Raw genomic sequence first — 115,343 nt, 5'->3', positions numbered from 1 at the left:
ATAAAATTACCAGGGTGTTACTCAGGTTTATTGATACTAAACCTTAAAACGGAATAGGATTAAAACAAAGAAACCCCGCCAAAAGCAGGGTTTTCTTGTAATATTAGTTTAGTGGTTGTTCAGTGTTATATCTCGAATGAGAAATCTTCATCGGCAGCTGCTTTGGCAATTTCGGCGTTTTCGCCGTATTCGTAGCGTTTTTCAACAACGTCCTGGTTTGCCTTAATGTAGTCAACAGTATCTTTTAACCCTTCGGCAAATTTTTCAAAATCTTCTTTATATAAAAATATCTTGTGTTTTATAAAAACACCATCCTCCAAACGTTTCTTGCTTTCTGTTATAGTAACATAGTAGTCGTTTGATCGGGTTGCTTTTACATCAAAAAAATATGTCCTCTTCCCGGCTCTCACCTTCTTTGAAAATACCTCTTCCCGCTCTCTATTGTCAAAATCTCCCATAATGAATATACCTGTAATTAGTTTTGGTTGGCATAAATATAAATAAAATTTCAAACTGCAAGTATTTTATTGAATTTTATTGCGCATTTTAAAACAAAACAGGCAATTCCTTGTGTCTGATTTTAATTATTAAGCGTCCTGCTCTTCTTCAAGCAGTTGTTTTTCGTACAGATCAAAATAGGTACCCTTAAGCTGCATCAGGTATTCGTGGTTGCCGTGCTCTACAATTTGGCCTTTGTCCATCACCAATATCTTATCAGCATTCTTAATGGTTGATATGCGGTGCGAAATGATAATACTCGTTTTACCCTGCATCACGCGACCCAGGTTATTCAGTATCTCTTCCTCGGTACGGGTATCCACTGCCGATAGGCAATCATCAAATATCAGGATCTGTGGATGCTTAAAAATGGCCCTCGCTATTGATACACGCTGCTTTTGACCTCCGGATAGCGTTACACCGCGTTCCCCTATCAGGGTTGTAAAACCGTGTTCCAGTTCCATAATGTTATTATAAACAGCGGCATCCTTAGCAGCCTGCTCCACAACCGGCAAATCAAGCACATCGGCACTGAAGGCTATATTATTGGCTATGGTATCCGAGAACAGGAAAACCTCCTGCGGCACAAAACCGATCTGCGACCGGTAGCCCTCCAGGTTAAATTGCTGCAAGGGAATATCATCTGCAGTTATTTCGCCGCCGGTGACATCGTACATCCGCATTACCAAATTGGCAATGGTTGATTTACCCGAACCTGTACGACCAATAATTGCCACCATTTGCCCCGGATCAACCTTAAAGGAAACATTTTTTAAAGCTTGTATACCGGTATCCGGGTAAGTAAATGATACATTATTAAACTCAAGCGCGCCTTTAAGGGTATGTACCGGCGCTTTGATCGAAATAATTTCGGGCTGCTGTTGCAAAAACTCGTTGATCCGTTTTTGCGAGGCCGCCGCGCGCTGGATGAGTGAAGTTACCCAGCCCAGGGAGATCACCGGGAAGGTAAGCATATTTAAATACACAATAAATTCGGCAATGTTACCCGATGTAATGTTTCCCTTCATTACCTCAACCCCGCCAACGTACATGGTAATTACGTTGCTTAAACCCACCAGCAACAGCATAATAGGATAAAACAAAGCTTGCACCCGGGCCAAAGCCATGGAGTGGGTTTTATAGTTCTCACTTTCGGCTGCGAAGTTTTTACGAACAAAACCTTCGCGCACATATGATTTGATGACCCTGATGCCCGAAAAATTTTCCTGCACAAAGCTGGACAGGCCCGATAACCGCTGCTGGATCTGCTCGCTGCGGTAATTGATCACATTGTTTACATAGTAAATGATGCCCGCCAATATAGGCAGCGGCAATACCGAAAATATGGCCAGCCTTACATTCACCGTAAGCATGGCGTATATCACCAGGATAAACAGCACCACCGTATTTATGGTATACATAATACCCGGACCCAGGTACATACGTACGCGACTTACATCCTCGGTAACGCGGTTCATCAGATCGCCGGTATTGTGGCGGCGGTAGAAGGCCAGGGAAAGGCGCTGGTAGTGACCGTAAATTTCGTTCTTCAGATCGTACTCAATATGGCGCGACATGAGGATGATGGTTTGCCGCATAAAAAACAGGAAAAGCCCCCTCAGCAGGGCCAGCAGCAATACCAACACGCCGAAAAGCATCAGGCTGCTGCCAAAGATATCATAGATCATACCCTGGCGGTTAAAACCCGCGAAAAGCTGGTAAGCGCCGATGTTTTCGGTAACCAGGTCAAAGGCTACGCGGATAACCTGGGCGGGCAGTACGCCAAAAACATTGGATATAATTACAAACAGCACACCGGGAATTAATCGCCAGCGGTATTTGTAAAAGAATTTGTTGAGGTACGCGAGGTCTTTCATAAAGCCGAAAGTCTGGAGTTTTAAGTCCGTAGTCAAAAGTATTAAAATTTGGGAGGATTGTTGCTGAGGGAAAGTAAACCGGGTGTAAGAAAAAAAATTGGCTGGAATTTTGGGCCAACGGTTAAGCCAATCTGCATCCGGGAAAATATGTTCATTTAAGTTAACTAAAATGGACAATAATTGATATAAAGAATAGAAATTATTAAAAAAAATCGAGAAAAATATAGAAATATTACATGATGCTTTTTTTAACCGAACTATCACCGTAGTCTGCCTCCCGGCGTTGCGTTCTTGTCCTGTTGGTTCACTTAAGTGTTCCCTTAAAAGCACCTTTGGGGTACCATCTTATCCAATGGGCTAAAACAAACAAATCTGATTCCTATTAAACTGAATAGTTACAGGTACGCTGCGCTTTTGCCCGCGCTGTGTCCCCAGGCCAAATCAGGAATAAAATCATCTACTGACAAAGTAGTGTCACCATAGGTATGGCAGGGGCTGCGTAACTTTGTATGTATCCCGGTTGTGAGGACCCACGAAGTTTTGAATTAAACATATCAAGTAAATTTTAAAAAAAATGTTAAAAGCACATTTTATATTAAATAAAATATATTATTTTTATCACACAAATAAAATCATATTACAATTCCTAATACCTTTTACCTACAACCTATTTAACCACCTTAACCCCTATCACAATAACATGAAACTATCTCATCAGTACTCTTAAGATACAACCCACACAATTCCTGATTTTAACTCATTCAGCATAGCCATAAAATGGTTGTTATGCCTGTTATGTTAATTTTTTTGAGCGGAACAAAGTTCTAATTACATTTTTTTTATCTCCCAAATAAACTATTACTCATCGTGAAAAAACTATCTTTTACACTTATTATTCTTTTATCAGTTTCGCAATTCTTACATGCGCAATGGACCAATGGCACAAATATTAATAACACCAATACAGGTAACGTTGGTATTGGCACTTCTACACCTCAGGCACAGCTGGATGTATCTGTAAACAGCCAGATCGGGGCTGGAGCAAATAAATTCAATACCGCTTTGACGCTGATCAAAAATGGTGATCAGTATGGTACCGATAATCCGGTATTCCTGATTAAGCACAGTGGCAACGGTAGTAATGTATTTGCCGGAGTTGGCTCAGATCTGGGAATAATCAGAATCCAGGGGTTCAACGCAACTGTGGCCAATAAGGCTATAAATTCAAATGATAATTTTTATGTCTTTACCAATGGTACGGTGGGTATTAATACCAATTCTATACCGGCCGGCTATCAACTTGCCGTAAACGGCAGCGCGATGGTAAATGGCAATATAAAAGCAGTATTAGAGCCAGTTTTCCCAACTAAGAATAATGTTAGTATTACCAATCTTGGCTTTTCTGGGCCTACGGGGGCACTAAACTGGGCAATAAGGGGCGTATATCAATACGGGGGTGGGGTTAATTTAAATGCGGATGGGGGAGATTTAGATATTATTAAATCATTAGATGGCAATACGATTTTGGGTACCAAATCTGATGGAACCGCATTGGGTAATGTTGGCATAGGTACAATAGATCCCAAAGGTTATAAACTTGCTGTAAATGGCAGTGCCATAGCAACCTCCATGACCGTGAAGCTTTACGCCAACTGGCCCGACTACGTTTTCAAAAAAGATTACCAACTCCCATCCCTCACCGATGTAAAAACCTACATCGACCAAAATCAGCATTTACCGGATATGCCATCTGAAGCGGAAGTTGCCAAAAATGGCCTTAACCTGGGCGAGATGAATAAGCTGCTGGTAAAAAAGATGGAGGAAATGACGCTGTATATGATAGAAGCGAAAGAAGAGATCAACGAATTAAAAAAACAAGTACAAGATTTAAAAAAACAAAATAAATAGATATATGAAAAAAGCTTTACTGCTAATGCTGGCCGGTTTAACCAGTATACATTTTGCTGATGCGCAAACCAAAAACGTTACGGTTGATGCTACTAATGATATATTAAATAGTAATACCAAAATAGTAGCCCAAACCTCAAATGGGCAAACATTTTTTACAGGGCATCAATTAGGCACAGGTTATTATTACCCCGCGGGGATTTTCCGGGCAATAACAGACAATAATAATAATGCTGCAAACTATTACTATGATGGTATAACAAATGGCACGCTTAACTTCAGTGTAAGGGCTGACGGGCAGGGTTTTTTTGCACGGAATGTGGGAATCGGCACGTCAGCTCCACTCGCACTTCTTCATTTATCCGGCAGCGGTGTTTCAACAGATGGAGGTAATAATGTTGGTATCAGCGGAAATGATCTGGCAATCCAGGCAAATACGGGTAGTCGGTCTACAACGTCCGGGGCTCAACTGGAATTTGTTATCCCGGCCAATACAGATGGCACTAACTTATGGGGACAAGCAAGAATAATTACAGTAGCGGGAAATTCAAATACACAAGACGCGACAGGGCAAATGATTTTAGGTACAAGGCGGATGTTTAACAAACTTGGAACCGGATCTCAATGGTATTATGGTAATGATTTAGTAATAGATGGATCTGGAAATGTTGGGATAGGCACAACCACACCTCGTGAGGCCCTATCTGTAAACGGCAACATCCGTTCCAAACAAATAAAAGTAGAAATCGCCAACTGGCCCGATTACGTTTTCAAAAAAGATTATCAACTCCCATCCTTAACCGATGTAAAAACCTACATCGATCAAAATCAGCATTTACCAGATATGCCATCTGAGGCGGAAGTTGCCAAAGACGGGCTAAACCTGGGCGAAATGAATAAGCTGCTGGTAAAAAAGGTGGAGGAGCTGACGCTTTATCTGATTGAACAAAATAAACGAATTGAAAAACTTGAATCACAAATAAATAAAAGTCATGAATAATAAGTCGAATTTATTTAAATCAGCTTTACTGCTGATCATATTAACAACATTGTCTGGGTTAGCTCACGCGCAATATTCTTATGAATATGTTGGAGGGGCAGCGCGTGTTTCATTGTTAGCAGGTAGTTTACCACCAGATAATGATGGTAACTGCGCCAAACTCCAGATTGATGTTCTTGGTGGTGGATGGGGTTCAAATAATACGGGGGTAGCCACTTATTATGTAGGTAATCGGGGCGGCTTGATTATTCACCAGGTAACTAATGGCAATGCTACAAGTTGTTTTACAATAAAAGCTTATGCCAACCCAAATGGCAATACCGATATATACATAGTTATTACGCAGGATTGGCAAGCGTTCTCTGTTAAATCCTGCAAATTAGGTAACGGAGGGCAATCACAATTGCAGACTATTGTAGTACAAACCCCGGTTGGGACAGATGTAACTCCCGCTATATTGCCAGTATTGATTACCGATGCCAATGGAAACATCGCTCTTAATACTTATGATTCCAAAGGCTACAAATTTGCGGTAAACGGCAACGCCATAGCTACTTCCATGACCGTTAAGCTACAGGCCAACTGGCCCGACTACGTTTTCAAAAAAGACTACCAACTCCCATCCTTAACCGATGTAAAAAACTACATCGATCAAAACCAGCATTTACCGGATATGCCATCGGAGGCAGAGGTTGCCAAAGATGGGCTGAACCTGGGCGAAATGAATAAGTTGCTGGTGAAAAAGGTGGAGGAGTTGACTTTGTATTTGATTGAGAAGGATAAGGAACAGAGGGAGTTAAAAGAAACAATGAGAATATTAGCCGAACGCCTGCAGGTTTTAGAAAAGAATTGATATGCTGAATGATAATGCATCATTTATCCATAAAATTAAACACACTTATGAATCCATTTAAAAATAATATAATTAAAGTGAAAAAGATTGCAACAACGATGGTTACAGTCTTCTTATTAGTTCAGCATGCTTTAGGGCAAGCCGAGTTGCCTAAAGTAATGCCGCCTTCACCCGAAGCAAGCTCTCTTGGTAAGTTTGTTGATATGCCGGTAGGGTTGTATAACGGTATTCCGCAAATTAGTATCCCCATTTTTAATATCCCTATCAATGGGAAGTCAATACCTATCTCGTTAAGTTACCATGCCAGTGGAATAAAAGTAAATGAGATACCATCATCTGTGGGCTTGGGTTGGGCATTAAATGCCGGTGGAGTTATTACCAGGACAGTAAGAGGAAAAGTAGACGAAATCGATGGTTATATGTATTCAGCTGCAATACCACAAGATCCTAATTGTTTGGTCGGAGAGCCCATGCAGGAATATATGCTCAATAGTAGTCAAAGTGCCGGGCATGGTGATACAGAGCCAGATTTATTTTATTTCAATTTTAATGGCATTTCCGGAAAGTTTGTGATTGATAAAAATAAGATTGTTCATCAAATCCCTTATACCAATATGAAGATAATACCGCTCAGTAATGGTCTGGGAGGGTGGAAGATTGTTACGGAAGATGGTATAGAATACAGTTTTACTACAATAGAAACCACCTCCGTAGCAGGTGTGGTTTCGTCTAATTCCTTCTACTTAACAAATATTAAATATCCGGACTCTGATCAAAGCGTTTCTTTTTTATATACAGCAAGTCAAATTAATTATGATCTTCCTCTTGGGGAAACATTGTACGAGCGTTCGACGACTACACAGAGCGGGGGTTGCGAAGGTGATTTGATGCCTGGCGTTATTCAGCAAAGTAGCTCCGGGTTAGCATTGTCATCCAAACAAATCTCAAAAATTACATTTCCTAACGGTCAAGTGGAGTTTTTACCAGGCAACTACCGTAAGGATTATACAGGAGGACGTGTTTTAGACAGGATTAAGATAAGTAACAATAATGGTTTAATTAAGAGCTTAAAATTAAACTATAATTACTTTGCCCCGGGTGCATTTTTAGAGGATGACGGCACGGCGACCGCCACCACAACAGCGAATACAAATCTGCGGTTGTGTTTAAAAAATGTACAGGAATTTGCGGCAGATAATATTACTGCTAAACAACCGTATATCTTTCAATATTATACTGCCGCTACTCTACCGGACCGATTTTCGTCAAAAGCACAGGATCATTGGGGGTATTTTAACGGACAAGCTAATACTACCCTGCTTCCTACGCATACAAGAGTTGACGGAACTACATTTGCTGGAGCTAACAGGTCCCCCAATGTAACCTACGCAAAAGCCGGTATGCTTACACAGATTACTTATCCAACCGGAGGGACAACAAACTATGATTTTGAATTAAACCAGGCGGCATCAGGTTTTTTCCCCGATGGGACAGCTTCTGGCTTTACCGGCAATTATATAGTTGGGGATTGCCATGCAGCAGGTGTAATGCAGTTCACTATTAGTGACGATTATAAAAGTTCGGTTCCTGTTACTATACAATTGAGGACCTATCAGGCAAATGATACTTATACAATAACCCGCCAAATATGTAGTGGTAATTCCAACGGCCCGCTTCCTACATCGGTGGTCACCAACATCTATTTCCAGATACTGAATGTTACAGATCCTAACGCTCCGCAAATTGTTTATAGCAGTTATGATGATAACTGGTGTATTGGTGACCTTAGTATGGCATTAGGCAAAACAATAGTTTTACCCAACGGAACCTACAGGATTAAAGCTATTCGGGGAAATAGCAATTTAACACTATCTGCACCAGAAATTATTTCCTCCGACGGTAATTTTACCTCCAGGTTCATATTTGAAGCCAAAGGTACCGTTCATAAAAAGCCGCTGGACGGTATAACTTCTACCCCGGTTGGCGGCCTCAGGATAAAACAAATATCGGCATACGATCCCGTTACGCAGAAAAAAATTATAAAATCTTATGATTATATTAACAACAATGTTTCGTCGGGTATGGCAAATTGGGCGCCAATTTACCAGTATACTTTTAATCGGGACTTTGTGCATTGCGATGTCACTTCGGGCGGCTATGGAAGCACAGCTTCTCATAGTTATACAGTGTATCATTCAAGCTCCAGCCTACCGTTGTCAGAAATGTTGGGTAATATTGTAGGCTACGGGAAAGTTACCGTTACTGAAGTTAATGAACAAAACCAGGCAGGCCTTAACGGAAAAACGGAATACTTTTATACGAACCCACCGGATTATAGCTTTAGTCCGGTCACTGCAGATACTTACCCCTACACGTCTTCGATATGTTTCTCTAACAGGTCGACAACGGCCTTAAACCAATTTCCTTTTGGACCAACGCTCTCACCTGACTGGAACAAAGGACTTTTAACAGACCAAATAGACTATCTACGGAACAGTGATGGTTCTTTCACCATGGTGAAAGAGACAACTCATAAATACAAGAGTGACTATCTTGGACAAATGTATGATTATAATCCTCAATATGATGTTGTAGGTATGGCAATGGGTATCAGTGATCAGAGGGACAGCCGCCCGGAAGACCTTGGATTACCTAATAGAAGCGTCTTTAGAGCACAGTTTTACTATATCCCTTCCCGGTATTCTAAATTAATAGAAACGGATGAAACTTTATATGGTCCATCAGCATCAACCACTACCGTCAAAACATTTGCATATGATAATTTGACAAATTTACAACCAACCAGTGTGACGTTTACTGATAGTAAAAAAGATGTTTATAAAACACTATATAAATACCCCAACGATTTTTCATCTGTGCCGGTTTTCGCTGCAATGATGGGTAAAAACATAATTAATCCGGTTGTGCAGCAGGATAACTATAAAAACAATGTGTTTTTAAACCAGGTAAAAACAAACTACGATACCTGGGGCAATGTAATAGCGCCTTCAACGGTGCAAACCACTACACTGAATAACCCGGTTGATTTACGCCTGCAATATTACTTTTATAACGGTAGTGGAAACATTTTAGATGTATCAAAAGCCCAGGGTCCGCACATAGGGTATCATTGGGCTTATAACAATCAGTATCCCGTAGCAGAGTGTAAAAACGCCACCAATAACGAATTTTATTACGAAGGCTATGAAGAAAGTACTGCCGCGGGAGTAACAACGGGAGTTTCGCATACTGGCAGTAAATATACTACCATTGCCACGGTGAGTTGGGCGAAGCCCGGTAGCCGTACTTACATGATCAGTTATTGGTACCTCAATAGCGGTGTATGGAAATATTCGGGCGAACAGCCTTATACAACAAACACTTATACCATGCAAACCGCCAACGGATATGATGATGTGCGTATTTACCCTGCCGATGCCCAAATGACTACCTATACCTTTACCCCGCTCATAGGCGTAACCAGCGCTACCGATGCTAAAGGTGAAACCATATATTTCGAGTATGACGGATTTCAGCGGCTGATGAACATTAAGGATAAGGATGGTTATATAATTAAACATACCGATTACCATTACCAGGGACTATAAACTAATACACCAAACCTTAAACATCAACAATATGGCCATTACCCATATCACCATAAAACCAGGGCTAAAACAGCTATGTTTAGCTTTAAGCCTTGTACTTGGGGCTTTAAGCTCAAAAGCGCAAACATACCTGCCGCCACCGGCAACACTGACCGCAACGCCTGCGGCAGGCTCATACTATAGTAATACCAGCATTACGCTAAGCCCTACTTTCAGCTTTGCGGCAGGCACAGGCAGCAGCCTGGTTTTATATATTGTAAATCCCGATTGCGTGCCGCAAACCACGGCTTTAAGCGCTAATCAAAACTATATATTAACATCGGTGCCGCGAATTGGGGGGATCACCACAGCAGCAGGGCTGGCCAACCGCAGTACTTGCGAGCTTAAGCAAACGGTGCAATACTTTGATGGCCTGGGCAGACTATTGCAAACTGTGCAAGTTAAAGGCTCCACCGCACTTAAAGATATTGTACAGCCTATAGCCTACGATAGTTATGGCCGCGAAGCTACAAAATACCTGCCTTATGCGTCTCCCACAGCCGATGGCAGTTATAAAGTTAATGCGATAAGTTCCGAAGTCGGTAATTTTTATTATCCCCCAGGCAGTACAGCAGCATCGGGCACCCAGCAAGGTAATAACATTGTTTATAACCCCTACCCCTACAGTATTACCAATTTCGAACTCTCGCCGCTCAATCGGGTAACCGAGCAGAGTGCACCAGGTGCAGACTGGCAGCCTGCTGCCGGCCACACCCGAAAAATGGTTTATACCAACAATAACCTTAACGCTTTTAGCGGGGCGGATACTACTATAAGTATGCGGGTAACGCTTTACAACGCGGCCATCAACAGTGATCAGAGTCGTACACTGACAATTGGGAACAGCGAGGGTAATTATTACCAACCCGGGCAGTTGTATGTGACTATAAGCAAAGACGAGAACTGGAAAAGCGGGAGAGGGGGCACCATCGAAGAATATACAGATATGAATGGCCGTGTAATACTTAAACGCACTTTTAACTTTACAGCGGGCGTCTTGCAACAGTTCTCTACCTATTACGTGTACGATGACCTGGGTGGCCTGGCTTTTGTGTTGCCGCCCCTGAGTAATGCCGATAATGGTATTACCAGTGCGGCCAACCAAACCACGCTCAACAACCTTTGTTACCAGTACCAGTATGATATGCGAAACCGGCTTATTCAAAAAAGGCTGCCCGGCAAAGACTGGGAATACATAGTTTACAACAAGTTAGACCAGGTGATAGCCACCCAGGATGCCATGCAGCGCGGTAAAGCCCCCCAACAATGGACTTTCACCAAATATGATGCTATGGGTAGGCCGGCTTATCAGGGTATTTACCAGTATCCCAATAGCACCCCCGGTACCAATTACCGGGCCGCCCTGCAATTGACAGCCGACGGGCAATCAACACTGTGGGAACGTCAGCAAGGCACCGGCACGGGCTACAGCGGCGGGGCATGGCCCCAGGCTAATATCCTGCGCTACCTGCAAATCAATTTTTATGATAATTACAGTTTCCCCAGCAATCCCTATGTTCCCAGTATAAGCGGGACGCTAAGCAACCCAACCGGGTTGCCTACAGCCAGTATGACAACTGTACTACTACCCGATGGCACTTACGGCACCATGCTATGGTCCATCAATTACTACGATGCCAAAGGCAGGCCAGTACAGGTGCTCAAACAGCATTACCTGGGCGGGGAAGCCAGTTTAAACGCCAACAATTACGATGAAATAAACACTATATACGACGACTTTACCAGCGAAGTTAAACAAACCATTCGCCACCATTATGTTGCCGGCGCGCAGGTATTGTGGACGGCTACCGGGTACACATACGACCATATGGGCCGCAAGCTGCAGACCACCGAAGCCATTGCCAGCGGCACCGCCGCCCTTCCATCACCTACTGTGTTGTCGCAGTTCGATTATAACGAGATTGGACAGGTGAAGACCAAACATCTGCACAGCGCTCCGGGAAAAACTACCTTTATGCAGGACATCGGCTATACTTACAATGAACGAGGCTGGCTGTTAAAAAGCAGCGCCCAGCTGTTTGAAGAAGAGCTTCAATATAATACAGGCATTATCAAAAACTTGATGACACCCCCTAAATATTACAATGGCAACATCGCCAGCCAGAGCTGGGTAACGGCTGCAGCGCAAAACTCGAAAACCTATATCTACAGTTACGACCAGCTGAACAGGCTAACCAGCGGCAACTCATCTGATAATTATAATGAAAACGGGATAACGTATGACCTGGGGGGCAATATAAAAGCTCTGCAGCGCACCATGGGCAGCACAACGGCAATAGATAACCTTACCTATACCTATACCGATGCAGGCAATAACTACACCAACCAGGTGCAAAACATCAGCGATATAGCACCGGATAATAGCACCAAAGGCTATAAATTTGGCAATAACCAGGCGTACCAGTACGATGCCAACGGTAACATGAAGGCCGATGCCAGCAAGGGCATCACCAATATCAGTTATAACCTGTTCAATCTGCCACAAACGGTAACAGCTACCGCGGGGACAGTTACCTTTACGTATAATGCGGCAGGCAAAAAACTGCACAAAACGAGCACCATATCGGGCGCGAATACCGATTATATAGACGGGATTCAATACGAAGGCGGCAGCATCAGTTTTATACAAACGGAAGAAGGGCGTGCGATAAATAGCGCGGGCACCTACCATTACCAGTATACCCTTCCCGACCATTTGGGCAACAGCCGTTTGAGTTTTGATACCAATACCGGCACCGCAACTACCCTACAGCAGGATGATTACTACCCTTTCGGTTACGAAATAACAAGAGGAACTACAGTGAGCCCTAAAAATGAATATCTTTACAATAATAAAGAATTGCAGGAGGATTTAAAGCTTCTTGATTACGGGGCGCGGTACTATGATCCGGTAATTGCGAGGTGGACAACAATTGATCCGCTGGCGGAAGTATCAAGAAGATGGTCGCCTTATAATTATGCAGCCAATAATCCTGTAAACAGGATAGATGTTGATGGATTATTCGATCAAGCCTTGTTAGATCAGTGGCGAAAAGAGGATTTAGACGAGCAAAGGGAGTATATAGAGAAAAATGGTTTAGGTGGCGGGGGCTTTGTCAATCCAGACGCGCCTGCTGTAGCACAATCTTCAGATGATAAAGAAGATGATGGGAGCGATGATCAATGCTGTGTCACTAACCGGGATGCCACGCAAACTTCGAGCCAAGCTAATAAAAATGGAATCGCTACAGGTCCAACTATTGTTGAAAACGGCAAAAGAATACATGTTTCAACAATAAAAAAAGGGGTTATCTCAATGGACGGCGTAACCAGTATAGAAAAATATGTCAATGTTTTAAAGGGTGCAGTTAAAGCGAAAGGTAATGTTAAAGCATCTGCAGACGAAGCAAATCCTTATCTTGACAATTTGGAAGATTCTTATGGAATAAAGGGTAATTCGGTTAATGCTTTAAACCTTGTTGTTGGAGTCACTCAAACTATGAAAGGCGTTTCCAAGGGTCCAACGGTGGCTACAATTTTGGCGTTTGCTGCCTATAGTTATCAGCTAAGCGTTATAAAAGATGCAATCGAACAAATTAGAAAAGATTACAGCGATTCAGGTGGGGGAGGGCTTATCGTAATTACCGAGAAAATAGGGAGCCATTTACCTGAGCAGAGTCCAGTTAATACTACAGTAATAAAGTTTTATCATCCTGAAGGAGGGCTATTCAGGCAACTTTCAATTATTGAATAATATAATAATATATATGAAAAAAAGTTTGCTGAATAAGATATTTTTGCCTGTGATAATCACAGTTGTTATACTTGTTAGTATTATATTAATATGGCCCGTTTTTAAAATGGCAAGCCACAATTTAGTATTCGGTACGTTCTTTTTATTTTTAATTATGTTAACAATGATTCGTCCTAAGATTAACCCAAGATATAAAAATATAGAAGCGGCTATTATAGGAATGTTAATTTTATTGGTCTTACTTTTTTTACGAATCTGGGGACAAAATATAAAGATATAGCCCACGCTGCCGCAAGCCTCCGAGCTTGTGGCCCGCATGCTAAGTATTGAATTTGCAAATCCCGGATGTACGTTTCATCCGGGATTTTTTGTACCGTCGCTGGTGCACGCGTGTCGCGTGTACCTCAGCTGGCGCACGCTCGCCTCAGCTGGCCGTCGCTGGTGCACGCGTGTCGCGTGTACCTCAGCTGGCGCACGCTCGCCTCAGCTGGCGCACGCGTGTCGCGTGTGCCCCGCTGATAGGTAAACAATATGCTTAGTAATGAATTGAAAAGCCCGGATGAGTGTTCATATCCGGGCTTTTCTTGCAATATGGTGCAGTTTGATATTTATTTTAACGGAATGGTTTTAACTTTATGCAGCTAAACCAAATTAATGAGCAGGAAATATAAATTTACATTACGGTAAACGACCAGGACACACGCGACACGCGTGCGCCAGCCAAGGGGATGATAAGATGCTTAGAGCGTTAAAGGCCTTTGGTTGGCCAGGTAAACTATTTTAAAAATGGGGACATTTAATACATTAATTATTCCGACAGAATGCCAGAACTGTCATCGTTTGTTTGACCAAAAGATCCAATTCTGCTTTGGCGAAACATGGCAGCATTTTTACAAACGAGGAGACAAGATTAAACGGAGCAATCCCGTCCATGATATAGGCAAGCCAGGCTTGCCAAGGGTGAAGGCTTTCGGAAGCTCTGAAAGTGGCGTTTGCCCGTTCTGTAATTACCAGAATCCTGACGAGTATAACATAATAATCGAAAATGACATTATTAAGGGAATCGACGCTCCCGTTGATATGGATAAATACACTGAAGAAAACAACTATAATTATTATGTCGACGAATAATTACAGCCACCGTAGCTGGGGTACGCATGCCTCCCTCTGCTGGTGCACGCGTGTCGCGTGTACCCCGCTGATAAGTGAACACTATGCAAATCCCGGATGTTAATTCATCCGGGATTTTTTTGCATCCCAAATGTCGCGTAAAGGATAGAAACGGATACCGGCCAAAGTGGCTAAGGCCTCGCGCAGTATGAGTGCATAGCCTGCCCCCCGCTTCTACCAGCGGGGGATACGCCCAAATAATGATTAAAGAATACGGTCGATTACCTTGTGTGGCAGGAATGCAAGCCTATACAAGCAGCCAAAACACCAGCCCATTAATGCCCGACGCTTACCACTCGTGTTACTTTCCATTGGCCATCTTTATATTGCCATATGTGTACAAATTTCATGACACCTATTACCGGCTGGCCGTTTTCGGTATGGGTAAAGCGGTGGGTTCCCATTTCAATAGCCCCAAAGCCGGGCATCGGGTATACCTCCAGGCTTTCGGGCAGCAGGTCGCGCCGCAGATCGGCGGCCTGTTTGTTTTCAAAAATGCCTTTAAAACCGGCCATGGTGCCATCGTAGCCGGTAAGGCCCTTGCCATCGTTATAAAACTCTACATCGGCCGCAAATAAAGTTTTAAGCACCTCCAGGTTACGGCTGTTAAAGGCGTTAAACATTACGCTATCCATATGGGCAATTACTTCAAACAGCGCAGGGTCTTTAGGCTTAAAAGCCGTGGTTTGGGCATTGGCGGTAAAACCGACTGCAATGGTAATAAACATTGCAAAAAAACATATGCGGGAAAATAGACGTTGGGTTTTCATGGTTAAAAGTGTTAGTTATACCGGGTAGACGCCCGCGAAGTGCCCATAGTTACAATTAAACTAAAATATTTGCCTCGACCTGTTTTTTTGCCAAAAAGCGCCTGGCAAGCCATTTCCGCACAGGCTCGTCGTACAATTTTAGCGAGGCATAAGCAATGGCAACGCTAACTACAAACAAAAGCAGGCCAATCCAGATACCATAATCCATAGGCACCTTATTTTTTGCCACCCAGCCGGTATACAGGTATATCAATGGGTAATGTGTAATATAAATTGGGTATGATATTTCGCCAAAAAACCGGCACACCTTTGCCGAAAACTTACTGCTTATGTGCCCCCCCGCGCCAATGGCAACAATGAGCGGGAAAATAAGGATGATAACAATAGATTCATACAAGCCATTCATCCACAAGTGTTCGCTGCCGCCAATGCGGGGGATAAACAACACAAGGGCTACCAGCAGGCTGCTTACCGTAAAGGCGCCTTTTATATGAATGAGCCTGCCCATGCGCGAAAGCAGCAGTCCCGCAAAAAACGGGTAAAGCAAACGGGCGAAACCAATATTAAGCTGAGCTGTATTAATGCTCCAGCCACCAATAACATCGCCCTGAGGCCCCATTATCAAATACTGAACAAGAAAACCGGCGAATAAAAGCACCAATACCGCAAGCACCTTTTGCGAAACTTTACGAAAAACCAGCGCATACATAATATTGGCAATGTATTCAAAAAACAGCGACCAGGCGGGGCCATCCAACGGATGCATTTCCTGCCAGCCGCGTATATCCATAGATACAGGCAGCGGGATCATGGTAAAACCAACCAGCATTACCAGCAGCAGCTGCCAAACGGGCGTACCTGCTATAAGCGGAAACGCCGGACTGGCCTGGAAATAGAAAAGCAAAGCGCCAATTACAGTCCCCATAATAACCATGGGCTGCAGCCTGATGAGCCTGCGTTTGTAAAAATCCCACTGGCTCATTTTCCCCCAGCGGTCGTCATAAGCGTAAGCCACCACAAAACCCGAAAGCAGGAAAAAGAAATCGACCGCCAGGTAGCCATGATTAATGATCTGGTTGAAACGGTTACCGGAGTAGGTTTCTAAAACGTGAAAAGCCACCACAATAAGGGCGGCAACGCCACGCAGGCCATCTAAAATTGGGTAATGTTTTTTCGAATCGGGATAAGCAGGCGATACATTCATTTTACTTTGTGATAATTATAAATGGATAAAATAATGTTTAATCAGGTTAATGGCGCCCTTTGGTTGAGGCAGCAGCATTTGATGCTAAATGTGCTTAAATAAATTGGAAATACATAAATGAAATTTTGCGGGCTGGAAGCACCCCAAAATACCGGCTTGCATTTTAGTTACAAATATGAGAAAGCTTTCTTTTGTAGCATTCAGGATGGCGAAGCAGTTTTGGCTTTTGACTTTTGGCTTTTGACTTTTGACTTTTGACTTTTAACTTTTAACTTTAAAAAGGGCGACTACCCCACCTACCTATGCAACTTCCTTTTGCGCAAATAAGCCAACAGTTCCCTGGGCCTGTCGGTTTGGATCATGGTGGCGCCGTGGGCTATAAGCCAATCCCAGCTGTCTTTGATATTGCCATCGTCTACAGCTGTATCGTCGTCGTGACCCCCGTTAAGGCTGGCCCATAGGGAGTTGATCCATATTTTTGAGCCATATTGGTTAATGAACCGGCTATCGGCTAAAACCGAGGAGGTATCTTTTTTAAAGTTGAGCTCAAACGCAACGGGCTTTATTTGTTTTTGATACTCGCTGATGATGGCCCTGGCCGCTGGCTGATCTAAAGAAACTACCGGCATAAAAACTATGCTATCCAGCAGTGCCGGGTACCGTTTGCGTACTTCGGGATAGGTGGCATCGGTTTTAAAAATGGCCTGCTGCAGGGTGCCTGTTTTTTTTAATACCTGGTAAGCCTGGGTGTAATAATCATAGCTTTTATCAAGGTTTACCAATACTTTACCTTTTGCCAGCAGCATTACCTCTTCAAGTGTTGGGATGGTTTGTTTGGTTACCCGGCCGAGGGCATTTTTAAGGTGGAACTTTTTAAGTTCGGCCATGGTATAATCGCCGGGTTTGCCTTTACCATCAGTAGTACGGTCGATGGTCCAATCGTGCATAATTACAATTACGCCATCACTGGTGGTGTTTAAATCAATTTCTATTACATCAACCCCCATATCAATAGCATACTGATAGGCCTGCAATGAGTTTTCGGGCGCGTTACGCCAGTCGCCACGGTGGGCGGTTACCATTATATTTTTATCAGCAGGGCGGTGTAACTGCGCAGTAATGTATTGCAGTTGCGCGCTGCCCTGTCCAAAACCTTTGCCCGCAGCTAATTGCAGCCCGGCAATGGTGATCAATGTTAAAAGCTTTTTCATTTATTTTTGGCTACTGTTTAATGAAAGCGACCGGCAGTTCTGCCGGTCTCTTTCAAATTCATTTTAATGTTTAATAACCAGGGTTTTGCGGAAATGCAGCCGGATTATTCATAATGTTTATTTCGGTTTGCGGGATGGGGTACAAAAACTGGTAAGGGGGAACAGTTAGTTTAGTTAAGCCGGAGTTTTGCAGCGCCGCTATGGCCGTATTGGTGCGCACCAGGTCGAACCACCGCTGTAATTCAAGCGGCATTTCCAGTCGGCGCTCCTGCAGCACAGCAGTACGAAAACTTACCTGATCTGGCAAACCGGCAGCAGTAAATGTTGTTGCGTTGGCTCTTGACCTTACCGCATTAAGGTACACAAATGCATCGCCGTTAACGTCGGCATTATAAGCTACCTCGTTCAGGGCTTCGGCATACATCAGCAATACATCGGCATACCTTAAAATAATATAGTCGTTACCAAGCGTATTGTTTGATGGATCGAAGGTGTCGTAATATTTTTTTACCGGCTTATTGTTGGCGTTCAGGGTAACGGTGTTCAGCAAGTCGCGGCGGGTATCCGTAGCCCCATACGCACTTAACAACAATGGATCTAAAGCCGGCTGGTTAAAGTAAGCGGCCAGGGCATGGCCCTGCCCTACCAGTGTTTTCTCGTACCTTACCGCGAAAATAATTTCGGAATTCATTTTATTGGTTACGCTAAAAACATCGGCCACATTGGGCAACAAAACATATTTGTAAGCATTACTTCCCGGCGGCACGAGGGCGGCCAGCGTGCTTACTGCCTGCGGGTATTTTTTTTCGGTAAGGTAAACCTTGCCCAACAGCGCTTTGGCTGCGCCGGATGTAGCCCTGCCAATATCTGTTTTAGCGGTGTAGCCGGCAGGCAACTGGGCAATAGCCTGGTTAAGGTCGGCTTCAATAGCGCTGTACAATTCGGTTGTTGAATTGCGACTTAGTTTTTTTGCATCAGCAGCGGTTATTGTTTTTAACACCAGCGGGGCTGCACCCCATAAACGCACAATGTTAAAATAGTGCAGGGCCCTTAAAAATTTAACCTCCCCTTCGTACTGGTTTTTTAAAGTGGCATCGGCAACCAGGCTGGTGTGTTCCAAAACATTGTTGCAGCGCGCTATAGCATTATATAACGATGCGTAAGCATCATTGATGCCGGTATTATCGGCCTTGGCTAAAAAACGGTCGATGTTAAAATCGCGCCCTACGTTGCCGCCGGGGTTTTGGTCTTCTACGTTATCGCCACGGGTTTCCATCATGGTAATAAACCTGTCCTGGTACATGGTTTGGTCCTGCAGGGCGGCATAGCTGGCTGTTACGGCATTGGCAACATCGGCAGCCGATTTAAAAAAACTGGCATCGGTAACCTGCGATTGTGGTGTAAGATCAATAAACTGCTTGGTGCATGACAGCAGCAGGGTACTGCTTAATATAATGGTAACGAATATCTTTTTCATTGTTGTTTGCTGTAAATGTTAAAACTTAAGGTTGATACCCAACAGGAAGGTTTTTGATAAAGGGTACGACCCATAATCGACCCCTGGCGTTAAAGGGCTGTTATTGGCCGCTATAGGGTTGTTGCCCGTATCGTTACTCACCTCGGGGTTATAGCCGTTGTATTTGGTAAACGTGAACAGGTTTTGCCCCGTAACATAAATCCTTAAGCCTGCAATACCCACTTTTTTAATAAGCTGCTGCGGAACGGTTACGCCCAAAGTAATATCCCTGATGCGCAGGTACGAACCATCGGACAGGTGATAGGTTGAAATTTGTGCGTTTAAACCTGTTGCACTTCGGTTTAACCTTGGTACAAAACCGTTGCCTGGCTGTGCCGGCGAAATGTACCTGTTATCGTAAATCAGCGGCGATGAATTTCCGTAACCTTCGGTTGAGCTATAATGCCTTTGCCCTATATTGGCTACCGTATTACCAAACAAGCCCTGCGCGGCTACGCTTAAATCAACGATGCCATATTGCAGTTGAGTTGAAAAACCGTAGGTAAATTTGGGCATGTAATTACCGGTGATGGCTTTATCATTGCCATCAATAATACCATCGCCGTTGATGTCTTTATATTTCATATCGCCGGGCTTGGCTCCCGATACTTTTGCAGGGGTGTTGTCAATATCCGCCTGGTCTTTATAAATCCCGGTTTGTACCAGGGTATAATAATTGCCAATTGGCTTGCCCACCTGCGTAATAAAGTAAATGGTATTTTCGGCCTGTGTAACGATAGACTTAACGCCTCCTAAATCAATCACCTTATTAATGTTTCTCGAAAAATTAGCGCTGTTAGATATTTTTAGCTTACCAATCTGGTTGCTGCTGCTTAACGATACCTCGAAACCGCGGTTATTAACCTTACCAACATTAACCAGGTTGGTAGTGTAACCTGTACTTTGCGGTACCGGCACGTTTAGCAGCAGGTTGGTGGTGTTGTTATTATAAACATCTATAGTTGCTGTAAGGTCATCATGAAAAAGGCCTATATCGGTACCAACATTGATGGCAGATGTTTTTTCCCAGCCCAGGTTGGGGTTGCTGGCGGTTGACTGGTATAAACCGGTTGACAATGCAGTGCCGCCTGCCGGGCCATAAACATAGTTAGCCGGCGAATAGCTGGCCAGGTACGAGTAATTACCAATCTGGAAGTTACCCGTAACACCATAACTTGCCCTTAACTTAAATGAGCTGATGGTTTTAACATTTTTCATAAAATCCTCATCGCTGATTATCCACCCCGCTGATACCGATGGGAAATAACCATATTTATTATTGGCGCCAAACCTGGATGAACCATCCCGGCGAATGGCACCCGAAAGCAAATAACGGCCCTTGTAGCTGTATTGAACCCTGCTTAATGCCGATAGCAGCGACCACTCCTGTATGGCAGATGTAAAGCCGGTTATACTGGTTGCACCATTTAAAGTTTGCACAATATCTGTAGGATAACCGGTGGCCGATATAGCACTTGAAGTGCTGCGCTCCTTTTGCGCAGTATAGCCCAATATAGCTTTGATGGAGTGATCGCCAAAGGCTTTGTTGTATGACAGGGTATTTTCAACAAGCCAGTTGGTAATACCGGCGGTTATATAATTGCCGGTAGGTATTGATGGCGTAAGCCTGGTAATTGGGTTAGGCAAGGTTGAAGGGCGGTAAGTGCTCCTGGAAAAATCGCTGATATCTGCACCTGCCGAGATCTTATACTTCAGGTCCTTCAGTATTTCATATTCGGCAAAAATGTTTGCTAACAGCTTTTTCTCATAGGTCCTGTCTTTTTTTAACATGGCCAGGGCAACCGGGTTAAGTACGCCAGGTTGCGAATATTGCCATTTATACTGATCGTAGTTATAGGAACCATTAGCGTTATATACCGGAAAAAACGGTGAGGCTACCAGTGCCGCCGAAATAATATTTTCGGAGTTATCATTAAACCGGCCTTCGGTAGGTAAATAATTGTAAATACCATAATCATAGTTAATACGGGTGCCTAACCTCAACCTGTCGTAGTGGGCATCAAGGTTAACCCTGCCTGTATATTTCTTGTAACCTGAGTTAATAACAACCCCATCCTGGTTAAGGTAGTTTCCGGAAATGTAATAGCTTATTTTATCCGATCCGGCGGCAATTGATAAGGTATGGCTTTGCATTGGCGCCTGGTGAAAAATCTGGTCCTGCCAGTCGACATTAGTTAAACCGGTTTGTTTGTTTAAATAGGGGGAAATTTCGGGAGGCAGCAAGTAGGCAAGGCTGGTATTGGTTGCTGCTGCGCCTAATTTGCTCAGGCGGCTGGCATTATCATCAGTAGCGCTGCCGGTAAGCCCTTTACTTGCCAAAAAATCAAAGTAAGTATTATTGTGGGCATTATAAATTAAATCGGCATATTGATAAGCATCAAGCCGGGGGATTTTTTTTGTAACCGATTGGATGCCATAATAGCTGTTTAAACTAATCGCCGGTTTATCTTTATTTCCTTTTTTTGTAGTGATAATAACAACACCATTTGACCCGCGCGAACCATATATTGCCGCCGCCGAAGCATCTTTTAACACATCAATGCTTTCAATATCATTCACGTTGATAGCATTTAAGGGATTTACTTTAAAACCTGGCCCGTTAACATCGTTATCAGATAAAGGCACCCCATCAACCACATACAAGGGATCGCTGCCAGATGTTACACTGCCCCTGCCCCTTATTGCTATAGCTATACCTGCACCCGGCGCACCAGCGGGCTGTAAAACTTGTACACCTGCCAGTTTACCGGTTAAAGCTTTATCGAGCCCTGTTGATGGGAAATTATTGATCTGACCGGCGCCTAAAGAGGCTACCGAAGTGGTGATATCCTTTTTATTTTGGGTGCCATAACCTACTACAACTACATCCTTTAGCTGGTTGGTTGAAGGCTTTAAAACTACATTGAGGGTAAGTTGTCCGCCGATAGCTTTCTCTAACCTTTCATAGCCTACAAAATAAAACAGCAGCGTATTGTTTGCATCGGTGTTGATATGAAAATTGCCATCAGTATCGGATATGGTTGTTTTATTATCCTCTTTTACCGTTACGGTAACACCTGGCAGGGGCAGGCCCTTTTCGTCAACTATTTTGCCGGTGATATTTACGGGGTTAAATTTCCGTGTAACTTTAGGCTTGGTTTCTTTATCAATAAGTATGTTATCGCCAAGCTGTTTAAAATTAAGGTTTTTGGGCGCAAGCAGTTCTTTTAAAACCTGGTCGACCGTTGCGTTTTTGACCGAGAGTTTTTTTACCTGCTGATCTTTAACCTGGATACTTGGGTATACAAAATGAAAATTTGTTAATTTTTCAATTCTGCTTAACACATTCGCCAGCGGTTCGTTTTTTACATCGATACTAATTTTAACTTCCTTGAGCGCCTGTGCGTCGCTGGTATGCGCTAATAACGTTAGTGCGCTTGCACACACGGTTATTAAAACAATTAAAGAAATTTTCATTACTTGAATCAGGGTTTTAAAGGCATACGTAGGTGAGGTTTCATCCGCGTTATTGCAATACGATGCCGGTGCATTTCTTTTTAAAAGAAATTTCATAAATTTGATAGATTTTAAATGTTTAAATGCTAATAGTTAAAGTCATTTTAAAACCGTTTTGTCTCGACCACAAAGCGGTTTTGTTTTTTTAAAGCCTTGCTTTATATTTTCTTTATAGCGTTACAGGTAATCGTCTTTGTTCATAATCATTTTATTTAATGGTTATCAATTTATTCCTTACATCCTGTTCCTGAGAATGCAACTGTTTTTTCCTTGTTGTTTATAGTGTAAGCGGTATTGCTGATAGCCTTTAATACCTTAAGTAAATTGGCGAGCTGAATTTTATTATTAAAACTTGCTGTATAACGGCAGTCTTTTAACCCTTTGTTATCAAAACTAAAAGTATAACCATACCATTGCGAAAGCCTGATGGCGATATCCTGCAAGGTTTGATCTGAAAATTGCAGTTTGCCATCTTTCCAGCTCATCAGCGCCTCTGCATCAACAGCCGACAATTTGCTTTTACCGGTAGCCGGCAGGTAAGTAATTTGTTTGCCTGGCGTAATTAAACCCAAAACACGCGGCCCGGCGGCTACTTGTACTTTTCCCCTTATAACGGTTACGGCATTACTACCCGCGTTTTTGTAAGCCGCTACCGAAAAAGCAGTACCCAATACCGTAGTGGTTAATTTGGCGGTATGCACAATAAATGGCCTTGTTACATTGTGTTTCACATCAAAAAAGGCTTCGCCGCTTAAATAAACATCGCGGGTGGCAGTAGTTAAACTTTCGGTGTATTTTAAACTGCTGCCGGCATTTAGCCAAACAGACGAGCTATCGGCAAGTATAATATGTAAGGTATGCCCGGTTGCCGCAGTTACCTGTTTAAAGACAGCTTTTTGCGAAGTGCTGATTTTTTGATAAATAACTACAGTAATGCTCAAAAAAAGCAGCAGGCTTGCCGCAATGGACAAGGGTTTAATAAATTTAATAATACCGATTTTTTTGGAGACTGCAGTGTTTCTGTGTAATAAGGTTATTTTATCTTCAACCGCTTTTAACGATTCCTTTGCCGACCGCGCTATTTTTGCAGCATCGTTATTATAAAACTCCGGCAGGTTTTTGTCCATAGCATTGTAGTATTGCTCAACCAACAATTTTTCTTCTGCCGTGCATTTTCCCGAAAGGTATTTTTCAATTAATATTTCCCACTTATCATCGTGCATTTACTTCTCTGTTTTTGTAAGCTATATTGCTTCTGCAACCCATTACCGCCACTACCAAATGAAATATATTTTTGTTTACCTTAATTTAATATATATTTAACACCAGTAAACCAATTACTTAACGGCATATCTATACTTTTACGGCAACTCAAACTAAAGTTATCAGCGCGCTGCAAAACCATACCGACAATGAACTTATCGGCCTTATAGCAAAGGAAGACAGGGCGGCATTTACCGTAATTTATTTTAGATATTACGAGATGTTAGGCAGATCGGCCTTTAAAAGGCTGCAAAATGAAGCTATTGTTGAAGAATTGGTACAGGATGTTTTTGTAAACCTTTGGATAAAGGCTAATGAGCTGGAAAGTGATGGCAACGTAAAAGCTTATTTATTTGCAACTTTAAGAAACAAGGTATTGCACGAGCTGCGTTCATGCATGGTTGTTGCCAAACACGCCCGTATTATTGCCCAAAGCGATGAAACTTACGCCGAAGATTTTTCTGAAGTGCTGCAAGCCAGACAACTGGAGCAAAAATTTCAATTGGTGGTAAAGGAATTACCTCCGCAGTGCAGGGAAGCATTTACGTTAAGCCGGTTCGAAAACCTGTCATATAAATCCATTGCTCAAAAAATGAACATCTCGGTTAACACGGTAGAAAAGCATATTGGCAAAGCGCTCTCCATAATGCGCCAAAAGTTTAAAGAATACGACCTTATATCGGTGACGCTATTTGCGTTTATATTGTATTACTGCCATTAAATGATCTAAGGTTCATGTTAAACACCTCAGCCACCGTATTGCGTATTCATCGAAATTAACCTCAAGGACAAAGCCTCTTAGCGTAAGTATTGTATATTAATCACTATCTAATCCGGTGAAGAACGGATCTGCTGATAATTCCTGCTCATATCTTCGCAAATAGTTTCATATTTCTTAAATATTTCATCGAGCTCTTTCTTTGTGGTCTTACCTTCTCCGCGGGCGTATAAAAAAATAAGCTTTTCGCTAATCGACTTTAAAGATATAACTGCAATGTTATAAATGATCCATAGATCTTTATAATCAAAAAATTTATTCAGCGAAGTAATACCCGACGCAAGTGCACTTACCACCAAAGCATAATTTAAATAATTATGATTCACCTCAAGACCACCTTTTTCGTCAAATACTTTCCAGCCTATCAATACAGTAGTACCAACAGAAAATATTACGGACAATGATTGCATCGTAACAGCAAATATTTTATTCCGTTTTTTCTTTTTCCCGTAATCTATAATTTTTTCAAAAATGCGATTATAAAGACTTTTAATCTGCTCTAATGTTACCGGTGTATTATCATCCAATGGCAGGTTGGAGTGAGTGTTTGCAGGGATAGTCATAATTTTAGGTTAATTGCCAATTATACGGTTTTATATTTATTCACCTAAAATTTAGTTTTATTTTTGACGGTAGTTTTTGCAAACAAGTAAAACAGACATAAGGCGGTGTTATCACTGCCCTCCTACTCCCGCCGGCAAGCATCCAGTATACTTTTAAAATCTGTTTCTGCATTAATATAGCTTCAGGATTATGACACATGCGCCGGCATTCGTAATTTTAAACACATTTGCGAAAAAGTTAATTTCTTTACTCCATGAAATACATTTACCTTTTTATATCAATTTTATTGGTTCGGCCGGGTTTTGCACAATCAAAACTGCCTGTCATTAAAGCAACCTCTAAAAGTGTCACCATCAATGATGGAGGCTTTTTAGATAAAAACGCATGGACACTTTCGCCTAAAATTAAACCAGATATTTTTACTGCAGATAGAACCAGGAAAACAAAATGGCTTACTTTTTATACGGATATAGATTCGATAAAGGTACGGGTGAAACCAGGAACCAGGTATAACTTTGTTGTATTGTTAAACGGAAAAGATTCGTGCTATACCCAAATTGCCAGCGCTATACCGCCAGAAAATCCGCTAAAAAATAATGTTGCTACAAACGATACCATCCCCTTTGCACTTACATCATTTAATGCTATCCAGGTACAAGCTGTTATTAATGATACAGATACTTTAAAGATGTATTTTGATACTGGTTCATGGGATTTTCGTTTAAAAAAGGACATCATATTAAAAAAGACAAAATTGCTCTCAAACCAACCCGATGCTTTAGCAGGGAAAGCAAAGCCAGATTACAATAATTTGAATAAGGTATTTAAAATACAAATGGGAAATTTAACCTGGAATAATCCGGAGACTGGCCTTACCGCGTTAACCGCTCATGATATGGATGGGCGTTTTGGCTGGAATTTATTTGAAGGTAAAATGGTGGAGGTTAATTATGATAAAAACCTTTTAATCATCCACTCCCATCTACCAAAAGTTTTGAAAGGCTACGTTAAATCAAAGCTGGAATTTATTCATTCGTTTGTTTGCGCTCAGGGGGCCATTGAAATAGAAAATAAAAAATACGCCGGCAATTTTTTATTTGATACAGGATCCGACCAGGCAATTATTTTAGATAGTACCTGGATCAGCAGGCAACACTTTCCTAAGAATTTAAAACTAATAACGTCATCGGTACTTCACGACCCAAGAGGCGCAAAATATGAAACTAAAGTAGTGCTTTCCCCGCTTCTGAAAATCAACAGTTTTGGGCTTACCAATATCCCAAGTTTGATTTTAGGCAGCAAAAACCCTGTAGGATTCGAAATCAATTATTTAGGCAATGACCTGTTAAAGCGGTTTAATATGATACTGGATTTTAAAAATGATTACCTGTACCTGAAACCCAATAAATTAATGGGCGTGAAATACAGGGGCGACTCAAACTCCTAAGATTTCAGCCAAAATAATCTTCGGTAGATGCTACTAAGGTCAACAATTCCAATACCGGCTCAACTTCCAGCTGGCTTGCCCAAAGCTGCTCATCAAATTTTTTGAAAGATTGCAGGGAAGTGAGCACCTGGTGAGCTTCTTCGTTTTCAAGCTGGTCGAAATGCATAAAGGTTTTACCATCGGGCAGTAACCAGGCGCCGTATTTAATACCGGGGTGATTCAACTCTTTTAGTTCTTTCACAATACCGGCGATATTTTCCTGGTTTGTTGCTGCAAATTGGGCGGTGGTGGTGTATTGTACCCGTACTATTTTCATGGTGATAAATTTTTAATAAATTGATGATCAGTTATTTAGTTTACATCTGCGGCCGGGCGCAGCCGATTGATTATTTATCAAAACCCACCGGCGCCACTCTATAATTCAAGCCTGCGGTTGTGCCGCTTGTTACATCAATGGTAACGCCTGTTATTTTGCCTGCCAGTTCTGATGCCAGGAAGGTGGCTGTATTGGCTATATCGGCCATTAGCGGCAGTTTTTTCAGCATGGTGTCTGCCTCCAACTGCCTCAGGATGGGCGCCATCACTTCCGGCTGAGCGGCAATAACATCTGCAAATATCTTTGAATCCGGGGAACCGCCCGACCGGATATTTACCACCCGCACGCCATATACACCTAACTCAGCAGCCAGGTTCCTGCTAAAGCTTTCTACCGCACAGCATGCCGCCGCGAAGCCACCCGTATAGGGATAACCTATTCCACCGGGCGTTGCTGTAAGCGACAAAATAACCCCCGATCCCTGTTTCATCATTACCCTACCGGCGGCCGTAGCGGTTAAAAACAGGGTTTGCAGGGTGGTAGTTACCGGGCGCACAAAGTCGTCTACAGGCAGGTCAACCAAAGGAATGCGCTGCACAACATTAACACCAATAGCATTAAACGAGATATCAACCGTACCTGCTTTAAGTGCAACACTATTGATATGGTTGTTTATGACCTTTTCATCAAATCCATCCACTTCGGCCACTTCTGCAAGCCCGCCGCTGGCAATAATTCCATCTGCTACTTTTTGTACAGAAATCAAATTCCTGCCGGTTAAAAACACCCTGGCGCCTGCAGCGGCCAATGCCCTGGCAACCGCGCCGCCTAACGAGCCCCCGGCGCCATATATAACCGCGTTTTTGTTTTGGAGTATCATGCTGGTTTGTTTATTTATTTGAAGGATTATGCTATACAAACCTAAAATTAAATATTCTTTTTAACCGGGTTATTACGGACAATTTAAGGGTGTTATTGCGACATGTGAGATTAAATTTGGAACCCTGGAGACTGAGCGTATTAGCTTTGTATGTCGGCCAAGACTCATCCCTGACCAGCCTTCGCCAGTCGACTTTCTCTTCGGCGTCGTTGGAGCGAGGGTTGAGAAAATTGCTTTTTTTTCCCATCTATGCACACAGGCTCCAACCCTATCCACCACTCACTATTCACAACTAAACTTTGCCAGTCAAAAAAAAACCGCTACTTTTGTGCTGCCTTAAAACATTTACTACCGCAACTAATGCCTGTTCAACCATCGCAATCCATATTCGACCAACTCGAAACTTTCGGGCATAAAAAGGTTGTATTTTGCAGCGATCCGGATACTGGATTAAAAGCAATCATCGCTATTCATGATACTACGCTCGGTCCTGCTTTTGGCAGTACACGCATGTGGAGTTATAAATCAGAGGCAGATGCCTTAAATGATGTTTTGCGCCTGTCAAAAAGCATGACCTATAAATGTGCTATTGCCGGCCTTAACATGGGCGGCGGCTATTCGGTCATCCTCGGCGATTCGCGCAGGGATAAAACAGAGGCGCTGATGCGTAAATTTGGCCGCTTTATTAAAAACCTTAACGGCGAATTCATCACATCCGAAGATGTTGGCACCAATCCGCGCGATATGGAATACATCCGCATGGAAACAGAATATGTTACTGGCATCCCGGAAAGCCTTGGTGGCAGCGGCGATCCGTCGCCTGTTGCCGCGCAGGGAGTTTTGATGGGTATAAAAGCCTGCGTTAAAGAGCAATTTGGCACTGATAATCTTACCGGCAAATCGGTAATTGTACAGGGCGTGGGTCACGTTGGCGAGCACCTTGTACGCTTGCTTCGGGATGAGAATGTTAAAGTTTATATAAGCGATATCCAGGAAGAACGCATTGGGCAGATAGCCAAAAAATATGGTGCCGAAGCAATATCAAACAACAGTATTTTTGATATTGATGCCGATATATACGCACCCTGCGCACTGGGCGGCACAGTAAATGAGCAAACCATCAACAAGTTAAAATGCGGTATTATTGCCGGCTCGGCCAATAACCAGCTGCTGGATGAAAGTGCGCACGGCGAAATGTTGCTGGATAAAGGCATCATGTTTGCGCCCGATTATGTGATAAATGCCGGTGGTATTATCAACTGTTATTCGGAGTTAAAGGGGTTCAGTAAAAAACGCACCATGCAGCTTACCGAAAATATTTATGAGGTTACCCGTAATATTTTAAAACTTTCTAAGCTCGAAAACATTTCAACTATTGACGCGGCGAATAAAATAGCCGAAAAACGGATAACGGATATAAAAAAAGTAAAATCATCATATTAATTATAATTTAAACTGTGGGCTATCCGGCTCACCAAATCGTTCTTACACATGTTAAACAGAAGGCACCTAAGGGTAAAAGTATTGCAGGCGTTGTACGCGTTTCATTCGTCAGATACAAGGGAGATCACTCATCATGAAAAAAACATGCTGCACAGTATCGACCAGGTTTTTGAAATGTATATTTGGATGTTATCATTAATATCCGAGGTGGTTAATTACGCCGCAAACGATAAAGAAGAACGCGCCAACAAATATTTACCCTCCGCCGAAGACCTTAATGCTGACGTTAAAATACTCAGCAACAGGTTCATCCTCTCCCTAAATGATAACAGGGACTACCTCATCGCTTTAAAAAAGTATAAAGTTGAGTGGCATTTTGAGCCCGAACTGGCTAAATCGCTGTTTATCATTCTTAAAAAATCGCCAGAGTATGCCGAATACCTGGCAAAAACCGGCGATACCATCCAAACGGATAAAGACATTATCAAATTCATTTTCAAAAAAGTAATTTTAAAATCATCATTAGCCGAACAGGTTTTTGAAGATAAATTTATTTTTTGGCCGGTTGACCGTGATGTATTGCAGGCTTTGATAGCCAAAACATTCAAAAACTTTAGCAGCGACGACTACAAACAGAACCACCTGGCCGAAATTACCGGTAACTGGGTAGAAGATCGAGAGTTTGTGGTTGACCTGTTTGAAAAAAGCATTCGTTTTGATAAAGCCTACCAGGAACTAATAGCAGCCAAAACTACCAACTGGGAGCCTGATCGTATAGCGATGATGGATACCCTGCTGATGAAAATGGCCATTACGGAATTTGTTAACTTTACTTCTATCCCGGTAAAAGTGACAATTAACGAGTACCTTGAAATTTCAAAGGAGTTTAGCACGCCTAAGAGTAATTCATTTATAAACGGTATCTTAGACAAGATTTTGATAGACCTTAAAGCCGAGAACAAAATACGTAAAATAGGCAGGGGATTAATAGAATAACCATAGATCATTTAGATGAAGAAATTATTTTTAAGCTTAATAACCGCGGGTTTGTTATTATCGGCCTGCGATCAATCAAAAACAAGTGGTTCAACCGTGGCTGCAGATAGCGCTGCAACAACTACCGCTAATGCAGCCAATGCCCCAGTCATGAAGTTTGAAAAAGAAAGTCATGATTTTGGCAAAATTAAACAGGGCGATAAGGTTAACTACGATTTTAAATTTACCAATACAGGTAAATCGCCATTAATCATCTCAGAAGCGCATGCAACTTGTGGCTGTACTATACCCGAGTGGCCTAAAACACCTGTTAAACCGGGCGAAAGTGCTGTAATAAAAGTAACTTTTAACAGCGCGGGTAAAACCGGTTTACAAGACAAGCAAATTACTGTTACAGCCAACACAGTACCTGCCCAAACCATGGTACACCTTATAGGCGAAGTTTTAACTAAATAATTCAATTAATTTAAACAATGATAGCAACTATTTTATTACAGGCACCGGCAGGTGGTTCAGGTGGTTACGGTATGTTAATACCTATGGTATTAATTATCGTAGTGTTTTATTTTTTCATGATCCGCCCGCAGGTTAAAAAGCAAAAAGATCAGAAGAAATACGTAGATGAACTGAAGAAAGGCGACAAAGTAGTTACAACAGCCGGTATCCATGGTCGTATCATCGACCTTAATGATGCTACTTTTTTGGTTGAGGTAGAAAACGGCAAGATCCGTTTTGATAAATCGGCAATATCTTTAGATGCCTCAAAAGCGTTGAATACACCGGCGCCGGTAAAAGCTTAAGCTTTTATGAGCAAGGATGGAAGGAGCAAGGAATAAGGACTGAAAGACAAAAAACTAAAAACCTTAAAAGGCGAAAGATGACCGGTAATTTTACCTTAAACTTTCGCCTTATGTTTTTTAAAAACTCTTTGTCTATTAATCTGTCATCCAAAGTCCTTGATCCTTAATCCAAAAATCCTTGATCCCAAAAAATGGCTATAGTAAAATTATCCACAACAGAACGGCGACGGCTTTCGGCATTTTTTACCTGCCTGGGGCTGGCTGTTATTGCATGGATCTTTACTACCCTTTCCAGTCCTTTACCCTATACTGTTAACGAAACTATAGCATATAAAAATGCCCCTCAAAAACGCGCGTTCCATTCCTTACAGGCCGATACTATAAAAGCAACTATACAGGGTACGGGCTGGCAAATGCTGTTTGCCAGGATGAAGCCGGAGAGCAAGCCAATTATTGTTGACCTGGCATCGCTGGAAACCCGCAACTACGTGGTGCTAAGCACCCAGCTTAAACAGATCAATGCAGCCAGGGAGGCGAGTCAGCAGATTACCGTTATTGATCCCGATACGCTATATTTTGATTTTAGCAACCGCTTAACCCGCAAAGTACCCGTGAAGGCCATGATGGGTATTAAGTACCAAAAACAGTTTGCAATATCGGGCAGTGTATCCATAAAACCAGCTTATATAACCGTAAGCGGCCCAACAGAACGCCTGCAAAAAATAGTGGAATGGAAAACCGATTCGATAAAAGCGGATGATATTAATGAAACTATTACTACACGTGTAAATTTGCAAGCCGTTAACGAAGGAAATTTAAGTATTTATCCAAAAATTGTACAGGTTATTATCCCGGTTGATGAGTTCACCGAAAAAACCTTAGAGATTCCGGTGAAGCTGGTAAACAATCATAATTACGATAACGTTAAGGTTTTTCCTCAAAAAATTAAGGTGACTTTTACCACTTCATTAAACCGTTATAAGGATATGACCGCAGACCTGTTTGAGGCTACCGCCGATTTGGACCTTTGGCGCGATCATGGCTATTCAACCCTGCCCGTACAGCTCACCCGTTTCCCGCCGTTTTGTAAAATAGTGAAAGTAATTCCGGCTAATGTTGATTTTATTGTAAAAAAATAATGCTTAAAATAGGTTTAACAGGCAACATAGGCAGCGGCAAAACCACGGTAGCAAAAGTTTTTGAGCTTTTGGGTATCCCGGTTTTTTATGCTGATGACGAAGCCAAAAAAGTGATGATTACTGATGCTGATCTGATTGAGGCAATCAAACAAACTTTTGGAGCCGAATCATATTTGGAGGATGGCACCCTCAACCGTAAACATATTGCAGCTATCGTTTTTAACAATCCCGCCCAATTGGAGAAACTAAACTCGCTTGTACATCCTGCAGTTTTCAGGGCTTTTGAGGCCTTAGAATCAAAAGCAAAAAATGCCCCCTATATTATACGGGAAGCCGCGATACTATTTGAAAGTGGCTCAAACAAAACATGTAACCGTACAGTAATAGTTACAGCACCACTGGATACACGCATTGCAAGGGTAACGCGACGCGATGGCATATCCCGCGAGGAAGTTGAAAAACGTGAAGCCCGGCAGATCTCAGAAGAAGAAAAGAAAAAGCTGGCAGATGATATCATTATAAACGATGATCATCAGCTGGTAATTCCGCAGGTGCTTGCATTACACAGCAAATATTTAGCCCTCGCCAATATTTAAATTTAGCCGGTAAAAGCTATTGATATCGAATTTTAGCTTTTAGCTTTACACATTGAGCTTTTAGCTTTATTATGATGATACTTGATGATTTTGTACAGATAGATGATAAGGGCCTGTATTGCAAATACGGCGATTTTTATCTCGATCCAAAACTACCTGCAAAAAAGGCGGTAATTACCCATGCCCATGCCGACCATGCCATCAGTGGTAATAATGAGGTTTACTGCACAAGAGCCACCGCGACCATTATGCAGCTACGGTATGACCGTACAGCTGCCAGGATTTTCAATATCGTTCCCTTTAACGAGTTGTTTACTGTTGGCGACGTAAAGATAACCCTTATACCTGCAGGCCATATGCTGGGTTCGGCCCAGGTATTAATGGTATATGAGGGCACACGTTACCTGTACACGGGCGATTACAAGCTGCAACCCGATGCCACCTGTGAGCCTATTGCATGGGTTACTACCGACGTACTGATTACCGAAAGCACTTTTGCAGATCCGACTGTAATCCACCCCGACCCTATCGAAGAAATTAAAAAGATAAACGCCATTAAAAGCAATATTCTGTTGGGTGCTTATGGGTTGGGTAAAAGCCAAAGGTTGATCAATTTAATAACAGAACACGCGCCACAAAAAAAAATCCTGGTACATCATAAAATTATGCCCATTAATGCCATTTACGAAAAGATGGGGTTCCCTCCCGGCAAATATCAAATGTATGGTCGAAAGCTGATGAAGGTACAGGACGAGTTTGTGTACATTGTACCACCGTTTACATTTGACAGCTACATTAGGGCTACCGGCGTTAAGCGCCTGTTTGCCTCGGGCTGGAAAAACCTGCAGGTAAACAACCAGGATACACTTTTTATATCCGACCATGTGGACTGGAACGATATCCTGGAAACCATAGTCCAAACTCAACCCAAACAGGTATGGACCCTGCATGGCGACGGCAGGCATTTAAAAAATCATTTCCATAACCAGATATTTGTTAAAATACTTAACTAATGCTGCGGGAAGGTATTGATTACTATATAAACGAAGATGGCAACTTTGTTTTTACAAAGCAGTATCACCTTACCCGCGGCTATTGCTGCAAAAACAAATGTCTGCACTGTCCCTGGGATTATGGCAAACCAAAAACAGCTGAAAATAAGAAAGATACAAATAATGAGAATTAAGCCTCATACCAATAGCCTGATGAGGTAACAACAATTTAAAAATAAATAAACATATTTGTACTTTAGTCATTAAAACTATTATGCGGATAGAGGACGAAATACAAAGCAATAAATTTGAAGATAATTACCACAAAGTAGTAATCAACATCAGTTATACTTCTGGCTGGCTAAACAATGTATTTCGTTGTCATTTTGATAAGTATAACCTTACGCAGCAACAATTTAATGTCCTGCGCATATTAAGAGGGCAATATCCAAAACCGGCAACAATCAATTTGCTGAAGGAAAGGATGATTGATAAAATGTCTGATGCCTCCCGCATCGTCGACCGGCTGATTCAGAAGGAACTGGTTTCGCGTTGTACCAATAATAAAGACCGCCGCGCGGTTGATATCCGTATCAGTGATCTTGGCCTGCAAACCCTTGCCAAAATGGACGAAGAATTTAAAACCCGCGAAGTACTCCAAGGTAACCTTAGCCCCGAAGAAGCAGATCAGCTTAGCCACCTGCTGGATAAGTTGAGAGGTTAGGTTTTTGGACGAAAGATTGAAAGACGAAGGAATAAGGACGGAAAGCGTTCTGATACACTCTAACCTATAAAACTACCGCCATTGCGATGCACGAAGCAATGACGGTAACTTAGTACTACTGTATTATAAATCATCTGCACATCTGAAATCTGCATATCTGCACATCTACCCTTTCATTTCCTCGTGTAGGATATCCAAAATAGTAGGCGTTACCTTCCCAAAAAATGAGATCCCGGCAGCGCCATTCTTCAAGGCATATTGTATTCCGGAACGTACTTCTTCATCATTTTTAAAATCAGAGATATACAAACCGGCATACAGCGGAAATTTACCATCTAAAAAGTGAACACCTTCGGCCACGGCATCTCCTATCCAGCTTACGCCTTCTTTATAAAAGCCATGGTATATCATCGGGCATACGCCATCAAGGTGAAAGTTTGTCCAGTCTTGCCGTACGTTACGGCGGGCAACTTCTGGCGTTGGGAAAACCGCCGCTGTAATTGCTTTTTTATGTTGTTTGGCTATTGCCGAAATGCTGTTCACCACCCTGATAATATTACCATACCTGAACAAGCGCCAGGAAAGGCTGGCGTCCGGGTATTGGATGGCTTTAACATCCTGCCCGTATTGCTCTTTAAATTTGGCCTGGCAAACTTCGCAATAACAGTAGTCATACTCGGGCAGTTCTTTGGTTTGCTCTATTTTATATTTATCCCAAAGATTTACGGGCAACACCACGTCGCAATAACGCACGTAATCCAGGTGGATGCCATCAACATAATCAAGCGCCAAAATCTTATCAACCGTACTGGTCAGGTAATTCTGTACCTCCGGGCGCGATGGACAGAGCCAGCGGTAATATGTTACGTAAGGCGGTTTATCGGCGCATGAATCGCCGTTACGATTTTTGCTATACCACTCCGGGTGTTCGGTAAGCAGCTCTGCCCGGTTAAAGGTCCATATCCAGCGATGGGCTTCCATTCCGGCAGCTTTGGCCGCGCGGAAATGCCTTTCGCTGTCGTTCTCGAAAAATATCCCGGTTATCCCTTTTGCCTTGTATGCCGAATAGTTGGCCTTCAGCTCATCGTCCGTATCTTTCAGACTGGGGTTTATCCAGATCCAGTTTTTCTTTGCTTTTTTTTTAGGGTTAGGGGGATTCATCACGGAGGCATTACTTAATAAAGGCAACTGCGAGGCAACGCCGGCCAATAAACCGGCTTTTAAAAATTGGCGCTTATTCATGGTCGTATCGGTTTTAATTGTTCTATGAAACCTTCATGGTTTATGGTATAGGTTATGTTAGTTTTTTTATCCGTTACAGTAGCTTCAAACTGGCTTTTGGTAGCTTCCAATTTTAACTTATTGCTGTTCCCGGCAATATCGTATTTACCCTTTACCCCCAATTTACCAAGCGAAGATGCAAATTCATGGTGTTGCCTATACCACAATTTTTGGCGGTAGTAAACCAGCCACAGGTATTTCTTTTGCTCTTCCGCATAAGGTAGGGTAAACACTACATCATCGGCCTCGTGCTTACTAAACAGCAGGTAGCCCCAATGCTCGGGAGTGTGCATATTGATCTCGCCTTGCGATGACCATGCCCAGTTATGTTCGGGCAGATCACGTCCGGTTGAATCTTTCAGTTTTACATTACGGCCATCAACAATTTTGGTATCATACTGCACCCTCGAAAAATTGATCCGGTATATGGTTCCATCTTTAGGGATCCGGGAGCTAAAACCCATTGTAATAGCACTAAAAGGGATAGCCATTTCAACCGTCCATCCCTTATCGGTATCAGCTGCATTATTTAACGTACCCTGCACCTTTACCGCCGATAGCAGGCCGTTTGCATCCCATCCTATAAGTCCGCCGCCGCCGTTACGGTAAGGTTTGTTTAAAAATAGATCAAAAATGGTGTTCAGCGCATTTACCTCAATCTCATAATAAGTATGCGTGGTGGTAGCAGGATCAATAAACAGCTCAAAATCATTATCGTGATATACAATATCATCATGATTTTTTAAGGTAGCCCAAACCTGCGGGTCATTTATACGGGCGGCCACATACAGGTATTTATCGTCCCAAAGCATTTTAACATTGGTTTGCAGCGGTGGTTTGGGTTTCAAATCGCCCTCAATATCCACAAAGTCGCCGGTCCATTTAGCTTGTTGCCATGCGGCATCATCAATATCCCCATCAATAACCGGTGGCTTTGTAATATGCCTTACCACATAGTTTTGCGGAACGGGCAACAGGTTTTCGAGCCCCGCAAATGGTGATTGCGCAATTACAGCATGAGGCAAAAACAACACTGTTGTTATTACTGCTGCTTTTATACTGCCATTGATTTTTGATGCCATGGTAATTAACTGCCCAGTTCCAGGATCCTGTCAAACTCTTCGCGTTTTAACGCCATAACAGATAAGCGGCCCTGGCGTACCAGGCCCACATCTTTTAGTTGCTCGTCGGCTTTTATTACCTCCAGCGTTACCGGTTTTTTAAGCGTTTCAACCGGCGACAGATCAACCACCACCCAGTTAGGATCCGTGGTAGTGGGGTCCTGGTAAAATTCTTTTACCACTTTGGCTATACCTACCACCTCCTTACCATCATTACTGTGGTAAAACAGCACCAGGTCGCCCTCCTGCATCAGTTTTAAATTATTGCGGGCCTGGTAGTTACGCACGCCATCCCAAAAGGTGCGGCCGTCTTTATTAAATTTTTCCCAGCTATATTTTACGGGTTCGGACTTTACTAACCAATGCTGCATAGATCGCTAATGAATTTTTACTTTTTGTATTCGTAAAGATGTTAAAAAGCTTCGATAAGTTAAGGGAACTTTTGTAAAAAGATGGCTATGTAGGAAATTTGAAGGAGATAGATATTTTAATCTATGAGGGATCGGCAATTATTAAATCAATGTATAGTCTCAGATACGACCGTAACAATAGAATCACATTCAATTAGCCCGTAAAGCCATTTTAGCTTCTCTCTTTTTTATAAAAAAATAGCCAATCCGTTGCATTGGTAATTCAACAAATTTATACAGCACTGTAGAAACCGCTACGGTTATTGCCAAAACTAAACTTAACCTTATTGCATAATTGCCCATAGCTGTGATCGGGCTTGAAACAGAAATAAAATCAAGCATATTATATTTGGTTAACCAATTCAACACAGCAAAATGTGTTAAATACATGCTAAAACTTATTTTACCCATGTACACAATAACTGTATTAACTATAATTTTATATTCATACTTGCTTAATGCAAGGGCTAACACAAAAAATGCTATGGTACAAAAAATATAGTCGGGTAATATAACTATTCCCACATATTGCATAAGTAAAAAGGTAGCGGCAATGAGTATTATATACGGCTTTACTTTTAACTGGTAATTATCTTTTATCACAAAGTAAAATAAAACCCCCAGTGCAAACACGGGAAGCTGGCTTGGAAAATAAAAGTAAATATAATTATACCATAAAATATTGTTGTCAATCAGGTGGAATTTGCGAAACACCATATCTAACAGGTAACGAAAAACAACACTTAAAATAAAAAAGATCGCCGCCTTTTGGGCATTATTTACCTTGTAAAATAAAAATGGTATTATAAGGTAAAAAAGCATTTCCACAGCAATTGACCAACCTCCCGGCACCAGGCTATTAATCCAGTAAGGATTAAAACCATGTAAAAAAAGAACATTGGCTATGATATTACCGCCCGTAATTCCGGGTGCATCTCCAAGCCAGTATCTTCCGCCAAAACCATCCTGCCATAAATAGTAAATTATAGCTAAATAGTACATTGGCGCTATCCTAAAAAAACGACGAATAAAAAAATTTCCTATAAAATTATCTTCTCCGCTCTTTGTATGCATGGAAAGGAATAAGGTAAATGCACTTATAAAAAAAAATAACTGAACGCCATTTGCGCCACGACCTAATACATGAGTTACTAAATCAGGAAGCTGCTTATTATTTCCGACCATGGAAGTGTGTACAATTACAACCGCCAAAATTGCCAGTCCCCTTAAAGCATCAATATATCTTAATTTTAACATGTTATAACTTAAGGTCAATCACCTGCTTTCTCCTGATGTAGACTGTAAAACGTGACGGCCGACTAATATTCCTGCGGATAATTTTGCTGTAATTCAAAGCGGACTACCTTTATTAGATTTCCAAATTATATTTACCGGCTCTTTACCCGTAAAGATGTTAAAAAACTACCATATGTTAAGTTGCTGCCTGTAAAAACATAATTATTTCACTCCCGATATTTTCAGCTTCACCTTTAATTTTCACCAGCTGATGTTTATCTTTAGGTAGATTTACCTGATGGAAAAAACCGAGAAGCAGTTATGGTTTTACAGTTCGATACTAATTGCCCTGTTGCTGAATAGCGGAAAGCTATTGGCCTTGCGCGAAAACGGCATTGTGGCCCATTACTGGCGTTTTAACCTGGGCGAATACCTGTTTCAGCTGCTTGCACAATTTGCGTTTTGCTATCTGCTCTTCTACCTTAACTTAAAAAAAGCCCAGCTTTCAACTTACCGCGATAACAACAAATATCTGCCGTATCTTATTTATAATTTTCTCATCTCCTTTACCTGTATGGTGGCTTGCGGAGCCATACAAAAACGTTTGTTCGCTTTTAGTTTAAATCAAATTAAAGGAGCGTTTTGGCTGGGCTATTTTACACGTTTTGCATTAGGGGTACTGCTGGTGGGCATTATAATCAGGATCATCCTGCTTTTACGCCAAAACAAGCAGCAGGTACAGGAAAACGAACAACTAAAAAACGCCTACACCATTGCCGAACTGGAGCTGCTGAAAGAGCAGCTTAACCCCCATTTCCTGTTCAATTCGTTAAGCAGCCTATCGGGTGTAGTGCGGGAGAATCCGCCTTTGGCACAACAATACATCAAACATTTATCGTACGTTTTCAGGTACACGCTGGTAAAGCCAGTCAATAATTTAGTCACCGTGGCCGAGGAATTAACCATGGTAAAATCATTCGCACAGTTACTAAAAATGCGCTTTGAAGATGCCTTTGAATTTAAAATTGAGGTTGGCGACGAGTTTCTTAAATATAAACTTCCTCATTTATCCTTACAGCCATTGTTAGAAAACGCGGCCAAGCACAATGCGGCTACACTTAAGGTGCCTCTATTGGTTTCAATTAGCATTGCCGGCAACTATTTATTGGTCAGTAATAGCCTTAACCCTGTTGATGCAGAGGGTACCGGAACCGGCCTGTCCAATCTTAACCAGCGTTATAAAATATTGCTTCAGCAAGATATTGATATTGAAAGGACAAATAATCGTTTCACAGTTAAACTCCCTTTGCAACATGGATAAGCTGCGTATAGTTATTGTAGAGGATGAGCCGGTTACCGCCCGTAACCTTGCCCATGTTTTGCAAACCATTGATGAGCAAATCAATATAGCGGCTTCGTTAGCCGATGTTAAGGATGCCGCAGCATGGTTCGATACCCATCGCGAAGGTTATGATCTTGTTTTTATGGACATTCGCCTGGCCGATGGTTTATCTTTTGATATTTTTAAGCAGGTAGAGATCCTGAAACCGGTAATATTTGTAACCGCCTATAACGATTATGCTATCCAGGCCTTTAAAAATAATGGCATCGACTATATCCTAAAACCATTTGATGAGGCAGAAATTGAACAGGCGCTTAACAAGTTTAAAAGGTGGATAACCCAAAAGCCCACTGTTGATGATAGTTTACCATTTGCTCAATTATTGGAGCAGATGAAAACGCTGGCCAGGCCTTATAAAAAATCTTTCCTGGTGCATTTCAGAGGTAAACTGATCCCGGTTGAAACTGCCAAAATAGCCTGGTTTTATACTGCCCATGAAATTGTATATGCCCAAACGGTTGATGGTCATCAATACAATATAGAGTTTACCATGGAGCAGTTGGAGCAACAATTGGAACCGGGCATGTTCTTCAGGGCCAACCGCCAGTTCATTATCAATCGTAATTCCTTAACCGAGGCAGATTTTTATTTCAACGGGCGATTATCACTAAAAATGAAGCCCGAACCACCCGAGCGCATCCTCATCAGCAAGGCCCGCGTGCCGGAATTTAAGCATTGGATGGATAGCTAAAAGCCTGACTTCGGATTTCGGATGTTCGATTTAGGATTTCTAAATGGTTGTTTTAGTGAGTACCGATAGCTACATATAAAACTTCCCCCAATAAAATCATTTCGCCCCCCGGTTTTTCAGCTTCACCGGGTTTCTCAAAATTTAAGCCGCGCTTTCTGGTCAACTTTATATTGTCAATCAAAAAAGACATATAATTAAAATACCAGGAAAATGAAACATCAAATTGGCCCCTACCGCATATACATATTATTATTCCTGCTGGTACTTGTTACCGGCGAGATCATCTGGAGCTGGAAAAAAGAAAAAGGTGCATATGATATCAAAGAAACGTTCTCCAATCTATCAGTATTCGCTGGCTTCCAGTTTTCTAAATACATTTTCGCAGGTTACCAGTTAGCTGTGCTGGGCTTTTTTGCAGGCATGACACCACTTAACTTACCCCGCAACGGATGGGTTTTCGTGTTGACGTTTTTTACAGCCGATTTTATTTATTACTGGTTTCATCGTGTTTCGCACCATTGGAAACCCTTATGGGCATTTCATTTAATTCACCATTCGGCCATGCATATGAACCTTACAGCAGCCTATAGGCTCAACTGGTTCTCGGCAATTATTAGTCCGCTGTTTTTTATACCGGCAGCATTGCTGGGGTTGCCAACAGATTTCATTGTGATCTCCTATGCCTTAAGCCTGGCTTACCAGTTCTTTTTACATACCGAAGTTGTGGGCAAACTGGGTATTATAGAAAATATAATGGATACCCCCTCATCGCACCGCGTACATCACGGCAGTAACCCTATTTACATCGATAAAAACTTTGGTGGTGTGCTCATCATCTGGGACAAATTGTTTGGCACCTATCAGCCAGAAACCGAGAAGGTAAACTATGGGCTTACCACAGGCTTTGTAAGCAACAACCCTTTTGTGCTGGTTGCGCAAGGGTTTATAGGCTTATTCAGCGGTAAAAAGCTATCTGAAACAAAGAAAAAGGCAACTGCAATTAACTTAAAAAGTCCTCCAATCGGCAAGCAAAACTATGATCCGATAGTATCCTGATCCGTAAAAACAAATAAACTATTCAAAATCAAACAAAAGATAATAATCCAAACATTAAAATTTAATATTATGAAAAACGTGAAAACAACAACGGTAATGTTATTAATAGTATCGGGCCTTACATTAGGTTTAAATTCCTGCAAAAAAGATGGCGCAGCAAGTAGTTCAACCACCGTTACCGAGGCTGACGCAGCCGAAGTAGCTACAGACGCGGTTGTACCAACAACCGGCGGCCTCACCCTACAGGCCAGCAGCTCGGTAAGTATTTACAAAACCGTAACCCTAAGCTGTGGCGTAAAAAAAGACTCTACCATCAGCAAATCAAATGCAAGCGGTGCAACGCCATCCTACAACTACAGCCTCAGCTTGGATTATACACTTGCCTGTGCAGGCATAGTACCCAGCCAGTTAACCTTTAACTTTAATGGCAGCAGCACTTATGATGGTTTAAGGATGTCATCGGACGATAAAAGCACCGGCGGATTTGTACTTACCGGTCTTCAGCCTTCCGCTACTGCTTATGTACTTAACACCACCTATACCCGCACAGGCACACAAACTTCAAAAATTGCCCGTAAGTATACCTTTACAAGTAACCTCAGCATCACCTCATCAGATATTACAGTTGATAAAACCACGCTGAAGATCCTGTCGGGCACTGCAGCGGTTAGCGTTTCAGGCACTTCATCATCTGGCAATAAATTCAGCTTTAACGGTACCATTACCTTCCTGGGTGGCAACAAGGCAACATTAGTATTAAATAGCGGCGCAAGCTACGCTATTCAGTGGTAAACAGTATTTTAGCTAAAACATAAGCAATGAAAAAGCACGGAATAATTACAAAGGTTTGGTTCATGATAGGCATAATGGCTTTCATGTTTATACTGAGCAAACCAGCCATGGCGCAAGGTGTAGGAAAAGATCTTAAAAACTCCACACCCGAAGACAGGGCGAAATATCAAAGCGGCGTTATGATCACCAAATTAAAACTGGATAGTGTACAGGCTGAAAAGGTAAGGGTAATAAATTTGACCTATGCCCGCAAAATGCAGGTGATACTAAAAAGCGATGATGGCCGCATGAGTAAATTGAGGCAGGTCAGGAAACTCCAGGAAGCTAAAGATGCAGAACTGGAACCCGTTTTTACTGCTGAACAGTTTAAACAATACAAAGAATTTGAAGAAGGCATGAAAAGCCAGTTTAAGCAAAAGGCTAAAACATTCCAATAACCTAAAGCATCGCATATTTTACGCGATATTTATTTATAATCTATGCTGATATCATGAAAAAGACCCTCACGTTATTGTTTTTTATTTTTGCTGTCGCGATAGCAAAAGCCCAGCACCATTTTGAAAAGGTAGACCAATGGCTGACAGACAATACCGAAAAAATGGGTGGCCGGTGTGTATTAATGGTTTATAAGGAAGGAAAAATAATTTACACCGGCATAAAGACAGACATGAGTATGAAGCAAAGATTTGCCACCAAAATGATAGCCCGCAAAATGGGCAAAACACCAAACCTGGATAGCTTCAACCCTAACACCAAAATACCAGTTGCCAGCTGCAGCAAATGGCTTAGCGCAGCCCTGGTAATGACCTTTGTAGATGAAGGCAAATTAAAACTGACTGATACTGTTGGCAAATACCTGCCCGTACTTTCAAAAAGCGGCAAGGGTGGTATTACTATCAGCCAGTGCCTTTCGCATCTAACCGGCATTAAAGCCCCGCCAATAAAAGAAAGCCTGCAGGATATGAAAGACATTCATAGTATGGATGAATCCATTCAAAACATTGCAGGTATGCCAATAGAAGGCAAACCCGGAACCCTGTTCAGGTACAGCAATGTGGGCCTGCAAATGACAGCGGCTGTTATTGAAAAAATAAGCGGTAAAAATTTTGAGACCCTGTTTGCTGAACGCATTGCCGGGCCATGTGGTATGACTAATACTGATTTTGGGAAAGGCCCGGTAGCATTCCCTGCCGGAGGCGCATGGAGTACACCCACCGATTATCTGAACTTTTTGGTGATGATCCTAAACAAAGGCACTTACAACGGTAAACAAATTCTGACTGAAAAAAGCGTGAACGAAATGCAGATCGACCGAATTACTGCTGCTGTAAAAGTAGCATACACTCCGGAAGAAGCCGGCAATGCCGGATACGGTTTTGGCGAGTGGGTTTTGAAAGCATCGGGTGCACAAAACCCGACACCTGCCATAAGCAGTCCAGGTTTATTTGGCAGTTTTCCGTGGATAAATAACGACAAGCATTATGCCGCATTCATGATGTGTTTTTATATTAAAAATGATGGCAGGCATGAGCGTTATTACGCTTTGAAGCAGTTGGTTGATGAGGCGTTGTGAAGTTAACCCCAGCTTTAATTATTCCGTATTTACCGACGGCATCAAAACGAGGCACGAAGCAACAAGCCCCACCCAACCCTCCCCGGAAGGGAGGGCTTTAAACAACTCGAAGATCAAAAAGTCTCCCCTACCGGGGGAGATTTAGAGGGGGCTCATTGCTTCACCCCTCGCAATTGACGGTAACATATGTCTTATTATTTAAAAACAAACTATGACCTATCCGGCGCAAAAGCCTCAATACTAATAGTTGTGGGTTTACCTGATATTATCTCCTGGGCCAGCAATCCTGTCGCTGCTCCCAGGCTCAGCCCCATCATACCGTGTCCTGTTGCGATAGTGAGGTTATTGAATTTATTACTCCTGCCAATGTAAGGTAAGCCATCAGCAGATGATGGGCGAAAACCAAACCAGGTATCTTTTTCGGCCGGAACAGCCGGTTTTAAATCAGGGAAATATTTTGGCACCGACTCTACAATGCCCTTCACCCGGTTCATGTTGATGCGGCTATTGATCTTATCCAGCTCCATGGTGCCTCCGTAGCGTAAACCGCCGTTCATAGGCGTTATAGCAACACGGGCCTCGGCCAGCAGGGCCGGGATCTGCATGGATGGAATTTCTTCCTTCACATTAAATGAGTAGCCCTTGCCAGGCATCAGCAATATTTTTATACCCAACAATTTCCCAATTGCCGGCGACCATGAGCCACCTGCAATTATGTATTCATCGGCAATAAACTTTTCATCAAATGATAAAACGCCGCTTACTTTCCCTGCGGTAGTTTCAATTTTAGTTACTTCTTTATTGGTAACAAGGTTTACACCTGCCCCCTTAAGGTATTTTATCAAAGCAGCCATTAGCTTATTTGGCGATAGGTGCGCATCGCAACGGTAATGCACCGCGCCCAATACATCAAGCTTAAGGTTGGGCTGCAGCTTAACACACTCAGCCGGACTAAGCACTACCATATCCAAACCTAATTCCCTACCCTTTTCGGCCATGTGGGCTTCTTCTTCTCCTGCTTTTTCTGTTTTATAAAACATCAGGATGCCCTTCTCTACCAAATCGAAATCAAAACCGGGCTCTTTGCTCAAATCCTCATAAAGCTTCTTACTTAATAAGGAAAGCTCGGTTAACGGTACCGTCGACCGTTCCACATGCCCGGCATTGGCTTTCTGTAAAAATTTTAGTCCCCAGGAAATTAATTGCGGGTTGAGGGATGGCTTAACATAAAAAGGGCTTTTGCTGTTAAACATCCAGCGGATTCCCTGTGTAACCATACCAGGGGTAGCAAGCGGAATAAAATGACTTGGCACTATCATACCCGCGTTTCCATATGAGCAGTTATCGGTCATATCACCTTTATCAAGCACCGTAACCTGATGCCCGGCCTTATGTAAATAATAAGCCGAACTTAAACCAACTATCCCACCACCAATGATCAGCACTTTTGCCATATTTTTTGAAGCTTAAAGCTAAAGGCATAAAGCCAAAAGCTTAAATATTGTATAGTTTAATCATCACCGTCTTTGCGAGGTACAAAGCAATCCCCGATAAGCAGGTCAGCCATATTGGCTTGCTCTGTAATGTTGGGGATTGCTTCGTACCTACCTATGACAAGTTGTAGAATCCCAGACTTACGAAGTTTTAAAAACTTCGTAAGTCTTTCGCCGATTTGTCATTTCCACCTTCAGAGTCCCCGGATTTTAGCTCTCGCAATGACGGATTTATTATTTCTTGATCTATTTATTAACCTTATATCACCTGGAAACCGTGCGCGTACGGATCGTCGTCATCTATCTTGATAGTGTTGTAGCCATATACCTTGGCCCAGCCTTCCACACTTGGGATAATAGCATCCATATCATTGATCTTCACCACTTCCTCAACCCGGCCGGTAAATTTACTGCCAATGATGCTTTCATGAATAAAAGGCTCGCCAACTTTCAGTTTACCTTTTGCAAACCACTGCGCCATGCGGGCTGATGTACCCGTACCACAAGGAGATCTGTCAATGGCTTTATCGCCATAAAAAACAGCGTTACGGGCGGTAGCATCTTCCGATAACGTAGCACCGGCCCAAAGGATATGTGTACAGGTATTGATAGTAGGGTCCTGCGGATGAACAAATTGATATTTTTCGTTAATGCGTTTGCGCAACACCTGGCTCCAGGCTATCAACTGCCCGGCAGTGTAATTTTCAAGACCGGCAAAATTTGGCTGCGGATCAACAATGGCGTAATAATTACCGCCGTAAGATACATCAATGGTAAGCATGCCCAGGTCGGGGCACTCTACCTCTAAATTTGTTGCGGCAAGGTAAGCCGCAACATTCCTCAGTTTTACTGATGTTACCTTTTTACCTTCCTGCTTATATTCTATCAGCACAAGGCCTGCAGGCGCTTCCATGCGCACTATACCTGGTACCCTGGGGGTTATCAATCCTTCTTCAATAGCAATGGTGATGGTGCCTATAGTGCCGTGCCCACACATAGGCAGGCAGCCGCTGGTTTCTATAAACAATACGGCCACATCATTTGCCGGGTCATGAGGCGGGTACAATATACTGCCCGACATCATATCATGCCCCCTTGGCTCAAACATCAGCCCCGTACGAATCCAGTCGTATTCTTTTAAAAAGTGCTGGCGCTTCTGGCTCATGTTATCGCCCTTCAGCGTTGGCCCGCCGCCGGCAACCAGTCTAACCGGGTTGCCGCACGTATGCGCATCTATACAAAAAAATGTTTTACTACTCATTATATAAGCCAAAAGCTTAAGGCAGAAAGCCAAAGGCTAACTGCAAGCTTTAATTTTAAGATTAACTTGATATCGAATATTAAGCTTCAACTTCGCTTAACTTTCCCCAGCTGCCTACAGGCAATACAGGGCGTACCGCTAAAGCGTCATTGATAATTTTTTGCACTTTAGCACGCTCTTCGCCAATTAATGGTAAACGCGGAGCACGTACATTTTCGGTACCAATACCGGTAGCAACTTCGGCAAGTTTTATATATTGTACCAATTTTGGGTGGATATCAAGCTCAAGCACAGGTAAAAACCAACGATAGATAGCTAAAGCTTCAGCAATTCTGTTGGCCTTTACCAAACGGTAAATAGCTACGGTTTCTTTAGGGAAGGCATCAACCAAACCGGCAACCCAACCATCAGCACCCATCACTAAACTCTCCATAGCCAACGGATCAACACCTGTAAATACGGCAAAACGGTTACCAAAACGGTTAAACATCCGGGTTACATTTGATACATCGCGGGTTGATTCTTTTACCGCCTTAATATTATCAAAAGCAGCTAACTGCTCAAACATGTTCAATGTAACTTCAACCTTATAATCAACCGGGTTGTTATAAATCATGATCGGCAACTGCGTGCTTTTAGCAACCGCGCCAATATAGGCAAGAGTTTCACGTTCTTCGCTGTTGTAACGCATTGGCGGCAACAGCATCAGGCCATCTGCACCGGTATCAAACGCTTTTTGAGCACAGGCTACAGCTGCTTTGGTGGTTTGCTCGGCAATGTTCAGTATCACAGGCACTTTACCATTAACAAAAGCAACGGTATGCTTCAGTAACGAAAACTTTTCATCGTCACTAAGCACACTGGCTTCGCCTAATGATCCGCCTAAAATAAAGCCGTCGACACCGGCTTCAAGCTGTGCATTTAAGTTAATGTCAAATGCATCAAAATCAATTTCGTCACTATCCGTGAACTTTGTAGTTACCGCGGGGAATACGCCTTTCCAGTCAAAAGTTATCATTACTAAATATTTTTTTCAAAAGTAATACAGTATCATAAATTATTGAGCTAACAATTTAGCAATCATTACCCATATTTTAGCATGTATGATCTTTTTTTGTGAAGGAAACGATTAAGAAAGGATAATTTGAGTTAAGATATGATTACCTCATACCTAAAAAGCAGTAGTTATCCTTTGAATTTGTTCATGGATCCGGGCTGTTGACAGGGACGTGACTCCGGGAATTAATTAGACTTTTTTATCGACGAACTCCTGATCATCAATTCTGTTTTTAAAATAATGGATTTTGATTTCTCCTGAACCGATAGTGCGTTAAGTTTATTTAGTAAAACGGTTATCACATTATCTGCAATCTCCTCCACAGGCTGGGCTATGGCCGATACAGGCGGAGTGTGTAATTTAAAAACATCATGATCATCAAAAGATACTAATGCTATATTGCCGGGGATTTGTATATTAAACTCTTTCATGATCTTAAGGCAGCAGATACCAATGTGGTTGTTACCAAAAAGTATGGCATCAAGATTTTGGTTCGCCTTTAAAAAATCACGTAATGGCTCCATGATCAATTCGTCGTTGTGGTTAAACGCAATCTCCTTTATTGTAGCATCAAGGTTTTCACTTTTTATGGCCTCACTATATCCTTTTACACGATCAACCATTTGTGTTTGCGGTGAAAAAAATGTAACGAAGGCGATTCTCTTAAATCCCTGCTCAATAAGATGCCGCGTAGCATTATATGCACTAAAAAGATTATCTATCTCAACAAAATCTGCATCTACTTTAGGTAAGTGCCTGTCAAACAATACCACCGGCATACCATCTTTTAGCAGCGATTCAATATCTTCCTCAATCCCTTCAGGCGGAGCCATAATATATCCATCCACATGCCTGTCTCTAAACATATCTATCAATTCGCGGGTTTTGTGGGTATCGTTGTCGGTACTGCAATAAATAATTTTGTAGCCGTTTTTGTAGGCACGGTCTTCAATCAGCCTGGCTATGCTTGCAAAAAACGGGTTCGAAATATCCTCCACCATTAAACCTATGGTATTTGATTTACCTGTACGTAAACTTTTGGCAAGCGAATTGGGCTTATAGCCTACTTCAGTTACATATTTCATCACGCGTTCAACCAATTCGCTGCTGATCCGTTTTTCCTGGGCGCGACCGTTCAGGATAAACGAAATAGTAGTTTTTGATACGTTTAACGCATTGGCTATATCAACAATCGATAGTTTTTTTTTCACCCTCTTATTTTATTTACTTCAAATATTGGGTAATATATTAAATTGAATTTATACGCTAAACCTTTAATCGATTTATTTTAATAATAAATCGGTTTACTAATCTTAGTATCCTTATTAATAATAGTTTACTAAAGTAGTATATATCATAAAAAACGCTCCAACAATTTGCCGGGTTGTGTAGGCTGCTAAAAAGAATCCCGATTTTAACTCATCGACGGAAAAGATATGCCTTTGATCTTCCTAAACAATTCTACGGCATACAGGTCTGTCATCCCCGATACAAAATCCAGTACGCTTTGAATTTTTGAATAATCATCCTGTTTGCTGGTCAGGAATTGTTTGGGGATCAATTCAACCAGTTTTTGATGGTATTTGGAGCTATTTTGCAAATAGGCCGGAATAAACTCCTCCAGTATACCTCCCATAACCTTATAACCCGCAACCTCTATTTGTACAACCGACGAATAGTTATAGATTTTTTTTACCGATAGTTTTGTGATGTTTTTCATGATAGAGCGAAACGGCTCATCTATCATATCAATCAATGAATAATTAAAATCTCCATCCAAAATAGTTTGCTGCTCCTGGTAAAACAATTTGGAGCAGGCTTGTATCAGCGTGTTGATAGACCGGGCACGTAAATAAGCAACTTTAGCATCTGTATCATCAATGTCTTCCAACCTGGCTTTCATTTTAGGATCGTTGCACAAGGGCAGCATTATATCTTCAACATCCTGGTAGGATAATATTTTTAAGCGATGGGCATCTTCCAGGTCGATAATATTATAACAAATATCATCGGCGGCCTCTACCAGGTATACTAATGGATGGCGCTTATACATCAAAGGCGATTCCTGCACCTTACTCAACTGAAGCTCCGACGCTATCTTTTCAAATCCCGCCTGTTCCGACTGGAAAAAACCATACTTTTTGGTATAGATGTTTGTTTTATCGCCACCAGCAATGGAAGCACACGGATATTTAGCAATAGCGGCAATGGTAGTATAGGTAAGGGCAAAACTGCCGTATCCTTTGCCTGCATAAGGATGGGTTAAAATACGCAGCGCATTGGCATTACCTTCAAAATTGACCAGGTCGCTCCATTGCTCAGCGGTAACGCTTTTTTGAAAACGCATACCGTCACCATCGGTAAAGTAATGAGATATTGCAGATTCGCCCGAATGCCCGAATGCCGGATTACCAAGGTCATGCGCCAAACATGCCGCAGATACGATGTTGCCAATCTCGCTGATGAGTGGCAGGCGGGTATCCAGATCAGGCTCTTCTTCCTTTAATTTATTATAGTATATGCGGCCTAAAGACTTGCCAACGCTGGCTACTTCCAGGCTATGTGTAAGGCGGTTATGAACAAAGATGCTCCCCGGCAAAGGGAATACCTGGGTTTTATTCTGCAGCCTCCTGAATGGTGAAGAAAATATAATACGGTCATAGTCCCTCTGAAATTCAGAACGTGCATCGGCCTGACTTGCAATATATTTATCTTCATGCCCCCACCGTTTAGCCGATAATAATGTTTCCCAATTCATAATATGCGATGTATAAAATCTTCCTTTTTATTGACCGGCAATATTATCCTATAAATTTCAATAAACTAAACAGTATTGAACATTTTATGGTCATAAGTAAGGTGGCGCTAATTAGCTTCCGAAATTACTGTAACCTCAGTCCTCCTGTTCAACTGATGATCCGTTTCGGCGCATTTTACATGTTCTGTACATTTGTTTACAAGGTGTTTTTCGCTGTAGCCTGTGGCCGTTATTCTCAAAACAGAAATCCCTTTTGCAACAAGGTAATCCGTTGCAGCTTTGGCCCGGCGTTGTGATAGTGCCAGGTTATATTGATAGGATGCCCTTGAATCGCAGTAGGAGGATAATGCTATTTTTAATACCGGATATTGCTTTAAAATAGCAGCCAGCTTATCCAGTTCTGCAGCGGCATCAGGCCTGATGAATGATTTATCAAGATCGTAATATATAGTCCTGACCGAAAAATCCGGATTTGTTGTGGCAAAAACTGGCTTGGGTGATTCGGCCACCGGCTTTATTGTTATAGTATCCTTAGTGAGGGTAAAAGCATAAATATCGTCGCTGCCCTGGCCATTATCTCGGTTTGATGACAGGTAGCCACTTTGACCATCCTTAGTTATAAAATTAAAATCATCGCTGGTAGTGTTAATGGGGTATTTCAGGTTTTGAGGTGTATTCCAATTAGCCTTTTCGCCATGCGCGGCATAAATTTCGTAGCCGCCCATGCCGGGCAAGCCCCTGGATGCATAATACAAAATGTTATTTTCATCTACGTTAGGAAAGTTTTCCTCCTCTTTGCTGTTGATGGTTTGGCCACAATTCACGGGCTTTCCCCATAACCCATCCGCAAGTTTTTCACAGTACCACAGATCGGTTTTACCCATACCCCCAGGCATATCCGAACTGAAATAGATCAGCTTACCATCCCTGGATAAGGCAGCATTACCAACCGAATACAGTTGAACATTATTGTAAGGGAAACTCCCCGAGATAACCCAATGTTCATTCTTTTTTACAGCCATTACCAGTTGCAGGCGGCGTGTATAAAGCCTTTGCCCGTTTTTGCCAATACGCTTATCTATTGGTAATTTTTTAGCCGTTACTTCGGTAGTAAGCGTAATATAAGCGGTGTCGCTTGTCCGGTTCAAAGCCATCGGACCAACATGATATGCATCTTCAAACTCCGCGCTATTACCCCCATCTAAAGAAAATGGCTTTGTTTCCCTGGTGTTTAAATCGTATGTGTATAATTTAAACCAGCCATTGCCGGTACGGTTATCCGTTTTGTCATCCCCGGTTTCACGGTCGGATGTGAATACAATCCCAGTTTTGCCATCGTAAGCTGCCCCCCAGTCAGAATATGGCGTGTTTACATTCCCGGCATTATTCACTTTGTATGGCGATGGCTGTTTTATCCACGCCATGGCCGAATCACAATCGGCTATTTTTAGCGCTAATGCTCCGTCGTCATCTGCGAAGTAAAGTTTATATTGTTGTTTGGCCTGGTCAAACTTCTGATCCCTGAGCAATACTTCGGCATAAAAATAATGGCTGAGCTTTTCGGCTTTAGGATCTGTTAGTGCTTTTGCATACCATTCTTCAGCTTCCGGGTAATGGTTTGTATAGCGGTAGCAGGTGGCAATACGCTCTGCAAGTTTCACATCTGGTTTTCCGCGATCCGCCAGTTCCAGGTAGAATTTCAGGCTTTTGAAATACTCAAAGCGTTCAAAAAACTTATCGGCCCGTTGCTTTATGGATAGCTGCTCTTGCCCGCAGGCTACCTTTGCAAACAAAATCATAAACATCCCGATCAATATAAACTTCTTCATCTGCCTAAAAATATCGTGGACTAATAACTCTTTGATTTTTGCCCGGGAAACTGATACTAAGCGATAGTTCGTGTGATCCGCTTTGTGAACTGGCCAGTTTACTGGTTGTAAAATCATAAGAATAACCTATTCTGAAATGGTCATTCGCATAAAACTGTATTATAGCAGCTACCGCGTCGGTTTTATCCAGTCCGCTTTGCAGGTTGCTTTTATTCCATAGGTTAATTCCGGTACGATAGGATGCCCCCAGCCATACCGTCTTGTTAAACACCACATAATTGCTTACATCCATATTGGTTGGTCCTTTAAAATCCTCCTTGATCATCAGTGAAGGTTTAAGATCGATGAATGGGTTCATCGGGATTATGGTACCCCCCATTAAATACACCGTTCGCGCCTGTTTATATTGCTGCAAATGATCAACCGCATTACCCAGCCCCGATAACAAATTAAATACCGATGCACCAAAATAAACCTTTGGCGAGTAATAGTATACCCCGAAACGAAAATCGGGCGTCACATTACTTTGGTTTCCCGCAGGTATATTGGCGTCACCATCATCCGTGGCATTAAATTTAGTACCATCTAACCGGTATTGTATGGCACCGAAGCCAATCCCGAAGCTTAACCGTTTGGTGTCATCTTCATCCAGCCTCAACCGGTAGGCGTAGTTTAAATATACTGATGAAGTGCTTTCGGGGCCCAATTTATCAAACGTAGCAATGAGTCCTAACCCAATATTTTGATTAGTACTGTTTGTTAAACCATCAACCGATACCGTACCCGTTTTGGGTGCATCATTAATTCCCACCCATTGAATGCGGCTGCTTAAGTTAACAGTCCAATCCTCTTTATAACCCGCGTAAGCAGGGTTTACTGCCAAACCATTAAACAGATACTGGCTAAACTGTATACTTTGCTGGGCCTGCAATTTTACTGTGAGTAAAACCAGGCCGGTTATTAGCATATATAGTTTACAGCTACGCATCATTTACTTAATTTTAAAAACACCCAGCCCTTAAACGGGATAATTTTGCCGGTATGTTCTTTCCTGTTCAGGATATAATAGTAGGTGGCTTCGGCAAGGCCGTTGCCGTTCCAGTCGTTCCTATAATTATCAGCCCGGTAAACCTCATTACCCCAGCGATTAAAGATCAGCAATTGTGAACCGGGATAGCTTTCAAGGCCAACAATTTTAAAAGCATCATTTTTGCCATCATTATTGGGAGTGATGATGTTGGGAATATCCAGATCGGTTGATATAACCTTCAGCACCACGGTATCCGCGCATCCGCTGATGTTGGCATAAATGAAATGATACAGGCCCAAACTATTTAAGCCGGTTATGGTAGTGGCGGCACTTGTCGGATTGGTAATTGTGGCTGCCAGCGCATCATTGCCAGCCTGTGTCCAGGTACCCATACCCGTAGCGGCCATTGTGGCCTGCGCGTTTTGCAATATCGTTTGATCGGGACCGGCATCCGGGCCAATGGTAATGTTAACCGTATTGGTTTTAATATTGTTGCACCCCGTACCAGAGGGCATCGCCTCGCACTCAATAGCTGCGTCGCCAGGTGGCGTTGCATCGGGGTTGGTAGCATCAGGATCGGTTACATCTGCCGGGCGTAAAATCGCTGCAGAAACGGTAAGATCGCCACCTGTAGTTAAGGCCACCTTTCCTGTGATGGTAAATGCACGTACCGCTCCATTGGCCAGGTTGACATTGGAGTGATAAGCATTTGCCGTAATTGTACCACCATTTAGGGCAGATATCCCGGTGGTTGCTGCGCTGCTAACTGATAACCCACTAATTTCGGCAGGAAAATTAAAGCTGAACTGCGCGGTACTAATATCGGATGGGCCGTTATTTTTTATGGTTACCTTGTATACAACCGGCTGACCCGAACAAGCCGTTATAGCAGAAATATTTTCTACAGAAAGATCGGCCTCCTGCATCACAAAACTAACGGCAGTATTTACAGGCTTACTTTTAATATAGCTCCAGGTATCGATGCATTTGTTATTGCCAAAATCAGCATCATTATTGGGGATAGCTGTGCTGGTGCCCCATTTATGGCCGTTTATGGCACTGCTTAAACCTGTAAGATTTTTAATTGGGTTTGATGGCGTGCCTACAACCGTTATGGGTGTATCATCCCAATAAAGCGAATCATCGGGGGCAAAAGTACCGTTGGTACGACTAAGCAGCAAGCCGTTCACATTTCGCTCCACATCAAAAAATGGGAAATGCACCTCCCCGGCTGTGGTAGCTATAGTTATATTGGCTTTATAAAGCGCGGCGGTATTAGCCGCTACCTTGTTGCCCAATCCATCCAAACCATCCCAATGCACCTGGTTGGCGCCGGCATTGGCCTGGCCGGTTAGTTTCCGGTCGATAGCGTCGGTGTACAGGCCATTGCGGTTCACATCAATGGCAATTATGTAGCTGCCGTTACCGGTAATATTAAAGGTAAAATCAGCTCCTAAAGGGCTGGTACCAGCCTTTCCTGCGGTTCCTTCTGTTCCGGTAAAAGTTACATTGCTTATTGCAGGTGCAACAGGTGTATTTAACAGCCAGGTTGTGGCAGAACCTGGTGTATTAGCAACGGCTGGCATATCAGCTGCCGGGGTGTTAAAAAATATTTTCTGCGTAATATCTGTTGGCGTATCTGCCGCTCGTGGATCCTGCACATTAATATTGGGACTAAGGCCGTTGATACTTTTATAGGATGCTAAACCATCGGCATTCCTAAAACCTTTATTGTTTACAAAAAAGGTAAATCCGTTGCCTGCCTGCCCGTTATTGTTGAGTGTATACCGGTATCCATCCTTGGTTAAAATATGAAATATGCCATTAAACCCCACATTGAACGTACCCAATATGCCCGAAAAAACCTGTGTATAAACTCTGCCGCTTATAAAGCCTGTGTTAGTAGTATTACGTACAGATACGTCAAAGGCGGCTATATACTCGGCAGTTGGTTGGATCCAATTGGCATTAGCGGGCACGGTGGGTGGGTTCCCGCCAAGATCGAAGCCAGGGTTTTCTGCAATAAAGTCAACTTCCCAGATCCCCTCCTGCCCTGCCTGAACAATTTTAATAAACGGTGCATAACCACCCTTATTGGGCAGAGGCCCGGCCATTTCTTGTGCGCGATTAAGGATAAGGCCATTATTTCCTGCAGCCTCGCTGGTATAAGTGGCGCCGTCAGGGGCGCGCAGACTGATGGAACCTGAATTAATTCCCTGGGCACTTGAACCTGCATAAATACTTTCGCCAACCTTTACATACACCTTCACGGTACCTAAAGTTGGGAAGGGAAAGGATGCATTGTTTGTTCTATTGCTCGAAAACAGGTAAGCCCGGCTGCCGCCGTTTGAATTTAGTTCCTTACTACCTTCGGCTAGCAAACCGGCAGGTACTAATAAAAAAATAAACAAAACCGCTATTACTGTAATGAACCGGCTCATTACCGGTAAGTTATAACATTTACAAAGTTTATAGTGGACTAAGGTTACGCTTTTCAGCATGTACGTTTTTATAAAGCGGTAAGTTATAAAAAGCAGGCGAAATGAGGATAAAAAAATCAGCTGGGGAAGAATGAAATAATTAAGTATTTCACTGATTGTAATACCTGCTCACATTCTTTTTCTAATGAATTTACTTTATTAAGATTTGTTAATAAGTAAACAACCCGAAAGCTTAATTTGATACCTTTATTAAAAAATAAAACCTGTTTCCTTGCCTTTTTCCTAATATTTAACCACCTATTACCTAAAAAATCGTAATTTTATATCGTCTTATCGCTTCGTGATTTTGGGCATAGTTAATAACAAATAAAAAGTGCATGAATAGTATTCATAATAAAGATATTGGGACAAAACAAAAAGCGCTTGCCATTAATCTCGACCCCTCAATTTATGGCTCGTTTGCTGAAATTGGCGCCGGACAAGATGTAGCCGCCAATTTTTTCAAGGCTGGTGCATCATCGGGCACCATTGCCAAAACCATGTCGGCTTATGATATGACCTTTTCTGATGCCATCTATGGAGTGCAGCAGGTACGCCGTTACGTAAGTGAATCGCGCCTGATTTCGATGCTTGATCATGAGTATGGCCTGTTAATAGAACGCCTGGCCAAGCAGCGTGGGGATACAACAACTTTTTTTGCCTTTTCTGATACGGTATCGGCGCTTAATTATAACAAAACAAATGATGGGCATGGCTGGATGGGCGTGCGTTTTCAGCTGGAGCCGAACGGAGCGTTTAACGATGTAGTGCTACATGTAAAATTATTAGATAACGATAATAATTTGCAGCAACAGGCAGTAGGGATATTGGGCGTAAACCTCATGTATGCCTGTTTTTATTACAATGAGATCGCTCCGGTGTTTTTGCTTTCATTAATGGATAACCTATCCAGAGACCGGATCCAGATAGATATGATCCGTTTTGAAGGACCCGACTTTACTAAGGTAGATAACCGCCTGATGAGTTTACACCTGGTAAAATATGGTTTTTCGGATGCGGCCGTTTTTAGCCCCAACGGTAAAAACCTGCAGCCTTCTGAAGTTTTGTATAAGAAGCATATTGTGGTGATACGCGGACGTTTCCGCCCAATCATTAATGTGCATTTAGATATGCTCAATACGGGTGTTAAACAATTTATGCAGGAACCCGATGTTGACAAGGAAAACGTTGTGGTAGTTACCGAACTTACCTTGCAATCATTAAAAGAAAGGAACGCCGACCTAACCGCGGAAATTGATGAAAAAGATTTCCTTGATCGGGTGGATATACTATGCTCGCTTGGGCAAACGGTAATGATCTCCAATTTTCATGAATATTATAAATTAGTGGCCTACCTGTCAAAGATCACTAAATTGAAGATGGGTGTGGTTTTAGGCTATCCCAACCTGGAATATGTTTTTTCTGAAGAACATTACCAGGACCTTCCGGGTGGTATCCTGGAATCTTTTGCCACCCTATTCAGCCGTAAGGTAAAGCTATTTATTTACCCTACTTTGCGTAATGGGGTTATCTGGAATTGCCTAAAGTTTAATCCACCACCACACCTCATGGATTTGTACCGTTACCTGATAGCCAACAACAAAATAGAAGATATCAGGCATTATAATGAGAGTAACCTTCACGTAGAAACAGATAAAGTATTACAACTCATAAAACAGGGTGTAAGCGGATGGGAAGAATTTGTACCCGCCGAGGTTGCTACCATGATAAAAGACAGGTGCTTGTTTGGGTATGCCTGTGAACATACTGCTGTAAAAGATGCTATTGCGAATGAAGGTGATAATAAAACCGCAATAGATACTGTTTAGTGCTGTTTGCCGGTTTGAATAAAACAGTAATAAAGACCATTATTCCAATACGATATACAAAGCCGCCTCACAATTATTCATGAGACGGCTTTTTTTGGTGACCAACAAATCAATGGTTAATCACTTATTTAGCAAGGATTTTATTTTGTTAAAAATATCGGTATTGTTAAAAACGCCCCTGAAATCAAGCGAATGCGGGCCGTAAGTAAATACAGGCACAGGCGTGCCGGTATGATCGTTTGTACTAAAATCACCCCAAACATAGCCTTTATTGATATTACCATCCAATAATGTTAAGCCGCCTGTTTCGTGATCGGCAGTAACAATAACCAGTGTTTCGCCATCCTCATCGGCAAAACGTAGGGCATCGCCAACTACACGGTCAAAGTCGCTGTTTTCGGTAATTACCTGCTTAAGGTTATTGCTATGGCCGCCATTGTCAATCTGCGATCCTTCTATCATCATAAAAAAACCATTTGGTGCATTTTTAAAGGTTTGGGTAACCTTTTTAAATGCCAGCGGCAAATAGTTTCCACGGCCATCCATTTTGGGCCTGGTTACGCTATCATCCATTAATGCTAGGATTTTTGTAGCTGGCGTACTTAAAAAATCATCAAAATTACGAATGACGGTATATCCCCTTTGTTTCATTTTATCAATCGGTGTTTGGCCGTTTACCTGGTGAGTAAAATCCTTATAGGCCGAGCCTAAAAATATATCAACAGGTGAAGAAACTATTTGATTTGCAATAGCCGTTGCATTGCTCCTTTCAGATTCATGCGCATAAAAGGCCGCGGGCGTGGCATCTGTTAATTCACATACTACAATATCAGCTGTTTTTTTTCCGGCATCGGCACTGTAATCTGCCAGTGAGCGTAATGGTTTACCAGCCGGATCAACACCAACGGCCCTGTCATTTGTTTTTTGCCCCGAGGCAAAGGCAGTAGCGCCTGCCGCCGAGTCGGTAATATAAGCATCGGCCGAGTAGGTAACAGAAAAGCCGATATTCAGCATCTGGAATATATTAAGCTGGCCCCGGTTGGCGGTATAGGTAGCATATATTTGCGATAAACCCATACCATCGCCGATGCATAAAATGATGTTTTTAACCTTTTTTACTTCACCATCTGATTTATAAGTGGGGTGATATACAGCATATGGCTGCGGGGCTGTATATTCAGCTCGTTCCTTTTTATTCAAAAAATCGCCAAACTCTTCAATCTTATCGGCACCAATTACATCAACTCCCAGGCGCATCATGGCCAGCCAACTGCTTTTGGTATCTGGCGTTTCCCAAAAGCGTATCATTTTGCCGGCATTATGAACACTATCTATCCCGCCTTTTACCCTGCTTACCTCCTCCGGGTTTAAAACGCCTTTACCATTCCAATGTACATATTTACTGATAGGGAAACTTACCATGCCTACCTTTTTCCATTGTGCTGTGGTAAAACCATCCAAATGGTCAACATCAAATGACATCCAGGCCGGGTAGTTAACCATTTCTGCAGCAGGCGGAACAGCGCCTGTCATCACTATAGATAACCTGCCGGGATGTCCATCGTATAGAAAATACTTTTCAAGCGGCTTAAGTTCTTTTATTACCAGTGGCAGTACAACTTTATAATCTTCTTTAATTTCAATAAGCAGTCTTAAATGCCGTTGCTGATCGCGGTTGAACTTTTCAATTAATGGATCGAGGTATAAAACTTTTAAAGACCGGCTGGAGCTAATCTCTTTTTTATCATGAGCAACCATTAACTGCCCGTTAACCGCATAAACATCGGCTTCTATAGATCCGAAACCTTTTTCATATGCACGGTAAAAAGGAATATTGTTTTTATAATCGTTGTGCGAGTGGGCATCGGCTACCGTATACGCCTTAATCTGTGCAGTGCCTGCCATGCTGATGTTGAGCAGCATAGCCGTAAGTAAAATAATTGCAGTACTGTTTTTCATTTTTATAGTAATGTAAAAAACCGGGCGCTGCCCGGTTTTAAAGGTATAAATTTAATTACCAGCCCGCATTTTGTTTCAATTGCCCCTGGCTTATCTGGATATCTTTAGGCGGAATAGGCCATACGTTGTCCCTTGCCGGATCGAAGTTGCGCGCTTTCCACACCTCCGAACCATTGGCACCATGTAAGGGTTTTGCATAAGTTGCCTGTGCATCGCCCCAGCGCACAAGGTCAAAATTACGATCGCTCCACTCACCGGCCAGCTCAACGCGGCGCTCATGTTTCAAATCAGCCATGGTAACGCCTGATTTCGCTGGTAAACCAGCCCTTACACGTACCTGGTTTAAAGCTGCATCGCCATTTTTACCCTGCATAATTTGTGCCTCGGCTTTTATCAGCAATATCTCGGCATAGCGTAATAAGGGCACGTTTAAATCAGTTGACGGTTCATCGCCGTTAGGGCTTATATGTATCCCACCTGCATAGCTAAATGGCTCCATGTATTTATTAAACTGGTAACCTGTTAAGCTATTACTTTTGCCACCAATTGGGTAAGTATAGGTTTGACCAAAGTATTGAAAAGTATCGCCATTTTTAAGGATGGTTGTCGCCAGCCTTTTATCACCGGTTTCAAACTCGTCAACCAGTTCTTTAGTAGGTTGAAAGTAACCAAAACCATTATATAGTCCCCAGCCTTTATTCTCAAGCATTGCGCCTGGTAAAATACTTTGGCCATTTAAATTGCTGGCTACAGACCATATATATTCTGAACTATAGTTATTGGCTATTTTAAATACATCGGCATAATTGGTTAATAAGGCGTGTTTGCCACTTGAAATAACCGAATCGGCATATTTTTCGGCATTGGCATAGTCTTTTGCATGCAGGTAAGTTTTAGCCAGGTATGCCCAGGCAGCTGTTTTATGCGCGCGGCCATAATCTGTCGTTGCAAGCTTATCAAAATAAGGTAATAATGAAGCTGCTTTCTTCAGGTCGGCCTCGATGTATGCATAATTATCTTTTACGGATGCCAGCTGTAGTGGGAATGCAATTGGATTAGCACGATTTTGAACCGGTGCGCCTTGTTTATCTGTACCATATAAATCGGCTATTTCCAGGTGCATTACAGCGTGCACAAAGTAGGCCTGACCCAATATAAAGTTTTTGGTGGCCTGATCCATATTGATGGCCGGAACGTTAGCAATAACATCATTTGCCCTTTTCATCACTACAAAATGTAACGACCATGGCGCGTAAATACTGCTTTCGTTACCTGTACAAACAAAGTTTTTTATATTTTCCCTATCGGCAGATGTGCGGCCAACAACCATATCGTCGCTGGCGTTGATAAGCCAAAAGTACCCCCTCCCGTACATATCCTCGCTGTTACTCTGTTTTTCATATAAGCCATTGGCTGCCGCCTGGGCATCACTGGCCGTTTTCCAGAAGTTGGCTGTTGTGGGCGTGCCTGTAGGTTTAATATTATCTAAAGTGCCTTTTTTACAACCTTGCATAAGTATAACAACCATTATACCCAGCAAGCCTTTTGTAACTATATTTTTGATTTTCATCTTATTATCTCCTTAAATTCTTGTATGTATATGATTATAAGCCTACGTTAACACCAATTAAAATTATTCTTGATTGTGGATAAAGACCTAAATCAACACCGTTTTGACCGATACCAACCTCGGGGTCCAGACCTGAATATTTTGTGAATGTGGCCAGGTTTTGTGCATTGGCAAAAACCCTGGCACTACGTACGCCGATTTTATTTATCAGCGTTTTAGGCAAGGTATAACCCAGCGTTACGTTTTTGATACGCATATATGAACCATCTTCTACATAAAAATCAGATACATTGCCAAAGTTGCCATTGGCATCACTTGCCGAAAGCCTTGGTATGCCGGTATTGGTATGGGAAGGCGACCATGCATTTTTAGCATCGGCCAACAGGTTATAATTCTGGATAGACGCATTTAAACCAGTGTACTTAACAGCATTGAAAATTTTATTGCCGGCAATACCCTGCAAAAACACACTCAGATCGAAATTGCCATAGTTAAAGTTGGCAGTAAACCCATAATTGAATTTTGGAAAAGGGGTACCTATATAGGTTTTATCGGCATCGCTAAGCTTACCATCGCCATTAAGATCAAGGAATTTTATATCGCCCGGTTTTGCATTTGGCTGAATAAGCGTGCCCGTTGAGCCTTTATAGTTGCTTACCTCATCCTGGGTTTGAAACAGCCCCGCAGTTTTGTATCCAAAGAAAGAATATAACGAGTACCCTTGCTGTAATTGAACCGGTACAAGGTTACCCCTTACTGTAGGGTTTGACAGAATAGCTTGCTGCCCTGGCAAAATATCCATGATCTTGTTTTTAATATAAGAACCATTGGCAGCAAAGTTATAGTGAAGCTGACCAATACTGTTCTGGTATTTAACCGCTAATTCGATACCCTTGTTCTGAATCTCGCCTCCATTTACAAATGGCGCGTTTGATACCCCAAAAACAGCCGCTACGGGAGGTTGAAATATAAACTGCGTATTTTTCTTTACAAATACATCACCCGTAATATTTAACTGACCATTCATCAAACCTAAATCAAAACCGATATCGGTTTGAGTTGCTTTTTCCCATTTTATATTCGGGTTTGCCAAACCATCAACAGCAGAACCCGCTATGATTGCAGCAGGGCTGCCGAGATAACCTGAAGTTTTGGTTAAAGATACAGAGGTAGGAAAATTTGGCAAACCAGCCAGGTTACCCGATTTACCATAGCTTGCCCTTAATTTAGCAAATGAAACCAGGCCATCGGCAGGAAAGAACGATTCCTTACTTATCAGCCATCCGGCAGATACCCCTGGATATATTTGTGTCCGGTTTTTATTCCCTATAATTGATGAAGCATCGCGACGAATAATGCCGTTAACAAAGTATCTGCCTTTATAATCGTACCCTACCCTGCCTAAATAAGAGATAAGGGCCGCTTCATTTTTATTGCCCTGCAAAGGCACGCCGGTAGGATTGAGCGTACCATTAATAATGTATCGGTAAGCAGGGTCTTCGCTTTGGTAATTATCCGTATTAACGCTAAAAAATTCCTGTGTATCATCCTGGTAGGTATAACCCGCCAAGGCGCTGATGTGATGATCCTGGCCAAATGTTCTGTCAAATGTCAGGGTTTGCTCGGCAAGTATGGTTCTGGAATTGTTTTGTTCCTGGAAAAGGAAGTTATCAAAAAACTTTTTCCCGGGCTCCAATATCCTGGTGCTGAAGTTTTTAATAGTTTCCAGGTTTTTAGTTACCGCCAGATTTGAGCGAAACTTTAAGCCCTTAAGTATGCTAATTTCCACATAAGGGTTTATGGTGAAGCTGGTAACCGCATCGCTGTTATCCAAACGTTTTAAATAAGCAACCGGGTTAATAACATCGCCGTAAGAACCGGCATACTGTGCAGGCACGCCGCCAAAGCTGCCATCGGCATTATAAATTGACGCGTTGGGCGGATAAAATATGGCCGATAATATAGCACCCGTATAAGCGCTTGTTGTATTGGCCCCCTGGCCGTTATTATAGGAGAACGACATGCTTTCGCCCATTTTAAGCCAATCTTTTATCTGGTGATCAGAATTTACCCTGAAGTTGTAACGCAGCGCATTTGTATTTAAAAGGATAGCATCATTTTTACGATAGCCGCCCGACACATAAAATGTCGATTTATCATTACCACCGCTTATATTAAGGCTATAATCCTGTACATGCCCTGTTCTGAAAAGCGCGTCTGTCCAGTTGGTGCGGGTAATACGCGAATCGGGGTTTACAGTTGCATCAAAAGCCGGCAGGCGGGTTTTACCTGCATTATCATAGGCAGTATTAATGGCATCAGCGTATTCGGCCGCATTTAAGGCCTGCAATATTTTTAAAGCATTTTGATTACCCCCTTTTACCGAAATATCCAGATTGGTTTTGCCTTGTTTACCACGTTTGGTAGTTATTAGTATTACACCACCCGCAGCTTTAGCACCATAAATAGCAGCATAGGAGTCTTTCAATACATCGATAGATTCAATATCATTAGGATCGATGGGACCGCCATTGTAAATAGTTCCGTCAACTACGGTTAAAGGGCCTTCATTATTAAATGAGCTTTGCCCGCGTAACCTTATGCTGGGCCCGGACGTTGGGTCGCCGCCTTCATTTAATACGGTAACACCTGCAATTTGCCCCTGCAACATTTCGGTTACCGAGCCTACCGAACGATCTTTAACGTTTGATACTTTTAGTGAACCCACCGAACCGGTTATATCCGATTTTTTTTGCGTACCATAACCTACCACTACTACAGCCGATAAGCCCGTTACATCGGCACTTAAAGTTACATTGAGCGGTGAATGATCGGCAACAACTTCCTGGCTTTTGTAACCAATAAAAGCAAACACCAGTACCTCGCCCTGCTCAACGGTTAATTTAAAATTACCATTTACATCTGTTGAAGTACCGGCCTGTGATGTTTTGCTGCGGATAGCGACCCCGGCAAGGGGGCCATCTTTATCAGATACTGTACCTGTTACTACTATCTTGGCCGGTACACGGATCACTTTTTTCCGGGAAATAATAATGGTGTTATATTTTTCCCTGTACTCCAGTTGAGTATTGGTCATTAAAGCATTCAATACATCTTTTAATGGCTTGCCTATAAATGTGCCTGCTTTTACTTTAACAGATGCTACATCATCTAATTTGTAATTGAAGGCTACGGTGTTCATAGCCCTTTTTAATTTCTCAAGTGAGGTATCCATTGTTTCATCGGCAAATTTTACGGTTACCGGCTGATCTACGAGGGATGCTTTACGCTCGGCCTGCGCGCGCCCCGGTACCAATGCTGTGAAAATTGTTAAGAGCAATAAAATTGCAGTCATTAACTTTCTTGAAATCTGGGTTAAAGTTTTTTCCATACATTTGTTTTTAAAGTGATTAGTAACCGCCGGTTTGCTTTTAATTTTGGCAGTTACACTTAGTTAGCCAGTGCCTGTTAGTAGCAGGCATTGGTTTCTTTTATATATTATTTAATATTTACTGTATCGCCTTGCAGCCTGTATTTTCTGCCATCAATAAACTGCAGTATATCCAGCACCTGGTTAATGGTTAATTTATTTGAAAACCTTACCGAATAATGTTGCTTGTTTAATTTCTTGCCGGCATATTTAAAATTTACATTATACCTGTTTTGCAGGTAAACCACTACCTCTTTAAATTCAACATTATCTAAAATGAGTTCGTCATGCATCCAGCTAAGCGAATGATCGCCGGCAATTACTTGTCTCGAAAAGCTTTGATTTTGTTTGTTATAAGTTAACTGCTGCTGCGGTGTATACATACCCAGGGTATGTTTCTGGTCGTGTATTTCCACTTTACCGCTGCTTACAAATACCTGTATATCGGGAAGTTCTTTGTAAAATTTAATATTGAAGGAAGTACCTAATACCTGGGTAATAACAGCACCCGTATGTACAAGGAAAGGCTTTAAGGCATCGTGTTTAACTTCAAAAAAAGCTTCGCCATTTAATAAAGTAACTTCTCTCCTGGTAGCACTAAATTTAACCGGGCACCTTATAGAACTACCTGCATTTAATTGAACAAGGGTGTTATCGGGTAATAACACTTGTTTCATCTGGCCTTTGGGGGCTGTAATAACCTGGTAGGCTACACTATTATCAGCTTTATGGCTAATAAATAGCCTGGAAGCTAAAATACCGGCGAAAAGAGCAATCAATACAACAGCGGCAACTTTTAACCAGGGAGTGTTTAACCTTCTGATGCGGGGCTGGCTTATGGTTTGCTTTTCTATTTTTTCCCATAACGATTGTTTGAAATCGCTTACAGGATGTTGAATATCCTGATCATGGTTAAGTTCCTGCATCAGCGTTTGTAGTGACGCTAATTCATCAGGAGAGCATTTGCCTGCATTAAATTTATCAAGTAGTTGTTTAATTTCCTTTTCTTTCACTTAAAAGCCTTTATACTTACTAAGTGACAGCCAAGGGCGATGTGTACTATAAGAAATTAAAAAAAAATATCAGCAGCAAAAATTCGCGGAAGCTAACGCCATTATACTGATGTACTATTTTTTTTAGCCGCCCCAATGCACTGCTGATCTGGTTGCGGACAGTTTGATGTGAAATACCTAATTCTGTTGCTATTTGCTGCCCATTCATGTTCTGCTCTCTGCTGCATAAATAAACCTGCCTCATTTTTTCAGGCATATCGGCAATTTCACGGTTTATTAAAAGGCTTAGTTCGGCAAAAGATAGTTTTTGGGCGGTACTGTCTTCGGCTATCGCCGGTAATTCGATAAGATCATTTAAAGACTGCGGCTGTAAACTTTGCTTTTTATACCATTTATAGGTCATATAATTAATAGAAACCATAAGGTAAGCTTCCAATGCTCCATTAACTTGTATGGTATAACGATTCTTCCAAACAGAAAGGAATAGTTCCTGTACCATATCCATAGCTTCATCCTCGTTTTGGATTTTTTTGATGGCGAAGGCTATTAATTTATCGGCATAACGCTCATATATTTCTTTGAACGCGCGGTGATCGCCACTTTGTAATTCCAGTAAAAGTTGATCATCGGGGTATTGCTTCACAAAAATTATTTTATAGGGCCAAAGTAACAGTATTGATGTTAAGGTAAATTTAAGTGTGTATTAATGCTTTAGAAAATCAAAAAAACAATCTGGCTAATTTATATGGCCGGGCATACAAAAATGGCGTTATATAAAAGTTCAAAAGCGGAATGCACCAAGCTCAAAACCAATACATTGATTTTCAATACAATTATATCAATTTATATGAAATTAATTAATATGCTTAATTTTTTTTGTTCCGGGTACATTTTCTGTACTGGTTTATTTTAGCAGAATAACACCAATTGTGCGGTTTATAGGTGTTTTAAAAAATAGAGTGTAAATGGCCGGGGATCAAAAAATCAATGCTCCAAACCAAGCATTCCTGAGATGGGCAATCACGAAGCCATTCGATGCTGTACTATTGCCGTAAAGTCATCAATATCAAAAGGCTTACTGATAAAATCGTCTGCGGCCACTTCTTTAGCCAGCAATTTACCGTTGACGTGTGCAGACATTAAAAGAACAGGTATAGGTTGTGTAGCAACATCCGCTTTCAATTCGCTGCAAATATCAAGACCGCTGCCATCCGGCAGCATAATATCGAGGATAACCATATCGGGAGGAGAGGCTTCCGAACGCTGATGAAAAGCAGTTACGGAGCCATAACTCTGCACTTCAAAGCCTAAATCAACAAGCAGGTATTCAACTAAATTGCAGATATCGGCATTATCCTCAACCAGGTATATCGTTTTTTTCATTTCCGGTGCCTTGCATTACAAACAACTATCTACATTAGTTGTTTGATTTAATTTTTTAAGGGAAGTGAAAAAAAGAACTCAGAGCCTTTACCCTCTTCGCTGGTTAGCCCAATTTTGCCATGATGCCGGTCAATGATCTCCTTGGTAAGATACAGACCAAGACCAAGACCTGAAATATTGGCAGCTCCTTCGGCGCGGTAAAAGCGGGAAAAGAGTTTCTCTTGCTGTTCGGCACTGAGGCCAATGCCCCGATCAATTACTTTAACAAGGGCATCTTCACCATATTGCGCCAGCGCCAAAGTTACTTTATCAGCATGGGGAGAATATTTAATAGCATTGGTTAGCAGGTTAATCAGGGCCTGTTCTATTCTTTGTTTATCCGCTGTTATCAACAAGGCTTGCCCTGCGGTTTGAAGCATAATCTGATGGGTTTTATTGGTGTAATTCAAAGTTTCAGCCACCTCCAGCGCCAGTTCGTTCAGGTCAAAAACCTCCTTATCAAACCTCAGCTTTCCCGCTTCTATTTTTGATACGTCAAGCAGGTCAGAAACCAAAGCATTCAGCTTTTTTACCTGGTTAAGTGCTTTGGCAATAAACAACTTACCTGTCGGCACCTGCTCCGTCCGGTCCAACACCTGTAAAAACCCTTTAATCGTAGTAAGCGGTGTTTTTAGTTCATGGCTGGCCAAAGCAATAAATTCATCTTTTTTGGCGCTCAAGGCTTTTACTTCCTCAAATAATTTGGAATTATCAAGGGCAACAGCCGCCTGGGAAGCAATGTTAGCCACCAGATCTTCATGTTCTTCGGTAAACATACCTGCTTCGGAGTGACCAAAAAACAGCTCCCCGATAACAGTACCTGACGAGGAAATAACCGGAACAACCAAATAACTAACTACTGGCAGTTGGCCTTCGGGCATCCCAAAATGCGGGGCATTATGGCCATATCTTGGGTCTTTCCGGATATCATCGATCCTAACTATACCCTTACTGCTAAAGGTTGGATTGAAGACGGCCGTATTACGTGGCGTACCAAATTTTTCAATGGCCTCTCGCTCGGCCCCCGATAAAGTAAAAAGCATTAAAGATTCTCCACGTTCATTTATGGTATTATGGAAAAAGGCTCCGAAAGCGGCACCGGTAATATGGGTGGTCGCGTCAGTAACATGCTGCAAGATAGACCGAACATCCAGTTTTTCGGATATCACTTTTCCAATTGCATTCAAAATCCCGAGTCGCTCGGCGCTTTGTTTGATTTTTTTCTCAGCTTCTACACGCTCTGAAATATCACGCGCGATCTTTGACGCGCCGGTAACAGTACCTAAACTGTCTCTTACAGGCGATACCGTGATTGAAAGAGGGATTTCCCTGCCGTTTTTACCCACGCGGATGGTTTCATAATGATCGAACTTTTTACCTGATCTGATACGATTGATAATCACATCTTCTTCTGCCAGCAACGCCGGAGGTATCAGTATGCTGATATGTTTGCCAATCACCTCCTGCTCGGTATAGCCGAAGATTTTTTGTGCGCCGGCGTTCCAGCTCATAATGATACCATTGAGGTTTTTACTGATTATAGCGTCGTCTGATGATTCAACAATGGCAGAAAGAATGGCTTGTTTTTCTTCTCCCCGTTTTTGGTAGGTTACATCAACCAGCGTATTATGGGCTCCAATAATAACATTCCGTTCATCAAATATAGGGCGCGGAAATACCAGCAGGTTCCGAAAGGTAAGGTCGGGCCGTTCAATAGTAATCTCTGCGCCCTCAAAGGATTTTCCTTCCTTTAAGGTGCGGGCCATAGGGCAGGTATCAAGCTGCATCGGTTTGCCATCGGGAGAGTAAATTTTCCATGAACCACACCACAAGTCCCGGCCAATTTCCGGCGTTCTTCCCCATAGCGCAACAGCTGCCTGGTTAAAAAAAGTTATATAACCCTGCTGATTACACGTGTATATTGCTACAGGTGAGGTCAATACTAATTCTTTAAAATTGTGATCGCCTCCGTTTGGCATTGATCTTTCTATCCCGTTTTTATCGCTCCTGTTTTCGGGTGAGCGGGTATTTAAGTTTTCCCGCATAATACTCGGTAAATAAATAAATGAAATGTAAATCTGTGACACTACAGACTTGTATTAAATAACTGCGTTTGTGCTATTTTGTTTGGCGACGATTTAAAATGCATATCGCAGTTTAATGTAAGCATTTGATGCGCCTCGCCGAAACCGTTAGAAAAAGACCGGGCAGATTAAAGTAATTATTTAACTAAATTTATTGGCTGATCAGTTGGAGCCTGAATATGATGGCGAATTCCCGAAAGTCGGATAGAATTATTCCGTTAGCTATACTGCACATTTCCAATTGCGGATGCCGTGTATTCGATTTAGTTATCAATAGATTGTCCGATACCCGTCAGAAGACAATATCATGGACCGAATTCAGTACCCGGATCTTCGCCGGTCGCTGCAGTTCCAAAGCCTCATTGGCGTTAAGTGGCAAGTGGTCGAGGGGATCAAACTGAGCCAAACCGAAAGACAGTCCCGTCAAATCTTCGATGTGTTTTACAGCAACCTGGTAGGTACGGTATTTGCCAAATACAAAATCTTCCATCATCTTGTCGATGAGGCTGGCCTGGCTAACCAGATAAGCGGTCGCACTCAACCCGCCTGATGCCTTGGGGATCACCACTACTTTCCAGAATGCCTCAGGAACAAGTATGCCCGTGTTCTGGTATTCCTTATCGTCTTTACCCAGCACCGGCCCAGTAAAGACATTTACCTTCAGACCGTTCTGACGGGCGTTATCTAAAATAAAATTTTCCAGTCCCTGCCACAGCGTTTTGCCGCTCGTGGTATCACCGGGATTTGCCGGAGCCAAGCCCTGGTTAAATTCGCGGTGTTGCGGGCAGGCATTAGACAGGTGAAAGGTGTCATTGTTGCATTTGATCGCAAAATCGATAGTTTGCCCCCAAATTGGGTCTTCTCTCCTAACCTGATGGCCAATATCGAAATCATTTCCTTTATAAAATTCTTTGGGGATCTGATCTCCCGGTTCCAGCCTGGGGTCCAACCGCCAGGTGTCGGCACCGATTTCCTTACGGGACGGTATCTGGTCTTTCAGCCTTGCCCAACTTACCGAATCTATATTCACGCCCGTGAACCATGCCATTTTCCTGGGCTTACTCATCACTACACTGAAATGATGATATTTGAGGACTTTACCGCCATTATCCTTTAATGCAGTTACCTCACCGGCCAACTCTGGTTTCACTTCCGGCATTTTAACCAATACACCTAAAAAGTCGTTAACAAAACCCACACGGTTATTGTAATCAGGATCAACCACCAGGCTGGCTTCGTCAATCGCGAATGGCCGTTGAACGGCGGTGGTAACTGCCGGCGCTTGCAATGGACTGCCCAGGGATATGCTGATATTCAGAGGAACTGTAAAAGTAAGGCTGTTGGTATTGGTATTATTTTCCATGGCGGTTAAAGGTTGAGGGTTTCTTTTTATGATAGTTGGTTTTTCTTCAGCTGCCGCCGATGTTGTCTTGGCTTCAACTGGTACACCGGTTTCCAGGATATGTTGCACGAGCGGATCGCCTGCCTTACGCTCGCCAAGGATCTGCACAATACGGCTTACCCGGACGCCTTCATTGGCCTTCCATACAAGTTTGTCCGCATCGATCTGCGGCGTTCCAGGAGCCACGGTGCTCCCATCCTTCATGATATAATTCCCAGCTGCGTCTGTATCCGGTACCCCCATATGGTGCAGGGCTACCAGTTGCCACTGGTCATTAAACACCGGGGAACCTGAGGAACCCGGTGTAGTATCGGTTTTGTACCAGATATGATCCGGGCTGCTGTCATGATCCACCACCTGGTTCTCGCGGATAGCGATCTTTTTCTCCCGACCGTCCGGATGCTGGATGATTGAAAGGTATTCTCCGAGGGCAACCTTACCCTTTTCCGGGTTGAGCAATAAATAACCGTAATCAGATAGTAGATGCTGCCCTGTTACATCTTTTGGCCGCACGGCCGTAATACTAAAATCAAGCAAAGGATCAGCATAAAAAAAAGTCGTCGGATCAAGGTCAAAAACCACCGAATTATTGATACTGCCGCTGACATCCTGCTCATATCCGAATTCCAGCTGGCTGGTATGCACATCCCCGTCCGTTGGCAGGACATGCTTGTTGGTCATCATCAATACGGGAGAGATCATGAACCCGGTGCCATAGGCAACAAGGTCATCATCCGCGTTTTTAACCAGGATACGCGCCACGGCCTTACCGGCCCGCTGACCACGCAGAAAATAATTGAAAGGTAATAGATCATTTTTGCCCAAAAGGCGCTCCAAGGCAAACTCCGGAAACTCGGCGCTTTGCCTGCGCAGCACTTCCTTCCTTTGATCGAGCAAGGCCCGAGACTCAAATTGTACCGGATTTTTACCGGAAACTGCACTAATTGCACTGTCCAGATCGGGCTGGCGGCTGATCGAACTTTGGATAAGGTCATTGGCAACTAACATAGTCAGGAATGTTAAATATTATTAAAAGCTCAGGTTAAGAAATCGGGGACAATAAGGCTATAGGATATTTTCAACTAATTTACTGAACAACAATAGGATACACAAGAATATTTTTATTTTTTTCTATATCTCTTAATGTATATTCAGGAACGGCGAACCATGCCTGCTTTCTCGAAACTATAGTCATGCTTAACAGAAAACGGGTAGAACCGGATAACGAATTGACATGGTCAAAATGCTGTATAATGTCCTAACTGGTATTTTGATATCAGGTGATCAGGCAAAAAAAGCTAATTAAGTCGGCGGACATTGTCTCGCTGCATTTTGTACTAAGTGCCCATTCCCAGGGTATCGTTGGGCAAAAGGAACTGGAAATGATGAAACCTTCTGCCTACCTGGTCAATACGTCACTGGGGCCGCTTGTTATAACCGAAAACAGTCAGCTACTTTATATATTGATTATTAACAGTTTATATAAGTCAAGTTATCGACATTTATTGATATTACTTGCCGATACAAAACTTGCTAAATATATTTTCCAGCAAATCATCGGTAGTAACCACGCCTGTAATTTCACCCAGGTAGTGCAGGGCCTGCTTAATATCCATCGACAGAAAATCGGAAGTAATGCTGCCGTCAATACCGCCTAAAACCCTTACCAGCGCTTCTTCGGTTTTTTGAAGAGCCTCCAGGTGACGGATGTTGGTTACCAGGGTTTCGTCGCCGCTGAGCTGATCTTTGATGGCAGTGGTATAGATCTTGTTTTTAAGGTCGTCTATATGGAGTTTTTCTTTGGCTGAGATGAATATAGTCTGAGTGTCTGGAAGTCCGGATGTCCGGAAGAACCCATCTATCCCTTCTAATTTTCCCTCTTTCGAACTTCCCGTACTTATCAAGTCCATTTTATTAGCCACCATAAGCATACCTACACCTGGCTTTTGCAGGCTTTCAAGGTCACTTTTTAGTTCTGCGACAGTAATTAATTCAGCATCAAAAACATAAATCAATAGGGCCGACTGGCTTATCTTCTCCATGGTGCGTTGTACCCCTATCTGCTCAATTGCATCTGTAGCCTCGCGGATGCCAGCCGTATCTATCAACCTAAAATTGATGCCCTGTATATTCAGCACCTCCTCAATGGTATCCCGCGTGGTACCGGGGATATGGCTTACAATAGCCCGTTCCTCATTCAATAAGGCATTCAGCAGGGTTGATTTGCCTGCGTTCGGCCTGCCTGCTATTACAGTATTTACACCGTTCTTGATGGCATTACCGAGCTCGAAGGATTGGATCAGCCTACCTACTATTTTGGTGATCTCATGGATCAGGCCTTTCAGCTGGTCGCGGTTGGCAAACTCAACATCCTCTTCGGCAAAATCAAGTTCCAGCTCAATCAGCGAAGCAAAATTTACCAGTTGTTCGCGCAGGGTTTGCAACTGGGTACTAAAACCGCCCCTCAGTTGCTGCAAAGCCACCTGTTGCGATGCTTTGGAGTTTGAGGCAATCAGATCGGCAACAGCCTCGGCCTGGGATAAATCGAGCTGGCCGTTGAGAAAAGCCCTTAACGTAAACTCACCTGGCTTTGCAGAACGTGCCCCTTTTTTGATGAACAACTTAATGATACTTTCAATAATATAGCCCGAAGCATGGCAGGAAATTTCAACCACATTCTCGCGGGTGTATGACCGTGGCGCCACAAACAAGGAGGCCAGCACCTCATCCAAAACCAAATCGCCATCCACAATATGGCCAAAATGAATGGTATGTGAAGCTTGCTTAGTTAAATCCTTACCCTTCCAAACGCTGTTGGCTATAGCAATGGCATGGAGCCCCGAAAGCCGAATCACCGCAATAGCGCCTATTCCGTTTGGGGTGGCAAGGGCAACGATAGTATCTTCGGAGTTGTGAGTTGTGAGTTGTGAGTTGTGAGTGTCCATAGTCGATGGTCAATAGTCCATAGCAAAAGGACTAAGGCACAAAAGTCGCAATTTAAGACCAATCTTCCTATCATCCTTTTGTAACCTAACTAAAGACCATCGTCCATGGTCTATGGACTAAAAAAACTACCTTTGTCCCTATTATGGTAACTTTTTTTGAAGCTTCGCTCGATACTATTTCGGTACATCATGTTGGCAATCCATTGCAGGATGAGATGTACTCCCTGTCAGATCATCCGCTGGAATTGAAAGATGATATTATTCCCAATTTGTTGATGCAATACTTTTTAAAACCTTTTGAAAAAGCCAACGAGGTTTACCACCTGATGCACAGCAGCGGCGATCTTGCCCTTAACGAACTGCACAACTTTGCCACACAGGTATTCGAGGATAAAGAGAAGTTTCATGAGGCATCTGAAAAGATTGCCAAACACCTGTACAAAGTAACCACTCACCCCAATATCAAGGGCGGCGAACTTTATGTGGTGTACTTTAACAAGGTACAAATTGAAGGAAACCCGCTGGATGCTATCGGCATTTTTAAATCAGAGAATAAAGAGACCTACCTGAAAGTTTACCCGGATAAGGGTGGTTTCCAGGTTGATTATGAGCAGGATGCTATCAACATCAACAAACTGGATAAAGGCGTTTTGATCTTTAATATCGAAAAAGAGAACGGTTATAAAGTAGTTGTTGTTGATAAAACCAATGGCGGACAAGATGCTGCCGTGTATTGGAAAGACGAGTTTTTACAGCTCAGGATCCGTAATGATAGCTATAACCAAACCAGCAATACGCTGGGTATCTACAAAAATTTTGTTACTCAAAAGCTCGGCGATCAGTTTGAAATGAGCAAGGCCGATAAAATTGACCTGCTTAACAAATCTATGAAGTATTTTAAGGAGAAGGAGACCTTTGATATGGACGAATTTGCCGGCGAAGTAATTGGCAACCCCGAAGCCATCGAATCGTTCAAAAATTTCAAGAACCAGTACGAGCAGGAGTTCGACAGTCCCATTGCCAACACCTTCGAAATTTCGGGCAATGCCGTAAAAAAGCAGGCCCGCGATTATAAAAGTGTACTAAAGCTTGATAAAAACTTCCACATCTATATCCACGGCGACAAAGAGCTCATTGAAAAAGGCTTCGACGACGGCAAGGCTATGAACTTTTATAAGGTTTATTTTAAGGAGGAAGCGTAGAGAGACATAACTATAATTCAAAAAAGGTTTACCAAAAAATATCCTATCTGATAAACCTTTTTTATTGTTTTAAGTCCTACCTGTAACATTCAAACAATTTTTAGTTAACCAAATCACAACATCTAAATGAAAAGATCATTTATTATTTTATCCCTTCTATTTATCATTGCAAGCTGCAAAGTCCCCAATTATGCAATTGGAATGGGCGAAAAAGAATTTACAGCTTCTCAAAAATACAATTTAGACTTAGTTGAGGCATCCCGGGGAAGATCTGTTTATAAAAGGGCTGTTGAAACTGATGGTAAAAGAGTAATCGCAAACATGTACTATTATTTTGCAGATGGCAAATTAGTACGCGCGGAACGTGTTGAATGCCCGCCGGAGATTATTATTGAACACAGAAAAAGCTAAACTATTAATTGCGTTATTACCAGGCTTACAGCATATGGTATTCTGTAAGCCTGGTTATTTAAAGAGCTAATCCGCCTCAACCAGACTACTTACTCCGTAAGTAACCGCGTCTACCCTCTTCAAATGCAAATTAGTAACCGGTTTCACCACCAGTGGTATTTTCTCTATCCGGGTTTCGCTGGTATCCAGGCCGAAGGCTTTGGCTTCTGACTGAGCCAGTTTTTTGATAGCGAAATAACTGTTGAGGATAAAACCTTCGCTTACACTGAACAGGTTATTATAGCTCAGGAATTTCTCCATGATCACAAACCTGAAATCGGCTGGGATCTTATATTCGTGAAGCGATGGGTAGTTACTTGTAATATCAATTTCCTGGCGCTTCACCATATCCTCTACTACATTGCGGAACAGCACGTTCACCCGCGGCTGGATCCTGAACCCTAAACGGTATTCAATGCGAATAACCTTGCCAGGCTCAATCTGGTCTACACTGTATTCCATAGTATAAGGTTCAGCGGTAGTTTCAATATGCACAAACCAGTAGGTATCAGCACGTTTAGGGCGACGGCTCATGATAGAGTAAATGATCTTTTCTTCTATTTGCTTACTGTTGTTGGCTTTTGTTAAATAAATAAGGTGCGTGGCATATTTGTTAACAGTAGTATCAGCACTAAGTGCATTCAACAGGGGCAGCTTTTCTTTGATATCAATAAAATTAAGGAAACGATTATTGATCTTGCGGGCCCTGAACCAGATGTACATAGTAAAGATCAACCCAACCTCGAAGCCTACAAAGAATAGTCTCTTTAATATTTTAACCGCGTTGGCTACAAAAAACGAGAACTCAACCGTTAAAAACACGCACAGTACAATGGTTACCAGCCACACAGGCCAGTGCTTTACATAGCGCATAAAATAGTACATTAAAATGGTTGTGCTCAGCATGGCTATAGTGATGCTGAAACCATAAGCAGCCGTCATAGCGCTGGATGTGCGGAAGTACAGCGAAACCAAAATACAGCCAATGCACAGGATCCAGTTAATGCTGGGGATATAGATCTGCCCGCGAATGTTAGATGGATATTTGATAGTGATCCTCGGCCAGAAATTCATGCTCACAGCCTCGCTGATGAGCGTAAACGAGCCGCTGATTAAAGCCTGGCTTGCAATGATGGTAGCCATGGTAGCCAGCGCGATACTTGGGATCAGGAACTGGTGGGGCACTATCTCGAAGAAAGGATTTACCCCGGTAAAATTCTTGGTTGGCGCCTGTGACAATACCCATGCACCCTGCCCAAGGTAATTGAGGACAAGCGTGGTTTTAACAAAGATCCAGCTTACCTGGATGTTTTTGCGGCCGCAATGACCAAGATCGGAGTATAATGCCTCGGCACCGGTAGTACACAAAAACACCGCGCCTAACAGCCAGAAACCTTTGGGGTGATCCATTAGTAAACGCGCCCCATAATAAGGGTTTAGGGCTTTAAATATACCGGGAGAATGTATCACCTGGATACCACCTAAAATGCCCAGCATCAAAAACCAAATTAGCATAATGGGGCCAAAAGCCGAGCCAACCACTTTGGTACCAAACTGCTGAAAAAAGAAAAGCAGGATGATTATGGCAATCACAATTAATAAAATAAGGTTATTACCAGGGATGATAACATCCGAAAAGTAAGGCACCAGGTTCAATCCCTCAATAGCCGATGTTACCGATATAGGCGGGGTAATAATACCATCGGCAAGCAAAGTACCCGCACCAATGATAGCCGGGATAGCCAGCCATTTGCCATAGCGCCGTACCAGGGCATACAGGGAGAAAATCCCGCCTTCGCCCTTGTTATCGGCCTGCAGGGTTATCACAATGTACTTGAAGGTTGTTTGCAGGGTAAGTGTCCAGAAGATACAGGAGATAGAACCTAAAACAAGGGAGGTATTAACCTTACCACCCTCAACCAGCAGGGTTTGAAAAACATAAAGGGGAGATGTACCGATATCGCCAAAAATGATACCGAGGGTAACTATCATACCCGCGAAAGTGATGTGCTTAACGTGCGAATTCATTTAATTAAGATAAAAATCAGGGGATTTGCAATGCGGTGATCCGGCTGCTTCAGAGAACATTGCCAGCCATACTGGTTTTTGGCAGCCGCAACAGGAAATAATATCACCATAAACTAATTTTACTAATAAATCCGCATGGCCAAAATACATGCCGACGATAGTTTTAATTTATTAATTAGCTATTTTACAAATACTTATCTGTTTTAAAGTAATTATAGTTGAAATGATAAAACCTATCAAAATGATAGGTTTTATCATTTTGATAGTAAATTAGGGAAAGGTATGTTCGAGATATTTCTACGAAATTGACCTAAGAACTACAGGACCATGCCGAATTATTTCGGCATCCACATACAAAGTGTACAATGGTTACGCTGTCCTGTCAGATCCTGAAACAGTGTTCAGGATGACTTCAGTATAATGAAAATCAAACCTTAAAACTGTACGCCCCAGCGTTCCTCAATCCCCAGCCCAAACAATGCAAAGTCATACTTTACGGGATCAAGCGGATCAAATTGTTTTAGCCTTTCGGTTAGCTCAACAGCGGTTTGCCAATCGGTTTGTTTGCGGGTGATGAGGAGGAGTTTGCGGGACACCCGGTCCACATGCAGATCAAGGGGGCAGATCAGGTCTTGAGGTTTGATGCGGTTCCAGATGCCGAAATCCACACCATTATCGTCCTTGCGAACCATCCAGCGTAAAAACATATTGAGTCTTTTACAGGTTGATTTTTGTGAGGGCGAGGATACGTGTTTTTTGGTGCGATTTGGGTAATCGGGTAAAGAAAAAAAATAAGAACGGAAGTGATTTAGATAATCTTCGGCCGAAGCCCCCCACCCTCCGTTAGCAAACGGAGGAGTTTTTTGATTTGCCACCTTTTGTTCCCCCTTCAGGGGGTTAGGGGGCTTCGGAATAAAGGCATCTTCCAACGAGTCGAACCGTTTATAATGATATCTGAAAAAGCTAATAAAGTACAGCGTATCAATATCATTAAAAGTACGGTGCTTAAAGCAAAGGAGCTTTTTAAGATCGGGCTCTTCGTGGTTGATAATGAAATCATAGGGCGCGCCATCCATCAGGGTGATGAGCTCCCTGCATTTTTTGATGATGGTAACCCGCTGTCCCCAGGCCAGGGTAGCAGCCCAAAAACCCATGATCTCAATATCCTGCTTTTTACTGAATGAGTGCGGAATAACTATAGGATCATTCTCAATAAACTCCGGGCGGTTGTATTGGGCAACTTTAGCGTCGAGAAAGGATTGGAGTACAGCCCCCCCCGCCCCCTGAAGGGGGAGCTTTTGATTAGTATGCTGGATTGACATATACGCTTATGTCCTCCCCCTTTAGGGGGTTGGGGGGCTCAGTGCTTGTTTCAAATCTTCCAGCAAATCCTCTATATCCTCTACCCCTACGCTTAAACGCAGCAGGTTATCAACCACGCCGGCTTTTTCACGTTCGGCTTTGGGGATAGATCCGTGGGTCATGCTTACAGGGTGGTTAATCAACGATTCCACACCGCCTAATGACTCAGCTAAAGCAAATACTTTAAATGACGATGCAATGCGGAATGTTTCCTGCAAATCAGCACCTTTTAGCACGATAGATATCATACCGCCAAAATCGCGCATCTGTTTTTTGGCAACTTCGTGATTTGGATGATCAGTAAAGCCTGGCCAGTAAATCTTTTCTACTTTGGGGTGTGTTTTCAGGAATTCGGCTATCTGGCGGCCATTTTCGCAATGGGCCTTCATGCGCAGGTGCAGGGTTTTTATGCCACGCAGCACCAGGAAGCTGTCCATAGGGCCAGGCGTTGCACCGCAGGCATTGTAAATGAACCAGAGCCTTTTGTACAGTTCTTCATCGTTCATCATCAGGGCGCCCATTACCACGTCGCTATGCCCGCCAATGTACTTGGTTACGGAGTGCATTACCAGGTTGGCACCCAAATCGATAGGATTTTGCAGGTATGGCGAAGCAAAGGTATTATCTACCACAAAAAGCAAATTTTTCTCTTTGGTTATTTTGCCTATAGCCTCAATATCCACAATTTGCATGGTTGGGTTTGTAGGTGTTTCTATCCAAACCAGTTTGGTATATGAGTTGGTATACTCGGCAACAATCTCGGGGTCAGACAGATCAAGGAAATGAAACTTGATGCCATAGTTAGCGTAAATCTTTGTAAAAATGCGGTACGAACCACCATACAGGTCATTACCGGTAATCACCTCGTCGCCTGGCGATAACAATTTCATCACGGCATCGGTCGCACCCATTCCGCTTGAAAAAGCCAAACCAAATTTGGCATTCTCCAATGCGGCCAAACAATCCTCAAGCGCTTTGCGGGTTGGATTGGTACCACGTGAGTACTCATATCCCTTATTATCGCCCGGCGATTTTTGCCAGTAGGTGGATGTCTGGTATATCGGCGTCATGATAGCGCCTGTAGTCGGATCGGGCTCCTGCCCTGCGTGTATAGCTTTAGTTGCGAATTTCATGTAGCCCCCCACCCCCCTAAAGGGGAAATTTTTGATTTGCTTCCTTCCCTAAAAGGAAGCTTGTTTGGTATTTTTTCCTTTAGGGAAGGATTATTTAATTCTCGATAATAGAAACATTATTTAACAAAAGGTCAATACCGTTTTGCATTACATCGGCTAACGTATCAATCTCAGCAGTATTAAAAATTGGATTGGGTTCATCGGCCCAATAACAGTCACTCGCATTAAACAATTTGTCATATACAGCGTTCCGGACATCCCCTTTCACGTCTCCTGTAAATTGAAGCTTTATCGATTCTGCAACGTCTGTAAACAGATTCCACAAGTTCAAAAACTCATTACAGTCAAACTTAGGATAAGGATTTGCCATCCATTGCTGAATTTTATAAACGCCGTAACCAGTAATTTCGGTATTTGAACCGTTTATATATTCGTGCCAATACCGCAACAAACCAGCCTCTGTTTTAAATGCAATTACCTTAAGATCATCATTAACCAAAACGCCGTCTACTTCATCACCAATCCATATAATGTACAGTTGATAAAATTTAACGTCGAGACGAATAATATAATAATTATCTCCTGCCAAATGCATCTAAACCAACCCTAATATGCGCGTGCGAAAAGAACCCTCTGCTTCGACGGTTTGCCCGTCAAAATGCATTTCCCCTCTTCCTGTTTGTTGTCCAAAGGTATGCAACGGATTGTCGCTTTAGTTTCCTCTTTTATCTTTTGTTCGGTTTCGGCTGTGCCATCCCAGTGGGCGCTCAGGAAACCTGGCTGCTCATCCAGCAGGCGTTTAAACTCCTCGTAGGTATCAACCTCGGTGGTGTTCCCCGCGCGGAAATCGAAAGCTTTTTTGTAGATGTTGTTTTGAATTTCTTCTAACAAAGCTTCAATATACTGGCTCAAACCTTCCTGGTTAACAGTCTCTTTGGTTTTTGTATCACGGCGGGCCAGTTCTACTGTTCCGTTTGTCATATCGCGGCTGCCAATTGCAACGCGCAATGGAACGCCTTTCAACTCGTACTCGGCAAATTTCGCTCCGGGGCGGTGGGTATCGCGATTATCAAATTTCACAGAAATACCTTTGGCCTTCAGTTCCTTTTTTAAAGTATCTACATAAGCAGATATATTATCCAATTCTTCCTGGTGCTTGTAAATCGGCACAACTACAACTTGTATAGGGGCCAGTTTTGGTGGCAGTACCAGGCCGGCATCATCACTGTGAGCCATAATCAGCGCTCCTATCAAACGGGTAGATACGCCCCATGAGGTTGCCCAAACATGTTCAATTTTATTTTCTTTATTGGTAAATTTCACATCAAACGCCTTGGCAAAATTTTGCCCCAAAAAATGCGATGTACCGGCTTGCAGGGCTTTACCATCCTGCATTAATGCCTCAATGCAATAAGTGTCCAAAGCACCGGCAAAACGCTCGTTGGGGGTTTTGCGGCCTTTTACTACAGGCAGTGCCATCCAGTTTTCGGCAAAATCGGCATAAACGTTGAGCATCTGCTCGGTTTCGGCTATGGCTTCTTCTGCTGTGGCATGGGCAGTGTGGCCTTCCTGCCATAAAAACTCGCTGGTGCGTAAAAACAAACGGGTACGCATTTCCCAGCGCATTACGTTGGCCCATTGGTTAACCAGGATAGGCAGGTCGCGGTATGATTGAATCCAGCCTTTGTAGGTGTTCCAGATAATGGTTTCGGATGTTGGGCGAATGATAAGCTCTTCTTCCAGTTTGGCATCCTCATCAACTATAATATTTCCATCACCATCGTTTTTAAGGCGATAGTGTGTTACAACAGCGCATTCCTTGGCAAAACCCTCAACATGGCTGGCTTCTTTACTAAAAAATGATTTGGGTATCAACAGCGGGAAATAGGCATTGCTATGCCCTGTATCTTTAAACATCCCGTCAAGCACGGCCTGGATCTTTTCCCATATAGAATAACCATAGGGTTTAATGATCATACAGCCCCTAACCGGCGAATATTCGGCCATGTCAGATTTAATTACTAAGTCGTTAAACCATTGCGAATAATCTTCGTCTTTACTAATAACACCTTTGCTCATATTGATTGAATAGAATTTGACTTTGCAATTATTGTATATTGCGCTCAAATTTATAAATTTAAAACTTATTCGAACCCGAACTTTTACAAACCTGAATATGAAACGGAACATTGCAATAGGAATTTTTTTCTTCAGTGCCTTTGCACTGAGTTCCTGCTCTACCCAAAAACTCGCTACCACCGCCACTACCGACGACGTTTATTTTTCAAATGCCAAAGCCGGCGATGAGCCTATTTACGCCACTCAGCCTGTTTACAATCAAAATGATGCCGATAATCAGCAACAGGAAGAAGATAGCGATGATTACTTTTACTATGATGATTATGCATCGCGCATAAACCGTTTCAGTTATTACTCTCCGTTTAGTTATTACGATAATTTATATTATGGTTACAGCAATCCATATTACAACGGCGGCTTTAGCTTAGGCTTTAATTACGGCCCGTATGGCTATGGCTACTCTCCATACGCTTATGGCGGCGGCTATGGCGGCTGGGGTTTAGGATATGGTTATGGTGGCTGGGGCTTAGGTTTTGGCTCCGGATACGGCTATGGCTACGGCGGCTGGGGTTTAGGATATGGGTATGGTGGCTATGGTGGCTTATACGGCGGCGCCTTTTATGGCGGTGGGTACGGGTATCCGGCCTATGTATCATCAGGCACGCCGCGTCCTGTGCGCGGTACAGGTAGCCCTTTAAGCGGTCGTGGTTCGGTAAGCGCTTATGGTCGTGGTACACGTATTGGCGGTCCGGCATCAAATTCAAGTTCAAGAACAGGCATAGGTTATATTCCGGGTGGCCGGGCAAACCGCACTACTGATGGCATAACCCGCGGTAATTCAAATAACGGAAATAACAGTTACTCCCGCGATTCGCGCCCGGTAAGGCAACAGGATACAAGGCCGGCAACTCAAAGTGTTGATCGTTCACAACCTACTCCATCATCTCCATCAAACTCGGGCAGCGGCTCAAGAAGCAGCGGCGGAAGCAGTAGCGGCGGCGGTGGTGGCGGCAGACCAGTTAGACCATAAATTTTATCAGCTTATATCTATGAAAATTAAATATTTACTAAGTGTAATTGCTATAGTAGCATTTACTGAAGATAGTTTTGCGCAGTATTCGCAGGATGCTATACGTTTCAGCACCTTTCAAACCGGGTCTACATCGCGCATTAAGGCAATAGGCAATGCAGGAACAGCTGTAGGTGGCGACCTGAGCTCGATAAGCGGCAACCCTGCAGGCCTGGGATTTTTTACCCACTCGGAGGTAAGCATAACTCCCGAGTATAATGGCTCAAAAGTAAATTCAACTTACCTTGGCCAGTTTGGTACCGACAGCAAGAACAACCTTAATTTTAGTAATGCTTCGGTGGCAATTTACCAGCGGTTAAATACACCAAAGGGCCGCGATAAAACAAAAGGATGGGTAAGCATTAATTATGGGGCCGCTTACAGCCGTACCAATAATTTTTACGAAAACATAACCTACGGCGGTACAAATAAAACAAGCTCTATCAGCGATTATTATAACAACCTTGCCAAGGATCAGGTAACTCAAAATGGTATCGTTAGTACTGATGGACTTGACGGTTGGGCTTATGACCAATACCTGGTAAATAATTTTGGCGACGCGGCGAATCCCGACTCCTATTCAAGCACGGTAAATGTACCTGTTAAGCAAATAAACAATACAATCCGCTCCGGCGGGCAGTCAGAAGTCAACCTTGCGTTTGGTGCTAATTACAGCAATAAACTTTATATAGGTTTAGGTGTTTCGTTATCAGACATTCGCTATAATTCATATAACGTATTTAACGAAACAGGCACTACTGTACCAGTTGATCGTGGTAATACTGATATTGGCTTTAACTCAAACTTTATTCAAAATCAGATCACCAAAGGCTCGGGCGGTAATGTTAAATTAGGCCTAATTTACAAACCGGTTAATGCCCTGCGCCTAGGCGTAACAGTTACTTCGCCAACGTTTTATACTATCGACGACTCATACGATGAAAGCCTTGGAACCAAATTCAATGACGGAAGCAGCTATAGTAATAAGGATTATTCGCAGAATTATTCTTTATCCTACAACATGCGTACGCCATTTAAATTTACCGGTGGCGCTGCCATATTTATTGGTAAATACGGTTTTATTTCTGGCGATATAGATTACATTGATTATACTACCACCCACATCAGCAGCAACGACAGCTATACAGCTGATTTTGACAACGGTAACATTAAAGCGCTTTACCGCTCAACCGTAAACGCGCGCGTGGGAGCCGAAGCCCGTTTAAACAGCATGTTTTACCTGCGTGGCGGCTACAGCATACAAGGTAGCCCGCTTAAACAAAATGGCAGCGATATTAAAACCATAACCGGCGGCATTGGCGTAAGGTTTGGCAGTTATTATGTAGATGCTACTTATGCACATTTAAGCGGCAACCAAACAGTTTACCCTTATGAGATAGGCACTGCAAGCCCATCGGCAGCGCTTAAAAAGACAAATAACAATGCTTTCCTTACTTTAGGATATGCATTTTAACAGAAAGCAATAATTATAACAAAAGCGCCGCCGCATTATAAAATATGCAGGCGGCGTTTCATTTTTAAAATAACTTTAGATTACATCCTATTTCTGAACAAAAAAATTATAAGTGCCGGAGTCGGAGATATTGCCGTTAGCATCTATGGTAACCACGCGCCAGTAATAGGTAGTATTTGCTCCAACAGTTACATCTTTCAAAAAACTATCTGTAATATGGTTTCTGAACAAAGCGGGGTTGTTTGATGGGCCAAAATACACATCGTAAGCAACGATATTTGAACTTACCGAACTTCCCTTCCAGGTTAGATTTACTTTGGTAGTACCCGAATTAATGATAGCGCCAAACGCTGGCGCGGTAATTTCTGCGGGGAAAGGTGCATAAGTAACAATCCCCGCACCAGCGTTGTAAAATTTCCAGGTATCGCTTTTGCTTACAACTGATGACTTATTTGATTTAGAGTTGATGTACCAGGAGTAGGGTGTGTTACGAAGCAGTTTTGCCGTTGCATTAGTTGTTGATACGGTTTGGGTAGTTGCTGCTTTTGTTAAAAGATTGGTTATCGTTAAATCATACTTGTCTGTATTTTGCGATGAATTCCATGAAAAAGAAACCGAACTTTCTGTAGCCGACACTACTGTTCCCGTAAGACAAGGCTGATCTTTTAAAGGCGCAGATAAAGTTGCAATACCTGGTGCGGGCGTGGGTTCTTTTTTTCCGCACGATACAATAGCCAATATTGTTATTAAACTTAAAATACGCTTGATCATTTTTTTACAATTTTATATCCGGATTTATTATTATCGAGGTTTAAATTAAGGTAGTATACCCCATTTGGAAAGCCCGACATATCAAACTGCATCACGCCCGACTGATTTGTATATTTACTATTAAGCACCGTTTTGCCACTCATTGTGTTAACTATGTTTACGCCTATGTTATTAATAGTTTGGTTACCAATATTCACGTTAAGCACATTTTGAAATGGATTGGGGAATGGAATAATTTTATCGGCCACTACAATAACTTTTTCTATTACACCCTGGCATAAGTTATCGGTAGTGATACTTAATTTATTGTATCCTGCGGCAAGCGGTAAGCTTATCTGCTTTTCAGTTGTGTTATAGGTCATACTGTTTAACACTATCCTGAAAGAAGTTCCGCCATCCAACTGTAAATTCAGGTTATTTAGCTTTTGATCAACAGTTGAATAAACTGACAGATCCTTAGGTTCGGTAACCTTTAACTGGAAACATTGGCTATATATTTCACCGTCGACCGAAAAACAAATACTGTAGTCACCCGGCGAAAGATTGTTTATAGAAAGTGAATCGGTAAAAGGATAGGATTTGTTAAGGTTATTGCCCGAAAAAGCTGCAGAATATTTGAGCCGCTGTTGTGCTGATATGTGAATAGACCCATTATTGCTGCCTTTACAGGTTGCACCGCCAATACTTATTTTAAAGTTACCAGGTGGCAGCTGCAACTGCGATAAAACACTGGTATACAATGAATATGTGGTATAATTATTAGCTGTTATTGCTACCGAATATCCTCCCGTTTTTGTAGCTACATAGGTATTGGCTGTAGCCCCGCTAATGTTTTTTCCATCTGCGGCCCACTGGTAAGCATAACCGGTAGATGGGGAAGCCGATAAGGTAACACTGCCCCCGTTAACAATAGTAGTTGAACCCGTGGCTGTAATAACAGGTACAGGGGCCACAATAAGCTTACCGGCAACGTAGTTAAACGAATAATTTTTAGCATCGGCGCCGTTTACCGTTATGGGATAAGTACCGGCTGCCGAACCCGAAGTAGCTGTTGTACTAATGGATGGCCTGGTAATTAATACAGTTGTATCCTCGGCATAAACAAAGCCTTTGTAACTGGCCGTTAAAGGCGGATTATCTTTTAGCGCTGTTTTTATTTTATCATCGGCAGTAACGGTTAAAACCGCTTTATTAACCGTTAAAGGCTGACTAACCGGCGTAGCGGCCTTATAATTGCTATTACCATCCTGATTGGCGGTGATAGTAGTGGTGCCTGCGCCGGTAATATGAATTTTGTTGCTCACAATAGTTGCAACAGCAGGATTGCTGCTGCTGTATTTTATGGCAATCAGCGTATCGGTACTTGTTGCCGGTGGCGCATAATCAACATTGCCATAGCTAAGCGGCGATAGTTTATTAAACGTAATGGTTTGGCTAGCAATACCAACACTTATATTAATTTTATTATTTGCCGAGCCACTATTATTATAGGCTGTTATTACATAATCTTTAGCGGCGGTAACCGTTGTCGGGATTCCAACAATTGTGCCTGTGCTATCAATGCTCAAACCAGCGGGCAGGCGGGGGCTTATAGTATAGCCATTAACGGCTACTTTCCGAATCCGGTCGTTACCTGGGTCGGCAATCAACAGGTTGTTCTGCCCGTCATAAGTTAAACCCATACTTCCCCTATAGCTGCTTAAAGTATCGGTAGCATCGTTAAAAGTTCTGTATGAGCCACCAGAAAATGGATGCGACCCTATTTGTTTACCATTACTATCAAACTGTATGATACCAAAATCCTCTACAGTTGACAGGTATATCCGGTTTAAGTTATCAACAGCAATACCGTAAGGTGATGTATAGGTAGTATCAGTAAAAGTACTAACCCTGCCTGGGTTACCAGGAAAAACCTGCCTTATACAGTTATTCCCCTGATCGGCTACATATATTACTCCATTCTTATCAACCGCGACACTGTACGGTATTTTAAAAGTTGCTCTTGTGGTAATTCCGTCTGCACGTCCGGGCGCACCTGTACCGGCTATAGTAGTTACATCTCCCCGTGGCGAGATCCTCCTTATCTTGTTATTATAAGTATCTGCTACTATGATATCGCCCGATGCCGGATCGAAAACTAAGCTATAGGGAAGGTTAAAGCGTGCTGCTGCACCGTTTGCATCTTTATTTCCATAGTTCACATTACCGGCAAACGTACTTACGAAACCTGTTGGTGTAATCTTCCTGATCATGTTATTGACATAATCAGCCACATACACGTTATCGTTTTTATCTACCGTTAGCCCTGTAGGATAATTAAATCTCGCAGCGGTGTCCTGTCCGTTTTTTGCGCCTTTTTTGGGGTTCCCGGCAAATGTACTTACCCAACCTTTAGCCGAGATCTTCCTGATCATATTTAAATTGGCATCCGCCACATACATATTTCCTTTACTGTCAAAAGCAACGCTTACCGGGTTTTCAAAACGGGAATATTTGGMCAGGGTGTCTTTATAGCCATAAAAACCGTTCCCGGCCAGTGTACTTACTTTTGAATAAACCTCATCAGGGATAGGGCCACCAGTACTTTTAGGCGCTACCGGACTTATTTTAGTACCAACAGTAAATTTTTGCGGAGTAGCATAACTGAAAGCCGGAATTTGGGCATAACTATTTTTTGAAAAAGTCAGCAGCAGTGTTACAAAAGTTACTAAAAAGTAAATTTTCTTCATATTGTCGGTTTAGGAATTTTCAAGAAAGTTTGAGCTAAAATTTTATGGAAAAATATCCAAAAAAAACATAACTATCAAATGGTTAAACGGAATGTTTTAAACATATTAAATGCGTATATTTTATTTGGCCAAATTATTTATCGGTTATCATTAAGCAAAATTACAAAACAGCCTTATTAAAATATCCGGGTACAATGTGCGGTACAATTAAAACAACAATGGCCTAATCGTTCCCCGATTAAGCCATTGTTGTTTATTTATTTAATATAATCTTGTTATATCCCCGAAAGGTCTCCTATCTGCTCGGTTTTTGCCAGCCGCCTGATGTCAAATCCTTTATTTGCGGCCCTTACCAAAAGCTGGTTGTAAGTTTGCTCGTCCAAAGTTGGGCGCCGGCTCATGATCCAAAGTAACTTACGATTGGGGTGCCCTACAACCGCATAGCTGTAATCTTTTGCCAAATCAATTATCCAGTACTTACTTTTGCAAAGCCAGGAAAACTGAACGGCCAGCTTCGAGTTAGTTCCTCTATCGGTTACAAAGGCTTTACCTTCGGTTACCTTAAGCTTGTCGTTTTTTATAGTGCGATTTTTTACTATTACGCTGCCATCTTTGTTTAGTCCGTAAGTTGCCGAAGTGCATGAGCCAGCCTTCTCAAAAGGTTGAGGGAACGCGGCTATCTCGAACCAGGTACCCAGGTACTTTTTAAGGTCGACATAGTTAACGGTTTCCAATGGTTTTTCCCTGGCTTGCAGTGCTAATGCAGCTAAGCCCAGTACAACAGAAGTTGCCAAAATCTCTTTCTTCATGTAACCATAACGATTAGCATCTCCAAAAAGTTTAACCTATAAGCACATATTTCGCTCTCATATCTCCCTAAAATAATTAATTACCTTTGCCCCAAAGCATTAAAATTGGATATAATAGCTACATTTCTCGATAAAAAAGTTGTCAGCATATTAGGCTGTGGCTGGTACGGACTGGCACTGGCCAAGGCACTGATCAATGATGGCATGAGGGTAAAAGGATCAACAACATCGCCATCCAAATTAGCGTCGCTTTTAGCTGATGGCATTGAACCACACCTGGTTGATTTTTCTGTAAGTAGTGAAACCTATGATGCCGCATTTTTTGATTGTGATGTACTTTTAATTGCCATTCCACCAAAAACACGATCGGGCGAAGGGGCAAATTTTATTTTTAAGATACGACAGATTATTAATGCCATAAAACAGCATGGTGTTAAAAATGTAGTGTTCATTAGCTCAACAGGAGTTTATGCCGATTTGAACGGTGAAGTAGATGAAAATACCGATCCTCGGCCCAATACCGAAGCCGGTAAAATATTATTCGCTGCCGAAAACCTTTTCAGGGATGAAGAAGTAGTTAAAACCACCATTATTCGTTTTGCCGGATTGATAGGACCTGGCCGTAACCCCGGCAGATTTTTTGCGGGTAAAAAAGCTATCCCCAATGGTAATGCACCGGTTAACCTGGTACACCTGGATGATTGTATTGGGTTAACGAGGGTAATTATTGATAAAGATGCTTTTGGGTACCTATTCAATGGCTGTTCACCAGATCATCCTGCAAAATCAGATTTTTATACAAATGCTGCTTTGAATTCAGGGCTTGAAAAACCGGAATTTATTGCAGAATTAAAGGAATGGAAGATTGTTAAAAGTGTGAATGCAGAGATAGTACTGAAATATCAGTTTAACGCCGATATTCAATAGAAAATTTCGCGTTAAGGTAAAAAAGTTGACACTTACTGAAAAATTAAAAAACACAAACAACTGATAATCAGCACAAATAGCGTTCCATCCCTATTTTAATAAAACGTTAACACATTGACTATCAGTGCAAATAGCGTTCCACACCGTTCCGGGCGTTCCACTACGCTGAAATGGAACACCTGGTGCCCGCCAAAAGAATTATCCGGCCTTTTTGGAGGTTAATCAAGCTTTGCAGTCAGGGGCTTCCCACCCATCACAAAAACCAAATTACCACCGTTCGTGATATCCTTATGGCTGATATAATTCCTTAAATAAGGCTTACCATTCAGGCTGATGCTTTGGACATACTTGTTAGTTACTGATAAGTTTCGGGCAACAATAACAAAGCTTTTATTACCGGGTAAGGCAAGGCTGATCCTGCTCAGCTGCGGCGCACCAAATACATACCTTCCATCGGCAGGATTAACAGGATAAAAGCCCATCGCCGTAAAAATATACCAGGCCGACATTTGCCCGCAATCATCGTTACCGGATAGTCCGTCCGGTTTGTTCTGGTAAAACTGATCAGAGATCTGCCTTACCAGCCGCTGCGTTTTGGCGGGATCTCCCGCAAGGGTATACAAATAGGCAATGTGGTGGTTGGGCTCGTTGCCATGAGCATATTGACCGATGAGCCCCGTAACATCCAGCGTTGAGCCTTTACCAAATACTTTTGAATCCATACTGAACAAAGAATCGAGCCTGGCTAAGAAAGGCTTCTTCCCTCCCATCAGCTGTATCAATCCGGGGATATCGTGCTGTACCTGCCAGGTATATTGCCAGGCATTGCCTTCGGTATAATCACCGCCTATTGCCAGTTGCCCGCTATCCAGGCTGGCAAAAGGCTGCACCCAACTCCCATCTGATAATTTACCCCGCATCAGGTTGGTTGATGTATCAAACAAGTTTTTGTAGAACATAGAGCGTTTGTTAAAATAGTTATAGTCTGCCGTTTTGTTAAGCGATTTTGCCAGTTGCGCAGCACACCAATCGTCATAAGCAGCTTCAAGCGTACGGGATACGGCTTCGCGCTTTATACTATCCGATGGCAGGTAGCCGTATTGCATGTAAAGGCCCCAATTGTATTTTGGATTTTTGTTGGTGGTGAGCGTAGCTTTTATGGCTTCAAAAGCCTGCTCTTTGTCAAAGCCTTTAATGCCTTTCAGGCTCGCATCTACTATCACAGGTACAGCATGATTGCCTATCATGGCGTAGCTTTCCTTACCAAACAAAGTCCATACGGGCAATAGTTTGGTAACTTTGAAATGCTGTAGCATAGTTTCAACCATTTGGCCATCTTTATCCGGGCAGATAAGTGTGTAAAGCGGCTGGGCGGCGCGGTAGGTATCCCACAGCGATAATGTTGAATAATACACTTTATCGGCAGATTGATGTATCAGGTCATCGGCACCCCTATATTTGCCATCCACATCTGCAATGTTATTGGGTTGAATTAAAGCATGATAAATACTGGTATAAAAAGCTATCTTTTGTTCATCGGTACCCTCGGATCTTAATCTGCCGAAATAGCTTTCCCAGACTTTAGCAGCATCGGCCTTAACCTGTGTAAATGTTTTATTGGCAGTTTCGGCAGCGAGGTTCTTGCGGGCACCCTCAATACTTACCGCCGAGATGCCAACTTTGGCCTCCACCGTTTCGCCGGGATTGGTATTAAAATCAACCACCAAACGGCGATGGATATCTCCATCAATAAAATGATAACCCGTAAATGCTTTGCTAAAACTCGCAGTAAAAAACACCTTTTTATTTACCCATTGGCTTGAAAATGCGTAGCCACTAATACTGGTTTTATTATTGATGGTGATGCTGCCTTCGGATACATGCTCCTTTAGTTGTTCGGCATCCTCAACCAAACCGCTTTGCAGATCTATCAGCAAATGCGATTTGCCGGCTTGATTAAAGGTATACCTGTGCAGCCCTGTATGGGCCGAAGCAGTAAGCTGCGCTTTAATGTTATGATCTTTTAATATCACCTCATAATAGCCTGGTGAAGCTTTTTCTGTTTGATGCAAAAAGCCACTGACGAATTTAGGCGGATCATTCCCCTGGAATGGGAAAAACAATACATCACCCAAATCAACGCCGCCGGTGCCGCTTAAGTGGGTATGTGCGAAACCTGTTATAACACTATCTTCATAACGATATCCAGAGCAATAGTTCCAGCCAAAATTGCCTGTTTCGGGGCTTAACTGAACCAAACCAAAAGGTACCGTAGCGCCGGGAAAGGTATGCCCCGTTGCAGATGTACCAATGAAGGTATTAACATATTTGCCATAGGTTTGTGCGTACGCAAAAAAGCTTGTACCCAAACATGCGAGCACCAACAGCGTTTTAAACAGGTTTTTATATTGCATCATCAACCTGTTAGTGAAACATGTAACGCGCCGGGGCAAGTAATTTACCATTAGCTGTCTTTATTAGTATCAAGTCCTGCATCCGGTTTATGTTGTCGGCTATATAATATCCGCTTAAATTGTAAATTCCTTTTTTAAGGTGCAGCAATGCCTTCTGCGGCTCAACGTAAGTATTTTTGTTTTTGTAAATAACCGGCTGATCGCCCACAAACAAGGCAGGACTAACCTCGAAGCCCGAGGTGAGTTCATAATCACCTTCTACATCAATTTTTATATAGCCGTTCATTTTTACCCAGGTAATATTGCCATCGGTTACGGGCAATACCATTGGATTGGCGGAATCTATTATGGCTGTTATAGCCACAATGGAGGTATCCAGCTTATCAAAACTGGTTTCTTTACTTTTTATAAGCTTATAGCTTAAGCCGGGTTTTAAATCAACCGGGGCTATGCTATTTACGGTAACATTAACATGCTTTATAGTTGCCACCTGGAAAATGTGCTGTTTGTTCAATGTCCAGGTAGTGTAGGTTTTTAGCACCAGGCTGTCTTTGATCATAGCGCTGATATTTACCGGGAAAGTCTGCGCCTTTGTACTGCTATCGGGCATTGTACCGTTAACTGAATAACGTACCTGCGCACCCAGTAACGGGTATTTAAGTACCAGTCCAAACTGGTCGCTATTGGTAACTATGTTATTCATCCCCACAATATCGGGCAGGCGGGCGTTCAAATTCCACAGCTTGAAATAACCATATTGCTGCTTCATTTTATATTCAAATCTAACAAGATCTTTGTTTTCTTTTGATGACCAGGTGAGCTCGGCGACAGCGAGTGCGCGAGGATAAACCATGTACTGCAGGTGCGATGCATCCGGAACTTTTTCGGCCCAGATATTCCCCTGCGCACCTAAAATATATTCGGCCTCCCCCGGACTTAGCTCTTTTGACATTGGCTCGTAATTGTAAACCATTTGCCAGGTTACCGGCGGGTTCCAGCCGATAGGTTCCAAATCCTCATTAGCCTGCGGGGCATCAAAATACATGTAAGGTAATGGTGTCATCACCACATGATGGTGCATTTTGGCAGCAGCTATACCACCGGCTTCGCCCTGCCAGCTCATCACCGTGGCCGATTCGGCTAAACCTCCCTGCAGGATCTCGTCCCAGCCTACAAGTTTTTTATTTTTTGAGAGCAAAAATTTTTCTATCCTTTTGATGAAATAACTCTGTATTTCCTTCTCGTTTTTCAGGCCTTCCTTTTTCATGAGCGCAACCGCGGCAGGACTTTTCAACCAGTCTATCATCTCGGCCTCATCGCCACCAATGTGGATATACTGATTAGGGAAGAGCGCGATAACCTCGGTAAGTACATCTTCCATAAAAGTAAAAGTATGCTCACTGGGATCCAGCATGCGGACACGATGTTTTGCCCCGGTTGAATCCTGGCAACCCAGTTCGGGATAGGCAAATATGGCTGCTTCGCTATGGCCGGGCATCTCAATTTCGGGCAGTATGGTTACATACCTGGCCTCCGCGTATTTGATCACCTCCCGGATATCGTCCCTGGTATAAAATCCATCACGCCCCTCATCTATCAAATTATCCAGCTTGCGAAATTTGCCCTGCTTTTCATAAAAGCTGATCTTTGAGCCCACCCCGGTTAACTTAGGATATTTATCAATCTGGATGCGCCAGCCTTCATCATCGGTTAAATGCCAGTGAAACACGTTCAATTTATAATGGGCCATTACATCAATATATTTTTTGACCTCATCAACCGTAAAAAAATGACGGCTCACATCCAAACTCAAACCTCTCCATTGAAAACGGGGCTCATCAGCAATTACACATGCTGTTATTTTTAAAGGAGCAATAGTTTTTGCGGGAAGCAATTGAATTAATGATTGTACACCATAAAACAACCCAGCCCCATTGCCCGATATTTTTACGCTGCCGGGTTTTACATTCATGTTATAAGCCCCCTCTTTGCTGCTTACAGTAGTAAGCAACTGTATAGCTATAGCAGCCGGTATTTTAGCATAAACCTTCAGCTTTAAATTCAGCTTGTAGTTTTGGGCAAGGTAATCCTGCAGGTATTTACCTACGGCCTGGCTTTCTTTATCAACCCCGATAACTGTTTTATTACTTAAAATAAAGCTGCCTTTTTGCCCGGTTAAGTGTAGTGGTTGTGGGATGATATGTAACTGGGCTTTTGCAGATGCAGACAAAGCACAAATTATTATTATAAAGATGTATTTTAATTTGATGATGCTATTCATTTGCAAAGGCTTAAATTTAAATCCCGACTGGGCTTGTTACCGCTTACCCGGTGGTTTCATGGTGTACACAAAATGATAAGTACCCGATACCACATTTATCTGTTCATCATTTCCTGTTTTTTTAATTTCCGTGATGCTTTCTATCGTGTTTATATCAAGTCCGCTCTCAGTGACCTGGTCTGTTACCGATGGTAAAACTACCTGAGCTGTGGTATTGGGTGGTACTACTATATCCAAAGTAAATATGCCATTATCTATGCTCCATGCCGACTTTATTTTGCCGTAAAGCGTTACCAGTTCGGCCTGCGCACTGGTAAGTTTACCGCCAGGATGCGGCGCGATGATGATTTTATGAAATCCCGGATCGTTTTCATCCGTATTAATACCGGCTATCACCCTATACATCCAATCGCCAATAGCGCCGTAGGCATAGTGATTAAAGGAGTTCATTTCCGGGTCCTCAAAAGTACCATCGGGCTTAATGCCATCCCATCGTTCCCAAATAGTGGTTGCACCGTTTTTTACCGGGTATAACCATGAAGGATACGACTCCTTCATCAGCAAACCATAAGCTACATCACTATAGCCAAAGCGGCTTAATACATGACAGATATAAGGTGTACCCAAAAAGCCGGTAGTTATATGTTCGTCATAATCATCAATATTCTTCACCAATCTTTTTGCGGCTGATTGCCTCAGATTTTCGGGCAGCATATCAAAGTTAAGAGCCAGTACATAGGAGGTTTGCGTACCGGATATCATACGCCCGTTTGGCGTTACATACTCGCTGTTAAATGCTTTTTTTACATTGTAGAGCAATTGCGAGTACCTTTGCACATCATCGGTTTTACCCAATACTTTTGCCGCATTGATGAGCAATTGCGTTGAATGCGCGTAAAATGCCTGTGCTATCAGATTTTTATCGGTAAGAGCAGCGCCGTCTTCATAATTGGTGCCGGCGTAAAAAAGCCAGTCGCCAAAGTGGTTACCTGTATCCCAGAGATAATTGCGGCTATGGAATTGGATATAACCCACCCAGGCCTTCATACTTTCGTACTGCTCCTGTAAAACCCGTTTATCGCCGTAAGCCAAATAAATATTCCATGGTGCGATAGTGGCCACATCGCTCCAGCCCGATGCAGCAGACGAGGCACTATCCAGCATATTTGGTATCACATACGGTACTGCGCCATTTTTATGCTGATCGGCAGTAAGATCCTTTAACCATTTGGTATAAAACCCGGCAACATCCATATTGAAAGTTGCGGTGCGGCAAAAAGCCTGGGCATCCCCGGTCCAACCCATGCGTTCGTCGCGTTGAGGGCAATCGGTAGGTACATCAATAAAATTTCCTTTTTGTCCCCATTGAATGTTATGCTGCAACTGGTTAATGAGTGGGTTGGATGTAGAAAATTTACCCGTTTGCGCCATATCCGAATACAAGGCGTAAGCGGCCAGGTTAGTTGAGTCCAGCGGCCCATTATAGCCAACTACCTTCAAAAACCGGAAGCCCTGGAAAGTAAAATGAGGCTCAAAGGTGGCGATGCTATCATCCTTAAAAACATAGGTGATCTCCTGTTTGGCGGTACGCAGGTTTTTAGTGTAAAAATTCCCTTTTTGATCCAGCACCTCGGCATGAAAAAGCCGGAGTGTATCGCCCGCTTTTGCTTTGAGTTTGAATTGTACCCAACCTACCAGGTTCTGGCCAAAATCAACTACGCGCTCACCTGCAGGTGTGGTAAATACTTTAAGAGGTAAAAATTTTTCGTGCTTTTTAACCGTAGGGCCAGCGGTGGCTATCAGGTTATCTTTAATAGTTGAATCTGTTTTAACGGTATCCCAGGTAAGGTCGCGGTAGGCAGGGCTTGTCCACCCGGATTTATCTTTGCGGGCATCATAAACCTCGCCATCAAAAAATGAGGAAGACCTGATAGCTCCATAGCTCACCCTCCAGGTTTTATCAGAGTTGATCACCGCGCGCGTGCCATTGGTATATAAAACCTCAAGCTGGCAAAGTAGTGCCAGTTTTGTACCATACACATTTTTTTTACGGTTATAGGTATAGCCACGGTACCATCCATCTCCAATGGTTACGCCAATTGCGTTATCGCCCTTCTGCAGGCTTGATGTTACATCGTACACATTGTATTGAATGCGTTTGTTATAGCTCGTCCAGCCGGGTGCAAAGTAATCGGTACCTACCCTTTTTCCATTTAGCTGCGCTTCAAAAACGCCATGTGCGGTTATATACAAGTGGGCGGCGCGTATTTTATGATCTAATTTGAATGTTTTGCGAAACATGGGAGCGGGGCCACCTGTAGTATCAGACTGGTAGGCGTTCTGGATCCATTTGGCTGTCCAATCGGCCTGTTTTAGTAAGCCCATTTTCCAAAAGTTGACCATGCTCCAGGGGCTTACCTGGTTTTTATTGTTCCATACCCTTACCTGCCAATAAACTTTTTGCCGCGATGCCAGCATCGGGCCGCCATAATAAATTTGCACCGACTGGTCTGAATAGATCCTGCCGGTACCCCAAATAATATCCTTGCCCCGGGTTAATGATACCGCGTTACTGCCAACCCTGATCTCATAAGATGTTTGCTGAATGCCACGCTCCTGTGTAACCAGTCTCCAACCGAGGCGCGGGTTGGCTGCATCAACAGATATTGGGTTGGTTTTATATTCACATATCAGATTATCAATGCTAAAAGGAACGGGAACAGGTTGAACCTGTGAATAGCTTCTGGATTGTAAAAAAAGTAATAAAACGATACTTAAGCTTGTTTTATTAAACACGCTTATCATTTGAATATAATTCATACCATTAATATAGCTTAAGAACGATTTTTGTTTTAAATACTGTACATATTTAGCTATAAAACAGGTAAAAATGATGTGGTAATTGCAATATTTGTTAATAAACTTGGTAGCCCGATAAAAGTTTTACCGGTTGCAGGCGCGGCATTAATGTTCAAGGTTACCTTCATTTAGCGGATATTGGAAAAACAGCCGGATATTGGCATAAGCGGCAGAGTTAACGTTCCAGTAAGGTTTTTTAAAGGCTCTTTCCCGGGCGCCGTGGGCAGTCATTACTGCAACCGCTTTACCTGTACGTATAAGATCAAACCAGCGGTGGTTTTCAAAAGCAAGCTCAACCTGCCGTTCATGCGCTATGGCATCGCGGAAAGCCTCCTGGCCCGAAACATTTAATGCAGGATCGGCATTCCCAGCTGATTTGTCTTCCAGGCCTGCCCGCTCCCTTACCAGGTTTAAATATTTGAAGGCATCACCGCCACCTGCAAAACCCTGCTCATTCAGGCATTCGGCAAGCATCAGGTAGACGTCGGCATAACGGTAAACCGGAAAATCATTAGCTGTTACGCCCTGAAGAGCACTTTTACTCACATATTTTTTTATAAAGGGTAAATCAACGCCGTATTCATCCGATGTAAAATCAATTAAAGATGCATCCTTCCTGTTATCACCATCTTCATACGCATTGATCAAATCCTGGGTGGGAATATTCCAGCCGTTTTGGGCATTGTTATAAAAATAAAACCCGGTTAAATCATTGTCGTAATAATCCCAGGGAACAAAAGTGCTTACGAAATCGCTGCCCAGGCCGTTATTACCTTCCATGTACTGGATCTCAAATATCGACTCGGCGCTATTTTTCTTGGTGATATCAAAATTATCGGCATAATTTGCATTCAAACTGTAAACATTTGACGCAATAACCGCGCGCAACAGCGGTATGGCTAAATCGAATTTCTTCTGCGTCATATATACTTCGGCAAGCATAGTTTCGGCTGTGCCTTTAGTTACCCTCCCTTTGTCACCGGCCGCTGTATACCTTACAGGTAACTTGGTAATAGCGGCTTGCGCATCAGCTATTATAGCTGTGTAAATATTAGCTGCGGTTGTTTTAGTTGCTATCTTATAAGCATCACCTACAGACTCTACTTCGGTAAGTACCAGCGGCATATCGCCAAACATGCGTACCAGGTTAAAATAGTTAAAAGCCCTTAAAAAATATGCTTGCCCGGCTATTGTATCCGTAACAGCAGCATTAAGCTTGGCTGCAGGTAAACGCCCCAAAATAACATTGCACCTTCCTATATCGGTATAGCCGGATTCAAAAAATGCCCCCACCATATCATTATTATTCAACTCCCTGAATTCGTCTATCTCCATTTTATTAGTACCAGATTGATCATAGGGATCATACTCGTACGAGGTATTATCCGACCTCATTTCGCCCAATGCCCAAAAAGTGCCATTATATAAACCCTGTAACGGCTTATATGCGCCATTGATGGCCTGGGTAAACTGGTCTTTTGTTTTATAGAAATTTGCACTACTTTGAGTATTTGTTGGTTGCAGGTTAAGAAAATCCTTTTTGCAACCAGCTATACCAAATGCGGTAAGGATAAGAAAAAGGAATGTATATTTTTTCATGTCTTCAGTTGTTATTGTTTGAATTAACACTTAGTCATTTAATTAGAATGTAACATTGCAGCCAAGCGTATAAACAGCAGAAACAGGATAAGCATTGAAATTTACATTTGGGGAAAGCGAACGATTGCCCTGTTGCCCATCTATACCAACTTCGGGATTCCCCCCTTTATAACCAGTTATCAGAATGGCATTCTGCGCACTAAAATAAACCCTAAAGTTTTTGCTGAACTTTGTTTTAAAGTTGTAACCAAAATCTATGTTCTTTACGGTTAAATACGAATTATTTTCGACCCAATATGATGGATAATAATCACGTGCCAGGTTTGTGTTTGAAGTTGTTGTTGGCAATAATCCTGCACCCGGCTGCTCGGGCGAACGCCAGCGCTGTATTACAGATTGCTCCACATTAAAAATACCATCAAGATTGGTTGTAAACTGCTTGTACATATTAAACACATGACCGCCTACAGAACCGGCTGTAATGATATTCAAATCGAAGCTTTTGTAATTAAAGTGGTTGTTAAACCCAAATGTGAACTTTGCCCATGGATTACCTATAGTGGTTTGATCTTTTCCATCAATCATGCCATCGCCATTAACATCTTTGTATCTTACATTGCCAACCTGCTCTCCGTCAAAATGGGGATATTTATCAAGTTCGGCCTGATTTTGGAATATGCCTTCAAAAATATAACCATAAAACTGGCCCAATGGCAAGCCTGCTTTAGTTATACTAGTTGGATTGTCATTTGCAGGAGCATCGTATATAACAGGTGTGGGTCCTAAGCTGATCACCTTATTACGGTTAAAGGACATATTAAGATCTGTGGACCAGTTAAAGCCTCTGCCAATTATGTTTTTTGTAGTTAAGGTAAATTCCCATCCCCTGTTACGTACATTACCCACATTGGATAAAGCATAGCCGTAACCGGATACTATGGGCACAGGAATGTATTGCAGCATTCTTTGCGTATAACGGTTATAAAATTCGGCAATTAAGTAAATGCGGCCTTTAAGCAATGAAATATCCATACCTATATCAAGCTGTTTTGTAGTTTCCCAGCCCAACTCCGTATTTCCCAATCCGTTTAAGGCAGCACCCGGCGCCAGGCTGCCATTAAATGTATAGTTACTTTGGTCAATAGCCGATATATAATCATAATTACCAACGTTGTTGTTACCCGCAAGGCCATAACTACCTGTAAATTTTACCTGCTCAATAAAGTCTGCTTTAGGAAAAAATGATTCGTCGGAAATACGCCATCCGGCTGATACGGAAGGAAATGTACCCCACCTGTGATCTGGCGCAAACCTGGAAGAACCATCCCTGCGGATTGACGCGCTTAATAAATATTTATCTTTATAGGCATAGTTTATCCTTCCTATCAAGGATAACAATCTCCACTCTTCATCATTAGCACTGGCTGTAACTATCGTTGCCTTATCTACCGACTGGATAGCATCATCTGCAAAACCGGTACCATAAGTTAGGCGGTTATGAGATGTTTCCTGTTGTATAGAATAATCGGCAAATGCTGTTAGGGTGTGGTTGCCGAAGGTTTTTTTATAGTTAATACTGTTTTCGTTAAGCCAGTTAAATGAACTTGAAGAATTAAAAGACCCTGCAGCCTTTACCTGCTGCCCATTCTTATTAGGTATACGAAAACCACCCAGGTATGATGGCCTAAAATAATCGCCGGTACTGTTTTGATAATCAATACCAAAGGTTGATCTAATGTCCAATCCCTCAATTAACTGCCAGTTTACAAAAGTATTTGCAAGCGTACGAAACTGGGTATATTTATTAGTTGTATTTACTAACTGACTTACCGGGTTGGCATTTTCTGCCGTGCCCGCCACGAACTCATTGCCGGGCGAACCTACAACGTTTGTATATGAGCCATCCGGCTGTTTTACAGGTGTAAGTGGGCTTTCCAGGTAAGCCTGGCTTAATACACCCTGGTCAAAATGCCCATCTGTTTGTTGCAAATTTCTTAAGCTGTAAGTAGGCGCTATGCTAAGTCCGGCGGTTACATTTTTTGCCACATCGGCATCCATATTGGCCTTTAACGAATATCTTTTAAACCCTGTGTTTAATACAGTTCCCCGTTGGTCAAAAAAGCCAAGTGAAAATAATGATCTCACTTTTTCGTTACCATTGGCCACTGTAACGTCATAATTTTGCATTGGTGCCGCACGTGTTACAGCGTCAAACCAATCAGTACCTTTACCTAATGATTTTGGATTCCTGAAAGCTTTAGGTACCTGGCTTGCATTAAAAGGAGTACCCGATGCCGCATCGGCATCCTGCAAGGCTTCAATTCGCCATTGCGCATATTGTTCGGCAGTCATCATTTTTAGCTTGCTTCGCGACAGTATAGTTTGAATACCGGTCGAAGTGTTTACTGTAACACTCGATTCGCCTTTTTTGGCCCTTTTAGTAGTGATGAGAATAACGCCGTTTGCACCACGAGACCCATATATTGCTGTAGATGCGGCATCTTTAAGCACACTAATATTTTCTATATCATCAGGATTAATTGTACTAATCGGATTTGAATATTGATCAAATCCCGGAGAAATAGGAAATCCATCAACAACATAGAGCGGATCATCACCCGCACCTATAGAACCGGCACCGCGGATGTTAACAGAAACGCCACCACCCGGGGTACCTGTTACCTGGTTTACGGTAACACCTGCCAACTGACCGGCAAGCTTCAGATCAACACTTGCAGCCTTTATCTCTTTTATGTTAGCCATTTTAACGGTACCAACTGCACCGGTAACATCTTTTCTTTCCTGGCTACCATAACCAATAACCACAACCTCGCTCATTTGCTGGTTATCTTCCTCGAGCGATACATTAATTACAGTTCTTTTGCTAACCGGTTCTTCCCTGGTTTTGAAGCCCACAAACCTAAAAACCAACACCGCGTTATCATCAACCTGGATGCTGTATTTACCATCGACGCCGCTTATTACACCGGTATTTGTTCCTTTGACGACAATGCTTACACCCGGCAAAGGCTGTTTGGCATTATCAAGTACCTGCCCGGCAACAATTATCTTTTCCGGTACAACCACCTGTTCGTACTTTTTATTTACAATAATGGTTTTGTTATCAATAATATAGGTAAAAGGCTCGTCTTTAAAACACTCGCGCAGCGCTTCATCAAGTGTGGCATTTTTTAACGCCAGGGTAACAGGTTTGGCCTGCTTAATTTCCTTGTATTTGTAGAAAAAGTAAAAGCCGCTTTGCTTTTCAATAGCGGTAAATACTTTATCAATAGCGGTATTGGTTGTGCTTAACGTTATGGTTTGCGAATAACTTTTGGCGCTAAGCTGTAAACAGCCAATCAAAATCAGGATAACCGTTAACTTCATGGTCAAAAACAGTTTGGAGGTTGGTGTACCGGGGACAGAAAATACTTTACCCCTAAAGTTTAATTGCATAACTTCGTTGCGGTTTGGGTTAATGTGTCTGTGAAGAAAACTCAGGAAAAACCTGGCCCATACATTTAAGCCGGGAGTATTGCAGTACTCCCGGCATTTTTTTAGGCAAGGTAGGTGTAGGGTGTTAGTAGATAAGTCTGTTTTTTTTCATAGGTAGATTGTTTAACTCAAGGTAATGGTTATTAATTGATATGGTTAAGGTGATACTATTATCTTTTTGTCTTCAACTTTAAAATGGACATGGCTAAGCTCCAGTATGTGCAACACTTGCGACAGTTTTACATTCCGCTCAATTTTTCCAACAAACTCATCATCGGGTATTTTGCCTGTATAAATTACCTCGATATCGTACCAGCGCGAAAGCTGTTTCATGATATCCTGAATACCGGAGCGGTTAAATTCAAAAATGCCATTTTTCCAGGCCACGAATTCTTCGGAATCAACATCAATAACCTGTATATTGCTGCCTTTAATTATACCCTGCTGACCTGGTTTTAACAAATTGCTGGCCGCGCCACTGGTTAATTGTACAGAACCTTCCAGCAAGGTAGTCCTGATGGCGTCCTCATCGCTATAGGCGTTAATATTAAAGTGGGTACCTAAAACTTTTACGTTAAGGGTATTAACATTTACTTTAAAAGGCCTGGATGGGTTTTTGGTAACCTCGAAGTAAGCTTCGCCGCTTAGTTCAACATTACGCTCATTACCTGCAAAAGCGGTTGGGAATTTAATAGATGAAGCTGCGTTGAGCCAAACATTAGTCCCATCGGGTAATATCACCTGGTATTGGCCGCCACGTGGTGTACTGATTGTGTTATAGGCCACAGGCTCATCAATCGATGAATTCTTTTCACCGTCAGCCACATAAATAAGCTGCCCATCTTTTGTCTTTTTTATACTGATGTTACCTTTTTGGGCAAGGGTGCCGATTCTTGCGGAATCGAGCACCACTTTCTCGCCGTTGTCTAAGGTTAGGATTGCTCTATTTTTACCCGGATCAACATCGTGCTTAACAGCGGTGTTATTTTGTGCTGTCAGGGGACTCTTAACAGCGTGTTGAAAGCTGTAATAAATCCCGGCACTTATAAACAGGAGCGCTATGGCAGCGGCAATATTCCGATAGGCAAAAAGCCGGAATACTTTTGGTTGATCTTGTTTTTTTGATTGCTGAACAGCACTTTTCAAACGCTGCAGCATTTTATCTTCCAGTTGTTGCTTTACGCCGAGTACCCGCTCATCCCAATCTTCGTTGGTTTGGAAGCTATCGAATAAGTCCATTAACAGTTGCACCTCATCATCGGTAGCCTGCCCGTTGAGGTATTTATCAATCAATTGTTGGAATTCGTGCTTTTGCAAAACCTGGCTTTTTATAAGGAGAGTATAAAAACGGGGGTATCCCCTACGCAGAGAGAAAAAATTATTTATAATTTGTAAATATCTCAACTAATGAGACAAATGTGTTTCATTTGATTTCATTATTCATAATTTTAACACGTATATTTTTTTGAAAGGCACGTATCATGACGACAAAACTGACATTGACCGTAGAAGAAAGCACTATAAAAAAGGCAAAGTCTTACGCTAAAAATACAGGAAGAAGCTTGTCTGAGTTAATTGGAAATTACCTTGAAACTCTTACAGAAGATAACCAAAACAAAAACCAGCTTTCTCCCAAATTAAAAAAAATAGTGGGGTCTGTAAAGCTTCCCATGGATTTCGATGAAAAGACAACATTAAGTGCTTATTTTGAAAAAAGCACTTATGAAGACCGTATTTGTAGACACAAATATCCAGATAGATCTACTGGCAGAAAGGCCTCCCTTTAGTAAATTCGCTATTGAGTATTTGATCTCGCTGAAAACAATAAAGTTAAACTGTATACTTCATCACATTCATTTGCAACTACGCATTACTTATTGAAGAAATACGTTGAAGAAGCTGCATTGCGGAAAATTTTACTCTCCTTATTGGATTTTATAGACCTCATTCCTATTGATCTATCCATTGTCAAAAAAAGCCTTTTATCAAAACATAAAGATTTTGAAGATGCCATCCAGATATTTGCAGCTAATTCTATTGATAACATAGATTTTATAGTAACAAGGAATCTAAAGGACTTTAAAAATGCCGGAATTGCAGTGCTTCCTCCTGACGAATTGCTAAATCATTTATAACTTTCACCCCAACAACATAAACACATCTAAAACAAAAAGAAACTTCCCAGCGAAGTACGCAATTGCTTTAAGGCTTTAGTCAGATGGTTCTCTACAGTTTTGGTTGAGATATTAAGCTGGGAGGCTATTTGTTTATGGCTTAAATGTTCTTCGCGACTAAGCCGGTAAACCTCGCGGCACTTTTCGGGCAGGGTGTTTACTGCCGAGTTTAGCTGCAATATCAGTTCTTTATATTCTATATCCTCCTGCCCGGCAGGCGTTTGCAACCTATTGGCAAGCATATCAAAAACATCGCTCGTTATAGCCCCCGAACGGATCTGCCGGTAAACCTCATACCTGGTAGAAGCGTATAGATACGCCTTTAACGATACCGTTATCCGGATACTTTCCCGGCTATTCCAAAGCTTTATAAAAAGCTCCTGGATAATATCCTCGCAGGCATGGTTATCCTTTAAAACATTATAAGCTGATAGGTACAGTTGCTGCCAGTATTTTTTGTAGATAGCCGTCAACGCGCTTTCATCGCCCGATTTTAATCGATCAATCAGTTGTACATCGCTTATAATTATTTTATCGGTCATCCTAAAACTTCGATAAATTTAATAAAAATTTGAATATTGATTATTGAAATAATAATTAGCCATAAATTCATTTTTCAACCCTTCAAATTCTCAAAACTAACCCATTCTTTATAGGTTTTAACTTTCTGCTACGCGAAAAATAGGTATCGCCCAAAGCCAGGTGGTGTATCATTTGGCATCATGAAAAATGATACCCATGCTGCACCGTTGGCCATCCGTTACTTCACCGATGCCATGCTTCATATTAACCCTATGATACCCTTTACTCCCCTTTGCAGGCCGGTAACTGGTGGTAAACAGTACCATATCGCCTTTGGCCGGTTTTAACACCATCGCTCTTGATTGCTCCCTGGGCTTTTGCTCCAGCAAAATAAATTCGCCCCCTTCATAATCAACACCCGGCTCGTCCAAAACAAATACCGACTGGATGGGGAAAAACACTTCGCCATAAAGGTCCTGGTGCATGGCGTTGTAGCCACCTTTCACATATTTTAATATCAGTGGCGTTGGGCGCAGTTGTTGGTGCTCATGACAATGTTGCAATAGTTCATCCAATGTACCGGCGAAACGCAGCTCCTTATTCAATAACGCCATCCAGTTATTAGCTATTGGCGATAAATGAGGATAAACACTTTCGCGCAATTGCTGAATGATTGCAGGCAGCGGGTACGTAAAATATTTATACTCTCCCCGCCCATAATGGTGCCGCTCCATAACTACCGTTTTGCGGTACAGATTTTCATTAGCATATTGGGCTACCAGGTTGTTGCATTCATCCACAGTTAAAACATTTTTAACTAATGCATACCCTTTAGTATCCATTTCGGCTTTAATATCTGCCCAGTTTAAACCGTTAATTCTTCCTTTAATTTCCATAGCCATTTATATTGATACCGGGTTATTAACCATTGCAGCCTCCCAGCCTATCATGGCCGATTTACGGGTTGATCCCCAATGATAATGCCCCGATTCTCCTGTCGACCGGATAACCCTGTGACAAGGGATCAAAAACGCCACCGGGTTGGCGCCAACTGCACTACCCACCGCCCTGCCGGCATTGGGCAGGTGTATATTTTGCGAAATATCCCCATAACTGCACAGGCCACCCATCGGTATTTTTAGTAATGCTTCCCATACTTTTAGCTGGAAGCTGCTCCCCTTTAAGTGTAATTTAATAGCCGGTAATTGCGACCAATCTTTTTTAAAGATATGCAAAGCATCCTGCTGGGCCAGATCAAGCACCTGGGTGTAAGCGGCATTGGGAAAATGCAGTTTCAACTGTTCAAGCGCATCCGCATGGTCATCGGCAAAAGCCATATAACAAATTCCTTTAGCGGTTGATGCTACAATGATATTACCAAACGGACTTTCGGCAAAGCTGTAATTGATACTCAATTCTTTACCCCCGTTCTTGTATTCGGCCGGTGTCATACCCTCAATATTGATAAACAGATCATGCAACCGACCAGTGCCCGAAAGTCCGGTTTCATAAGCGGTATCGAATAAAGTAGCCTGCTTATCTTTCAATATTCCCTTGGCATATTCCAAACTCAGGTATTGCAAAAACTTCTTGGGACTGATGCCTACCCAATCGGTAAATAAACGTTGAAAATGGAAGGGGCTCAGGTTCACCTTTTCGGCAACTTCATCCAAATTTGGTTGGGTTTTAAAGTTGAGCTTTATGTAGTTTATCGCCCCGGCAATACGCTCATAATTGATATTTTCTTGTGTGTTCATAATGTTATTTATTATTTACAAACAAATGTAGGTCGATAAAGAACGCCATAAAACCCGGAACTTGCTGACATTGATTTCGCCTGAACCGGATTTTTCACCCATTGCCTGTTTTTTAATGATGTGCCTGCATAATGCTCCCTTTTGCTTTCTTCCTATCTGTTATTCTCCAAAAATGCCACCGTCAAAGCCCATGCTTCTTTGGATGCGGCTTCGTTATAGCTTGAGCGCTCATCACAATTAAAACCATGATCGGCGTACGATATTTTTACGTTGATGTAATCCTTCTCCGCAGCTTCAATCGCGTTGATAGTGGTATTGATATTTTCAGTTTTGATGTGCGCATCTTTACCTCCCCAAAAAAACAAGTGCTTGCCATGCAGATTGGCAGCCGTGTGGGCAACTTTATCCAAACCGCCTCCATAATAAGATACCGCCGCTTTTAATGGCAATAACGCGTTGGCAATAAAGGCTACCCTGCCGCCCATACAATAACCTATGGCGTAAACAGCATTAATATCCACGTTGGTTTGTGTGCTTAGCCATGCCCATGTTGCTTCAAGATCGGCCTCAAAACCTTCATTGCTTAGTTTGGAGGTGTGCGGGGTTACCGAATTAAAATCAGCATAATCGCCTGCAAAACCTTTTGGGGCAGTGCGGTGAAAAAGTTCGGGGGCAATGGCAATATAACCTTCAGCTGCAAATTTATCGGCAACGCTGCGGATGTGATGATTAACGCCAAAGGCCTCCTGTAATACAATAATGGCTGGCGTACCTGGTTTCACATCTGCAGGGAATGCCGTATAGGCTGCCATGTTGCTGCCATCCGCAATATTTAGTTCGATATAATTTTCATTATCCATAGTTTATGACAGTTTTAGTTCAAAGTTAAAAAACAATGACAGATAGTTGAAGGGCAAAAGGTTAACGGTAGGGGGTCTTTTTATTTGCGGCTTTAGTATTTATAGCGCTAATTTATCGCCCATCACCTCCTTCAATAATTTACAAAACAGTGAGGTGCTAACCGATGTTACTTACCATATTTGTACCAAACAAAAAAATATGGCTCATCTGTTTTCGCCTCTTAAAATAAAAAATATCGAACTTAAAAACCGCATCGTGGTATCGCCTATGTGCGAGTACTCCAGCGAAGACGGCTTTGCTAACGACTGGCATTTTGTACACCTGGGCAGCCGTGCTGTTGGCGGCGCTGCTTTAGTTATTACCGAAGCCGCAGCGGTATCGCCCGAGGGCCGCATTTCTTCTGCCGATCTGGGAATCTACAAGGATGAACATATTGAAAAACTAAAACAGATCACCGGTTTTATACATGCTCATGGCGCTTATGCCGGCATACAGCTTGCGCATGCGGGTAGGAAGGCCAGTCACCAGCAACCATGGCTGGGAGGAAAACAAATCCCCTCTGATCAACCAAACGGCTGGAAATCTTACGCGCCAAGCCCAGTAGCTTTTATCGAAAATGAAGAAGCCCCGCTTGAATTAGATAAAGCAGGAATTGAAAAAATAAAGGCCGATTTTAAGGCAGCCTCAGCAAGGGCGGTAAAAGCCGGTTTTGATGTGATAGAGCTGCATGGCGCACATGGTTATTTGCTGCATGAATTTCTTTCACCCGCAAGTAATAAGCGTACTGATGAATATGGTGGTTCGTTCCCGAACCGCATCCGCTTTTTGTTAGAAGTTATTGAAAGTGTGCAGGAAGCATGGCCAAAAGAAAACCCGCTTTTTGTACGCCTTTCGGCAACAGAATGGATCGAAACTGCCTGGACCGCGGGCGACTCGGTAGCACTGGCTAAAATATTAAAGGATAAAGGTGTTGACCTGATAGACTGCTCAACCGGCGGAAACATTGCAGGCGTTAAGATAGCGTTAAAACCAGGTTACCAGGTTGAATTTGCAGAGAAAATTAAAAAAGAAAGTGGTATACTTACCGGTGCAGTAGGTTTAATAACTAAAGCACACCAGGCCGATGAAATTATACAGGAAGGCGAAGCCGACCTTATATTTTTGGCCCGCGAAATGCTGCGCGACCCGCATTTTCCGCTGCGTGCAGCGCATGAACTTGGGCACGAAGTAAAATGGCCGGTTCAATATGAACGAGCAAAGTGGTCGTGAGGGGAGCGAGGTCCATAGTCGATGGTCAATAGTCCATGGGGTATGGGATCCAATTATTATTAAAGCACCAAAAATAAACCTATGGATCATCTACTATGGTCTATGGACTAAACAAAAACCATAAACAATAAAAACTACAAACTATGAAACGTACAGCAAACGCCCATTGGAATGGCACTTTACAGGCCGGCAGCGGAGAAATTACCACGCAAAGCACCGTGCTTAACAAAACACAATACTCGTTTAAAACCCGCTTCGCCGATGGCGTTGGCACCAACCCCGAAGAACTGATTGCTGCTGCGCACGCAGGCTGCTTTACTATGGCTGTTGGCGCTGCCCTGTCACAAGCGGGCTTTACTCCCGGCGACCTGACCACCGATGCTATCCTTGACCTGGATATGCAGGCATTAAGCATCACCGGTATCCACCTGGAATTGAAAGCATCAGCGATTGATGGTGTTGACGAAGCCAAATTTAAAGCCATTGCCGAAGATGCTAAAGCAAATTGCATCATTTCAAAAGCACTTAGCGTACCATTTACTTTGAATGTTACTTACGCGTAAGTAAATATCACTTTACAACCATGTCATTGCCACGCTGCAGTGCTCATGACAAGTTGTAAAATCCCAGACTTACGAAGTTTTAAAAACTTCGTAAGTCTTTCGCCGATTTGTCATCCCCCTTCAGAGGTCCCGGATTTTAGCTCTTATAATTACCTATTTTATTTTAAGCGCCTGTTATTTTTGTATCAACGCCAATAACCCCTGCGGTGTTTCGTAAGTTGAGCCTTTGTAATCCATTGCCTTAACACCTACACAAACAGTATCAATGGCATTATTGGCATGGGTGATATAAATTTTACCCCTCACATCGGGCTGAGTGCCTTCGCCTGCCAGTTTCATACCGCTTAACAGTTGCATCACGCTATCTATACCCGGTGTTTTTGTAAAATTTTTAACTCTCCCTTCCGGGAAATAAAAATCAAACTTATCGCAGGTAATCCTGAACTGGGTTTCGCGCCCCAGTTCCGTAAATTTAAATTGAATGCTTTTAACATCCTCGGCAGGGTTGGTTTTTGGCTTGCAGGCTGACAAGGCAAAAACCACAAGAAGGATTATTACGATGCTTAATTTTTTCATAATATATTGATCTGTAAATTACTTAGGTTGGCTGGTATGCTCCGGTTTTTTGAAAAACATTCGCTTTTAATTATTAAGTATAGGACCATCAATCGATAGAAATTTCATTTGAAAGTAATTGATGATATTTGATTAGGGATTAGTTCGAAAGGCACTTTTCGTAATTCCCATACAATTAAATTCCTTACTTACAAAACCTATTCATTAAACCGGTTGCGGCGCTGTAATCCAAATCCTCGGCCTTTCCCATAGCCTCACATGCCTGCTCTTTATTTCCTAATAACAATTGGCATAGTGCTATTTTATAATATACCTCGCCCGTTTTATAACTATCCAATGCTTTACCATAATTAAAAACTGCAACGGCGAAATCCCCTTGTCGCATTGATGTATTACCAAGTTCCAGATACCTTGAAAAAATTGGGTATTTTCCACTCGGAATATATTTAAACTCGTCCTTCATCTGCACGGCAACATTTTTTCCATTATAGATTGCCGGTATCCAATTGTGTTTAAGCTTATTAAATGTTTTAATATATTGTTTATTAAACTCCTCGCCAAGGCCTTCCACAATATGCAGACTATCCGCCCCGCCCATGTTGTTAACAATAAATGTAGCCAGGAAATAACTCTTTAATGGATGTTCTGCATGTAGCTTTTCAACATCTTTATTAATTACTTCATGAAAACCTTCATCTCCTTTGTATACAGCATACATTTTTGCACTTGCCTTAAAAATAGTATCTGTTGCTGCAACTGATAAAATATTTTTTGATGTTAAAGGGATAGATTGCTGATAGGAATATTCGGTATTAAAGTAATATCTTACGCAGTCGGGACTATCAAAGCCATCAATACTTTTTTGTAATAATACCAATTCATGGTCGGTTGATTTTTCAATTAAAAATTCGTTCATCACAAAGCCCGCGAAATTTTTGATTTCCAGTACATTGGATAAAATAATGTAAGAATAATTGCTACCATGATCGCTGTAAGACAATGCCATAGTCATCTTATCTTTCTTATAAAAGTCGTACCGCATGTAGCCGTATTTTAGCACGTTATCGTCGGTAAGTTCTTTACCTTCTTTGTCGGTCACTTTAACTTTAACCCACCTGCCATAAAGCTTATTATTTGCCTGCGCAAGCGACGATAAACAAACTGATAGCATCAAAAGCGTAAAAAGATATTTCATGAAATGAATATTGTGATTTGGTTATTTAAAGATAGAACAGAATCGGGAATCAAACGATATAAGTCAAGCGAATATTTTTTTTTACTTTAACACGAATGCCATCAATTCATGCCAATAAAAAAGTTCCCCCTTCAGGGGATTAGGGGGCCCCTACTTCAACACATCCAAAACTCTGAACATCTTCTCCTTTATTCCCCGGCCCGATCCGTTAAAGTTATTCACCATTATAGAGAAGCAAAGCTCTCTCCCGTTATGGGTTTGATAACCGGCGTAGCAGAGCACATTGTTGATGCTCCCGCTTTTCATTTTCATGTTGTTGTAAACGGGCAGGCTCTCATACAAATCGGCAAACCAGCTTTCTTTTTTGGCCGATTGCAGAATTTTGGCGAGCGTGCCGGTAGTTACCCGGTCGCCGGGTGAAAGACCGCTACCATCGTAGGTATTGATGCTGTTCGGATCGATACCCCTTGCCTTCCAGAATTTTTGGACCTCATCTACACCGTTTAATGTGGTGGGCTTTCTGCCCTGTTTCCAGGCTATGGTTTTAAGCAGTTGCTCGGCATACAGGTTTACGCTTTTTTGGTTGAGCCAGTAAATGATCCTGCTCAAGGGTGGCGACAGAATAGTTGTAAGGTTTTTTGAAATCAAGGGCGCCTGTAACCCTTTCGCCGTTAGTGTGGTAACAGATTCGGGATCGCTGCCTACAGTGATTCCCAGTTTTTTCAGTGTATCCGCCAAACGCAGGGCGGCATCATAGGCACCATCAGGCAAAGCAGCAGAAATACTTTTTTTCTCCTGGTCGATGGCGTAGCTGCCGCGCAGGTACATCACTTTACCGCCTACGGGTAAAAAGGCGTACGCATTATCGCCACTGCCCGATGAACCGTTCACCAGTTCGCTTTTAAAAGTAAGGTACGGAATGTTGGGTACAGTATGCGCGATGCCAACCGGGTTACCCACCGCACCAGTGCGCAATTTAATATCAAACTGGTTTTCGCGCCAGCAAAGGCCCGATGTTCCGGCGCCGTAATAGTTGCCTATATCCTGCCAGATCCAGCCTTCGGGAATAGATTGTGTGCCGAAGATGCTGTCATCGCCAATAATTCTCCCGTTTATTTTTTTAATGCCAGCGGTTTTCAGGGCGTCGGTCATCAGGGCCAGTACATGAGCCTCTTTGGTTTGCTCGTATCGCCAGCTACCCAGGGTTGGGTCGCCCGCACCTTTGATGATGATGTCGCCGTTAAGGGTTCCATCGGCGGTAATTCCGCCGCTGTAGCCCAGCTGCGTTTGGTACCTGAAATCGGCGCCCAAAACATTAAAAGCGGTAATGGCGGTAATAGTTTTAAGGGTTGATGCCGTAGCCAAACCCATGTTGGGGTTAGCGGCAAACACCTGCTCGCCGGTTTTAGCATCAAGCACAGTTAATGACAGCGATGCATAAGTACACTGACTATCGGCCTGTAACCTGCTAAAAGCTGCTGATATTTTTTGCTGCAGGTCCTGGGCGTAAACGTGCCCGCTTAAAATAAATAAACTAACTATTAATAACCGCTTCATCCTGCTTTTTAACGTTCCCTTTAGTGACATAATATATCGGGATACCTATCAATACGATAATTAAGCCCGGCCAGGTAAATTGTGGTTTATAAAGGATCAGCAAAATACAAAACGCGATGCCCATCACAACATATATCGCAGGTAACACCGGGTAACCAAAGGCTTTATACGGACGCTCGGCATTAGGGTGTTTAGCTCTTAAAATATAGATACCAATAATGGTAAGCACATAAAATATTACCACCACGAAAGAGATCATATCCAACAGATCGCCATACCTGCCGCTTAAGCAAAGTACCGAAGCTACCAAAGCCTGTATCCATAAACCAAACTCGGGCACTGATGCTTTATTTAGTTCGCCGGTTTTTTTGAAAAACAGGCCATCTTTTGCCATGGTATAATAAACCCTTGCGCCTGCCATAATCAACCCGTTGTTACAGCCAAAAGTTGATATCATGATCATTATAGCGATGATAACTGTTCCTGTATTGCCAAAAATAACCTGTGATGCTGCTACGGCAACACGGTCTTTAGGCGCGGTAGCTATTTCATGCAATGGTAAAACACCGGTATAAACCACGTTGGCTGCAACATAAATAATGGTAACTATCATAGTACCAAAAAACAGGCTTAATGCTACATCCCGTTTGGGGTTACGCATCTCGCCAGCTATAAAAGTTACATTATTCCAGGAATCACTGCTGAATATAGAACCCACCATCGAAGCTGCTATCGCACCAAGCCCTGCTGCCAGGGTTACGCTTGTAAAGCTGCCATCGGTGTTTAATTTGTGCAGGTTCCAGGCATCGCTCCAGTTGGCATGCCATATTTCGGGTTTTAAAGCCACAAAACCAAAAATGATAAGCCCGAATAAACTTAACAACTTGGTTAAAGTGAAGGTAGTTTGTATCAGTTTACCGCTTTTTACCCCGCGGGTGTTAATAAAGGTAAGTAATACTATTACACCTATAGACACCAACTGAGCCGCGCTGATCTTGACAAAACCCTGTTGAAAAAGTATATTGTCCTCACTCACAGCAGGGATTAGATATGCCGTAAACTTGGAGAATGCCACCCCAACCGCCGCGATAGTGCCGGTTTGGATCACCGCGAAAAAGCTCCACCCATATAAAAAGGCGATGAGTTTGTTGTAGGCTTCTTTTAAATATACATACTGCCCGCCTGCTTTTGGATACATGCCGCTTAGCTCGCCATAACTTAAGGCAGCAGTTAAAGTCATGAAACCGGTTATCAACCAAATGGCTATCAGCCAACCTGCCGAGCCAACATTACGTACAATATCAGCAGCAACTATAAATATACCTGAGCCTATCATGGAGCCTGCTACCAGCATGGTGCCGTCGAGCAGGCCAAGTTCATGTTTCATTTTGGGTTGTCCGGGATCTTTTGCCATAAATTATAAAAGGGTTTAAAGTCCTAAACTATTCAAAAAACTTTAATATTGACAGGCTATTTTAAAGAAAATAAAATTACTATTTTGCAAGCACCAATTACACCTGCAATACTATACACCAAAACATTAGTACTTTATAAACCAAATTTGCTACTATGGATTTTTTGAACGCTTACTTAATTTATTTAATTCCGGTTTTCGGGCTTACCGGCATTGCCGCAATGGCCATTAAAGCAGCATGGGTTACCAAACAGGATGCCGGCGACGGCGATATGGTAAAGCTATCCGGCTACATTGCCGATGGGGCGATGGCCTTTTTACGTGCCGAGTGGAAGGTGCTCGGTGGCTTTGTTTTTATTGCAGGTATTCTGCTGGCCTGGAGCGGCACTACCGTAGCTACATCAAGCCCGGTTATTGCCGTGTCATTTGTAGTAGGTGCATTTTTATCGGCCTTTGCCGGTTACCTGGGTATGCGTATTGCAACCAAAGCAAATGTGCGCACTACACAAGCCGCACGTACCAGCCTTGCACAGGCTTTAAAAGTATCGTTTACCGGCGGTACTGTAATGGGTTTGGGTGTTGCCGGCCTGGCCATTATTGGCTTAGGTTCCCTGTTCATTGTTTTTTACACGGTTTATGTTAAAAACACAGGAGGCACCGTAAATGGTGAGGCCATGGCAAAGGCATTGGATGTTTTAGCCGGATTTTCGTTAGGCTCCGAATCCATCGCCCTGTTTGCCCGTGTGGGCGGCGGTATTTATACCAAGGCTGCCGATGTAGGTGCCGAC

General features: G+C 42.5%; 89 protein-coding genes and 1 pseudogene (1 of these 90 only partly in view). 36 read left to right on the top strand and 54 right to left on the bottom strand.

Annotation, left to right across the window (positions count from 1 at the left end):
* Nucleotides 1-125 precede the first annotated feature (125 nt).
* Both AC1DO4_RS01690 and AC1DO4_RS01685 read right to left on the bottom strand, forming a co-directional pair.
* Nucleotides 126-458 (bottom strand): DUF3276 family protein, encoded by a 333-nt coding sequence (locus tag AC1DO4_RS01690; RefSeq protein WP_477412369.1) that lies wholly within the window; start codon nt 456-458, stop codon nt 126-128.
* Between the two features lie 129 nt (nt 459-587).
* The gene (locus AC1DO4_RS01685; protein WP_477412367.1) at nt 588-2,375 is read right to left on the bottom strand and encodes an ABC transporter ATP-binding protein; all 1,788 of its coding nucleotides are present in this window, start codon (nt 2,373-2,375) and stop codon (nt 588-590) included.
* Nucleotides 2,376-3,242: 867 nt separating this feature from the next.
* Between AC1DO4_RS01685 and AC1DO4_RS01680 the strand changes: the two genes are divergently transcribed.
* From AC1DO4_RS01680 to AC1DO4_RS01650, 7 genes are all read left to right on the top strand, one after another.
* Complete coding sequence (locus tag AC1DO4_RS01680) at nt 3,243-4,283, top strand: hypothetical protein (protein ID WP_477412365.1); 1,041 nt, start codon at nt 3,243-3,245, stop codon at nt 4,281-4,283.
* Between the two features lie 4 nt (nt 4,284-4,287).
* Nucleotides 4,288-5,283: a hypothetical protein gene (locus AC1DO4_RS01675; RefSeq protein ID WP_477412363.1), complete on the top strand. Its 996-nt coding sequence runs from the start codon at nt 4,288-4,290 to the stop codon at nt 5,281-5,283.
* Nucleotides 5,276-6,136 (top strand): hypothetical protein, encoded by an 861-nt coding sequence (locus tag AC1DO4_RS01670; protein ID WP_477412361.1) that lies wholly within the window; start codon nt 5,276-5,278, stop codon nt 6,134-6,136. Before AC1DO4_RS01675 ends, AC1DO4_RS01670 begins: the two co-directional genes overlap by 8 nt.
* A gap of 47 nt (nt 6,137-6,183) precedes the next feature.
* Complete coding sequence (locus tag AC1DO4_RS01665; RefSeq protein WP_477412359.1) at nt 6,184-9,744, top strand: RHS repeat domain-containing protein; 3,561 nt, start codon at nt 6,184-6,186, stop codon at nt 9,742-9,744.
* A gap of 31 nt (nt 9,745-9,775) precedes the next feature.
* Nucleotides 9,776-13,537 carry a DUF6443 domain-containing protein gene (locus AC1DO4_RS01660; protein WP_477412357.1) on the top strand — a complete coding sequence of 1,254 codons (3,762 nt, stop codon included), beginning with the start codon at nt 9,776-9,778 and terminating at the stop codon, nt 13,535-13,537.
* A gap of 13 nt (nt 13,538-13,550) precedes the next feature.
* Nucleotides 13,551-13,817, top strand: coding sequence for a hypothetical protein (locus AC1DO4_RS01655; protein ID WP_477412355.1), 267 nt, complete (start codon nt 13,551-13,553; stop codon nt 13,815-13,817).
* 506 nt (nt 13,818-14,323) lie between these two features.
* A complete protein-coding gene (locus AC1DO4_RS01650; RefSeq protein WP_477412353.1) occupies nt 14,324-14,668 on the top strand; it encodes a hypothetical protein in 345 nt (114 codons plus the stop codon).
* A gap of 314 nt (nt 14,669-14,982) precedes the next feature.
* On the opposite strand, the gene AC1DO4_RS01645 is transcribed toward AC1DO4_RS01650, so the two are convergent.
* The 6 genes from AC1DO4_RS01645 to AC1DO4_RS01620 all read right to left on the bottom strand — a co-directional run bounded on the left by AC1DO4_RS01645 (nt 14,983) and on the right by AC1DO4_RS01620 (nt 24,147).
* A complete protein-coding gene (locus AC1DO4_RS01645) occupies nt 14,983-15,477 on the bottom strand; it encodes a nuclear transport factor 2 family protein (protein ID WP_477412351.1) in 495 nt (164 codons plus the stop codon).
* 55 nt (nt 15,478-15,532) lie between these two features.
* A complete protein-coding gene (locus AC1DO4_RS01640) occupies nt 15,533-16,681 on the bottom strand; it encodes an acyltransferase family protein (protein ID WP_477412349.1) in 1,149 nt (382 codons plus the stop codon).
* A gap of 296 nt (nt 16,682-16,977) precedes the next feature.
* The gene (locus AC1DO4_RS01635; protein ID WP_477412347.1) at nt 16,978-17,892 is read right to left on the bottom strand and encodes a glycerophosphodiester phosphodiesterase family protein; all 915 of its coding nucleotides are present in this window, start codon (nt 17,890-17,892) and stop codon (nt 16,978-16,980) included.
* Between the two features lie 70 nt (nt 17,893-17,962).
* The gene (locus tag AC1DO4_RS01630) at nt 17,963-19,369 is read right to left on the bottom strand and encodes a RagB/SusD family nutrient uptake outer membrane protein (RefSeq protein ID WP_477412345.1); all 1,407 of its coding nucleotides are present in this window, start codon (nt 19,367-19,369) and stop codon (nt 17,963-17,965) included.
* Between the two features lie 18 nt (nt 19,370-19,387).
* Nucleotides 19,388-22,981 carry a TonB-dependent receptor gene (locus AC1DO4_RS01625; RefSeq protein ID WP_477412343.1) on the bottom strand — a complete coding sequence of 1,198 codons (3,594 nt, stop codon included), beginning with the start codon at nt 22,979-22,981 and terminating at the stop codon, nt 19,388-19,390.
* A gap of 170 nt (nt 22,982-23,151) precedes the next feature.
* Nucleotides 23,152-24,147, bottom strand: coding sequence for a FecR family protein (locus tag AC1DO4_RS01620; protein WP_477412341.1), 996 nt, complete (start codon nt 24,145-24,147; stop codon nt 23,152-23,154).
* Nucleotides 24,148-24,275: 128 nt separating this feature from the next.
* Between AC1DO4_RS01620 and AC1DO4_RS01615 the strand changes: the two genes are divergently transcribed.
* Nucleotides 24,276-24,908 carry an RNA polymerase sigma factor gene (locus tag AC1DO4_RS01615; RefSeq protein ID WP_477412482.1) on the top strand — a complete coding sequence of 211 codons (633 nt, stop codon included), beginning with the start codon at nt 24,276-24,278 and terminating at the stop codon, nt 24,906-24,908.
* Nucleotides 24,909-25,015: 107 nt separating this feature from the next.
* Here the strand turns inward: AC1DO4_RS01615 and AC1DO4_RS01610 are convergent, their stop codons facing one another.
* Nucleotides 25,016-25,528, bottom strand: coding sequence for an SLATT domain-containing protein (locus AC1DO4_RS01610; protein WP_477412339.1), 513 nt, complete (start codon nt 25,526-25,528; stop codon nt 25,016-25,018).
* A 254-nt stretch (nt 25,529-25,782) separates the two neighbouring features.
* Between AC1DO4_RS01610 and AC1DO4_RS01605 the strand changes: the two genes are divergently transcribed.
* The gene (locus tag AC1DO4_RS01605; RefSeq protein WP_477412337.1) at nt 25,783-26,976 is read left to right on the top strand and encodes a hypothetical protein; all 1,194 of its coding nucleotides are present in this window, start codon (nt 25,783-25,785) and stop codon (nt 26,974-26,976) included.
* 4 nt (nt 26,977-26,980) lie between these two features.
* Here the strand turns inward: AC1DO4_RS01605 and AC1DO4_RS01600 are convergent, their stop codons facing one another.
* Nucleotides 26,981-27,292, bottom strand: coding sequence for a hypothetical protein (locus AC1DO4_RS01600; protein ID WP_477412335.1), 312 nt, complete (start codon nt 27,290-27,292; stop codon nt 26,981-26,983).
* 70 nt (nt 27,293-27,362) lie between these two features.
* A complete protein-coding gene (locus AC1DO4_RS01595; RefSeq protein WP_477412333.1) occupies nt 27,363-28,172 on the bottom strand; it encodes an SDR family NAD(P)-dependent oxidoreductase in 810 nt (269 codons plus the stop codon).
* A gap of 360 nt (nt 28,173-28,532) precedes the next feature.
* Here AC1DO4_RS01595 and AC1DO4_RS01590 point away from each other — a divergent pair, with 360 nt between their 5' ends.
* From AC1DO4_RS01590 to AC1DO4_RS01550, 9 genes are all read left to right on the top strand, one after another.
* Nucleotides 28,533-29,615 carry a Glu/Leu/Phe/Val family dehydrogenase gene (locus AC1DO4_RS01590; protein WP_477412331.1) on the top strand — a complete coding sequence of 361 codons (1,083 nt, stop codon included), beginning with the start codon at nt 28,533-28,535 and terminating at the stop codon, nt 29,613-29,615.
* Nucleotides 29,616-29,663: 48 nt separating this feature from the next.
* Nucleotides 29,664-30,611 (top strand): transcription antitermination protein NusB, encoded by a 948-nt coding sequence (locus tag AC1DO4_RS01585; RefSeq protein ID WP_477412329.1) that lies wholly within the window; start codon nt 29,664-29,666, stop codon nt 30,609-30,611.
* Between the two features lie 15 nt (nt 30,612-30,626).
* Nucleotides 30,627-31,067, top strand: a complete 441-nt coding sequence (locus AC1DO4_RS01580; RefSeq protein ID WP_477412327.1) for a DUF1573 domain-containing protein — start codon at nt 30,627-30,629, stop codon at nt 31,065-31,067.
* A 17-nt stretch (nt 31,068-31,084) separates the two neighbouring features.
* Complete coding sequence (gene yajC, locus AC1DO4_RS01575) at nt 31,085-31,411, top strand: preprotein translocase subunit YajC (RefSeq protein WP_477412325.1); 327 nt, start codon at nt 31,085-31,087, stop codon at nt 31,409-31,411.
* Between the two features lie 191 nt (nt 31,412-31,602).
* On the top strand, nt 31,603-32,550 hold the full coding sequence (locus AC1DO4_RS01570) for a CdaR family protein (RefSeq protein ID WP_477412323.1): 948 nt from the start codon (nt 31,603-31,605) through the stop codon (nt 32,548-32,550).
* Nucleotides 32,550-33,146, top strand: coding sequence for a dephospho-CoA kinase (gene coaE / locus AC1DO4_RS01565; RefSeq protein ID WP_477412321.1), 597 nt, complete (start codon nt 32,550-32,552; stop codon nt 33,144-33,146). Before AC1DO4_RS01570 ends, coaE begins: the two co-directional genes overlap by 1 nt.
* 71 nt (nt 33,147-33,217) lie before the next feature.
* Nucleotides 33,218-34,159 carry an MBL fold metallo-hydrolase gene (locus AC1DO4_RS01560; protein ID WP_477412319.1) on the top strand — a complete coding sequence of 314 codons (942 nt, stop codon included), beginning with the start codon at nt 33,218-33,220 and terminating at the stop codon, nt 34,157-34,159.
* The gene (locus AC1DO4_RS01555; protein WP_477412317.1) at nt 34,159-34,332 is read left to right on the top strand and encodes a DUF5522 domain-containing protein; all 174 of its coding nucleotides are present in this window, start codon (nt 34,159-34,161) and stop codon (nt 34,330-34,332) included. The genes AC1DO4_RS01560 and AC1DO4_RS01555 overlap by 1 nt, the downstream gene beginning before the upstream one ends.
* 80 nt (nt 34,333-34,412) lie before the next feature.
* Entirely contained in the window at nt 34,413-34,862 is a 450-nt protein-coding gene (locus AC1DO4_RS01550) for a MarR family winged helix-turn-helix transcriptional regulator (protein ID WP_477412315.1), read from the top strand.
* Nucleotides 34,863-35,027: 165 nt separating this feature from the next.
* Here the strand turns inward: AC1DO4_RS01550 and AC1DO4_RS01545 are convergent, their stop codons facing one another.
* From AC1DO4_RS01545 to AC1DO4_RS01530, 4 genes are all read right to left on the bottom strand, one after another.
* A complete protein-coding gene (locus AC1DO4_RS01545) occupies nt 35,028-36,104 on the bottom strand; it encodes a family 10 glycosylhydrolase (RefSeq protein WP_477412313.1) in 1,077 nt (358 codons plus the stop codon).
* On the bottom strand, nt 36,101-37,225 hold the full coding sequence (locus tag AC1DO4_RS01540; RefSeq protein WP_477412311.1) for a carbohydrate-binding family 9-like protein: 1,125 nt from the start codon (nt 37,223-37,225) through the stop codon (nt 36,101-36,103). The genes AC1DO4_RS01545 and AC1DO4_RS01540 overlap by 4 nt, the downstream gene beginning before the upstream one ends.
* 5 nt (nt 37,226-37,230) lie before the next feature.
* A complete protein-coding gene (locus tag AC1DO4_RS01535; RefSeq protein WP_477412309.1) occupies nt 37,231-37,635 on the bottom strand; it encodes an EVE domain-containing protein in 405 nt (134 codons plus the stop codon).
* A 189-nt stretch (nt 37,636-37,824) separates the two neighbouring features.
* Nucleotides 37,825-38,931 carry an acyltransferase family protein gene (locus AC1DO4_RS01530; protein ID WP_477412307.1) on the bottom strand — a complete coding sequence of 369 codons (1,107 nt, stop codon included), beginning with the start codon at nt 38,929-38,931 and terminating at the stop codon, nt 37,825-37,827.
* Between the two features lie 277 nt (nt 38,932-39,208).
* Between AC1DO4_RS01530 and AC1DO4_RS01525 the strand changes: the two genes are divergently transcribed.
* From AC1DO4_RS01525 to AC1DO4_RS01500, 6 genes are all read left to right on the top strand, one after another.
* On the top strand, nt 39,209-40,231 hold the full coding sequence (locus AC1DO4_RS01525) for a sensor histidine kinase (RefSeq protein WP_477412305.1): 1,023 nt from the start codon (nt 39,209-39,211) through the stop codon (nt 40,229-40,231).
* Nucleotides 40,224-41,003 carry a LytR/AlgR family response regulator transcription factor gene (locus AC1DO4_RS01520; RefSeq protein ID WP_477412303.1) on the top strand — a complete coding sequence of 260 codons (780 nt, stop codon included), beginning with the start codon at nt 40,224-40,226 and terminating at the stop codon, nt 41,001-41,003. The genes AC1DO4_RS01525 and AC1DO4_RS01520 overlap by 8 nt, the downstream gene beginning before the upstream one ends.
* A gap of 210 nt (nt 41,004-41,213) precedes the next feature.
* Complete coding sequence (locus tag AC1DO4_RS01515; protein ID WP_477412301.1) at nt 41,214-42,059, top strand: sterol desaturase family protein; 846 nt, start codon at nt 41,214-41,216, stop codon at nt 42,057-42,059.
* Nucleotides 42,060-42,128: 69 nt separating this feature from the next.
* Nucleotides 42,129-42,851, top strand: a complete 723-nt coding sequence (locus AC1DO4_RS01510) for a hypothetical protein (RefSeq protein WP_477412299.1) — start codon at nt 42,129-42,131, stop codon at nt 42,849-42,851.
* A 26-nt stretch (nt 42,852-42,877) separates the two neighbouring features.
* Nucleotides 42,878-43,288 carry a hypothetical protein gene (locus tag AC1DO4_RS01505; RefSeq protein WP_477412297.1) on the top strand — a complete coding sequence of 137 codons (411 nt, stop codon included), beginning with the start codon at nt 42,878-42,880 and terminating at the stop codon, nt 43,286-43,288.
* Nucleotides 43,289-43,341: 53 nt separating this feature from the next.
* The gene (locus AC1DO4_RS01500) at nt 43,342-44,424 is read left to right on the top strand and encodes a serine hydrolase domain-containing protein (RefSeq protein ID WP_477412295.1); all 1,083 of its coding nucleotides are present in this window, start codon (nt 43,342-43,344) and stop codon (nt 44,422-44,424) included.
* 209 nt (nt 44,425-44,633) lie between these two features.
* Here AC1DO4_RS01500 and AC1DO4_RS01495 read toward each other — a convergent pair whose 3' ends face one another.
* The 8 genes from AC1DO4_RS01495 to AC1DO4_RS01460 all read right to left on the bottom strand — a co-directional run bounded on the left by AC1DO4_RS01495 (nt 44,634) and on the right by AC1DO4_RS01460 (nt 56,293).
* Nucleotides 44,634-45,878: an NAD(P)/FAD-dependent oxidoreductase gene (locus tag AC1DO4_RS01495; RefSeq protein ID WP_477412293.1), complete on the bottom strand. Its 1,245-nt coding sequence runs from the start codon at nt 45,876-45,878 to the stop codon at nt 44,634-44,636.
* Nucleotides 45,879-46,176: 298 nt separating this feature from the next.
* Nucleotides 46,177-47,178: a 4-hydroxyproline epimerase gene (locus tag AC1DO4_RS01490; protein WP_477412291.1), complete on the bottom strand. Its 1,002-nt coding sequence runs from the start codon at nt 47,176-47,178 to the stop codon at nt 46,177-46,179.
* A 79-nt stretch (nt 47,179-47,257) separates the two neighbouring features.
* Complete coding sequence (locus AC1DO4_RS01485) at nt 47,258-48,196, bottom strand: dihydrodipicolinate synthase family protein (RefSeq protein ID WP_477412289.1); 939 nt, start codon at nt 48,194-48,196, stop codon at nt 47,258-47,260.
* Between the two features lie 224 nt (nt 48,197-48,420).
* Entirely contained in the window at nt 48,421-49,446 is a 1,026-nt protein-coding gene (locus AC1DO4_RS01480; RefSeq protein WP_477412287.1) for a LacI family DNA-binding transcriptional regulator, read from the bottom strand.
* Nucleotides 49,447-49,649: 203 nt separating this feature from the next.
* The gene (locus tag AC1DO4_RS01475) at nt 49,650-50,993 is read right to left on the bottom strand and encodes a deoxyguanosinetriphosphate triphosphohydrolase (RefSeq protein WP_477412285.1); all 1,344 of its coding nucleotides are present in this window, start codon (nt 50,991-50,993) and stop codon (nt 49,650-49,652) included.
* A 107-nt stretch (nt 50,994-51,100) separates the two neighbouring features.
* Entirely contained in the window at nt 51,101-52,822 is a 1,722-nt protein-coding gene (locus AC1DO4_RS01470) for an OmpA family protein (protein ID WP_477412283.1), read from the bottom strand.
* A gap of 4 nt (nt 52,823-52,826) precedes the next feature.
* Nucleotides 52,827-53,813 carry a PorP/SprF family type IX secretion system membrane protein gene (locus tag AC1DO4_RS01465; RefSeq protein WP_477412281.1) on the bottom strand — a complete coding sequence of 329 codons (987 nt, stop codon included), beginning with the start codon at nt 53,811-53,813 and terminating at the stop codon, nt 52,827-52,829.
* On the bottom strand, nt 53,810-56,293 hold the full coding sequence (locus AC1DO4_RS01460; RefSeq protein WP_477412279.1) for a T9SS type B sorting domain-containing protein: 2,484 nt from the start codon (nt 56,291-56,293) through the stop codon (nt 53,810-53,812). The genes AC1DO4_RS01465 and AC1DO4_RS01460 overlap by 4 nt, the downstream gene beginning before the upstream one ends.
* Nucleotides 56,294-56,670: 377 nt before the next feature.
* Between AC1DO4_RS01460 and AC1DO4_RS01455 the strand changes: the two genes are divergently transcribed.
* A complete protein-coding gene (locus AC1DO4_RS01455; protein WP_477412277.1) occupies nt 56,671-58,161 on the top strand; it encodes a TonB-dependent receptor in 1,491 nt (496 codons plus the stop codon).
* A gap of 120 nt (nt 58,162-58,281) precedes the next feature.
* Here AC1DO4_RS01455 and AC1DO4_RS01450 read toward each other — a convergent pair whose 3' ends face one another.
* The 8 genes from AC1DO4_RS01450 to AC1DO4_RS01415 all read right to left on the bottom strand — a co-directional run bounded on the left by AC1DO4_RS01450 (nt 58,282) and on the right by AC1DO4_RS01415 (nt 72,049).
* Entirely contained in the window at nt 58,282-60,120 is a 1,839-nt protein-coding gene (locus tag AC1DO4_RS01450) for an alkaline phosphatase (protein WP_477412275.1), read from the bottom strand.
* A gap of 55 nt (nt 60,121-60,175) precedes the next feature.
* Nucleotides 60,176-61,690 carry a RagB/SusD family nutrient uptake outer membrane protein gene (locus tag AC1DO4_RS01445; protein WP_477412273.1) on the bottom strand — a complete coding sequence of 505 codons (1,515 nt, stop codon included), beginning with the start codon at nt 61,688-61,690 and terminating at the stop codon, nt 60,176-60,178.
* Between the two features lie 34 nt (nt 61,691-61,724).
* Nucleotides 61,725-65,081, bottom strand: coding sequence for a SusC/RagA family TonB-linked outer membrane protein (locus tag AC1DO4_RS01440; protein ID WP_477412271.1), 3,357 nt, complete (start codon nt 65,079-65,081; stop codon nt 61,725-61,727).
* A 107-nt stretch (nt 65,082-65,188) separates the two neighbouring features.
* On the bottom strand, nt 65,189-66,133 hold the full coding sequence (locus AC1DO4_RS01435) for a FecR family protein (protein ID WP_477412269.1): 945 nt from the start codon (nt 66,131-66,133) through the stop codon (nt 65,189-65,191).
* 46 nt (nt 66,134-66,179) lie between these two features.
* The gene (locus AC1DO4_RS01430; protein ID WP_477412267.1) at nt 66,180-66,776 is read right to left on the bottom strand and encodes an RNA polymerase sigma factor; all 597 of its coding nucleotides are present in this window, start codon (nt 66,774-66,776) and stop codon (nt 66,180-66,182) included.
* 377 nt (nt 66,777-67,153) lie between these two features.
* Nucleotides 67,154-67,516, bottom strand: a complete 363-nt coding sequence (locus tag AC1DO4_RS01425) for a response regulator transcription factor (RefSeq protein ID WP_477412265.1) — start codon at nt 67,514-67,516, stop codon at nt 67,154-67,156.
* 47 nt (nt 67,517-67,563) lie between these two features.
* Nucleotides 67,564-69,600 carry a PAS domain S-box protein gene (locus AC1DO4_RS01420; protein ID WP_477412263.1) on the bottom strand — a complete coding sequence of 679 codons (2,037 nt, stop codon included), beginning with the start codon at nt 69,598-69,600 and terminating at the stop codon, nt 67,564-67,566.
* A gap of 331 nt (nt 69,601-69,931) precedes the next feature.
* On the bottom strand, nt 69,932-72,049 hold the full coding sequence (locus AC1DO4_RS01415; RefSeq protein ID WP_477412261.1) for a DNA/RNA non-specific endonuclease: 2,118 nt from the start codon (nt 72,047-72,049) through the stop codon (nt 69,932-69,934).
* 272 nt (nt 72,050-72,321) lie between these two features.
* On the opposite strand from AC1DO4_RS01415, the pseudogene AC1DO4_RS01410 reads away from it, so the two are divergent.
* A pseudogene (locus AC1DO4_RS01410) lies at nt 72,322-72,468 on the top strand (NAD(P)-dependent oxidoreductase); the annotation flags it as partial.
* Between the two features lie 84 nt (nt 72,469-72,552).
* On the opposite strand, the gene mnmE reads toward AC1DO4_RS01410, so the two are convergent.
* Nucleotides 72,553-73,986: a tRNA uridine-5-carboxymethylaminomethyl(34) synthesis GTPase MnmE gene (mnmE, locus tag AC1DO4_RS01405; protein ID WP_477412259.1), complete on the bottom strand. Its 1,434-nt coding sequence runs from the start codon at nt 73,984-73,986 to the stop codon at nt 72,553-72,555.
* 143 nt (nt 73,987-74,129) lie between these two features.
* Here mnmE and AC1DO4_RS01400 point away from each other — a divergent pair, with 143 nt between their 5' ends.
* Both AC1DO4_RS01400 and AC1DO4_RS01395 read left to right on the top strand, forming a co-directional pair.
* A complete protein-coding gene (locus tag AC1DO4_RS01400) occupies nt 74,130-75,188 on the top strand; it encodes a nucleoid-associated protein (protein WP_477412257.1) in 1,059 nt (352 codons plus the stop codon).
* 126 nt (nt 75,189-75,314) lie between these two features.
* Entirely contained in the window at nt 75,315-75,599 is a 285-nt protein-coding gene (locus AC1DO4_RS01395) for a hypothetical protein (protein WP_477412255.1), read from the top strand.
* A gap of 66 nt (nt 75,600-75,665) precedes the next feature.
* On the opposite strand, the gene AC1DO4_RS01390 is transcribed toward AC1DO4_RS01395, so the two are convergent.
* The 5 genes from AC1DO4_RS01390 to proS form a co-directional block, all read right to left on the bottom strand.
* Nucleotides 75,666-77,666, bottom strand: a complete 2,001-nt coding sequence (locus AC1DO4_RS01390; RefSeq protein WP_477412253.1) for a KUP/HAK/KT family potassium transporter — start codon at nt 77,664-77,666, stop codon at nt 75,666-75,668.
* Between the two features lie 434 nt (nt 77,667-78,100).
* Nucleotides 78,101-78,988, bottom strand: a complete 888-nt coding sequence (locus AC1DO4_RS01385; protein WP_477412251.1) for a TIGR02757 family protein — start codon at nt 78,986-78,988, stop codon at nt 78,101-78,103.
* Nucleotides 78,989-79,009: 21 nt separating this feature from the next.
* Nucleotides 79,010-80,161, bottom strand: a complete 1,152-nt coding sequence (locus tag AC1DO4_RS01380; RefSeq protein WP_477401802.1) for a cystathionine gamma-synthase — start codon at nt 80,159-80,161, stop codon at nt 79,010-79,012.
* A 94-nt stretch (nt 80,162-80,255) separates the two neighbouring features.
* Nucleotides 80,256-80,756, bottom strand: a complete 501-nt coding sequence (locus AC1DO4_RS01375) for a hypothetical protein (RefSeq protein WP_477412249.1) — start codon at nt 80,754-80,756, stop codon at nt 80,256-80,258.
* 11 nt (nt 80,757-80,767) lie between these two features.
* Nucleotides 80,768-82,240, bottom strand: coding sequence for a proline--tRNA ligase (proS, locus tag AC1DO4_RS01370; RefSeq protein ID WP_477412247.1), 1,473 nt, complete (start codon nt 82,238-82,240; stop codon nt 80,768-80,770).
* A 97-nt stretch (nt 82,241-82,337) separates the two neighbouring features.
* On the opposite strand from proS, the gene AC1DO4_RS01365 reads away from it, so the two are divergent.
* The gene (locus tag AC1DO4_RS01365; RefSeq protein ID WP_477412245.1) at nt 82,338-83,270 is read left to right on the top strand and encodes a hypothetical protein; all 933 of its coding nucleotides are present in this window, start codon (nt 82,338-82,340) and stop codon (nt 83,268-83,270) included.
* 19 nt (nt 83,271-83,289) lie between these two features.
* Complete coding sequence (locus AC1DO4_RS01360) at nt 83,290-84,783, top strand: OmpP1/FadL family transporter (protein WP_477412243.1); 1,494 nt, start codon at nt 83,290-83,292, stop codon at nt 84,781-84,783.
* 87 nt (nt 84,784-84,870) lie between these two features.
* Here the strand turns inward: AC1DO4_RS01360 and AC1DO4_RS01355 are convergent, their stop codons facing one another.
* The 3 genes from AC1DO4_RS01355 to AC1DO4_RS01345 form a co-directional block, all read right to left on the bottom strand.
* Nucleotides 84,871-85,554, bottom strand: coding sequence for a hypothetical protein (locus AC1DO4_RS01355; protein ID WP_477412241.1), 684 nt, complete (start codon nt 85,552-85,554; stop codon nt 84,871-84,873).
* Entirely contained in the window at nt 85,551-88,283 is a 2,733-nt protein-coding gene (locus AC1DO4_RS01350) for an MBG domain-containing protein (protein ID WP_477412239.1), read from the bottom strand. The genes AC1DO4_RS01355 and AC1DO4_RS01350 overlap by 4 nt, the downstream gene beginning before the upstream one ends.
* 275 nt (nt 88,284-88,558) lie before the next feature.
* Nucleotides 88,559-89,092: a lipocalin family protein gene (locus tag AC1DO4_RS01345; RefSeq protein WP_477412237.1), complete on the bottom strand. Its 534-nt coding sequence runs from the start codon at nt 89,090-89,092 to the stop codon at nt 88,559-88,561.
* A 105-nt stretch (nt 89,093-89,197) separates the two neighbouring features.
* Here AC1DO4_RS01345 and AC1DO4_RS01340 point away from each other — a divergent pair, with 105 nt between their 5' ends.
* Nucleotides 89,198-90,019, top strand: coding sequence for an SDR family oxidoreductase (locus AC1DO4_RS01340; protein WP_477412235.1), 822 nt, complete (start codon nt 89,198-89,200; stop codon nt 90,017-90,019).
* Nucleotides 90,020-90,237: 218 nt separating this feature from the next.
* Here AC1DO4_RS01340 and AC1DO4_RS01335 read toward each other — a convergent pair whose 3' ends face one another.
* The 6 genes from AC1DO4_RS01335 to AC1DO4_RS01310 form a co-directional block, all read right to left on the bottom strand.
* Nucleotides 90,238-92,436, bottom strand: a complete 2,199-nt coding sequence (locus AC1DO4_RS01335) for a GH92 family glycosyl hydrolase (protein WP_477412233.1) — start codon at nt 92,434-92,436, stop codon at nt 90,238-90,240.
* Nucleotides 92,437-92,443: 7 nt separating this feature from the next.
* Nucleotides 92,444-94,663: a beta-N-acetylhexosaminidase gene (locus AC1DO4_RS01330; protein WP_477412231.1), complete on the bottom strand. Its 2,220-nt coding sequence runs from the start codon at nt 94,661-94,663 to the stop codon at nt 92,444-92,446.
* Between the two features lie 87 nt (nt 94,664-94,750).
* Complete coding sequence (locus AC1DO4_RS01325; RefSeq protein WP_477412229.1) at nt 94,751-97,534, bottom strand: family 78 glycoside hydrolase catalytic domain; 2,784 nt, start codon at nt 97,532-97,534, stop codon at nt 94,751-94,753.
* A 144-nt stretch (nt 97,535-97,678) separates the two neighbouring features.
* Nucleotides 97,679-99,172, bottom strand: a complete 1,494-nt coding sequence (locus AC1DO4_RS01320) for a RagB/SusD family nutrient uptake outer membrane protein (RefSeq protein WP_477412227.1) — start codon at nt 99,170-99,172, stop codon at nt 97,679-97,681.
* Nucleotides 99,173-99,214: 42 nt separating this feature from the next.
* The gene (locus AC1DO4_RS01315) at nt 99,215-102,628 is read right to left on the bottom strand and encodes a TonB-dependent receptor (RefSeq protein ID WP_477412225.1); all 3,414 of its coding nucleotides are present in this window, start codon (nt 102,626-102,628) and stop codon (nt 99,215-99,217) included.
* Between the two features lie 195 nt (nt 102,629-102,823).
* Nucleotides 102,824-103,984 (bottom strand): FecR family protein, encoded by a 1,161-nt coding sequence (locus tag AC1DO4_RS01310; protein WP_477412223.1) that lies wholly within the window; start codon nt 103,982-103,984, stop codon nt 102,824-102,826.
* A 164-nt stretch (nt 103,985-104,148) separates the two neighbouring features.
* Here AC1DO4_RS01310 and AC1DO4_RS01305 point away from each other — a divergent pair, with 164 nt between their 5' ends.
* Complete coding sequence (locus tag AC1DO4_RS01305) at nt 104,149-104,454, top strand: DUF6364 family protein (RefSeq protein ID WP_477412221.1); 306 nt, start codon at nt 104,149-104,151, stop codon at nt 104,452-104,454.
* Nucleotides 104,455-104,502: 48 nt separating this feature from the next.
* Entirely contained in the window at nt 104,503-104,802 is a 300-nt protein-coding gene (locus AC1DO4_RS01300) for a type II toxin-antitoxin system VapC family toxin (RefSeq protein ID WP_477412480.1), read from the top strand.
* A gap of 26 nt (nt 104,803-104,828) precedes the next feature.
* On the opposite strand, the gene AC1DO4_RS01295 is transcribed toward AC1DO4_RS01300, so the two are convergent.
* From AC1DO4_RS01295 to AC1DO4_RS01280, 4 genes are all read right to left on the bottom strand, one after another.
* Nucleotides 104,829-105,383: an RNA polymerase sigma factor gene (locus tag AC1DO4_RS01295; RefSeq protein ID WP_477412219.1), complete on the bottom strand. Its 555-nt coding sequence runs from the start codon at nt 105,381-105,383 to the stop codon at nt 104,829-104,831.
* 168 nt (nt 105,384-105,551) lie between these two features.
* A complete protein-coding gene (locus AC1DO4_RS01290) occupies nt 105,552-106,265 on the bottom strand; it encodes a 2OG-Fe(II) oxygenase (RefSeq protein WP_477412217.1) in 714 nt (237 codons plus the stop codon).
* Complete coding sequence (locus tag AC1DO4_RS01285) at nt 106,266-107,120, bottom strand: bifunctional helix-turn-helix domain-containing protein/methylated-DNA--[protein]-cysteine S-methyltransferase (protein WP_477412216.1); 855 nt, start codon at nt 107,118-107,120, stop codon at nt 106,266-106,268.
* A gap of 152 nt (nt 107,121-107,272) precedes the next feature.
* Nucleotides 107,273-107,980 (bottom strand): dienelactone hydrolase family protein, encoded by a 708-nt coding sequence (locus AC1DO4_RS01280; protein ID WP_477412214.1) that lies wholly within the window; start codon nt 107,978-107,980, stop codon nt 107,273-107,275.
* Between the two features lie 199 nt (nt 107,981-108,179).
* On the opposite strand from AC1DO4_RS01280, the gene namA reads away from it, so the two are divergent.
* Together namA and AC1DO4_RS01270 are read left to right on the top strand one after the other, a co-directional pair.
* Nucleotides 108,180-109,250, top strand: coding sequence for an NADPH dehydrogenase NamA (gene namA / locus AC1DO4_RS01275; protein WP_477412212.1), 1,071 nt, complete (start codon nt 108,180-108,182; stop codon nt 109,248-109,250).
* Nucleotides 109,251-109,393: 143 nt separating this feature from the next.
* The gene (locus tag AC1DO4_RS01270) at nt 109,394-109,813 is read left to right on the top strand and encodes an OsmC family protein (protein ID WP_477404144.1); all 420 of its coding nucleotides are present in this window, start codon (nt 109,394-109,396) and stop codon (nt 109,811-109,813) included.
* 174 nt (nt 109,814-109,987) lie between these two features.
* Here AC1DO4_RS01270 and AC1DO4_RS01265 read toward each other — a convergent pair whose 3' ends face one another.
* From AC1DO4_RS01265 to AC1DO4_RS01250, 4 genes are all read right to left on the bottom strand, one after another.
* On the bottom strand, nt 109,988-110,389 hold the full coding sequence (locus AC1DO4_RS01265) for a hypothetical protein (protein ID WP_477412210.1): 402 nt from the start codon (nt 110,387-110,389) through the stop codon (nt 109,988-109,990).
* A gap of 184 nt (nt 110,390-110,573) precedes the next feature.
* Complete coding sequence (locus tag AC1DO4_RS01260; protein WP_477412208.1) at nt 110,574-111,584, bottom strand: hypothetical protein; 1,011 nt, start codon at nt 111,582-111,584, stop codon at nt 110,574-110,576.
* 150 nt (nt 111,585-111,734) lie between these two features.
* The gene (dacB, locus tag AC1DO4_RS01255; RefSeq protein ID WP_477412206.1) at nt 111,735-113,141 is read right to left on the bottom strand and encodes a D-alanyl-D-alanine carboxypeptidase/D-alanyl-D-alanine endopeptidase; all 1,407 of its coding nucleotides are present in this window, start codon (nt 113,139-113,141) and stop codon (nt 111,735-111,737) included.
* Complete coding sequence (locus AC1DO4_RS01250; protein WP_477412204.1) at nt 113,119-114,555, bottom strand: APC family permease; 1,437 nt, start codon at nt 114,553-114,555, stop codon at nt 113,119-113,121. Before AC1DO4_RS01250 ends, dacB begins: the two co-directional genes overlap by 23 nt.
* Before the next feature lie 155 nt (nt 114,556-114,710).
* Between AC1DO4_RS01250 and AC1DO4_RS01245 the strand changes: the two genes are divergently transcribed.
* On the top strand, nt 114,711-115,343 hold the 5' portion of the coding sequence (locus AC1DO4_RS01245; protein ID WP_477412202.1) for a sodium-translocating pyrophosphatase. Its footprint extends 1,635 nt past the window's final position; 633 of the gene's 2,268 nt are visible here — the first part of the coding sequence; the start codon lies at nt 114,711-114,713; its stop codon lies beyond the right edge, outside the window.

The sequence above is a fragment of the Mucilaginibacter sp. P5_A6 genome (assembly GCF_056400585.1).
This window is presented reverse-complemented; position numbering and strand designations above follow the sequence as displayed.

Coding starts and splice junctions, on each gene's coding strand:
- yajC (WP_477412325.1), top strand. CDS start 31,085: ATGATAGCAACTATTTTATTACAGGCACCGGCAGGTGGTTCAGGTGGT.
- AC1DO4_RS01530 (WP_477412307.1), bottom strand. CDS start 38,931: ATGTTAAAATTAAGATATATTGATGCTTTAAGGGGACTGGCAATTTTG.
- AC1DO4_RS01520 (WP_477412303.1), top strand. CDS start 40,224: ATGGATAAGCTGCGTATAGTTATTGTAGAGGATGAGCCGGTTACCGCC.
- AC1DO4_RS01515 (WP_477412301.1), top strand. CDS start 41,214: ATGAAACATCAAATTGGCCCCTACCGCATATACATATTATTATTCCTG.
- AC1DO4_RS01485 (WP_477412289.1), bottom strand. CDS start 48,196: ATGATAACTTTTGACTGGAAAGGCGTATTCCCCGCGGTAACTACAAAG.
- AC1DO4_RS01545 (WP_477412313.1), bottom strand. CDS start 36,104: ATGAATAAGCGCCAATTTTTAAAAGCCGGTTTATTGGCCGGCGTTGCC.
- AC1DO4_RS01260 (WP_477412208.1), bottom strand. CDS start 111,584: ATGAAATATCTTTTTACGCTTTTGATGCTATCAGTTTGTTTATCGTCG.
- AC1DO4_RS01250 (WP_477412204.1), bottom strand. CDS start 114,555: ATGGCAAAAGATCCCGGACAACCCAAAATGAAACATGAACTTGGCCTG.
- AC1DO4_RS01600 (WP_477412335.1), bottom strand. CDS start 27,292: ATGAAAATAGTACGGGTACAATACACCACCACCGCCCAATTTGCAGCA.
- AC1DO4_RS01665 (WP_477412359.1), top strand. CDS start 6,184: ATGAATCCATTTAAAAATAATATAATTAAAGTGAAAAAGATTGCAACA.
- dacB (WP_477412206.1), bottom strand. CDS start 113,141: ATGAAGCGGTTATTAATAGTTAGTTTATTTATTTTAAGCGGGCACGTT.
- AC1DO4_RS01380 (WP_477401802.1), bottom strand. CDS start 80,161: ATGAAATTCGCAACTAAAGCTATACACGCAGGGCAGGAGCCCGATCCG.
- AC1DO4_RS01570 (WP_477412323.1), top strand. CDS start 31,603: ATGGCTATAGTAAAATTATCCACAACAGAACGGCGACGGCTTTCGGCA.
- AC1DO4_RS01525 (WP_477412305.1), top strand. CDS start 39,209: ATGGAAAAAACCGAGAAGCAGTTATGGTTTTACAGTTCGATACTAATT.
- AC1DO4_RS01345 (WP_477412237.1), bottom strand. CDS start 89,092: ATGAAGAAAGAGATTTTGGCAACTTCTGTTGTACTGGGCTTAGCTGCA.
- AC1DO4_RS01670 (WP_477412361.1), top strand. CDS start 5,276: ATGAATAATAAGTCGAATTTATTTAAATCAGCTTTACTGCTGATCATA.
- AC1DO4_RS01580 (WP_477412327.1), top strand. CDS start 30,627: ATGAAGAAATTATTTTTAAGCTTAATAACCGCGGGTTTGTTATTATCG.
- AC1DO4_RS01375 (WP_477412249.1), bottom strand. CDS start 80,756: ATGCATTTGGCAGGAGATAATTATTATATTATTCGTCTCGACGTTAAA.
- AC1DO4_RS01650 (WP_477412353.1), top strand. CDS start 14,324: ATGGGGACATTTAATACATTAATTATTCCGACAGAATGCCAGAACTGT.
- AC1DO4_RS01325 (WP_477412229.1), bottom strand. CDS start 97,534: ATGAATTATATTCAAATGATAAGCGTGTTTAATAAAACAAGCTTAAGT.
- AC1DO4_RS01495 (WP_477412293.1), bottom strand. CDS start 45,878: ATGGCAAAAGTGCTGATCATTGGTGGTGGGATAGTTGGTTTAAGTTCG.
- AC1DO4_RS01640 (WP_477412349.1), bottom strand. CDS start 16,681: ATGAATGTATCGCCTGCTTATCCCGATTCGAAAAAACATTACCCAATT.
- AC1DO4_RS01475 (WP_477412285.1), bottom strand. CDS start 50,993: ATGAATTGGGAAACATTATTATCGGCTAAACGGTGGGGGCATGAAGAT.
- AC1DO4_RS01315 (WP_477412225.1), bottom strand. CDS start 102,628: ATGCAATTAAACTTTAGGGGTAAAGTATTTTCTGTCCCCGGTACACCA.
- AC1DO4_RS01490 (WP_477412291.1), bottom strand. CDS start 47,178: ATGAGTAGTAAAACATTTTTTTGTATAGATGCGCATACGTGCGGCAAC.
- AC1DO4_RS01420 (WP_477412263.1), bottom strand. CDS start 69,600: ATGCGGGAAAACTTAAATACCCGCTCACCCGAAAACAGGAGCGATAAA.
- AC1DO4_RS01540 (WP_477412311.1), bottom strand. CDS start 37,225: ATGGCATCAAAAATCAATGGCAGTATAAAAGCAGCAGTAATAACAACA.
- AC1DO4_RS01280 (WP_477412214.1), bottom strand. CDS start 107,980: ATGGATAATGAAAATTATATCGAACTAAATATTGCGGATGGCAGCAAC.
- AC1DO4_RS01415 (WP_477412261.1), bottom strand. CDS start 72,049: ATGTTAGTTGCCAATGACCTTATCCAAAGTTCGATCAGCCGCCAGCCC.
- AC1DO4_RS01660 (WP_477412357.1), top strand. CDS start 9,776: ATGGCCATTACCCATATCACCATAAAACCAGGGCTAAAACAGCTATGT.
- AC1DO4_RS01605 (WP_477412337.1), top strand. CDS start 25,783: ATGAAATACATTTACCTTTTTATATCAATTTTATTGGTTCGGCCGGGT.
- AC1DO4_RS01675 (WP_477412363.1), top strand. CDS start 4,288: ATGAAAAAAGCTTTACTGCTAATGCTGGCCGGTTTAACCAGTATACAT.
- AC1DO4_RS01465 (WP_477412281.1), bottom strand. CDS start 53,813: ATGATGCGTAGCTGTAAACTATATATGCTAATAACCGGCCTGGTTTTA.
- AC1DO4_RS01365 (WP_477412245.1), top strand. CDS start 82,338: ATGAAACGGAACATTGCAATAGGAATTTTTTTCTTCAGTGCCTTTGCA.
- AC1DO4_RS01510 (WP_477412299.1), top strand. CDS start 42,129: ATGAAAAACGTGAAAACAACAACGGTAATGTTATTAATAGTATCGGGC.
- AC1DO4_RS01335 (WP_477412233.1), bottom strand. CDS start 92,436: ATGATGCAATATAAAAACCTGTTTAAAACGCTGTTGGTGCTCGCATGT.
- coaE (WP_477412321.1), top strand. CDS start 32,550: ATGCTTAAAATAGGTTTAACAGGCAACATAGGCAGCGGCAAAACCACG.
- AC1DO4_RS01685 (WP_477412367.1), bottom strand. CDS start 2,375: ATGAAAGACCTCGCGTACCTCAACAAATTCTTTTACAAATACCGCTGG.
- AC1DO4_RS01285 (WP_477412216.1), bottom strand. CDS start 107,120: ATGAACACACAAGAAAATATCAATTATGAGCGTATTGCCGGGGCGATA.
- AC1DO4_RS01455 (WP_477412277.1), top strand. CDS start 56,671: ATGAATAGTATTCATAATAAAGATATTGGGACAAAACAAAAAGCGCTT.
- AC1DO4_RS01445 (WP_477412273.1), bottom strand. CDS start 61,690: ATGAAAATCAAAAATATAGTTACAAAAGGCTTGCTGGGTATAATGGTT.
- AC1DO4_RS01560 (WP_477412319.1), top strand. CDS start 33,218: ATGATGATACTTGATGATTTTGTACAGATAGATGATAAGGGCCTGTAT.
- AC1DO4_RS01535 (WP_477412309.1), bottom strand. CDS start 37,635: ATGCAGCATTGGTTAGTAAAGTCCGAACCCGTAAAATATAGCTGGGAA.
- AC1DO4_RS01690 (WP_477412369.1), bottom strand. CDS start 458: ATGGGAGATTTTGACAATAGAGAGCGGGAAGAGGTATTTTCAAAGAAG.
- AC1DO4_RS01655 (WP_477412355.1), top strand. CDS start 13,551: ATGAAAAAAAGTTTGCTGAATAAGATATTTTTGCCTGTGATAATCACA.
- AC1DO4_RS01630 (WP_477412345.1), bottom strand. CDS start 19,369: ATGAAAAAGATATTCGTTACCATTATATTAAGCAGTACCCTGCTGCTG.
- mnmE (WP_477412259.1), bottom strand. CDS start 73,986: ATGGACACTCACAACTCACAACTCACAACTCACAACTCCGAAGATACT.
- AC1DO4_RS01395 (WP_477412255.1), top strand. CDS start 75,315: ATGAAAAGATCATTTATTATTTTATCCCTTCTATTTATCATTGCAAGC.
- AC1DO4_RS01270 (WP_477404144.1), top strand. CDS start 109,394: ATGAAACGTACAGCAAACGCCCATTGGAATGGCACTTTACAGGCCGGC.
- namA (WP_477412212.1), top strand. CDS start 108,180: ATGGCTCATCTGTTTTCGCCTCTTAAAATAAAAAATATCGAACTTAAA.
- AC1DO4_RS01320 (WP_477412227.1), bottom strand. CDS start 99,172: ATGAAAAAATATACATTCCTTTTTCTTATCCTTACCGCATTTGGTATA.
- AC1DO4_RS01620 (WP_477412341.1), bottom strand. CDS start 24,147: ATGCACGATGATAAGTGGGAAATATTAATTGAAAAATACCTTTCGGGA.
- AC1DO4_RS01550 (WP_477412315.1), top strand. CDS start 34,413: ATGCGGATAGAGGACGAAATACAAAGCAATAAATTTGAAGATAATTAC.
- AC1DO4_RS01290 (WP_477412217.1), bottom strand. CDS start 106,265: ATGGCTATGGAAATTAAAGGAAGAATTAACGGTTTAAACTGGGCAGAT.
- AC1DO4_RS01400 (WP_477412257.1), top strand. CDS start 74,130: ATGGTAACTTTTTTTGAAGCTTCGCTCGATACTATTTCGGTACATCAT.
- AC1DO4_RS01450 (WP_477412275.1), bottom strand. CDS start 60,120: ATGAAAAACAGTACTGCAATTATTTTACTTACGGCTATGCTGCTCAAC.
- AC1DO4_RS01390 (WP_477412253.1), bottom strand. CDS start 77,666: ATGAATTCGCACGTTAAGCACATCACTTTCGCGGGTATGATAGTTACC.
- AC1DO4_RS01355 (WP_477412241.1), bottom strand. CDS start 85,554: ATGATCAAGCGTATTTTAAGTTTAATAACAATATTGGCTATTGTATCG.
- AC1DO4_RS01590 (WP_477412331.1), top strand. CDS start 28,533: ATGCCTGTTCAACCATCGCAATCCATATTCGACCAACTCGAAACTTTC.
- AC1DO4_RS01460 (WP_477412279.1), bottom strand. CDS start 56,293: ATGAGCCGGTTCATTACAGTAATAGCGGTTTTGTTTATTTTTTTATTA.
- AC1DO4_RS01645 (WP_477412351.1), bottom strand. CDS start 15,477: ATGAAAACCCAACGTCTATTTTCCCGCATATGTTTTTTTGCAATGTTT.
- AC1DO4_RS01595 (WP_477412333.1), bottom strand. CDS start 28,172: ATGATACTCCAAAACAAAAACGCGGTTATATATGGCGCCGGGGGCTCG.
- AC1DO4_RS01440 (WP_477412271.1), bottom strand. CDS start 65,081: ATGGAAAAAACTTTAACCCAGATTTCAAGAAAGTTAATGACTGCAATT.
- AC1DO4_RS01555 (WP_477412317.1), top strand. CDS start 34,159: ATGCTGCGGGAAGGTATTGATTACTATATAAACGAAGATGGCAACTTT.
- AC1DO4_RS01295 (WP_477412219.1), bottom strand. CDS start 105,383: ATGACCGATAAAATAATTATAAGCGATGTACAACTGATTGATCGATTA.
- AC1DO4_RS01610 (WP_477412339.1), bottom strand. CDS start 25,528: ATGACTATCCCTGCAAACACTCACTCCAACCTGCCATTGGATGATAAT.
- AC1DO4_RS01470 (WP_477412283.1), bottom strand. CDS start 52,822: ATGAAGAAGTTTATATTGATCGGGATGTTTATGATTTTGTTTGCAAAG.
- AC1DO4_RS01425 (WP_477412265.1), bottom strand. CDS start 67,516: ATGAAAAAAACGATATACCTGGTTGAGGATAATGCCGATATCTGCAAT.
- AC1DO4_RS01360 (WP_477412243.1), top strand. CDS start 83,290: ATGAAAATTAAATATTTACTAAGTGTAATTGCTATAGTAGCATTTACT.
- AC1DO4_RS01305 (WP_477412221.1), top strand. CDS start 104,149: ATGACGACAAAACTGACATTGACCGTAGAAGAAAGCACTATAAAAAAG.
- AC1DO4_RS01625 (WP_477412343.1), bottom strand. CDS start 22,981: ATGAAATTTCTTTTAAAAAGAAATGCACCGGCATCGTATTGCAATAAC.
- AC1DO4_RS01585 (WP_477412329.1), top strand. CDS start 29,664: ATGTTAAACAGAAGGCACCTAAGGGTAAAAGTATTGCAGGCGTTGTAC.
- proS (WP_477412247.1), bottom strand. CDS start 82,240: ATGAGCAAAGGTGTTATTAGTAAAGACGAAGATTATTCGCAATGGTTT.
- AC1DO4_RS01500 (WP_477412295.1), top strand. CDS start 43,342: ATGAAAAAGACCCTCACGTTATTGTTTTTTATTTTTGCTGTCGCGATA.
- AC1DO4_RS01265 (WP_477412210.1), bottom strand. CDS start 110,389: ATGAAAAAATTAAGCATCGTAATAATCCTTCTTGTGGTTTTTGCCTTG.
- AC1DO4_RS01635 (WP_477412347.1), bottom strand. CDS start 17,892: ATGAAAAAGCTTTTAACATTGATCACCATTGCCGGGCTGCAATTAGCT.
- AC1DO4_RS01385 (WP_477412251.1), bottom strand. CDS start 78,988: ATGTCAATCCAGCATACTAATCAAAAGCTCCCCCTTCAGGGGGCGGGG.
- AC1DO4_RS01505 (WP_477412297.1), top strand. CDS start 42,878: ATGAAAAAGCACGGAATAATTACAAAGGTTTGGTTCATGATAGGCATA.